99 protein-coding genes, 1 tRNA gene, 1 rRNA gene and 4 pseudogenes are annotated in these 97,396 nt (G+C 69.9%); 45 read left to right on the top strand and 60 right to left on the bottom strand.

What is annotated here, in order from left to right; all coding sequences use genetic code 11:
* Positions 1 to 468: 468 nt before the first annotated feature.
* Together IEZ19_RS32640 and IEZ19_RS32635 are read right to left on the bottom strand one after the other, a co-directional pair.
* Positions 469 to 819 (bottom strand): annotated as a pseudogene (locus IEZ19_RS32640) (tyrosine-type recombinase/integrase); the annotation flags it as partial.
* A gap of 187 nt (positions 820 to 1,006) precedes the next feature.
* Positions 1,007 to 1,294 carry a transposase gene (locus tag IEZ19_RS32635; RefSeq protein WP_189314915.1) on the bottom strand — a complete coding sequence of 96 codons (288 nt, stop codon included), beginning with the start codon at positions 1,292 to 1,294 and terminating at the stop codon, positions 1,007 to 1,009.
* A 233-nt stretch (positions 1,295 to 1,527) separates the two neighbouring features.
* Between IEZ19_RS32635 and IEZ19_RS32630 the strand changes: the two genes are divergently transcribed.
* Complete coding sequence (locus tag IEZ19_RS32630) at positions 1,528 to 2,013, top strand: DUF4265 domain-containing protein (RefSeq protein WP_189314914.1); 486 nt, start codon at positions 1,528 to 1,530, stop codon at positions 2,011 to 2,013.
* Positions 2,014 to 2,257: 244 nt separating this feature from the next.
* Here the strand turns inward: IEZ19_RS32630 and IEZ19_RS32625 are convergent, their stop codons facing one another.
* Positions 2,258 to 2,827: a carbonic anhydrase gene (locus IEZ19_RS32625; protein WP_229841130.1), complete on the bottom strand. Its 570-nt coding sequence runs from the start codon at positions 2,825 to 2,827 to the stop codon at positions 2,258 to 2,260.
* Between the two features lie 793 nt (positions 2,828 to 3,620).
* On the opposite strand from IEZ19_RS32625, the gene IEZ19_RS32620 reads away from it, so the two are divergent.
* Positions 3,621 to 3,686: transfer RNA gene (locus IEZ19_RS32620), tRNA-Arg, on the top strand.
* A gap of 90 nt (positions 3,687 to 3,776) precedes the next feature.
* Here the strand turns inward: IEZ19_RS32620 and IEZ19_RS54225 are convergent.
* Positions 3,777 to 3,899: pseudogene (locus IEZ19_RS54225) on the bottom strand (IS630 family transposase); the annotation flags it as partial.
* A gap of 126 nt (positions 3,900 to 4,025) precedes the next feature.
* On the opposite strand from IEZ19_RS54225, the gene IEZ19_RS32615 reads away from it, so the two are divergent.
* Positions 4,026 to 4,250 (top strand): DUF397 domain-containing protein, encoded by a 225-nt coding sequence (locus IEZ19_RS32615; protein ID WP_189314912.1) that lies wholly within the window; start codon positions 4,026 to 4,028, stop codon positions 4,248 to 4,250.
* Between the two features lie 987 nt (positions 4,251 to 5,237).
* On the opposite strand, the gene IEZ19_RS32610 is transcribed toward IEZ19_RS32615, so the two are convergent.
* From IEZ19_RS32610 to IEZ19_RS32585, 6 genes are all read right to left on the bottom strand, one after another.
* Positions 5,238 to 6,938 (bottom strand): DoxX family membrane protein, encoded by a 1,701-nt coding sequence (locus tag IEZ19_RS32610; protein WP_189314911.1) that lies wholly within the window; start codon positions 6,936 to 6,938, stop codon positions 5,238 to 5,240.
* A 117-nt stretch (positions 6,939 to 7,055) separates the two neighbouring features.
* Complete coding sequence (rlmB, locus tag IEZ19_RS32605) at positions 7,056 to 7,997, bottom strand: 23S rRNA (guanosine(2251)-2'-O)-methyltransferase RlmB (RefSeq protein ID WP_189314910.1); 942 nt, start codon at positions 7,995 to 7,997, stop codon at positions 7,056 to 7,058.
* Between the two features lie 97 nt (positions 7,998 to 8,094).
* On the bottom strand, positions 8,095 to 9,498 hold the full coding sequence (gene cysS, locus IEZ19_RS32600) for a cysteine--tRNA ligase (protein WP_189314909.1): 1,404 nt from the start codon (positions 9,496 to 9,498) through the stop codon (positions 8,095 to 8,097).
* Positions 9,499 to 9,584: 86 nt separating this feature from the next.
* Entirely contained in the window at positions 9,585 to 10,076 is a 492-nt protein-coding gene (gene ispF, locus IEZ19_RS32595) for a 2-C-methyl-D-erythritol 2,4-cyclodiphosphate synthase (protein ID WP_189314908.1), read from the bottom strand.
* A complete protein-coding gene (gene ispD, locus IEZ19_RS32590; protein WP_189314907.1) occupies positions 10,066 to 10,815 on the bottom strand; it encodes a 2-C-methyl-D-erythritol 4-phosphate cytidylyltransferase in 750 nt (249 codons plus the stop codon). The genes ispF and ispD overlap by 11 nt, the downstream gene beginning before the upstream one ends.
* A gap of 422 nt (positions 10,816 to 11,237) precedes the next feature.
* Positions 11,238 to 11,720 (bottom strand): CarD family transcriptional regulator, encoded by a 483-nt coding sequence (locus IEZ19_RS32585; RefSeq protein ID WP_003953493.1) that lies wholly within the window; start codon positions 11,718 to 11,720, stop codon positions 11,238 to 11,240.
* A 592-nt stretch (positions 11,721 to 12,312) separates the two neighbouring features.
* On the opposite strand from IEZ19_RS32585, the gene IEZ19_RS32580 reads away from it, so the two are divergent.
* Complete coding sequence (locus IEZ19_RS32580) at positions 12,313 to 12,960, top strand: DUF461 domain-containing protein (RefSeq protein WP_189314906.1); 648 nt, start codon at positions 12,313 to 12,315, stop codon at positions 12,958 to 12,960.
* Between the two features lie 113 nt (positions 12,961 to 13,073).
* Here the strand turns inward: IEZ19_RS32580 and phoP are convergent, their stop codons facing one another.
* Both phoP and phoR read right to left on the bottom strand, forming a co-directional pair.
* Complete coding sequence (gene phoP / locus IEZ19_RS32575) at positions 13,074 to 13,745, bottom strand: two-component system response regulator PhoP (RefSeq protein ID WP_018568744.1); 672 nt, start codon at positions 13,743 to 13,745, stop codon at positions 13,074 to 13,076.
* A gap of 5 nt (positions 13,746 to 13,750) precedes the next feature.
* A complete protein-coding gene (gene phoR / locus IEZ19_RS32570; RefSeq protein ID WP_189314905.1) occupies positions 13,751 to 15,022 on the bottom strand; it encodes a two-component system sensor histidine kinase PhoR in 1,272 nt (423 codons plus the stop codon).
* Positions 15,023 to 15,238: 216 nt separating this feature from the next.
* On the opposite strand from phoR, the gene phoU reads away from it, so the two are divergent.
* The 6 genes from phoU (at position 15,239) to IEZ19_RS32540 (ending at position 18,676) form a co-directional block, all read left to right on the top strand.
* Positions 15,239 to 15,928, top strand: coding sequence for a phosphate signaling complex protein PhoU (gene phoU / locus IEZ19_RS32565; RefSeq protein ID WP_189314904.1), 690 nt, complete (start codon positions 15,239 to 15,241; stop codon positions 15,926 to 15,928).
* Between the two features lie 161 nt (positions 15,929 to 16,089).
* On the top strand, positions 16,090 to 16,245 hold the full coding sequence (locus IEZ19_RS32560; protein ID WP_189314903.1) for a hypothetical protein: 156 nt from the start codon (positions 16,090 to 16,092) through the stop codon (positions 16,243 to 16,245).
* A 189-nt stretch (positions 16,246 to 16,434) separates the two neighbouring features.
* A complete protein-coding gene (locus IEZ19_RS32555) occupies positions 16,435 to 16,686 on the top strand; it encodes an SCO4226 family nickel-binding protein (RefSeq protein ID WP_189314902.1) in 252 nt (83 codons plus the stop codon).
* A 160-nt stretch (positions 16,687 to 16,846) separates the two neighbouring features.
* Entirely contained in the window at positions 16,847 to 17,500 is a 654-nt protein-coding gene (locus IEZ19_RS32550; RefSeq protein WP_229841132.1) for a hemerythrin domain-containing protein, read from the top strand.
* 65 nt (positions 17,501 to 17,565) lie between these two features.
* Positions 17,566 to 18,132, top strand: coding sequence for a TetR/AcrR family transcriptional regulator (locus IEZ19_RS32545; protein WP_229841128.1), 567 nt, complete (start codon positions 17,566 to 17,568; stop codon positions 18,130 to 18,132).
* A gap of 31 nt (positions 18,133 to 18,163) precedes the next feature.
* Positions 18,164 to 18,676, top strand: coding sequence for an SRPBCC family protein (locus tag IEZ19_RS32540; protein ID WP_189314899.1), 513 nt, complete (start codon positions 18,164 to 18,166; stop codon positions 18,674 to 18,676).
* 223 nt (positions 18,677 to 18,899) lie between these two features.
* Here the strand turns inward: IEZ19_RS32540 and IEZ19_RS32535 are convergent, their stop codons facing one another.
* Positions 18,900 to 19,664 (bottom strand): hypothetical protein, encoded by a 765-nt coding sequence (locus IEZ19_RS32535; protein ID WP_189314898.1) that lies wholly within the window; start codon positions 19,662 to 19,664, stop codon positions 18,900 to 18,902.
* 686 nt (positions 19,665 to 20,350) lie between these two features.
* On the opposite strand from IEZ19_RS32535, the gene IEZ19_RS32530 reads away from it, so the two are divergent.
* Together IEZ19_RS32530 and IEZ19_RS32525 are read left to right on the top strand one after the other, a co-directional pair.
* Complete coding sequence (locus IEZ19_RS32530; protein WP_189314897.1) at positions 20,351 to 20,560, top strand: hypothetical protein; 210 nt, start codon at positions 20,351 to 20,353, stop codon at positions 20,558 to 20,560.
* Between the two features lie 144 nt (positions 20,561 to 20,704).
* A pseudogene (locus tag IEZ19_RS32525) lies at positions 20,705 to 21,134 on the top strand (tyrosine-type recombinase/integrase); the annotation flags it as partial.
* Positions 21,135 to 21,212: 78 nt separating this feature from the next.
* On the opposite strand, the gene IEZ19_RS32520 reads toward IEZ19_RS32525, so the two are convergent.
* On the bottom strand, positions 21,213 to 21,974 hold the full coding sequence (locus IEZ19_RS32520; protein ID WP_189314896.1) for a phosphoglyceromutase: 762 nt from the start codon (positions 21,972 to 21,974) through the stop codon (positions 21,213 to 21,215).
* Positions 21,975 to 22,181: 207 nt separating this feature from the next.
* Here IEZ19_RS32520 and IEZ19_RS32515 point away from each other — a divergent pair, with 207 nt between their 5' ends.
* Entirely contained in the window at positions 22,182 to 23,444 is a 1,263-nt protein-coding gene (locus IEZ19_RS32515) for an MDR family MFS transporter (RefSeq protein WP_189314895.1), read from the top strand.
* Between the two features lie 15 nt (positions 23,445 to 23,459).
* Here the strand turns inward: IEZ19_RS32515 and IEZ19_RS32510 are convergent, their stop codons facing one another.
* Positions 23,460 to 23,894 carry a DUF2000 domain-containing protein gene (locus IEZ19_RS32510; protein ID WP_229841126.1) on the bottom strand — a complete coding sequence of 145 codons (435 nt, stop codon included), beginning with the start codon at positions 23,892 to 23,894 and terminating at the stop codon, positions 23,460 to 23,462.
* Positions 23,895 to 23,943: 49 nt separating this feature from the next.
* Between IEZ19_RS32510 and IEZ19_RS32505 the strand changes: the two genes are divergently transcribed.
* The gene (locus tag IEZ19_RS32505) at positions 23,944 to 24,774 is read left to right on the top strand and encodes a helix-turn-helix transcriptional regulator (RefSeq protein WP_189314893.1); all 831 of its coding nucleotides are present in this window, start codon (positions 23,944 to 23,946) and stop codon (positions 24,772 to 24,774) included.
* Here the strand turns inward: IEZ19_RS32505 and IEZ19_RS32500 are convergent, their stop codons facing one another.
* From IEZ19_RS32500 to mshA, 4 genes and pseudogenes are all read right to left on the bottom strand, one after another.
* Positions 24,775 to 25,578, bottom strand: coding sequence for a hypothetical protein (locus IEZ19_RS32500; RefSeq protein ID WP_189314892.1), 804 nt, complete (start codon positions 25,576 to 25,578; stop codon positions 24,775 to 24,777).
* Between the two features lie 61 nt (positions 25,579 to 25,639).
* Positions 25,640 to 25,942: pseudogene (locus IEZ19_RS51300) on the bottom strand (hypothetical protein); the annotation flags it as partial.
* 98 nt (positions 25,943 to 26,040) lie between these two features.
* On the bottom strand, positions 26,041 to 26,553 hold the full coding sequence (locus tag IEZ19_RS32495) for a type III secretion system chaperone family protein (RefSeq protein ID WP_189314891.1): 513 nt from the start codon (positions 26,551 to 26,553) through the stop codon (positions 26,041 to 26,043).
* Entirely contained in the window at positions 26,546 to 27,883 is a 1,338-nt protein-coding gene (gene mshA / locus IEZ19_RS32490) for a D-inositol-3-phosphate glycosyltransferase (protein ID WP_189314890.1), read from the bottom strand. The genes IEZ19_RS32495 and mshA overlap by 8 nt, the downstream gene beginning before the upstream one ends.
* A gap of 256 nt (positions 27,884 to 28,139) precedes the next feature.
* On the opposite strand from mshA, the gene IEZ19_RS32485 reads away from it, so the two are divergent.
* The 3 genes from IEZ19_RS32485 (at position 28,140) to IEZ19_RS32475 (ending at position 31,741) form a co-directional block, all read left to right on the top strand.
* A complete protein-coding gene (locus tag IEZ19_RS32485) occupies positions 28,140 to 28,928 on the top strand; it encodes a class I SAM-dependent methyltransferase (protein ID WP_189314919.1) in 789 nt (262 codons plus the stop codon).
* A gap of 147 nt (positions 28,929 to 29,075) precedes the next feature.
* A complete protein-coding gene (locus IEZ19_RS32480) occupies positions 29,076 to 30,170 on the top strand; it encodes a C40 family peptidase (protein ID WP_189314889.1) in 1,095 nt (364 codons plus the stop codon).
* Between the two features lie 251 nt (positions 30,171 to 30,421).
* Complete coding sequence (locus tag IEZ19_RS32475) at positions 30,422 to 31,741, top strand: PP2C family protein-serine/threonine phosphatase (RefSeq protein ID WP_189314888.1); 1,320 nt, start codon at positions 30,422 to 30,424, stop codon at positions 31,739 to 31,741.
* A gap of 85 nt (positions 31,742 to 31,826) precedes the next feature.
* On the opposite strand, the gene IEZ19_RS32470 is transcribed toward IEZ19_RS32475, so the two are convergent.
* From IEZ19_RS32470 to IEZ19_RS32450, 5 genes are all read right to left on the bottom strand, one after another.
* A complete protein-coding gene (locus IEZ19_RS32470) occupies positions 31,827 to 32,177 on the bottom strand; it encodes a DUF2516 family protein (RefSeq protein ID WP_189314918.1) in 351 nt (116 codons plus the stop codon).
* 99 nt (positions 32,178 to 32,276) lie between these two features.
* Positions 32,277 to 32,921 (bottom strand): hypothetical protein, encoded by a 645-nt coding sequence (locus IEZ19_RS32465; RefSeq protein WP_189314887.1) that lies wholly within the window; start codon positions 32,919 to 32,921, stop codon positions 32,277 to 32,279.
* Positions 32,922 to 32,998: 77 nt separating this feature from the next.
* Entirely contained in the window at positions 32,999 to 33,469 is a 471-nt protein-coding gene (locus tag IEZ19_RS32460) for a helix-turn-helix domain-containing protein (RefSeq protein ID WP_189314886.1), read from the bottom strand.
* 135 nt (positions 33,470 to 33,604) lie between these two features.
* Positions 33,605 to 34,330, bottom strand: a complete 726-nt coding sequence (locus tag IEZ19_RS32455) for a class I SAM-dependent methyltransferase (RefSeq protein ID WP_189314885.1) — start codon at positions 34,328 to 34,330, stop codon at positions 33,605 to 33,607.
* Positions 34,331 to 34,394: 64 nt separating this feature from the next.
* Positions 34,395 to 34,895 carry an HAD domain-containing protein gene (locus IEZ19_RS32450; RefSeq protein ID WP_189314884.1) on the bottom strand — a complete coding sequence of 167 codons (501 nt, stop codon included), beginning with the start codon at positions 34,893 to 34,895 and terminating at the stop codon, positions 34,395 to 34,397.
* 249 nt (positions 34,896 to 35,144) lie between these two features.
* On the opposite strand from IEZ19_RS32450, the gene IEZ19_RS32445 reads away from it, so the two are divergent.
* On the top strand, positions 35,145 to 35,978 hold the full coding sequence (locus IEZ19_RS32445; RefSeq protein ID WP_189314883.1) for a nitroreductase/quinone reductase family protein: 834 nt from the start codon (positions 35,145 to 35,147) through the stop codon (positions 35,976 to 35,978).
* 7 nt (positions 35,979 to 35,985) lie between these two features.
* On the opposite strand, the gene IEZ19_RS32440 is transcribed toward IEZ19_RS32445, so the two are convergent.
* From IEZ19_RS32440 to IEZ19_RS32410, 7 genes are all read right to left on the bottom strand, one after another.
* Positions 35,986 to 38,058 (bottom strand): HelD family protein, encoded by a 2,073-nt coding sequence (locus IEZ19_RS32440; protein ID WP_189314882.1) that lies wholly within the window; start codon positions 38,056 to 38,058, stop codon positions 35,986 to 35,988.
* Positions 38,059 to 38,099: 41 nt separating this feature from the next.
* Positions 38,100 to 38,762 carry a TetR/AcrR family transcriptional regulator gene (locus tag IEZ19_RS32435; protein WP_189314881.1) on the bottom strand — a complete coding sequence of 221 codons (663 nt, stop codon included), beginning with the start codon at positions 38,760 to 38,762 and terminating at the stop codon, positions 38,100 to 38,102.
* A gap of 36 nt (positions 38,763 to 38,798) precedes the next feature.
* Positions 38,799 to 39,680: a hypothetical protein gene (locus IEZ19_RS32430; RefSeq protein WP_189314880.1), complete on the bottom strand. Its 882-nt coding sequence runs from the start codon at positions 39,678 to 39,680 to the stop codon at positions 38,799 to 38,801.
* An 85-nt stretch (positions 39,681 to 39,765) separates the two neighbouring features.
* Positions 39,766 to 41,943: a phosphotransferase gene (locus IEZ19_RS32425; RefSeq protein WP_189314879.1), complete on the bottom strand. Its 2,178-nt coding sequence runs from the start codon at positions 41,941 to 41,943 to the stop codon at positions 39,766 to 39,768.
* Positions 41,944 to 42,181: 238 nt separating this feature from the next.
* The gene (locus IEZ19_RS32420) at positions 42,182 to 43,057 is read right to left on the bottom strand and encodes a winged helix-turn-helix domain-containing protein (RefSeq protein WP_189314878.1); all 876 of its coding nucleotides are present in this window, start codon (positions 43,055 to 43,057) and stop codon (positions 42,182 to 42,184) included.
* A 324-nt stretch (positions 43,058 to 43,381) separates the two neighbouring features.
* Complete coding sequence (locus IEZ19_RS32415) at positions 43,382 to 44,095, bottom strand: HAD family hydrolase (protein ID WP_229841120.1); 714 nt, start codon at positions 44,093 to 44,095, stop codon at positions 43,382 to 43,384.
* Positions 44,096 to 44,124: 29 nt separating this feature from the next.
* Positions 44,125 to 45,003 (bottom strand): GntR family transcriptional regulator, encoded by an 879-nt coding sequence (locus IEZ19_RS32410; protein ID WP_189314876.1) that lies wholly within the window; start codon positions 45,001 to 45,003, stop codon positions 44,125 to 44,127.
* Between the two features lie 148 nt (positions 45,004 to 45,151).
* On the opposite strand from IEZ19_RS32410, the gene IEZ19_RS32405 reads away from it, so the two are divergent.
* Complete coding sequence (locus IEZ19_RS32405; RefSeq protein ID WP_189314875.1) at positions 45,152 to 45,340, top strand: hypothetical protein; 189 nt, start codon at positions 45,152 to 45,154, stop codon at positions 45,338 to 45,340.
* Here the strand turns inward: IEZ19_RS32405 and IEZ19_RS32400 are convergent.
* From IEZ19_RS32400 to IEZ19_RS32390, 3 genes are all read right to left on the bottom strand, one after another.
* The gene (locus IEZ19_RS32400; protein WP_189314874.1) at positions 45,335 to 46,249 is read right to left on the bottom strand and encodes a winged helix-turn-helix domain-containing protein; all 915 of its coding nucleotides are present in this window, start codon (positions 46,247 to 46,249) and stop codon (positions 45,335 to 45,337) included. The two genes, IEZ19_RS32405 and IEZ19_RS32400, sit on opposite strands and share 6 nt — an antisense overlap.
* 349 nt (positions 46,250 to 46,598) lie before the next feature.
* Complete coding sequence (locus IEZ19_RS32395; RefSeq protein WP_189314873.1) at positions 46,599 to 47,855, bottom strand: GNAT family N-acetyltransferase; 1,257 nt, start codon at positions 47,853 to 47,855, stop codon at positions 46,599 to 46,601.
* A gap of 65 nt (positions 47,856 to 47,920) precedes the next feature.
* Positions 47,921 to 48,538 carry an RsiG family protein gene (locus tag IEZ19_RS32390; protein WP_189314872.1) on the bottom strand — a complete coding sequence of 206 codons (618 nt, stop codon included), beginning with the start codon at positions 48,536 to 48,538 and terminating at the stop codon, positions 47,921 to 47,923.
* Positions 48,539 to 48,696: 158 nt separating this feature from the next.
* Between IEZ19_RS32390 and dtd the strand changes: the two genes are divergently transcribed.
* On the top strand, positions 48,697 to 49,122 hold the full coding sequence (gene dtd / locus IEZ19_RS32385; protein WP_189314871.1) for a D-aminoacyl-tRNA deacylase: 426 nt from the start codon (positions 48,697 to 48,699) through the stop codon (positions 49,120 to 49,122).
* A 22-nt stretch (positions 49,123 to 49,144) separates the two neighbouring features.
* On the opposite strand, the gene ygfZ is transcribed toward dtd, so the two are convergent.
* From ygfZ to IEZ19_RS32355, 6 genes are all read right to left on the bottom strand, one after another.
* Positions 49,145 to 50,110 (bottom strand): CAF17-like 4Fe-4S cluster assembly/insertion protein YgfZ, encoded by a 966-nt coding sequence (gene ygfZ, locus IEZ19_RS32380; RefSeq protein WP_189314870.1) that lies wholly within the window; start codon positions 50,108 to 50,110, stop codon positions 49,145 to 49,147.
* 10 nt (positions 50,111 to 50,120) lie between these two features.
* Positions 50,121 to 50,558, bottom strand: coding sequence for a Fur family transcriptional regulator (locus tag IEZ19_RS32375; RefSeq protein ID WP_189314869.1), 438 nt, complete (start codon positions 50,556 to 50,558; stop codon positions 50,121 to 50,123).
* 31 nt (positions 50,559 to 50,589) lie between these two features.
* On the bottom strand, positions 50,590 to 51,165 hold the full coding sequence (locus IEZ19_RS32370; protein WP_189314868.1) for a heme-binding beta-barrel domain-containing protein: 576 nt from the start codon (positions 51,163 to 51,165) through the stop codon (positions 50,590 to 50,592).
* 234 nt (positions 51,166 to 51,399) lie between these two features.
* Positions 51,400 to 52,299 carry a hypothetical protein gene (locus IEZ19_RS32365; RefSeq protein ID WP_189314867.1) on the bottom strand — a complete coding sequence of 300 codons (900 nt, stop codon included), beginning with the start codon at positions 52,297 to 52,299 and terminating at the stop codon, positions 51,400 to 51,402.
* Complete coding sequence (locus IEZ19_RS32360) at positions 52,296 to 53,084, bottom strand: hypothetical protein (protein ID WP_189314866.1); 789 nt, start codon at positions 53,082 to 53,084, stop codon at positions 52,296 to 52,298. Before IEZ19_RS32360 ends, IEZ19_RS32365 begins: the two co-directional genes overlap by 4 nt.
* Positions 53,081 to 53,797 carry a hypothetical protein gene (locus tag IEZ19_RS32355; RefSeq protein ID WP_308429036.1) on the bottom strand — a complete coding sequence of 239 codons (717 nt, stop codon included), beginning with the start codon at positions 53,795 to 53,797 and terminating at the stop codon, positions 53,081 to 53,083. The genes IEZ19_RS32360 and IEZ19_RS32355 overlap by 4 nt, the downstream gene beginning before the upstream one ends.
* Positions 53,798 to 54,076: 279 nt before the next feature.
* Here IEZ19_RS32355 and IEZ19_RS32350 point away from each other — a divergent pair, with 279 nt between their 5' ends.
* Entirely contained in the window at positions 54,077 to 54,439 is a 363-nt protein-coding gene (locus IEZ19_RS32350; RefSeq protein WP_189314864.1) for a DsrE family protein, read from the top strand.
* A 22-nt stretch (positions 54,440 to 54,461) separates the two neighbouring features.
* Here IEZ19_RS32350 and IEZ19_RS32345 read toward each other — a convergent pair whose 3' ends face one another.
* The 7 genes from IEZ19_RS32345 to IEZ19_RS32315 form a co-directional block, all read right to left on the bottom strand.
* Positions 54,462 to 54,719, bottom strand: a complete 258-nt coding sequence (locus IEZ19_RS32345) for a DUF3099 domain-containing protein (protein WP_189314863.1) — start codon at positions 54,717 to 54,719, stop codon at positions 54,462 to 54,464.
* An 88-nt stretch (positions 54,720 to 54,807) separates the two neighbouring features.
* The gene (locus IEZ19_RS32340; RefSeq protein ID WP_010351646.1) at positions 54,808 to 55,095 is read right to left on the bottom strand and encodes a DUF1416 domain-containing protein; all 288 of its coding nucleotides are present in this window, start codon (positions 55,093 to 55,095) and stop codon (positions 54,808 to 54,810) included.
* 40 nt (positions 55,096 to 55,135) lie between these two features.
* Positions 55,136 to 55,981 carry a sulfurtransferase gene (locus IEZ19_RS32335; RefSeq protein ID WP_189314862.1) on the bottom strand — a complete coding sequence of 282 codons (846 nt, stop codon included), beginning with the start codon at positions 55,979 to 55,981 and terminating at the stop codon, positions 55,136 to 55,138.
* 397 nt (positions 55,982 to 56,378) lie between these two features.
* Complete coding sequence (locus tag IEZ19_RS32330; protein ID WP_189314861.1) at positions 56,379 to 57,116, bottom strand: LmeA family phospholipid-binding protein; 738 nt, start codon at positions 57,114 to 57,116, stop codon at positions 56,379 to 56,381.
* A 120-nt stretch (positions 57,117 to 57,236) separates the two neighbouring features.
* Complete coding sequence (locus IEZ19_RS32325) at positions 57,237 to 58,598, bottom strand: hypothetical protein (RefSeq protein ID WP_189314860.1); 1,362 nt, start codon at positions 58,596 to 58,598, stop codon at positions 57,237 to 57,239.
* A 3-nt stretch (positions 58,599 to 58,601) separates the two neighbouring features.
* Positions 58,602 to 58,856, bottom strand: a complete 255-nt coding sequence (locus IEZ19_RS32320) for a MoaD/ThiS family protein (protein ID WP_189314859.1) — start codon at positions 58,854 to 58,856, stop codon at positions 58,602 to 58,604.
* 65 nt (positions 58,857 to 58,921) lie between these two features.
* Complete coding sequence (locus IEZ19_RS32315; RefSeq protein WP_189314858.1) at positions 58,922 to 59,758, bottom strand: alpha/beta hydrolase; 837 nt, start codon at positions 59,756 to 59,758, stop codon at positions 58,922 to 58,924.
* Positions 59,759 to 59,922: 164 nt separating this feature from the next.
* On the opposite strand from IEZ19_RS32315, the gene IEZ19_RS32310 reads away from it, so the two are divergent.
* The 6 genes from IEZ19_RS32310 (at position 59,923) to IEZ19_RS32285 (ending at position 65,552) form a co-directional block, all read left to right on the top strand.
* Positions 59,923 to 60,702: a winged helix-turn-helix transcriptional regulator gene (locus IEZ19_RS32310; protein ID WP_189314857.1), complete on the top strand. Its 780-nt coding sequence runs from the start codon at positions 59,923 to 59,925 to the stop codon at positions 60,700 to 60,702.
* Positions 60,703 to 60,788: 86 nt separating this feature from the next.
* The gene (locus IEZ19_RS32305; protein WP_189314856.1) at positions 60,789 to 61,811 is read left to right on the top strand and encodes a LacI family DNA-binding transcriptional regulator; all 1,023 of its coding nucleotides are present in this window, start codon (positions 60,789 to 60,791) and stop codon (positions 61,809 to 61,811) included.
* Between the two features lie 164 nt (positions 61,812 to 61,975).
* Positions 61,976 to 62,998, top strand: a complete 1,023-nt coding sequence (locus tag IEZ19_RS32300) for a S1C family serine protease (RefSeq protein ID WP_189314855.1) — start codon at positions 61,976 to 61,978, stop codon at positions 62,996 to 62,998.
* A 30-nt stretch (positions 62,999 to 63,028) separates the two neighbouring features.
* A complete protein-coding gene (locus IEZ19_RS32295) occupies positions 63,029 to 63,235 on the top strand; it encodes a hypothetical protein (protein WP_189314854.1) in 207 nt (68 codons plus the stop codon).
* Between the two features lie 119 nt (positions 63,236 to 63,354).
* Entirely contained in the window at positions 63,355 to 64,089 is a 735-nt protein-coding gene (locus IEZ19_RS32290) for a response regulator transcription factor (protein WP_189314853.1), read from the top strand.
* Complete coding sequence (locus IEZ19_RS32285) at positions 64,086 to 65,552, top strand: sensor histidine kinase (protein ID WP_189314852.1); 1,467 nt, start codon at positions 64,086 to 64,088, stop codon at positions 65,550 to 65,552. Before IEZ19_RS32290 ends, IEZ19_RS32285 begins: the two co-directional genes overlap by 4 nt.
* A gap of 99 nt (positions 65,553 to 65,651) precedes the next feature.
* Here the strand turns inward: IEZ19_RS32285 and IEZ19_RS32280 are convergent, their stop codons facing one another.
* Complete coding sequence (locus IEZ19_RS32280; protein ID WP_189314851.1) at positions 65,652 to 67,454, bottom strand: bifunctional metallophosphatase/5'-nucleotidase; 1,803 nt, start codon at positions 67,452 to 67,454, stop codon at positions 65,652 to 65,654.
* A 169-nt stretch (positions 67,455 to 67,623) separates the two neighbouring features.
* Here IEZ19_RS32280 and mshD point away from each other — a divergent pair, with 169 nt between their 5' ends.
* The 4 genes from mshD (at position 67,624) to IEZ19_RS32260 (ending at position 72,976) form a co-directional block, all read left to right on the top strand.
* The gene (gene mshD / locus IEZ19_RS32275) at positions 67,624 to 68,550 is read left to right on the top strand and encodes a mycothiol synthase (protein ID WP_189314850.1); all 927 of its coding nucleotides are present in this window, start codon (positions 67,624 to 67,626) and stop codon (positions 68,548 to 68,550) included.
* 674 nt (positions 68,551 to 69,224) lie between these two features.
* Positions 69,225 to 71,456, top strand: coding sequence for an RNA degradosome polyphosphate kinase (locus IEZ19_RS32270; RefSeq protein WP_229841118.1), 2,232 nt, complete (start codon positions 69,225 to 69,227; stop codon positions 71,454 to 71,456).
* Complete coding sequence (locus tag IEZ19_RS32265; protein WP_189314848.1) at positions 71,437 to 72,528, top strand: CHAD domain-containing protein; 1,092 nt, start codon at positions 71,437 to 71,439, stop codon at positions 72,526 to 72,528. Before IEZ19_RS32270 ends, IEZ19_RS32265 begins: the two co-directional genes overlap by 20 nt.
* A gap of 25 nt (positions 72,529 to 72,553) precedes the next feature.
* Positions 72,554 to 72,976, top strand: a complete 423-nt coding sequence (locus IEZ19_RS32260) for an NUDIX hydrolase (RefSeq protein WP_189314847.1) — start codon at positions 72,554 to 72,556, stop codon at positions 72,974 to 72,976.
* 30 nt (positions 72,977 to 73,006) lie between these two features.
* On the opposite strand, the gene IEZ19_RS32255 is transcribed toward IEZ19_RS32260, so the two are convergent.
* Positions 73,007 to 73,180 carry a hypothetical protein gene (locus IEZ19_RS32255; protein ID WP_189314846.1) on the bottom strand — a complete coding sequence of 58 codons (174 nt, stop codon included), beginning with the start codon at positions 73,178 to 73,180 and terminating at the stop codon, positions 73,007 to 73,009.
* Positions 73,181 to 73,325: 145 nt separating this feature from the next.
* Here IEZ19_RS32255 and IEZ19_RS32250 point away from each other — a divergent pair, with 145 nt between their 5' ends.
* Together IEZ19_RS32250 and IEZ19_RS32245 are read left to right on the top strand one after the other, a co-directional pair.
* Positions 73,326 to 74,177, top strand: a complete 852-nt coding sequence (locus tag IEZ19_RS32250; RefSeq protein ID WP_189314845.1) for an SCO4651 family lipoprotein — start codon at positions 73,326 to 73,328, stop codon at positions 74,175 to 74,177.
* Positions 74,178 to 74,271: 94 nt separating this feature from the next.
* The gene (locus tag IEZ19_RS32245) at positions 74,272 to 74,487 is read left to right on the top strand and encodes a hypothetical protein (protein ID WP_189314844.1); all 216 of its coding nucleotides are present in this window, start codon (positions 74,272 to 74,274) and stop codon (positions 74,485 to 74,487) included.
* Between the two features lie 73 nt (positions 74,488 to 74,560).
* Here IEZ19_RS32245 and IEZ19_RS32240 read toward each other — a convergent pair whose 3' ends face one another.
* Positions 74,561 to 74,917, bottom strand: a complete 357-nt coding sequence (locus IEZ19_RS32240; protein WP_189314843.1) for a metal-sensitive transcriptional regulator — start codon at positions 74,915 to 74,917, stop codon at positions 74,561 to 74,563.
* 202 nt (positions 74,918 to 75,119) lie between these two features.
* Here IEZ19_RS32240 and IEZ19_RS32235 point away from each other — a divergent pair, with 202 nt between their 5' ends.
* Positions 75,120 to 75,740 carry a DUF47 domain-containing protein gene (locus tag IEZ19_RS32235; protein WP_189314842.1) on the top strand — a complete coding sequence of 207 codons (621 nt, stop codon included), beginning with the start codon at positions 75,120 to 75,122 and terminating at the stop codon, positions 75,738 to 75,740.
* Positions 75,741 to 75,747: 7 nt separating this feature from the next.
* A complete protein-coding gene (locus tag IEZ19_RS32230) occupies positions 75,748 to 76,746 on the top strand; it encodes an inorganic phosphate transporter (protein WP_189314841.1) in 999 nt (332 codons plus the stop codon).
* 258 nt (positions 76,747 to 77,004) lie between these two features.
* On the opposite strand, the gene pstB is transcribed toward IEZ19_RS32230, so the two are convergent.
* The 4 genes from pstB to pstS all read right to left on the bottom strand — a co-directional run bounded on the left by pstB (position 77,005) and on the right by pstS (position 81,184).
* Positions 77,005 to 77,781 carry a phosphate ABC transporter ATP-binding protein PstB gene (gene pstB / locus IEZ19_RS32225; protein ID WP_073901271.1) on the bottom strand — a complete coding sequence of 259 codons (777 nt, stop codon included), beginning with the start codon at positions 77,779 to 77,781 and terminating at the stop codon, positions 77,005 to 77,007.
* Positions 77,782 to 77,850: 69 nt separating this feature from the next.
* Positions 77,851 to 78,915 carry a phosphate ABC transporter permease PstA gene (pstA, locus tag IEZ19_RS32220; RefSeq protein WP_189314840.1) on the bottom strand — a complete coding sequence of 355 codons (1,065 nt, stop codon included), beginning with the start codon at positions 78,913 to 78,915 and terminating at the stop codon, positions 77,851 to 77,853.
* Positions 78,912 to 79,919, bottom strand: coding sequence for a phosphate ABC transporter permease subunit PstC (pstC, locus tag IEZ19_RS32215; RefSeq protein ID WP_189314839.1), 1,008 nt, complete (start codon positions 79,917 to 79,919; stop codon positions 78,912 to 78,914). The genes pstA and pstC overlap by 4 nt, the downstream gene beginning before the upstream one ends.
* A 131-nt stretch (positions 79,920 to 80,050) precedes the next feature.
* Positions 80,051 to 81,184 (bottom strand): phosphate ABC transporter substrate-binding protein PstS, encoded by a 1,134-nt coding sequence (gene pstS / locus IEZ19_RS32210; RefSeq protein ID WP_189314917.1) that lies wholly within the window; start codon positions 81,182 to 81,184, stop codon positions 80,051 to 80,053.
* 354 nt (positions 81,185 to 81,538) lie between these two features.
* On the opposite strand from pstS, the gene IEZ19_RS32205 reads away from it, so the two are divergent.
* Positions 81,539 to 83,131 carry an FAD-binding oxidoreductase gene (locus IEZ19_RS32205; protein WP_189314838.1) on the top strand — a complete coding sequence of 531 codons (1,593 nt, stop codon included), beginning with the start codon at positions 81,539 to 81,541 and terminating at the stop codon, positions 83,129 to 83,131.
* 111 nt (positions 83,132 to 83,242) lie between these two features.
* On the opposite strand, the gene IEZ19_RS32200 is transcribed toward IEZ19_RS32205, so the two are convergent.
* The 4 genes from IEZ19_RS32200 to IEZ19_RS32185 form a co-directional block, all read right to left on the bottom strand.
* On the bottom strand, positions 83,243 to 83,959 hold the full coding sequence (locus tag IEZ19_RS32200; protein ID WP_189314837.1) for a phosphatase PAP2 family protein: 717 nt from the start codon (positions 83,957 to 83,959) through the stop codon (positions 83,243 to 83,245).
* A 233-nt stretch (positions 83,960 to 84,192) separates the two neighbouring features.
* The gene (locus IEZ19_RS32195) at positions 84,193 to 85,212 is read right to left on the bottom strand and encodes a C40 family peptidase (RefSeq protein ID WP_189314916.1); all 1,020 of its coding nucleotides are present in this window, start codon (positions 85,210 to 85,212) and stop codon (positions 84,193 to 84,195) included.
* Positions 85,213 to 85,304: 92 nt separating this feature from the next.
* A complete protein-coding gene (locus IEZ19_RS32190; protein ID WP_189314836.1) occupies positions 85,305 to 86,114 on the bottom strand; it encodes a trypsin-like serine peptidase in 810 nt (269 codons plus the stop codon).
* 93 nt (positions 86,115 to 86,207) lie between these two features.
* On the bottom strand, positions 86,208 to 86,891 hold the full coding sequence (locus IEZ19_RS32185) for an SDR family oxidoreductase (protein WP_229841116.1): 684 nt from the start codon (positions 86,889 to 86,891) through the stop codon (positions 86,208 to 86,210).
* A 123-nt stretch (positions 86,892 to 87,014) separates the two neighbouring features.
* Here IEZ19_RS32185 and IEZ19_RS32180 point away from each other — a divergent pair, with 123 nt between their 5' ends.
* The 8 genes from IEZ19_RS32180 to IEZ19_RS32145 all read left to right on the top strand — a co-directional run bounded on the left by IEZ19_RS32180 (position 87,015) and on the right by IEZ19_RS32145 (position 95,825).
* Positions 87,015 to 87,746, top strand: a complete 732-nt coding sequence (locus IEZ19_RS32180; protein ID WP_189314835.1) for a TetR/AcrR family transcriptional regulator — start codon at positions 87,015 to 87,017, stop codon at positions 87,744 to 87,746.
* 125 nt (positions 87,747 to 87,871) lie between these two features.
* A complete protein-coding gene (locus tag IEZ19_RS51295) occupies positions 87,872 to 88,567 on the top strand; it encodes a hypothetical protein (protein WP_229841114.1) in 696 nt (231 codons plus the stop codon).
* Between the two features lie 163 nt (positions 88,568 to 88,730).
* Complete coding sequence (locus IEZ19_RS32170) at positions 88,731 to 89,039, top strand: DUF8827 family protein (RefSeq protein WP_014673544.1); 309 nt, start codon at positions 88,731 to 88,733, stop codon at positions 89,037 to 89,039.
* Between the two features lie 180 nt (positions 89,040 to 89,219).
* Complete coding sequence (locus IEZ19_RS32165; RefSeq protein WP_189314834.1) at positions 89,220 to 90,041, top strand: DUF8175 domain-containg protein; 822 nt, start codon at positions 89,220 to 89,222, stop codon at positions 90,039 to 90,041.
* The gene (locus tag IEZ19_RS32160; RefSeq protein ID WP_189314833.1) at positions 90,031 to 91,368 is read left to right on the top strand and encodes a hypothetical protein; all 1,338 of its coding nucleotides are present in this window, start codon (positions 90,031 to 90,033) and stop codon (positions 91,366 to 91,368) included. Before IEZ19_RS32165 ends, IEZ19_RS32160 begins: the two co-directional genes overlap by 11 nt.
* A complete protein-coding gene (locus tag IEZ19_RS32155; RefSeq protein ID WP_189314832.1) occupies positions 91,365 to 92,924 on the top strand; it encodes an SCO6880 family protein in 1,560 nt (519 codons plus the stop codon). The genes IEZ19_RS32160 and IEZ19_RS32155 overlap by 4 nt, the downstream gene beginning before the upstream one ends.
* A gap of 14 nt (positions 92,925 to 92,938) precedes the next feature.
* Entirely contained in the window at positions 92,939 to 94,366 is a 1,428-nt protein-coding gene (locus tag IEZ19_RS32150; RefSeq protein ID WP_189314831.1) for an ATP-binding protein, read from the top strand.
* Position 94,367: 1 nt separating this feature from the next.
* Positions 94,368 to 95,825 carry a type IV secretory system conjugative DNA transfer family protein gene (locus IEZ19_RS32145; RefSeq protein WP_189314830.1) on the top strand — a complete coding sequence of 486 codons (1,458 nt, stop codon included), beginning with the start codon at positions 94,368 to 94,370 and terminating at the stop codon, positions 95,823 to 95,825.
* A gap of 17 nt (positions 95,826 to 95,842) precedes the next feature.
* Here the strand turns inward: IEZ19_RS32145 and IEZ19_RS32140 are convergent, their stop codons facing one another.
* Positions 95,843 to 96,412, bottom strand: coding sequence for a GNAT family N-acetyltransferase (locus IEZ19_RS32140; RefSeq protein ID WP_189314829.1), 570 nt, complete (start codon positions 96,410 to 96,412; stop codon positions 95,843 to 95,845).
* 122 nt (positions 96,413 to 96,534) lie between these two features.
* Between IEZ19_RS32140 and IEZ19_RS32135 the strand changes: the two genes are divergently transcribed.
* The gene (locus IEZ19_RS32135) at positions 96,535 to 97,083 is read left to right on the top strand and encodes a cysteine hydrolase family protein (protein WP_189314828.1); all 549 of its coding nucleotides are present in this window, start codon (positions 96,535 to 96,537) and stop codon (positions 97,081 to 97,083) included.
* A 90-nt stretch (positions 97,084 to 97,173) separates the two neighbouring features.
* Here the strand turns inward: IEZ19_RS32135 and rrf are convergent.
* Positions 97,174 to 97,290: ribosomal RNA gene (gene rrf, locus IEZ19_RS32130) — 5S ribosomal RNA — on the bottom strand.
* Positions 97,291 to 97,396 lie beyond the last annotated feature (106 nt).

The raw sequence follows: 97,396 nt of genomic DNA, 5'->3' as shown, positions 1-97,396 counted from the left end.
AACCGCCCCGTCTGACGTGAGCCCTGCCCGGCTCCGCCGGAGCCGTCTTCCGCCGCTCCACGACGGCACTCACCGACCGGCACCGGTTCGCTCCGCGAACCAAGTCGCTGCGCCGCTCCGCGCCGCTACGACATGATTCGCTTCACCCCCGGCGTAAACGCCGGAGCACTGCGAATGAAGCCGGTAGCAAGCGCGACTGCGGTGGACGCAGCCAGCTTGCGCAGCCTGACTGACACTGTTACCCCCCTGATTTCTGTGAGTCTGCTGTGGATGCAGCGGCCATCCTTCCTTTTCCCAAATCTCCTGGGCTGGTAGCTAGTTGAAGCTGCTGCAACGATTTTCTGGCCATGTGAGGGGAATGTGCGGCGTTGATCCATCGGCACCGAGCCCGATACTGATCCGCCCGCCGGGTCGGGTGCCAGGCGGACGGATCAGCCGAGGTGGGCCCGGGGCGGGCACAGTCCGGTTTCAGACCGTAGGTGGGCGGCGCCGAAGCAAGCGGTCCATATGGCTCATGGCCTCCCTGCGGCTGTCATCGCTGACGTGCGTGTAGACGTTCATCGTCACCGCGATCTGCGAATGCCCCAGGATTTCCATGACGGTGCGCGGTGCGACGCCGGCCGCGAAGAGCAGGGACGCACATCCGTGGCGCGTGTCGTGCAGACGCACCTTCGGCAGCCCTGCGGCCTCTGAGATCCGCAGGAAGGACCGGTAGAGGTTGCGCGGCTCGATGGGCCGACCGCTCCGGGTGGTGAACACCAGGCCGCTGCCGGGCCACTCGGGCCCGGCAGCGGTTCGCTGCTCCGCCTGCCGCAGACGAACACCTCTTTCACCGCCTCGGCCAGCTGTTGCCGGCGAACCTCACGGCCGGTGGGCCGGCGGCTGCGGTGCTTGTAGAACCACGACTCGCTCACGCCCAGGGCGCGGCAGGAGACGCGGTGCGGGATGCCGTGCATGGTCCTTTGGTCTCCGATCGCCCCGACGACGGACGCCGGGTCCGCCACGGCTACTTCACCCACAGGACCATGCAGCGTTTGAGGACATCACGCTCCATCGCGAGTTCCTTGTTGTCCCGTTTGAGCTGGGCGTTCTCCCGCCGCAGCCTCTCCAGCTCGTCATTCCCGCCGCCCGGCGCGGTGCCCGCGCGACGGGCCCACGATACCCAACTGGCCAGCGTGGTCTCGTTGATCCCCAGATCCTTCGCGACCTCGGCGACGGTCTTGCCGGTCTCGGTAACGATCCGTACGGCCCCCTCGCGGAACTCCGCATCGAACTTCCGTCGCTTCTCTGCCATGACTCCCAACTTCCCCTGCAGTCACGGTCTCCACGCTACGAGGGGAGGGACAAACTGCGTGACAACGCCGACGCACAATGGCGAACAACCGCGGACGTTTGTGGACCGTCACAACAGGTGAGAGACGCACCGGCCCAGGGTCAGGCGCTCCGGGAAGTTGCTTCGGGACGAAGAGGTCGCCATCAAAGAGGGCCACTCCAGGCGGCCCGCTTGATGCGTGCATCCTGGGCGGCATGACGAATCCCGGCGGCTCGTACGTGAAGGTGCACTTCCGGCTTGAGATAGAGGCCGACTGGCCTCCGGCCTCGGTGGAAAGCCTGTGGGCCATCGACCAGGGGGACGGCACTGTGCAGCTCGACAACATTCCATGGTTCGTCCGAGGCATTGCCTGCGGGGACATCGTGGCCACGGAGCCCGACGAGGAAGGCGTGCGATGGGCCGGCGGGGTGGTTCGGCGTTCGGAGAACTGCACCATGCGCCTCATCGTGTTCCGTGACGGCGGCTCAGGAGCTGCGCGGCAGAGCGTGATCAACGCGTTTCAGGAACTCGGCGTCGACGGCGAGGGCATAGAGCGGTTCGGCATGGTGGCCCTGGACGTCCCTCCCACCGCTGATCTCGCCAAGGTGCAAAGGCTGCTCAACCACGGCGTAGCCGAGGAGTGGTGGGACATGGAAGAGGGGTGCATCACCGCGCAGTGGCGGGCCGCTTCCGCCGGCTGACGCCGGTCATGTGGGCCACGGCTGGGCCGTCCCTGGGCCGTCCGACGTCGCTCGACAGCAGCCAACGACAACCAATGACGACCCCTAAGGCACCTACGCCCACTGCCCTGACCAGTGAAAACGCAGGTCATCGAGATCGGCGACAAGACCCAGGGCAAGAAGAAGTAGGCTTGCGCGATCAAACCGTCTCGACCGGGCTGATCATCAACGGCCTGGCAGATACACGTCTGGCTCAGTCGACTGGTCAGGAAGGCGCACCCGCCAGGACTTCTACCTTCCCGGTGTCGAGGGAATAGTACGCGCCGACCACGGCAAGAATGCCCTTTCTTACGAGTGGGGTCAGGTCCTGGTTGGAGCGCAGGTCGGCTGCGGTCAGCTTGGCCTGCGCGCGGGCCATGGTCTCGACCGGGTCGGCACCGCCTTCCTTGACTGCCTGTTCGTACGCAGGACGCAGAGCCTTGGCGATCGCTTCGAGGTTGCCCGGCAGCGGCTTGCCGCCATGGAGAGACTTGTACGCCGCTTCGATGGCTCCGCACCGCTGATGCCCAAGGACCACGATGAGCGGAGTGCCACTCGTCATGGGCCCGTACTCCACAGAACCCGTAACCACCGGCTCGACCGCCTCTCCTCCAGTGCGCATCACGTACAGATCACCCAGCCCGGTGTCGAAGAGAAGTTCAGGCGGCACCCGGGAGTCGATGCAGGCGAGGATCGCGCCGAACGGCTTCTGCCCCTGGGCAACGAACTGGCGCCGGTTCGGATCCCGGTCGGGGTGTTGGAGGTCTCCGCTCACCCACCGCTTGTTGCCATCCATCAGCCTCGCGAGTGCTGCGGCGGGCGTTGTCGGGCCCACTTCCGGCGAAGCACTGGTCGCCAGTGGGGTGGCGCTCGTCGACGAGCACCCCGCAAGCGCGGCCGTGGAGACTGCGAGTCCACCAGCGAGCAGAGCCCTGCGATTCGGGTGTTCCGCTGCGACCATCGGTCGTTCCCCTCAATCCGCCGAGACGCGCAAATAAGCCATGACCAGGCGATTGTTCAGCGCGGTGAGGAAGCCAGACCGCAGGCACAAGCAGGCGAGGACCGCTTTCCCGCAGACGGCCCACCGAATCCGTTCCGGCGGCCGCATGAAAGCCTTCTGCGCGAAGCGCACCTTCAGTCAGCCCAACAGGGAGAGCAGTCCGGGGCCTTGTCCGAGCCGGAGAGAGTAGCCCGGGTGGGTGACCCGGCTACTCTCCCCGTAGAGGTGGAACGGCGGGTCGTCGTCGGCAGGCGCCGTTTGCAGCCGCCGCTTCAGATGCAGTGGCTTCGCTCACCGCCAGAAGGTGGCCGCGACTGGTAGCAACGCGGAGTACGTCAACCTCGCCAGTACCTGCCAAGTTGCCGATGCTGTAAAGCGGAGAATTACAGCAACCTCGACGACCGCAGCTGACCCTCAACAGCCATCTACGTCCGACCGACCAGCCCATCAGACCTCACTGACCCCCCAGCCGATAGTTCGGGAGCAAGAGGTCGCATGCCACAGTCGTGCCAGATACGAGGGTCAGCCGCGGTCAACAAGGGTGTCTGGCGGGCGTATCCATGCCTGCTAGCTCGGCCACGAAAGTCGCAGGTCATAGGCAAGACTCCCCTACCTCTCTCCTAAAGCGGGGTCGCAGGTTCGAATCCTGCCGGGGGCACTAGGCGAAACGGCCCGGACCGATCATGGTCTGGGCGAGCCCACGAATGGGTGAGGCCCGCATAGACGAACGGCCACCGGCTGATCTTACCCGCAAGGCTCGCGCCACCTGGGGCGGCTTCAACCCCCCAGCAAACATCTCGGCGGCCTGGAACCGCACTCGCTCCCGCCGTGCCCGCTCCACCGCGGTCAGGCCGCCCCCATCGGGGATCCCACCGGCATACACCCACCACCGAAGCCGTCGTCACCCCGAAGCGAAAGCCTCAGTTGCGAGGTAGAAGCAAAAAGGTGAGGGTGGATAGAGAACACATAAGCGAGCGCCAAACGGGAGCTCCTCATGCAAGCGAAAAAGGCTGATCTGTACGCACTCGACCTGACCCAAGCACGCTGGGTCAAGAGCAGCAAGAGCCCCTACACGTCCACCTGCATCGAGGTAGCGGACCTTGGTGGCGGAGCTGTTGCCGTCCGTGACTCGAACCATCGAGAACTGTCGCCTCTGCGGTTCACCGCAGAAGAATGGGCAGCTTTCCGAGACGGTGTGCGCGAGGGAGAGTTCGGTTAGAACATCTCGCGTTCACCAATGCAGCCGGGCCCGGCTTCACACGTTAATTGTAGCGATTTCAGTATTGTTCGCACTCAGACCTCGGCAGCCCTTACGCCGTACTTCGCACCGAGTAAGGCCGACCCGAGCCACGGCCGTGCCAGATGGAGCGGGGAGCCACGGGGAACCCCAGAAGCCTGACGGTGCATCAGGCAGACGCTGGCATTGGCGATGATGTCGCAGGTCAGTCGAGGCAATGACCGCACCCCGTTCCTAAAGTGGTTGCATCGCTCACCGGGCCCACACCTGTTGGAACTTCTCGGTCGTGATGACCTCCAGCGGATCCTCTTCAGAGTTACTACTCCCGTCTCCCCAATTCTGCCGGCCGGCACGGGTTCGACGGCGGACTCACCGGACGACGGCAAGCTCGCCATCGTTCAATGGGCCGTCGAGGACTTCGGCAAGCTGATGATCGAGCCGCTGGGCTCTGCAGATGGTCGCCCGCGCACTCGACATCCTGGCTAAGCAGCCCGATTCACCGGTGAGTTACACCTCACTGGCCACCCAGCTGGGCATGGAGAAGAAGAACCTTCAGTGCAACCTCTCGGCCTTTACGCGCACCATGCACCGGCACTACAAGCGCCGCAACTGGCCGATGACATGGGTAAGGCGCCCACAAACGAACCAGGGCTTAAGTCGGAGTTCTTTTACACAATGACCGCGACCGTCGCGGAGCGCTGGCTGACGGCCCGCGACCACGGCTGACGCGTAAGAACGAGCTAGAGGATCCTGACGGCAGTAGATGACGGCAACAGAGCCGTACGCATGGGGACCTTGGCGGTAGTAGGTGGACTGCCTTGAGTCCTTGGAGTAGCAACGCGGCGGCGCGCATGTAGCCAAAAATGAACTTGTAAAGCGAAGGTCGTCGGTTCGAATCCGACAGGGGGCTCCAGGAAACACACGAAAGGGGTCCCGCACTGCATGTGCGGGACCCCTTTCGTGTTGCCGTCAGCCCAGCAGGCCGCCCACGAGCCCCGGCTGGCCCGAGGAGGACGAGCCGCCGCTCGGGCTGCCGCCGCCGGCGCCGCCCGTGCCGCCTGAGCCGCCGGACGTGTCGCCGCCGCCCGACGTCGGGCCCGCCGAGGTGCTCGGGGCCTGGCCGCCCGCCGGGGACGTGTGCTGCGGTGGGGCCTGGCCCGCGGTGGTGCCCTGGGTCTGGCTGGGGGCGCCGCCCGGGGCCGTACCGGACGGGCGGGTCGCGCCCGGCGTGGTCGCCGCGCCCGAGGGGCCGGCGCCCGCCGTCGCGCTCCCGGACGGGGAGCTGGAGGCCGGCGGTGTCGTGCCGTGCCCGCGGCCGGGCTCCTCCGGCAGGGGCGAGCCGGGGAGGTTGTTGCGGGGGGCCTCGCCGGGGCCTGGGACGACCACGCGGCTGGAGTCGCGCACCGCGCCACCGAGGAGCGAGCCGATGAGCAGGGTGACGCCGATGGTGAGAGCCGTGATGAGGGCGCCGCGGCGCAGGACGTAGCGGCGCAGTTCCCAGATGTCGGAGCGGGGTCCCAGGGTGCGCCAGGCGCCGGCGGCGAGACGGCCGTCGACGGAGTAGACCGGGGCGCCGGCGATGATCAGCGGGGACCAGGCGGCGAGGTAGATGATGTCCGGCGCGTCGTAGGCGGGGACCGTCTTCCAGCTGACGGTGACGATGAGCGCGGCGGACAGGAGCGCGCCGATCACGGCGGCGACGCGCTGCCAGCAGCCGAGGACCGTGAGGACGCCGACGACGACCTGGAGGAAAGCGATGACGAGGCCGGAGCCGACCGGGTGCTGGAGGGCGAACTGCCGCAGCGGCTCGGCGACTTCCCAGGGGTGGAGGGTGTTGAGCCAGGTGACCATCGAGCCGCGCTTGCCGCCGTCGAAGTAGACGGGGTCGCAGAGCTTGCCCATGCCGGCGTAGATGGAGATGAAGCCGAGGAAGATGCGCAGGGGCAGCAGGACGACGCCGAGGTTCATGCGGCGGCCGGGGTAGTACGCGTGCCGGTCGGGGTCGTCGGCGTGGCGTCGGCCGTGGGGCTCGGTGGCCGGGTCGTCCGGTTGCCCCTGGTCGTCGTAGGGGTCGTGGTCGTGGTCGCCGTAGGCGCCGAACCGGTCGTCCGCGTAGGCGGGTTCGTCGTAGGCGCTGCCCACGGTCCGCATGTGCGGAAGGAGTCGGGTCCGGGTGGAGCCGGCGGTGCGCTGGTGGCCGAGGACGGGGGTCTCGACGGTGCGGTCGAAGTCGCCGTAGCCGCCATAGCCGTGGTCGTTGTCGCCGTAGCCGCCGTCGATGCGCGGGATGACCTGGGTGGCTCCGGTGCCGGCCGAGGGCTCGTCGGCGTGGCGGACGCTGCCGCCCCGCACGGCCTGGAGCAGACGGTGGGCTCCGGTGTCGTCGGGGGCGGACTGGCCGCTCCAGACGACGGGGCGACGGCGGCCCACGGTCGTGCCCGCGGTACCGGCGACGGGGATACGGGCGGTGTCGCCGGTGGCGCTCAAGTGCCGTGCGACCCGGGGGGACTGCCTCGCCGAGGCGCCCAACTGGACGCGGAAGCTCGCGTGATTGACGATGACCTGCGCCGGATCGCTCGGCACCTTCACCATGCTCAGCGCGGGAGCGTCGTCGAACCCCGACGAGCGGTCCCCCGTGGGTGTGCGGGGTGTTCTGGTGTCCACACTCATCTAACCGAGTGACACGGAGTTAGGACACTGCTTCGGCGCGCCGGATCTGTCCGGGCCGCGTCAAGGATGCCCCGGACGTCCGGATTGGCCCGTACGGGTGAGGTTGCGGACGCGTGTTCAGGCGCGTCGGCGTGCCGCCTCGTACAGCACGATGCCTGCGGCGACACCCGCGTTGAGCGACTCGGCACCGCCCGGCATCGGGATGCGCACGCGGAAGTCGCAGGTCTCGCCGACCAGTCGGGACAGGCCCTTGCCCTCGCTGCCGACGACGATGGCGACGGGTCCCTCTAGGGCCTCCAGGGCGCCGAGTTCGACCTCACCGTCGGCGGCGAGGCCGACGACGGTGATCCCGGCCTTCTTGTACGCCTCGAGGGCCCGCGTGAGGTTGGTGGCGCGGGCGACGGGAGTACGGGCTGCCGTGCCGGCGGACGTCTTCCAGGCGCCGGCCGTCATGCCGGCGGCGCGCCGCTCGGGGACGAGCACGCCGTGGCCGCCGAAGGCGGAGACGGAGCGGACGACGGCGCCGAGGTTGCGCGGGTCGGTGACGCCGTCGAGCGCGACGATCAGCGGGTCCTCGCCCTCGTCGTAGGCGGCGTCGGCGAGGTCCTCGGGGTGCGCGTACTCGTACGGCGGGACCTGGAGGACGAGGCCCTGGTGGTTGAGGCCGTTCGTCATCCGGTCCAGCTCGGGGCGCGGCGCCTCCATGAGGTTGATGCCGCCGCGCTCGGCGGCGAGCTGGAGTGCCTCACGGACGCGCTCGTCGTTGTCGATGAACTGCTGGACGTAGAGGGTGCTCGCGGGCACGCCCTCGCGGAGCGCCTCGACGACCGGGTTGCGGCCGACGACCAGTTCGGAGGTCGACCTGCCGCCTCCCCGGCGCTGCGGCGGGCGGCCCTGTGCGCGGCGAGCCTTGGCCGCGGCGGCGCGCTGCTTGGCGTGGCCCTTGCGCATCTCGGCGGGCGGGGTCGGGCCCTTGCCTTCGAGGCCCCGGCGTCGCTGGCCGCCACTGCCGACCTGCGCGCCCTTCTTGCCGGACATGCGGCGGTTGTTCGCGGCCATGACCTACCTGTCTCTGTGAAGCGTCTGGATACGTACGTCTATGCAGTGTGCCGCCCGGGTGGCCGGGCGGCACAATCGATCAAGCCCGGGCCGGTGTTCAGCGCGGGCCGAGGGTCCAGCGCGGGCCCTGCGGGCTGTCCTCGATGACGAGGCCGGACTGGTTGAGCTGGTCGCGGATGGCGTCGGCGGTGGCCCAGTCCTTGCGGGCGCGGGCGGACTCGCGCTGGTCGAGGACGAGGCGTACGAGGCTGTCGACGACGCCGTGCAGATCCTCGCCGCGCTCGGCGCTGTCGCCGGCCCAGTGCGGGGCGAGCGGGTCGAGGCCGAGCACGCCGAGCATGGCCCGCACCTCGGCGAGCCGGGCGACGGCGGCTTCCTTGTCGTCGGCGGCGAGGGCGGAGTTGCCCTGCCGGACGGTGGTGTGGACGACGGCGAGGGCCTGCGGGACGCCGAAGTCGTCGTCCATGGCCTCGGCGAAGGCGGGCGGGACCTCGGCGGCGGGTTCGACGGCTCCCCCGGCCTTCTCGACGACGCGCTGCACGAACCCCTCGATGCGCGCGAACGCCGACTCGGCCTCGCGCAGCGACTCCTCGCTGTACTCGATCATCGAGCGGTAGTGCGGGGTGCCGAGGTAGTAGCGCAGGACGATGGGCCGCCACTGCTTGACCATCTCGGAGACGAGGACCGAGTTGCCCAGCGACTTGGCCATCTTCTCGCCGGCGATGGTGACCCAGGCGTTGTGCAGCCAGTACTGGGCGAAGTCGTCGCCATAGGCCTTGGCCTGGGCGATCTCGTTCTCGTGGTGGGGGAAGATCAGGTCGATGCCGCCGCCGTGGATGTCGAAGGCGGAGCCGAGGTACTTGTGCGCCATGGCCGAGCACTCCAGGTGCCAGCCGGGGCGGCCGGGTCCCCACGGGGTGGGCCAGGTGGGCTCGCCGGGCTTGGCGGCCTTCCACATGGCGAAGTCTCGGGGGTCGCGCTTGCCGGTCTCGCCCTCGCCGGAGGGCTGGAGGAGGTTGTCCAGCTCCTGCCGGGACAGCTGGAGATAGCCGGGGAAGGAGCGCACGTCGAAGTAGACGTTGCCGTCGGCCGCGTAGGCGTGGCCGCGCTCGATGAGCCCCTGCATCATCTCGATCATCTCGGTGACGTGACCGGTGGCGCGGGGTTCGTACGTCGGCGGGAGGCAGCCCAGTGCCGTGTAGCCGTCGTCGAAGGCGCGCTCGTTGTCGTACCCGATCGACCACCAGGGCCGGTTCTGCTCGTGGGCCTTGGCGATGATCTTGTCGTCGATGTCGGTGACGTTGCGGATGAACGTGACGTCGTAACCGCGGTGGGCGAACCAGCGGCGCATGATGTCGAAGTTCAGCCCCGAGCGGATGTGTCCGATGTGCGGGGCCGCCTGCACGGTGGCACCACACAGGTAGATCGAGACACAGCCCGGCGTGAGCGGGGTGAAGTCACGGATCTGCCGGGCGCTGGTGTCGTACAGGCGAATAGTCACGACACCAGGGTAGTGGGCGCATGGCGATGCCATGCGCCTTCCCGGGAGGAACGGTGACACCTGGGCGGCGGCGGGTCCGCGCTCGCTCAGTCCACCCGCACCACGAGTGCCGTGGCGATGGCCAGCAGGCCCTCGTCGCGGCCGGGGAAGCCGAGGCCGTCCGTGGTGGCGCCGGAGACGGACACCGGGGCGCCGGCCGCTTCGGAGAGGAGTTTCTGGGCCTCGTCGCGGCGTTTGCCGATCTTGGGGCGGGGGCCGACGACCTGGACCGCGACGTTGCCGATGCGGAAGCCGGCCGCGCGGACGATGCGCGCCGCTTCCGTCAGGAGCGTGATGCCGGACGCGCCGGACCACTCGGGGCGTCCGGTGCCGAAGTGCTGCCCGAGGTCGCCGAGGCCCGCCGCGGAGAACAGTGCGTTGCACGCGGCGTGGGCGACGACGTCGGCGTCGGAGTGTCCGGCGAGTCCGGGGCCCTCGCCCTCCCACTTCAGGCCGGCGCACCACAGTTCGCGGCCCTCTTCGAAGGCGTGGATGTCGGTGCCGATGCCGACCTGCGGAAGCGGCGTGTCAGAAGCCATCGTTGAGCCTCCTGCGGGCCAGGACCGCCTCCGCCAGGACCAGGTCGAGCGGTCGCGTCACCTTGAAGGCCTCCTCGTGTCCGGGGACGCACACGACGGGCTCGCCGAGCTGTTCGACCATGGACGCGTCGTCGGTGACGTCCTGGGTGACGCTCTCGTGGGCGTGCACCAGCGTGGCCCGGTCGAAGCCCTGGGGTGTCTGCACGGCGCGCAGCCGGGACCGATCGGGCGTGGCCACGACGGGCTCCGGCCCCGCCTCGGGCTGCGGCTCGACCTCCTTGACGGTGTCGGCGAGCGGCAGTGCCGGGACGACGGCCCGGGCGCCGTCGCGCACGGCCTCGATCACCGCGTCGACGGTGTCCACGGGGACGAGCGGGCGGGCGGCGTCATGGACGAGAACGATGCCGTGGTCGGGCGGCAGGGCGTCGAGGCCGAGCCTGACCGATTCCTGGCGGGACTCGCCGCCGGGGACCACCAGGAAGTCGGTCCTCTCGGGCAGTTCGTACGCGTCGAGCAGCGACTTGACCTCGGCGGCGCCGTCGGGCGGGGACACGACGACCACGAGGGAGACGGAGCGGGAGGCGGCGAGCGCGCGCACCGCGTGGATCAGCATGGGCGTGCCGTTCAGCGCGCGCAGCGCCTTGGGGGCGCCCGGACCGAGGCGTACGCCCCGTCCGGCGGCCGGGATCACGGCGGCGACCAGGGACTGCGCGGGTACGGCAAGCGGTACGTCAGACATCGGTTCCTGTCAGGTTTGTGTGCTCGGCCTACGTGGGTATGGCCCAGGCGAGTGCCGGGCGCGACGCCTCGACCGGACCCTTCCGTGACACCGGTCGAGTCGGCAGCCCGGGCCCGGCACATCAAGTATCGGGGGACTTCCTCCGTGGCGTACGGCATCCGGACACCTGTTCATCCGGCGTATTTCTCCGGGGACGCAACATGCCGCAGCGCCCGGCGACAAGGGACTGTCGCCGGGCACCGCGGCATTTCGCTGTACTGAGCCGAGCGGGTTGTGTCCGCGCAGGAAGTATCGGGCAGCCGGCCGTAGTTCCGGCCGGAGAGACGGGTTCCGGTACGCGTTGACGCGCGCACTGGATCCCGCTCACCTGGTTGACGGCACCACTGCTGCCTCGGCCTGATCCGGCGGACAGGCCCCTGGTGTCAGGACGCGAGGACCTCGTCGAGGAGAGCCTCGGCCTTGTCCTCGTTCGTGTTCTCCGCGAGGGCGAGCTCGCTCACCAGGATCTGGCGGGCCTTGGCGAGCATGCGCTTCTCACCGGCGGAGAGTCCGCGCTCGCGCTCGCGACGCCACAGGTCACGCACGACTTCCGCGACCTTGATGACATCGCCGGAGGCGAGCTTCTCCAGATTTGCCTTGTATCGACGCGACCAGTTCGTGGGCTCCTCGGCGTACGGCGCGCGCAGCACCTCGAAGACCCGGTCCAGCCCGTCCTGACCGACCACATCACGCACGCCGACGAACTCCGCATTGTCCGCTGGCACACGTACCGTCAGGTCACCCTGGGCGACCTTCAGCACCAAGTAGGTCTTGTCCACGCCTTTGATCTGGCGAGTTTCGATGGCCTCGATCAGCGCGGCCCCGTGATGGGGATAGACCACGGTGTCGCCAACCTTGAACGTCATGTGACAGGTACCCCTTCCGTGGCTATCCAGGGTAACACGGAAACGGCGGGTTCTGAATGGCGTTTTCGCAGGTCAGGGCATATCTCGGGGCTTGACAACAGCGACAGGAACGTGCTTCGGAAGGTCGGCGGAAGCAGGTATTCGCAGGTGGGAGCGGCTCTCCGGGCGAGGTGAAACGCGTACGCTACACACATCCGGAGCCTCCTCCAAGTGGACGAACGTCCGCATTTGTCCGGTCCCAGGAGTGCGACTTCCGCTACTCCGTTCGGTGGCCCGAGTCGGGTACGGGACGAATCCGGAATTGATCTACGACCCCCGGCCTGATCGCCGGCGTGATCAATTCCGGGACGGTGTCGCATTCCTTCACGGAAATTTTGCGCCGACTTATGTGAATGCCGGACGAGTACCCCGGCAAAGCGACTCAAGGGTCGCTTGTGGCGGGCGGGCGTACCCCCGGCCGGAGGGAAGCCCGGCACTTGGGGGAGGGTCGGGTGCAGCCGCGCGGGAACGGCTCGGTAGCCTGAGGCCGCTGACAGACACTTAGGGCGGCTTTAAAAGGAGTCGCCCCTGCGTTCAAGGAGTTGCCGCCGCCGTGAGCAGCAGCCTTCGACGCGGCGCCCTCGCCGCCTCCGCCATCGTGTTCTCGATCGCCTCGCTCGCCGCGTGCGCGGCCGGAAACGACTCCCAGACCCTCCAGGTCAAGCCGGACAACGCGGCGACCAGCGTCGGCGCCATCAAGGTGCAGAACGCGGTCGTCATCACGCAGCCCGACCTGCAGTCCACGGGCCCGGCCGTGATCGCCGCCACCGTCTTCAACACCGGCAGCACGCCGCAGACGCTGCAGCACATCACCGTCGCCGGCACCAACAAGTCGGCCGCCCTGTCCCCCGCCAAGGGCCAGTCCCTGACGATCCCGGCCGGCGGCCGGCTGATCATCGGCGGCAAGGACAACGCCTCCGCGGTGCTGGCCAGCAGCCGCGCGGCGGTCCAGGACGGCAACGCCCAGAAGATCACCTTCACCTTCAGCCAGACCGGTGACGTGAGCCTGCGCGCCTTCGTCGTCCCGGCGCAGAGCTTCTTCACCTCGTGGGGCCCGAGCGAGATCCCGACGGCCACGGCCCCCGCGGGCGCGACGGCGAGCGCGAAGCCGTCGAAGAGCGCGTCCGACGGCGCGACGACGCCCAACGGCACCACCCCGAGCGATGCGGCGTCGGCGTCGACCACGCCGTCCGGCAACTGAGCGGTCAGTCGTACGACAGCCGTCGCAACCGTCGTACGGCGAAGGGCGGCACCCCATCAGGGGTGCCGCCCTTCGCCGTACGACCGTCCGGGGACCTTGCGTCCCGGTGCGGCTTACGGCTCGAACTTGTAGCCGAGGCCGCGGACCGTCACCAGGTACCGCGGGGCACCCGGGTCGGGCTCGATCTTGGCGCGCAGGCGCTTGACGTGGACGTCGAGGGTCTTGGTGTCGCCCACGTAGTCGGCGCCCCAGACTCGGTCGATGAGCTGCATGCGGGTCAGGACGCGGCCCGCGTTGCGCAGCAGCATCTCCAGGAGGTCGAACTCCTTGAGGGGAAGGTCGACCTTCGAGCCGGAGACCGTCACCACGTGCCGGTCCACGTCCATGCGGACCGGACCGGCCTCCAGCGCGGCCGGGGTGACCTCCTCCGGCTCACCGCGGCGACGCAGGACGGCGCGGATGCGGGCGACCAGTTCGCGAGAGGAGAAGGGCTTGGTGACGTAGTCGTCGGCTCCTATCTCCAGGCCGACGACCTTGTCGATCTCGCTGTCCTTGGCGGTGACCATGATCACCGGAACGTTGGAGCGGCCGCGCAGCTGGCGGCACACCTCCGTGCCGGGCAGCCCCGGCAGCATCAGGTCGAGGAGGACGAGGTCGGCGCCGTTGCGCTCGAACTCGTCGAGTCCGTCGGGGCCCGTGGCCGCCACTGCGACCTCGAAGCCCTCCTTGCGGAGCATGTACGACAGGGCGTCGGAAAAGGACTCCTCGTCCTCGACGACGAGCACTCGGGTCACGGAAGGACCTCCGGGGCGGGAAGCGTTTCATACGCGGTTGAGTCTGGGGAAAGTGCGGAAGCTGTGGTCTGCGCGTCCTCTTCGTCGAGGTCGGGATGCTGCTGGGCGCGGTCTCGGGCCACACCCGCCTCCTGCAGCCGCAGGGTGAAGGTGGAGCCCTGGCCTTGGGCGCTCCACACCGTGACCTCCCCGCCGTGCGAGGCGACCACGTGCTTGACGATCGCGAGACCCAGGCCCGTGCCACCGGTGGCACGGGAGCGGGCGGGGTCGACGCGGTAGAAGCGCTCGAAGATGCGCTCCTTGTCCTTGTCCGAGATGCCGATGCCCTGGTCGGTCACGGCGAGCTCGATCATGTCGCCGCCGGACCCGCTGACCCGGCGCGCGGCGATGCCGACGCGGGTGCGGGCCGGGGAGTAGTTGACGGCGTTCTCCACGAGGTTGCCCAGGGCGGCGGCGAGCTGTCCGCGGTTGCCCCAGACGTGCAGGTCGGCGGTGCCGCCCGCGGCCATGGTGATCTGCTTGGTGCCGGCCTGATGGCGGCAGCGGTCGATCGCCTCGGCGACCAGTTCGTCCACGCGGACCGGCTCGGCGTCCTCCAGCGGGTCGTCGTTCTGCACCCGGGAGAGGTCGATGAGCTCCTGGACCAGGTTGGTCAGGCGCGTGGCCTCTATCTGCATGCGTCCGGCGAAGCGCTCCACGGCCTCCGGGTCGTCGGAGGCGTCCATGACGGCCTCGGACAGGAGGGAGAGCGCGCCGACGGGGGTCTTCAGTTCATGGCTGACGTTCGCGACGAAGTCGCGTCGTACCGCTTCGATCCGCCGGGCCTCGGTGAGGTCCTCCACCAGGAGGAGCACCAGGCGCGAGCCGAGCGGGGCCACGCGCGCCGAAACGGCCAGGGCCTCGCCCCGGCCGGTCCCGCGGCGCGGGAGGTCCAGTTCGACCTGGCGTATCTCTCCGTCGCGCCGGGTGTCCCGGGCCATCTGGAGCATGGGCTCGACGGCGAGCTTGCCGCCGCGGACCAGGCCCAGGGCGTATGCCGCGGAGCTCGCCTTGACGACTGCGTCGGCCTCGTCGAGGACGACGGCGGAGGAGCGAAGCACGGACAGGACGGTGTCGACGCCTGGTGGCAGCACCGGGTCCGTGTGCAGGGAGGTCCGCGTCGGGCGCTTCTGCTCCCGCTCGCTCCAGCGGAACGCCAGCATGGCGATGACGCCGGTGAGAACCCCGGCGATCGCTGCCGCTGCGGCGACCGCCGCGTTCACGTCCATGCGTCCAGGTTAGGCATGCGCCACGACATCCCCACAGCCGTCCCAGTGCGAGCTAGGACACTCGTCGCCCAGAGTTCACCTTGGAGCCAGTATTGGTTCATTTGGGGTGGCGGAAACGGACGCGTGCGGCCCGGAACGTGGGAGCGTGGGGTTCACCGTCGGCTTCGCCGCGGGCCCCGGCCCCGGAAGCCCATGACACGTAGGAGAGGGAACCCAATGCGGGACGCGTACCACGAGGAACTTGATTCGATCGGCGACGGTCTGGTGGAGATGGCCCGGCTGGTCGGGTCGGCGATCGGGCGCGCCACGACGGCGATCCTGGACTCCGACCTCAAGCTGGCCGAGAGCGTCATCGAGGCGGACAAGAAGGTCGACGAACTCCAGCACGACCTGGAGGCACGGGCGATAGCCCTGCTGGCCCGGCAGCAGCCCGTGGCCACGGACCTGCGGATCGTCGTCACCTCGCTTCGTATGTCCGCCGATCTGGAGCGGTCGGGCGACCTCGCCCAGCATGTGGCGAAGCTCGCACGCCTGCGCTTCCCCGCGCGCGCGGTCCCGCACGACCTGCACGCCACGATCCTCGAGATGGGCCAGCTCGCGCAGCGCCTGATGGCGAAGGCGGCCGAGGTGATCATCACCAAGGACATCGACCTCGCGCTCCAGCTGGAGCAGGACGACGACGAGATGGACCTGCTGCACCGCACGCTCTTCCAGCACCTGCTGGACGACAAGTGGAAGCACGGCATCGAGACGGCAGTCGACGTCACCTTGCTCGGCCGCTACTACGAGCGCTACGCCGACCACGCGGTGGCGGTGGCCAAGCGCGTCGTGTTCCTGGTGACGGGCGAGCACGCCGACGACTTCCAGCCGGACACCCAGCCGGTGACGGGGGTCGAGGGAGCCTAGCCCTCCGGGGGTTCGGCCGGCGCAGTCGCCGTGCCGGGGGCTCGCGGGGTGTCGGTCGGGCGTGGGGACGCCTCCGTGCGCCGTTGATGCGCCGGACGGAACGGGCATGGAATGGGCAAAGGCACAAGGCGCCCGAGCCTCTAGCCCTCCGGGAGGGACCCATGGCCGAATCCCCCAGTACGACGCCCGACCGCACGCAGGAGCGCGAGACCGAGCAGCCCGCCGAGATCAAGAGCCTCCCGCTCTTCGGCGCGTGCGGCTGCGGCTCGGGCTGTGGCTGCGGATGCCAGCAGGGCAACCCTTGCCAGTGCGGCTGACGCCGTACAGCCGTAGAGCCGCACTGCCGTACACACACGGATACGAGGACGAAGGGCCCCGGTGACGAGATCACCGGGGCCCTTCGCCGTGCGTGCGTCCTCCGGTCGCCCGAGCGGGGCCCGGAGGCGCAGCATGAAAGGAGCACCGCCGGAAAGCCGGAACCACTCGGGAAGAGGAGGTGCGAGGTCATGACCCAGTTCATAGACATCCACCACGGCATGAAGGGCATCACGGACGAACAGCTGAGGCAGGCGCACAAGGCCGACCTCGCCGTTGAGAAGGAAGAAGGCGTGCACTTCGAACGCGCCTGGGCGGACCCCGAGTCCGGAATCGTCTACTGCCTCTCCGAAGGCCCCGACGCGGCTGCCGTCCAGCGCGTCCACGAACGCGCCGGCCACAAGGCGGACGAGATCCATCCGGTGCCGCTGTCGATCTGGTGACGACCGAGGACCTGCCGGTGCAGTCCGCGCCGTCCCGGATCTGCGCGTCCTGACCCGGCCAGGGCCCATGGGTGTCTTGCCATTTCACTGGAACAGCCTTGTAGAGAAAACGGCATCGTTCTACGCTCGTCCTGACGCATCGAGGGCGGACACGCGGATGATGGGGATCGTGCACGGCGCGTTGCGTCGCGACCTGGACCGCGTGCGCGCGGTGCTGACCTCCGAGCCGTATCCGCAGCCCGGGCAGCGGCGTGCCCTCGGCGAGCATGCCGTGTGGTTGATGGAGCTCCTCCACGCCCACCACACCGGCGAGGACGAGGGCCTTTGGCCGCTGGTGCGCGAGCGCGCCCCGGCCGCGGCTCCGCTCCTCGACTCCCTGGAGACCGATCACCGCCGGATCAACCCGGCGGCCGCGGCCCTGACGGCCGCCGCCCGGCGGTACGCGGCCACGACAGCCGACGGGACACGCGTCGAACTCCTCACGGCACTGGACACGTTGACGAACGTGCTGGTGCCGCATCTGGAGCGCGAGGTCGAAGAGGCCATGCCGGTCGTCTCGGCGCACATCACGCACGCGGAGTGGCACGCCTGGGATCAGAAGTACAACGTGAAACCCAAGTCCTTCGCGCAGCTCGGAAGGGAGGGGCACTGGCTCCTCGACGGCATCGACCCCGAGGGCTACCGGATCGTGGCTCATCAGGTGCCGGCGGTGCCACGGTTCATCCTGCTGTACGGCTTCGCCCGCGCCTACCGGCGTCGGACCGCGGCGTGGTGGCAGCCGCAGATCCCGGCGCAGAGCGTGGTGGAGCGCTGATGGCGGCGGAAAAGGCGCCGCGGACGAGACGCCGGTACCGGTCACCACGACGCGAGCAGCAGGCGGTGGAGACAAGGGCCTTGGTGCTCGCCGCGGCCGTCAGGCTGTTCGGGGAGCGCGGCTGGGCAGCGACGGGGATGCGTGACGTCGCCCGCGAGGCGGGCGTGTCGGTCGAGACTGTCTACGCGGGCTTCCGTTCGAAGAGCGATCTGCTCATGACGGCGCTCGATGCCGCCATCGTCGGCGACGCGGAGCCGGAAGCGCTCGGTGAGCGTCCGGAGTTCGCCGCGCTCGCCACCGGGACCCGGCGGGAGCGGATCGCGGCCGCCGCCCGGCTGGTCACCGCCATCCACCAGCGCACCGCGGGTGTGCATCTCGCGCTCCGGGAGGCGGCCGCCTCGAACGGCGACTTGGCTCGGACGTTGCGGGAGGACCAGCAGCGCCGGCGGATCAGCATCGAGCAAGGCATGACCCATGTCATAGGTCGTGCGGTGACCCGCGCGGAGCTCGACGGGGTGTGGGCGGTCCTCGGCGTCGAGGTCTACCAGTTGCTCACCGACCTCTCGGGCTGGTCACCGCAGCAGTACGAAGAGTGGGCGGCCGGTGTCATCGACCGGCTGCTCGACGCATGACACGCATGGATGCGACCTCGAGGGGGAGAGAGTGACGGGCATCGAAGCGAATCGGGGCGTCCCGCCGGCGTACCGCACGGAGGTGATGGTCGACGCGTCGGTCGAGGCCGTGTGGCGCGTCGTCGCGGACGTCACCCGCACCAGTGAGTGGAGCCATGAATGCCACCGGGTCACCTGGCTCCGCGGGGCGACCGCGGCGGCACCCGGTGCACGGTTCCGCGGGCACAACCGGTCGGGCCGGCTGCGGTGGAGCCGGGTCTGCGAGATCGTCGCGCTCGAGGCCCCCTGCCTGATCAGCTGGCGCACGATCGCCACCCCGCTGTTCCCCGACAGCACCGTCTGGAGCATCGCACTGGAACCGGTCGGCACCGGGACACGGGTGGTGCAGACCTATCGGACGGGTGACCCGCCTCGCTGGTTCAGCTGGATCGTGGGGAAGCTGGTCCCGGCGCACCTCGACCGCAAGGGCGCGCTCGCCGACGACCTGCGTCGGATCGGGACGATCGCCGCCTGCGACCGGCACGGCACCGTGACGCGACGCTGAGGACCCACCGTGGACCCAGGCCGTGAAACCTGCTTCTTCCCGCCCTGGGTCTTGGCGACTTCGGGTGACTCCGCCCACGGCCCGCCCCGCTGCCGGGGACGCACCCCCGGACTGACTCCGGGGGTGTCGCTGCGCGCCGGACGGGCAACACCGTCACATCGGCCGCGGGATCCGCGGACGGGAGGTGCACGGTGACCGTCGACGGAGCGGTATTTGCTGCTGCTCAGAAGCCACTGGCGGTGTAGCAGTTGGCGGTTCCGCCGACGTAGGTGACCGAGGAGTAAGTGTTCTGGGGATCCTGGTTCAGGTGGAGGCCGAAGGCGGCGCCGGTCAGCTTGGCGTTGAGCGTGACGTAGGCGTCGTACGGCACGGTCGTGCTGACGGGGTCGGCGTCGGCCTGGACGACCATCACCTTGCGCTTGCTGCTGTCCATGGATCCGTAGTCCTTGAGCCGGCCGAACTTGAGGCTGACCGAGCGGCACGTCACCCGCTTCGTGGTGGCGAAGACGTCCCAGGCCTTGTAGTCGGCGCCGACTTCGTACTGCAGGAGCCGGCCGCCCACGGTGACGCTGCCGCCACTCCAGTTGTAGGGGAAGAACTTCCGGATGCTGATGTTGCTGTAGGCGTAGAGGTAGTGCCCGGTGAAGCCGAGGCTCTTGTTCTTGGAGTCCAGAACGTAGATGCGGTAGCTCCAGCGGCCCTGTGCCGGCGCGGTGGTCGTCACCGAACCCTTGCCGTTGACGGCCTTGAGAGAGACGACCTTCTTGAAGACGCGGGCAGTGCCCATCTCACGCCGCAGTTCGACGTGGCTGTTCTTGGGCAGGCCGGCAAGCGAGTAGTTGATCGTCACCTTCGACTTGGCGTCGACCTTCGCACCCTTGCCGAACCCCCAAGTGATCTTGGGGGCGGTCGCCGCGTCCGCGGCCGGGGCTGCGAACAGGGGAAACATCGTGGCGGCGATCACAGCCGCGCCTATGCGGAACCGCATGGTTCTCCTCGTAACGTAAATGTGAAGATCTCGTGAGTAGATCTTGGAGAGAGAGTGAAGCAGGACGTGTACTGGCGAGTAAAGTCCCCGCTCACCATGCAAGATCGCGCCGTTCCGCCCCGGGGGACGCCCGTTCCTGGACTGCTGCCCTGCGGACCTTCCAAGGGGCAGGCGGCAGACGTGGGCGGGTGCCGCCGGGCCTCCCCCGCTCTCTGTGCTTCGCCACGGCTTTTCAGGGGGGCGGGCGGGCAGCCGGGCCCGCGATCCCGCCCCGCCTGAAAAGCCATCCCCAGCAAAACTTGAGAGTTAAGGGAAAACAGCGTCCGCCGGGGCTCGCTCGCCCCCTCTGACCTGCACTTTTCCTGCGGACGCTAAACAGAATGTGTAGCGTCCACCAGTATCCGCAGCGTCCGGCCACCCTCCGCTACTAAGGGCGCGTTTCCGCAGGTCAACACGGCTCTTAGCATAGGGCCGGCTGCGGACGCTGCCCCCTCCGGAACAACGAAGAGACCACCCATCCGGCCGGGGTGGTCTCTTCGTTCCAGGGCCTGTCCGACGGGTCGCGTCACCGACCCCGCACCCACCAGCGCTGTCACCCGAATGGCGCACCATGACGCGCCACCCACATGGGTGGAGATCAAGCTGGCTAGTGCCCCAACCGAGGCAATGCGTGAAAGGGGAACCAAATGCGCATTCGACGAATCCTCGCCGCCGTCATCGCCACGGCAGCCCTCGCCGGACTCGGCCTCACAGGCGCCGCCACCGCCACCGCCGCCACCGCACAAGGTGCCCCAACCTATGTCACCCCTTCTGAGTGCAGGCAGGGCGGCGGAACGCCCGATCTGACGGACAACCTCTGCAAGGGCGGTACGCACAACGGGGAGAAGATCGACTAAACCCCACAAGGCGCCCCGCAGCCACGCGCCGCGGGGCGCTCCCGCGCGAGCGTAGCCGGGCGGGTCGCAGGGACTGTGCCGACCCGTCGGGCACGCTGGGTCCGGGTCGGCCCGGAAGCACGCGGCGGGCGGGAGCTCCGCTGCAAGCTCCGTGATGTGCCTCTACCCGACCCCGTGGCAGAGGCACTACAGGAGCACATCAAACGGTTCCCGAGCGAACGGCCAGCCGGTGACCCGGCGACTCATCTTCACGGGTCCCAACGGTGGGCACGTCTGGCGGACGCCGCTGAACGAAGACCACTGGAAGCCCGCGCTCGCGAAGGCGGGCGTCATCCCGAAGGCCAAGAGTCGCGAACACGCCGCCGCCCGTGAGCACGGCATGCACGCCCTGCGGCACTTCTACGCGTCGGTGCTGCTGGACGCAGGAGAGAGCATCAAGGCCCTCGCCGAGTACCTCGGACACTCAGACCCGGGCCTGACGCTGAAGGTGTACGCGCACCTCATGCCGAGCAGCCGGGACCGGGCCCGGAAGGCTCTCGGTAGGGCGCTCAAGCCACAAGATCACATGGGCTGAGGTTCCAGAGAGGTTCCAGGGCACGAAAATGCCTCCCACCCGCGCCGAACGCGCAGGTGGGAGGCATGATCACAGAACCTACTTCTTCTTGCCCTGGTTCTTGACCGCCTCGATCGCCGCTGCCGCTGCCTCCGGGTCGAGGTACGTGCCGCCCGGGGTGAGGGGCCTGAAGTCGGCGTCCAGGTCGTAGTACAGGGGGATGCCCGTCGGGATGTTCAGGGCCGCGATGTCCGCGTCCGAGATGCCGTCCAGGTGCTTGACCAGGCCGCGGAGGCTGTTGCCGTGGGCCGCGACCAGGACCGTGCGGCCCGTCAGGAGGTCGGGGACGATGCCGTCGTACCAGTACGGGAGCATGCGCTGGACGACGTCCTTCAGGCACTCCGTCCTCGGGCGCAGCTCCGGCGGGATGGAGGCGTAGCGCGGGTCGTTCGCCTGGGAGAACTCGGAGTCGTCGGCCAGCGGCGGGGGCGGGGTGTCGTACGAGCGGCGCCAGAGCATGAACTGCTCCTCGCCGAACTCGGCCAGCGTCGCCGCCTTGTCCTTGCCCTGGAGGGCGCCGTAGTGCCGCTCGTTCAGGCGCCACGAGCGGTGGACCGGGATCCAGTGGCGGTCGGCGGACTCCAGCGCGAGCTGCGCGGTGCGGATCGCGCGCTTCTGGAGGGACGTGTGGACCACGTCGGGCAGCAGGCCGGCGTCCTTGAGCAGCTCACCGCCGCGGACCGCCTCCTTCTCGCCCTTCTCGTTGAGGTTGACGTCCACCCAGCCGGTGAACAGGTTCTTCGCGTTCCACTCGCTCTCGCCATGGCGGAGGAGGATCAGCTTGTACGGTGCGTCGGCCATGCCCAGAGCGTAATCCACGCTTTCGGACGCCCGCTCGAGCGCCCGCGAGCCAGACACCCCGGCGCCCACCAGCGGTCGGTCCTCGCCGTGCCTCACCCGTCGGTTGACGGCTTCTGTTAATTGAGTGGCCCCCTCCGACCCCCTCGCCGTAAGTTGCGGATGCCGCTTGAGCCGCTTACACGCCAGCATTCCGACCGTGGGGGACCCATGCCGACCGCCGCCCTGAGACGCGCCGTACGGGAATCCGTCTCCGGACTGCCCCGCGAGTTCTGGTGGCTGTGGACCAGCACCCTCGTCAACCGGCTCGGCGCGTTCGTCGCGACCTACATGGCGCTCTATCTGACCCTCGACCGCGGCTACAGCGCCTCCTACGCCGGTCTGGTCGCCTCGCTGCACGGGCTGGGCGGGGTCGTGTCCTCCCTGGGCGGCGGGGTCATGGCCGACCGGCTCGGGCGGCGGCCGACCCTGCTCATCGCCCAGTCCTCCACCGCCGCCGCCGTCGCGCTGCTCGGCTTCATGCGCGACCCCGTCGCCATCGCCGCCGTCGCCTTCCTCGTCGGCATGGCCTCCAACGCCTCGCGGCCCGCCGTGCAGGCGATGATGGCCGACATCGTGCGGCCCGAGGACCGGGTGCGGGCCTTCTCGCTGAACTACTGGGCCATCAACCTCGGCTTCGCGGTCTCCTCCATGGGCGCCGGGTTCATCGCCGAGGTCAGCTATCTCGCCGGGTTCCTCATCGAGGCCGGGATGACGGCCGTCTGCGCCGTCGTCGTCTTCCTCAAGCTGCCCGAGTCGCGGCCCGTGCGGGACACCAGGGGCAAGGCGGGGACGAGCGACGAGGTGAGTCTCGGGACCGTGCTGCGCGACGGGCGGTACATGGCCGTCGTCGGGCTGTCGTTCCTCGTCGCCGTCATCTTCCAGCAGGGCTTGGTCGGGCTCCCGGTCGCCATGGGCTCCGCCGGGTTCTCGCCCGGCGACTACGGCATGGCGATCGCCGTCAACGGCGTCCTGATCGTCGTCCTGCAGATCCCGGTCACCCGTTTCATCGAGCACCGGGACCCGCGCCGGCTCCTCGTCGTGTCGTCGCTTCTCGCCGGGTACGGCTTCGGGCTCACCGCGTTCGCCGGGTCGGTCGGGGTGTTCGCGCTGACCGTGTGCGTGTGGACGCTCGCCGAGATCGTCAACGCGCCCACGCAGACCGGGCTGGTCGTGCGGCTCTCGCCGGTCCACGGGCGCGGGCGCTACCAGGGCATGTACACCTTGTCCTGGTCCGTCGCCGCCCTGATCGCCCCGCTGATGTCCGGCCTGGTCATCGACCGGTACGGCGCGGAGTGGCTGTGGGGGATGTGCGCGGTCGTCGGTACGGCGGCGGCTGTCGGGTACGGCGTACTCATGCGGCGGCTTCCGACGGAGCGGACGGCTCCGGCCGACGTCCCGGTGGACGCCGAGCCCGAGGTCCGTACGGCCTGACAGCGCCCGCCCGTCTCACGGATGCATCCGCGCACCCTTCAGCACCTTGTCCACCGCGTTGCGCGGGCCGTACACCGCCAGCCCCACGAGGTCCAGTTCCGCCGTCGGTACGGCCTTCACCGCCGCGCGGTTGTCGCGGTCGTGGCCGGTGGCGAAGAGGTCGGAGGTGAAGAGGGCCCGGGGCAGCGCGCGGGACAGCGTCCGTGAGTGGGCCGCCGTCAGCGTCTCCTTCGTGCCCTCGAAGATCAGGACCGGCTGGCGGAACATCGGCAGGTAGGACACGCCGTCGGCGTCCTCGTACGGCTCCCCGATGACCTCGGGCAGCTGTGTGCCCAGGCCGCTGACCAGGAACGCGGTGACGTTGAGGCGCTGCCAGGGCTCCAGGTCCTCGCGCAGCAGGACGGCGATCTTCGTGTCGAAACGGACGGGTTCTGGGCTTTGCGTGCTCATGCCTCGAGACTGCCGGGCGGCCGGGGGCCCGGTCTTGTACGTTTTTTGCATGGCCGAAGAGCGCAAGCCGGACCGGCGCACGGCCGAGCGGCCGGAGATCTCCGCCTGGCGCCCGCGCGTCCCGGGTGTCGTGGAGGTCTTCCACGCGCACTTCACGGAGTACGCCTATCCGATGCACGTCCACGAGGCCTGGACGCTGCTGATCGTGGACGACGGGGCCGTACGGTACGACCTGGACCGGCACGAGCACGGCACCCCGCTCGACACGGTCTCCCTGCTGCCGCCGCACGTGCCGCACAACGGCTCCCCTGCCACGCCGCACGGCTTCCGCAAGCGGGTGCTCTACCTCGACGCGACCCACCTCGGCGAGGACCTCATCGGCCCGGCGGTCGACGGACCCGACCTTCGCGACCCGCTGCTGCGGCTGCGCGTCGGCCAGTTGCACGGCGCGCTCGCGCACCCCGGGGACGAGTTGGAGGCCGAGAGCCGGCTGATGTTCGTCGGGGAGCGGCTGCGCCGGCAACTGCGGCACCGCGGCACGACCGTGGAGCCGCGCAGCGACCCCGGCCTCGCCCGTTCCCTGCGCGAACTCCTCGACGCGCACGTCACGGACGGCCTGCGGCTCGACGACGCCGCCCGGCTGCTGCACGCCCATCCCGCCCATCTGGTACGGGCGTTCAGCACCGCCTACGGCATCGCCCCGCACCAGTACCTGATGTCCCGCCGCGTCGAACGCGCCCGCCGGCTGCTGCTGGCGGGGCGGGCACCGGGTGAGGTGGCACCGGCGACGGGCTTCTTCGACCAGGCCCATCTCACCCGGCACTTCAAGAAACTGGTGGGCGTGACCCCGGGGCGCTACCGGGTCAGCGCCCGGTCATAGCTACTTGACGTCGACGTAGTCGCCCGCGGCGGACGCTCCGCCCGTCGTGGACGTCTCGCTGAACGTCCAGCGCCAGTAGCCGTCCGCGGCCGCGGTGACCGTCGTCTTCAGATACCCCGCGGAGTCCGCCGACACGATCTTCACGGTCGAGTAGCTGCTCGTGCCCGCCTTGCGGAACTGCAGCTTGGCCGCCTTGCCGCCGAAGCCGGTGTAAGTGTGCTTCACCCAGTCCGCGCGGGTGATCCGGCCGGTCACGGTGATCTTCTTGCCCTTGGCGACGGGCTCGGGCGCGGCGTTGACGGCGACCTGCGCCCTGCGCTTGACCTGCACGGAGCCGAAACCGGTCAGGTACTCCTGGCTCTTGGGCTGCCCGTTGGAGCCCCAGATGCGCGCGGTGACGGCGATCTTCCAGGTGGTGGCGTCGTTGTTCGAGTCCAGCCGCCAGCGCGGATCGATGTACAGCTCACCGTCGCAGTCGGCGGCGTGCGTGCCGTCCTCGACGCAGTTGGTGTAATTCATGTAGATGCCGCCGGAGTCGGCGCCCTTGGCGGCCGTGGTGTCGTGATACAGGAACGGGAAGGCGTCCACGTCCGGCAGCTTGGGGCCGGACGGCCAGGACATGTGGTAGGTGAATCCGGGCGTCACTTCGGCGTCGGTGCCCACGATGACGGGCTTGCCCTTGTTGACGACCAGCTTCGACACCGTGATGCCGGTGTCCGCCGCCTCCGCGGACGGCGCGGTGAACGCCCCCAGGGCGAGCGCTCCCGCGAGCACGGCCGCGGAGCCGGATCTGCCTGCGCGCATGCACAACCTCTTGCTGTGAGAGACCGGTGAGGGGCCCGGTAAGGATCCGGGTCGCCGCAGGCTAACAGCACGTCCGCGAACGCCGGTTCGGACCCCTGCCGTTCCTCACAGCCCCCCGCTGCGCCTCGTACAGGTTGCGGGGTCGAACGGCGTCCGTCGTGCCGTACAGCTCCAGACGGGAGTGCAGGTCTCCCGTGAAGTCGGGGACGTCGATCTGGTCGAACTCGGTGACCGTGTTGATGCCGACCGTCGCGGAGTACGGTGCCAGGCCGTCGATTCTCGTCAGGCCCGCGCGGCCGTTGGTGACCCGGATGTTCCAGTGGGTGAACCTGGCGCCGAACAGCGGTCCGGCGCTCGCGTCGCCTCATCATGGAGGTGAACGACGTTCAGAACTGCGTTGGCGGTGAGCATGCCATCAGCACCCGCGCACAGGGAAGGGGGGCGGACGGTCAGTACGGTCTGTCAGTCCGATGCAGCGTCGACCGGACGCTGGGTCAGATGCGTGAACGCGTCCAGGTTCCGCGTGGACTCGCCCCGGGACACCCGCCAGGCGTACTCCTTGCGGATCGCGGAGGCGAAACCCAGCTCCAGGAGGGTGTTGAAGCTGCCGTCTGCAGCCTCCAGGACCTGGCCGAGCAGCCGGTCGGTCTCCTCGACGGTGACCGAGGCCAGCGGAAGGCGGGCGGTGACATAGACGTCGCCGAGCGGGTCGACGGCGTAACTCACGCCGTACAGCTTGAGGTTGCGCTCCAGGAGCCAGCGGTGGACGGCCGCCTCGTTCTCGTCGGGGTGCCGGATGACGAAGGCGTTGAGGGAGAGGGAGTGGCGGCCGACGATGAGCGAGACCGTCGTCGACAGCTTGCGGGTGCCGGGGAGCTTCACGACGAAGGTGCCGGGCGCGGGGCTCTCCCACTCGAGCTCGGCGTCCTTCAGGACACCCTCGATGACCTGTGCCGCCTGCCGTTCCTCAGCCATGGTGGGAGCGTACGCGACGCCGGTGGGCGTGGGCCGCGGCGGTGTACACGTCGGCGGTGGCGGCGGCCGCGATGTCCCAGCCGAAGGACTGGGCGTGCCGGCCGGCGGCCTCGCCCATCCGGGTGCACAGGGAGGGCTCGTCGGCGAACCGGCGCAGCACGCGCGCGTACGCAGCCGGATCGTGCCCCCGCACCAGGAACCCGGTCTCCCCCTCCCGCACGGCCACCGGGAGCCCGCCGACCGAGGCCGCGAGCACCGGCGTACCGGACGCCTGCGCCTCTATGGCGACCAGCCCGAAGGACTCGCTGTAGGACGGCATGACCAGCACGGACGCGGCACGGAACCAGTCCGCGAGCCGCTCCTGCCCGACAGGCGGGCAAAACCGTACGACGTCCGCGATGCCGAGGCGCGCGGCGAGCTTCTGCAGCCCCTCCGGTCTGGCGAGACCACTGCCGCTGGGGCCGCCGACCACCGGGACGAGGATCCGGGAGCGCAGCTCGGGGCGCTCGTCGAGGAGCACGGCAACGGCGCGCAGCAGCACGTCCGGCGCCTTGAGGGGCTGGATACGGCCCGCGAAGAGCGGGATCAGGGCGTCCTGCGGGAGGCCGAGGCGCGCGCGGGCGGCGGCGCGGCCGTCGGCGGCGCAGAAGCGGTCGAGGTTCACGCCCGGGTGGACGACGGCGACCTTGGCCGGGTCTGCGGCGTAGTGCCGTACCAGCTCGTCGGCCTCCCCGGCCGTGTTGGCGATCAGACGGTCGGCGGCGGCGACGATCTGGGTCTCGCCGATGACGCGGGCGGCGGGCTCGGGGGCGTCGCCGTCGGCGAGGTTGGCGTTCTTAACCTTGGCCATGGTGTGCATGGCGTGCACCAGGGGGACGCCCCAGCGCTGGGCGGCGAGCCAGCCGACGTGGCCCGAGAGCCAGTAGTGCGAGTGGACGAGGTCGTAGTGGCCGGGGCGGTGGCCGGCCCAGGCCTGCATCACGCCGTGCGTGAAGGCGCACAGCTGAGCCGGGAGGTCCTCCTTGGCGAGACCCTCGTAGGGGCCGGCGTCGACGTGCCGGACGAGGACGCCGGGGGCCAGCAGGACCGTCGGCGGGAGGCCGCCCGCGGTGGCCCGGGTGAAGATCTCGACCTCGATGTTGATGGCGGCGAGGCGCTGCGCCAGCTCCACGATGTAGACGTTCATGCCGCCGGCGTCGCCGGTGCCGGGCTGGTGGAGCGGTGAGGTGTGCACGGAGAGCATGGCGACGCGGCGGGGCCTGCGGTGCAGTCGCAGCCGCGCAGGCGTGGCCGGAGAGCGACGCCCGAGCCTGCTGACGTACTGGCTCACGTGGCGTTCCTCCTCGCTGCGGGCATGCCTGTCGGAGGACGTGCGGGGCCCTCCAAGGTGGTGCAACAGCGGAGGATGCGGCTCCATTTCCCGATCACGGCGCTTTGCCCAATCGTTACTCAAGGTCGCTCAACCGTTCGATACCGAAATGCGTCCGGTCGGGAGAGGCGCGGCCCCGCTTACCCTCGTAGACATGACAGCCCGCGCAGCCGCCCTCCCCCACTCTCGGCTTCGCTCGAGCGGGGGCACCCCCATCGTGGGAACGGTGACGCGCGGGACGACCAACCCCAACCGCCTGCGCCGTATGGACCGCTGGATCGCGGCCACGCACGGCGCCGAACTGCGGCGCGCCGCCGACCCCGTGGCGATCGACCTCGGTTACGGCGCCGCGCCCTGGACGGCCGTCGAACTCCTCGGCCGGCTGCGGACGGTCGCCCCACGCGCGCGCGTGGTCGGCGTCGAGATCGAACCGGCCCGGGTCGCGGCGGCCAGGCCGTACGAGCGCGACGGGCTGGTCTTCCGGCACGGCGGCTTCGAGATCCCCGTGCCCCGGCGCCCGCACCTCGTGCGGGCCGCCAACGTCCTGCGCCAGTACGACGAGAGCGAGGTCGCCGCCGTCTGGGAGCGGCTGTGCGCGCGGCTCGCGCCGGCCGGACCGGGCTCCCGCGGAGGGCTGCTGGTCGAAGGCACCTGCGACGAGATCGGGCGGCGGCACGTGTGGGTGGCGCTCGGCCCGGAGGGCCCGCGGACGGTCACCTTCGCGACCCGCCTGGGCTCGCTCCAGCGCCCGTCCGACCTGGCCGAACGCCTGCCGAAGGCGCTCATCCACCGCAATGTGCCGGGCGAGCCGGTGCACGCCTTCCTGCGCGACTTCGACCGCGCCTGGGCCGCCGCCGCGCCGTACGCCTCCTACGGCGCCCGCCAGCGCTGGATCCACGCGGTGCGGGACCTGACGGCCGACTGGCCGGTGACGGACTCGCCGGCGCGCTGGCGGCAGGGGGAAGTGACGGTGGCGTGGGGGGCGTTGGCGCCCCGGACCGGCTGACACGCCGTCGCCGGCCTGCGGGGAACGATCTCTCCGGGTCGTTCGTCACAAAGGCGGGGAGAGCGCCCTCTGTAGTTTTCTGCGCCCACATGGCACGATCCCTCCGGCACCGTAAGTTACTGACGGTCAATCAGTTGGGGATTTCGTATGGGTACGGGCAAGCGGGGCCTGATCACGACAGCCGTGACCGTCGTCTGTGCGGTCACCGTTCTGGCGGCGCCCGGCACGGCGTTCGCGAGCCCGGCGCCGACACCGACCGTGTCGCCCGCGGCCACCCCGACTCCCCCGCCGGACAAGGACCTCGAGGCCGTCCGGGCGAAGCTCGACAGGCTCTACCACGACGCGGCGGTCGCGACGGACACCTACAACGCGGCCGAGGAGAGCGCCCGCAAGCAGTCCGCCGAGATCGTCGAGCTGGCCAGCCAGATCGTCAAGGGCCAGAAGAAGCTGGACGACCTGAAGGACCGCGCGGGCGCCGCGGCCCGCCAGCAGTACCGCACCGGCGGGCTGCCGCCCGAGGCCCGGTTCCTGCTGAGCGACGACCCGCAGCACTTCCTGGACGGGGCCGGACGGGTGCTCCAGGGCCAGCGGGCGACCAAGGGGCTGATCGGTGAACTGACCCGCACCCAGCAGGACTTGGAGCAGTACACCGCCGACGCCTCCGCCCAGTGGCGCAAGCTGGAGGCGGGCCGCAAGGCCAAGTCCGCCGCCAAGAAGAAGATCAAGCGTCAGATCGCCGCCGCCGAAAAGCTGGAGTCCCGGCTGGCGAAGCGGCAGAAGGAGCGCCTCGCCGAGCTGGAGCGGGAGGCCGCCTACCAGGCCCAGACCGCCTGGCTCGACACGGGAATCCTCAAGGACATCAAGGGCAAGGCGACGGGACCCGGCAGGAAGGCCGTCGCGTATGCCACGGCCCAGTTGGGCAAACCGTACGAATGGGGCGCCGAAGGCCCGAAGACGTACGACTGCTCGGGCCTCACGTCCCAGGCCTGGGCGAACGCCGGCCGGCCCATCCCGCGCACGTCGCAGGAGCAGTGGAAGCAGCTGAAGCACGTCGACATCAAGAACATGCGCCCCGGCGACCTCATCATCTACTTCCACGACGCCAGCCACGTCGCGATGTACGTGGGCAAGGGCGCGATCGTCCACGCCCCGCGGCCGGGCAGGACGGTGACGGTGGCGGGCGCGGGCTCGATGCCGATCCTCGGGGTGGTACGGCCGGACGCCGCCCCAGCGGGCCCGTGACATGCGCCACGTGACACAGTGCACGCCCAACCGCTCTCCAAACCCCGGCGGGACGTGACGTTCGTCATCCCCTCCCGACCTCCGGCTCGTCCAACTGCGGTACGGAAAGCGGCATATGACAGTGGCCTGAGACGGAGCGACGCGGCTCACACCATTCCGTTGCGGTGGCCAGTACCGCTATCGTCCCCGTCGGGTGGGTCGAGATCCCTCGCCCCGCCATGCCCTCGGGGGGAGGGAAGGAACCCAACACGATGCCCGTACCCGTACCGCGGCAGAGAGCGATCCCGGCCGTGGAGAGTGGTCAGGCGCAGGCCGCGCAGAAGGTCGGCGGCCCCCTCAAGGAAGAGGCCCACCACAAGGAAGCCGCCGCCCACCACACCCACAGCGCGGCCGGCACCACTCTCACCCTGCTGCTGATCGAGGACGATCCGGCCGGTTCGCCGATCGTGCCCGAGATGCTGGACTCGTCCGGCAAGCCGATCCGCGTGCGCACCGCCCGCAACCTCACCGAGGCCGAGCGGCTGCTGACCGACGACGTCCACTGCATCCTGCTCGACCTCGCGCTCCCGGCCCCCGGCCGGGCCGGTGCCGCCGGTGACGACGAGCTGGCCGTGCTCAAGCACGTGCTGGAGCTCGCGCCCCGGCACGCCGTCCTCGCGCTGACCGCCTCCTGTGACGCCGAGCGCGGCGCCGAGGCCGTGCGCGTGGGCGCCCAGGACTACCTTTTCCGGGACGAACTGGATGGCCGCCTGCTGAGCCGCGCCATTCGGTACGCCGTCGAGCGGAAACGTTCCGACACGGCCGAGCGGCGGCTCGCCGAGGGCCGCGTCCGCGCGCAGGAGAACCGCCGTCTGGAGCGCGGCCTGCTGCCGACGCCGCTGCTGGAGGGCTCGTCGCTGCGGTTCGCCGCGCGCTACCGCCCCGGCCGCTCGCGCGCGCTGCTGGGCGGCGACTTCTACGACACCGTGCGCACGCCCGACGGCACCGTGCACGCCATGATCGGCGACGTCTGCGGCCACGGGCCCGACGAGGCCGCGCTCGGCGTGGAGCTGCGCATCGCGTGGCGCGCGCTGATCCTCGCGGGGCTGTGCGGCGACGAGCTGCTCGGCACGCTGCAGCAGGTCCTCGAGCACGAGCGCTCGGACGAGGAGATCTTCGCGACCCTCTGCACCGTCGACATCTCCCCCGACGGCCGCCGCGCGGGCCTGTGCCTGGCCGGTCACCCGTCCCCGCTGATCGCCCGCCCCGGGCGGCCCGCGGAACTGCTGCCGCAGGACAACAACGGCCCGGCCCTAGGCCTGCTCCATGGCGCGCGCTGGCCGCGCAGGCAGGTGGAGCTGGGCGCCGAGTGGAGCCTGATGCTCTACACCGACGGCCTGATCGAGGGCCGCGTCGGCACGCGTGGGGAGCGCCTGGGCCAGGACGGGATGGTCGAGATGGTCCGCCGCCAGCTCGCGGAGGGCCTGCGGGGCGAGAACCTGCTGCGGGCGGCCGTGCACGAGGTGCGCGAGCTCAACGGCGGGGAGCTGACGGACGACGTGGCAGTGGTCCTGCTGGACCGGGTGCCGTAGACGCCATACGTCGTGCTGGTGCTACGGCGTACCGGCGAGCGGCCGGGGCTCAGCGGCCGCCGCGCCGTACGGCCCGTGTCGGTGTTCAGCGGCCGCCGTTGTACGGCCCGTACGGCCCGTCGCTGCTGCTGCCGCCGCGGCGGCGCCCCCAGCCGCTGCCGCGGCCCGAGGCCTGCTTGACCGCGGGCCGCACGTCCACGATGTAGACGATGCTCGCGATCAGGCCGACGATCGGCAGGATCGACAGGAACGAGAACAGGTAGCTCACCACGAGCGCGATGGCCAAGACGATCAGCCAGAACACCTTGTTCTGCTTGTCGGCCGCACGGAACGCGTCCTCGCGCCGGAACGCCGCGTCGAACAGCCCGAACGCGGCGAGGGCCATCAGGACGATCTTCAGCAGTCCCAGGAACCCCGCGAAGCCCAACATCAGCATGCTGTCCACCGCCCGTAATCTCCGACTCCTACGCCGCCACCGTACCCATAGAACGGGCCGGACACCCCAAGGGTGCCCGGCCCGTGCGCGTTCTGCCCCTTATTTGGCGGGCGGAGTCGTCTTCTTGACGGCGGTCTTACGGGCCGGGGCCTTCTTCGCGGCGGGCTTCCTGGCCGGGGCGGGGACGGCCTTGGCCTCGACAGGCTTCGGCTCCTCCTTGACCTCGACCGGCTCGGCCTTGGGCTCGACCACGACGGCCAGCTCCTCGATCTCCTCCGCGGCCTCGCCGCGCCAGGTCTTGACGGCCTGCTCGCCGTGCTCGGCGACCTTCTCGTAGGTCTCGCGGGCCTTGACCGCGTACTCGGCGGCGACGCCGACACCGCGCAGGGCGAGGTCCTGGGCCTGCTCGCCGAGCTTCTTCAGGTCGGCGTCGATCGTGCTGCCGAGCTTCTTCAGGTCGCCGTCGATGGTGCCGAAGAACTCGTTGACCCTGGCCTGGATGGCCTCCTGGGTCTCCTTGGCCTTGGCGGACGCCTCCTTGGCGCGCGCGGCGGCCCTCTCCTGCACGGCCTTCGGGTCGGTGTTGCGCACGGCCTCGATGCGGGCCGGGGCCTCGACGCGCAGCTGCTCGACCAGGCCGGGGACCTTCTTGGCCTGCTGAAGGGCCAGGTCGGCGGTGCCGGCGGCGAAGTAGAGCGGAGTCGGGTCGCTGAAGGTCTTGCGCAGGTCGTCGGTGATGGCCATGGTGATGGTCCTCCCGGATTCACGTTCGGCTGAGGGTTTGGTGGTCCGCAGTGGCCCGGCCGGAGCCCTGGTCCGGCTCATCCGGCCGACCGCTGCGGATCGGTGTCGTCGGCGTCGTTGCCGCCGTCGTCCGTGCGGGTGCCGCGCACGGCGCCGCTGTCGTCGTCGGCGCTATGGCTGTCACCAGCACCGTCACCGCCGAATCCGTTCTCCTTGCGGAAGGACTCGTAGATCTGCAGCAGCACCTGCTTCTGCCGCTCGTTGAGCGTGGGGTCGGCGAGTATGACGGCGCGCGTCTCGACCTCGTCCAGCTCCCGCTCGGCGTCGAGGATGCCGGCCCGCACGTAGAGCGTCTCCGCGGAGATGCGGAGCGCCTTGGCGACCTGCTGCAACACCTCGGCGCTGGGCTTGCGCAGCCCGCGCTCGATCTGGCTCAGGTACGGATTCGACACCCCGGCGGCATCGGCGAGCTGCCGGAGCGACAGCTGCGCGTTGCGCCGCTGCTCACGCAGATACTCACCGAGATTGCCGACGTTGAGCGATGCCATGCCTCCACCCTGCCCCAGCCCCGCTAACAATTGCAAGCACCCCGCTTGCAATAGTGCGCCATGCCACGCGAACGGCGCACAGTGAAGTGATCGAGTCCCGGTCGACCCAGGCGGCGAGGACCCTCGCAGGCCGCCCTACGGACGTCGCGCGACGAAGACGAACTCCTTGCCCGGCCGGTCAGGAGCCTCGCGCACGTCCTCCACCGCATACCCCTGGGCGGCCAGCTCCGTCTCGACCTCCTGCCGCTCGCGGAAACGCAACGTGGAATCCGACGTCAGTACCTGCCCGTCCGCGGCGAACACGTACGTCGAGCGGAACGTCACCAGCGGCTCACTCACCTCGATCAGCTCGACCCAGCTCTCGACCGCGCCGACGCCTGGGATCTCCGTCACGCCGTACGAATCCTCACGGTTCCACTCCTCCCAGGCGCGCTCGGCCGGATCCCGGGTCTCGAACACCAGATGCCCACCGGGTCGCAGTGCCTCGTAGACGCCTCGCAGGGTCTTCCGCCACGTCCGCGGGTCGGCGATGGCCTGGGCGACATTCGCCGTCATGGTCGCCAGGTCGACCCGCAGCGGCGGGAGTGCCGTCGCATCGCCGCAGATCCAGCGCACTCGCCCGCTGCCCGGCTTTCCCCGGGCCACGTCGACAGATGCCTGGGCGGGATCGACACCGACGACCTCGATCCCACGGTCGGCCAGCAGGAGCGCGAACACACCTGTCCCGCAGCCGATGTCCAGCACCCGGCGCGCCCCGAACTCTTCCGCCATCCGGATGTACCCGTCGAGATCGCCGCGGTCGGGGTCGAGCGGGTCATAGATCGCGGCGAGGCGTGGATGCTTGAAGCACTCGTCAGTCATGCGGCCGAACGTAGGAGGAGGCGAGTCCGGACGCCTACTCGTTTTCGGGGCACGGCCAGGGTGTTCACCCGTCCGCCGTTCGGCCGTGCGTCCGCAGCCACTCCGCCACACTCTCGAAGTCCGCGTCCGTGAGGCCGTACTGGTGCTCCACACGGTGGAGGAGGGCGTCGGCCGCGTGATGCGTGGCGACCCACGCGCGGTCGGCCTCGGTGATCTCGTCATCGATCCAGACGAATGGGCTCCCGGCCGCCCAGGCGACCAGGGGCCGGGTCTTCCAGTGCAGCAGGGCGGGCGGCGCCTCCTCGTCCGGCCACTGCACCACCGGCAGCGATGGCAGGCCGAGCCAGGGCGACACGGCCGTGTTCGCGTCGTCCATCCAGGTGGTCGCCCACACCAACTCGCAGCCCAGCGCGGTCAGCCGGGGTCCGAGCGCGGGGTCGATACGGGTCAGCAGCGGATGGTCGGCGGCGCTCTCCGGCGGGCACGAGACGGGCTCGTACTCGGGGTACGGGCCCGCCGACCCGAACGGGAGCAGCGTCCCGTCGATGTCGAGGAAGAGAAGCATCACGACCCAGGATCGGCCATCGACCCCGTTCCCGGCGAACTCGCCGGCGCCGGTCGTCCGGGGGACGGTAACGTCGCCGGCATGACTGCCGGGTCGGCCATGGGCCGTGAGCAAGTTGGGTGCCCGGCCTCCGAGTGAGGTCGCGGCGGGCCAGAAGCCCGCCTTTTCTCTGCGTACTTCGGAATTCGGACTTCGGAATTCCGAGTTCGTACCCGTCCACCCGTCGCAGAGAAAGAAGACGAAACCAGCGTGCCCAACGACTTCAACCAACAGATCATCGCCGAGTTCCGCGCGAACCACGGCCGCGTCGGCGGCCCTTTCGAAGGCGCCCGCCTGCTCCTGCTGACCACCACCGGCGCCCGCACCGGCACCCGCCGCACCACCCCCGTCGGCTACCTCCCCGACGGCGGTGACCGCGTCCTGGTCATCGCCTCGGCGGGCGGCAGCCGCCGCCACCCCGACTGGTACCGCAACCTCCTGGCCAACCCCCACGTGGCCGTCGAGAGCGGCGTGTTCAGCTACGAGGCGCGGGCCGTCGTCCTCGACCGGGAGGAACGGGACCGTGTCTTTGCGCGGGCGGTGGAGGCGGATCCGGGCTGGGCGGCGTACCAGGAGAAGACGGACCGGGTGATTCCCGTCGTCGCGCTGTACGAGATCGCACAGGGCGGTCCGCCGAACATCGAGGCCGCTACGCCGGGCGAGGCGATCAGGGTCGTCCACGACGCGTTCCGCCGCGAACTCGCCCTGATCAGAGAGGAGATGGCGAACGGCGCCGGCACCCTCGGCGCGCAGCTGCGGATGAACTGCCTCACCCTCTGCCAGGGCCTGCACCACCATCACACGGGCGAGGAGACGGCCCTCTTCCCGTTCCTCGCCGACCACCGGCCGGAGTTCTCGCCGGTCCGCGAGCGCCTGCACCGCGAGCACGAGCGCATCGCCGAGCTGGTCGAGCGGCTGCGCGGGGCGGTCTCGGCCGGGGACTCGGCCGACGCACGCGCCGAGGCCGTACGGCTGACTCAGGAGCTGGAGGCCCATCTCGCCTACGAGGAGGAGCAGTTGATGCCGCTGCTCGACGCGCTCTAGAGCACGGCTAGAAGGGCAGCGGACGCCCGTGGATCACGTCCAGCCGTGACACGGCTCGCGTCAGGACGACGTACAGCCGGTGCAGACCGCGCTCCTCCGCCTCCACGACGGCGGCGGGTTCGACGGCGACGACATGGTCGTACTCGAGTCCCTTGACGACGGACGCGGGTACGACCGTCACGCGGGCGCCCAGTTCATCGGGTCCCGCGGCGCCGATCCCGGCCGCGGCCAGCGCCGCGCGCACCCGGTCCGCGTCGGCGTCCGCAGCGACGACCCCGACGGACCCGTCCCGGGCGAGCGCCTCCCGTACGGCGGTCACGGTCGCGGCGAGGACGTCGTCGGCGTGCCGGACGCGCAGCTCGCCGTCGCGCCGCAGCGACCGGGCCGCCGGCACGTCGACGTCCAGCCGGTCCAGCAGCCGGTTGGCGAGTCCGACGACGGCCGCCGGCACCCGGAAGCCCGTCGTCAGCGGCACCACGGCCGCGTCCGGCACGCCCAGGTGCCGTAGCGCCACGTCCCAGCGGCGCGCCGCCCAGGCAGTGGTGCCCTGCGCGAGGTCGCCGAGCACGGTCAGCGAGCCGTAGGAGGCACGGCGCGCGATCGCCCGGCACTCCATCGGCGACAGGTCCTGGGCCTCGTCGACGACGATGTGGCCGTACCCCTCGGGGTGCTCGATCAGCCCGGCGACCTCGTCGAGGAGGACGAGGTCGGCGGCCGACCAGCGCGCGGACCGGTACGAGCGCGGCGGCTTCGCCCAGCGCAGCGTCCGCTGCTCGGCGGGGTCCAGGAGCCCGTCGGCGGCCCGCGCCAACACCTCGGGGTCGCTGAGGAGTTCGGCGACGACCTCCTCCGGCCGGACCTTGGGCCACACGGCGTCGAGGTACGCGCTGAGCGCTCGGCGCCGCTCGATCCCGCGTACCCAGGCGTTCGGGACCGTGCCGGCGCGGCGCTCGGCCCGCGCCCGGATGCCGCGCACGATCCGGGCGCGGACCCGCTCGCGCCCGACGGCGTACGGCGGCTGCTCCGCCCGCACGTCGGCGATGATCCCGGCGAGCTCCGCGGCCGGCACCCGCCAGTGGTACGACCCGTCCGGCACGGCGAGTTCGCCGGCGCCTTCGGTGGCCACGCGCGCGTACAGCGCGCGGCGCAGCACTTCGGCCATCCGGGCGTCGTGTTTGACGGCGGCGGCCGGCCCGCTGTCGGTCCCCGTGACGGGCCCGCGCCCGATCTCCTCCTGAAGGGTGGACTGCCGTACGCCGGTCTCGCCGAGGGAGGGCAGCACCTCGGCGATGTAGGAGAGGAAGGTGCGGTTCGGGCCGAGGATCAGCAGGCCGGAGCGGCGGATGCGCTGCGGGTGGGTGTAGAGCAGATAGGCGGCGCGGTGCAGTCCGACGGCGGTCTTGCCGGTGCCGGGGGCGCCCTGCACACAGACCGACGCGGCGAGGTCGCCGCGAATGAGGTCGTCCTGCTCGGGCTGGATGGTCGCGGCGATGTCGCGCATGGGGCCGACGCGGGGCCGTTCGATCTCGCGGGCGACGATGCCGCCGGCGCCGGACTCGCCGTCGGTGCCGGACTCACCCTCTCCCAGGTGCTCGTCCTCGAGGCCGGTCAGGTCGGCGGAGTCGCCGCGGCTGCCGGGCGCCCAGCCGAAGCGCCGGCGCACCGCGACGCCCTGCGGGTCGTGGGCGCCGGCCTGGTAGAAGGCGCGGGAGACGGGGGCGCGCCAGTCGACGACGAGCGGCGGGGCGACCGGGTCCTCGGTGATCCGCAGCCGCCCGACGTGGTACCGCTGCCCGCCGTGTGCCGGATCGTCGTCCCGGAAGTCCAGCCGCCCGAAGAACAACGGCCCCTCGGGCAACTCGCGCAGCGCCTTCGCCCGGCTGCGCAGCTGGTACCCGAGGACTTCGGCGTCGGCCCCGGATGCGGAGACGTCCTCGCCGGTGACGACGTGCTCGGCGGCACCGTCGACCATGGCGGCGAGGGCGGTGCGGCAGGTGTCGTGGTAGGCGCGCTCGGTGCGGAGATCGTGCTGGAGGTGGGCTTCCTGGAGGCTGGTGGCGGCGGGGTGGGGCGACGTCATGGAGCCGATCGTAACCGAATATCGCAACCGAGTTAAATCTTTTACCGAGTATCAGACGGTGGCGAGGCCGAGGCGGGGGCGGGCGAGGCTGAGGCGGGCGCCAGCAGAGGCACCCCGCCGGCCAGCCACCCGAAGGCCCGCTCGGCGGCGTCAACGGCATCGGCGCGCACGTCCTCGACGCCCTCCCCCGCATCGATCCGCCGCCAGTTCTCAAGGGCGAGGATGCGCTGTACGGCGACGATCTGCCCGGCGGCGAGCCGCGCCTCGAGGCCGCCACCGAGGGCCTCCGCCAGCGCCTCCTCGGTCCGCTCCTGGTACTCGTACAGACGGGCGACGAGGGAGGGGGTGCCGTAGAGCAGGGAGTGGAAGGCGAGCACACCGGGATCGTCATTCAGCCCGGTGACCGGATCGCACCGCTCCAGCCCGTCGAGAAAATGCCGCCGCAGGGCATCGACCGGCGCGCCACCGCTCCCGGCGACCACACGGGCGGCCTCGTCCTGATGGTCGGCGATCTGATGCAGGACGAGATCCTCCTTGGCCGGGAAGTACCGAAAGAGCGTCGGCTTGGAAATCCCGGCAGCGGCGGCGACCTCCGCGACGGACACCGAGTCGAACCCCTTCTCGAGGAAAAGCCGCACGGCAACGCCGGAGACGTCCCTGTACATCCGCTGCTTCTTCATCTCACGCAGCCCGATCTCACCCATGGGGCCGAGCCTACGCACCACCGCGCCGGGCCCGGCTCAGACGGCCGCGCCCTGCCGCCAGCCGGGCCGCTTCGCCAGGGACCAGAGATCGTCGAAGTGCTTGTTCCAGGTGGCGACGGCGGTCTCAGCAGCCGTCCCCGCACGCGACCACACGTTCAGGTCGGTCCGGAAGCCCTTGGGGTCGTAGTACTCGTCGCCGTGGCGCAGCCGCATGCGCGCGGACAGGTCGTACAGGCCGTGCAGGACCACTTCGCGGTTGAAGATGCAGATCTTGTCGCGCGGGATGCCGGGGTAGAGCCGGTATTCGCACTCGACGACGACTCGCCGGCCGGCGCTGATCCGCTCGGCGAGCTCCGAGAGGATGTCGTCGTACTCACGGCAGCGCTGTTCCATGCGCTTACGGAAGTCTTCGTCGTCCACCGGAGCGTCGTCGACGCCGACCTTGGCGGGCACGATCATGGGCTGTCCGAAGTCCGGCACCAGCATGCGAACCGAGACCCGTCGAATCGGCCCGGGGGAGTCGAGCAGGGCCTCCAGCCGATGGAAGAGGGCATGGTGCAAGGTCTCGCCCGTGTAGCCGAGGAAGCTGATCTCCACGGTCCTGGACCGGAACGCCTCACCGACGAAACTGTCCAGCTGGCTCGAGTTCACCAGTGAACGCGTGGGCACTCTGACCGACGAGTTCAGCTCTTTCACCTGGTCGTACAGCACGTATCCGACGAGGCTCAGCAGTGCGCCGCCCAGATACGCCTTGCCTTCCAGGGCATCCCCGACCGGTTTGACGAACTGGGCGGTGAGCCCGACAGCGAAGATCCCCAGCAGGAGCACACGGGTCACCAGTGACTCGAAGCGCTGCTGAAAGCGCCTCAACCGGTGCCCCACTCCGTTCTCGGCCGAGCCGCTTGCCCGATAGGACATTGAGCGCCGTCCTCCCCCGTCCGGGTGCCCGGCAGACCGTCATGGGGTCTTGGGCGAACCAGCATTCGGTGGAGTCATGGTCCCCTTAAGCCAGGGCACGGGCAAGATAGGGATTCGCTGTCGAACGGACGGGCAGGCCCAGCAGACCCGTCGCGACGGCCAGCGTCATCGGGTACGCGTCGACGGCCCGACGAACGTTGGGCGCGTCGAGACTCGCTCCGGTGACGAGGCGGTCCAGGTCCACGTAGGCGGAGCGCACGATCTCGATCAACCGGTACACGCGCCAGTCCCGCCGCCAGCCGACGGTGTACTCCGAGTCCAGCTCCTTCTCCCAGCGGCGGAACATGCGGTCCCGGATCTCCGGCCGGGTCGGTGTGAGGTGCATGTGCCGCACCAGGTCGTAGAGCGGGTCGCCGACCAGTGCCATCTCCCAGTCGATGATGGTCAGTGCCTTGTCGTCCTCACGACGCACGAGGTTCCACGGATTCAGATCGCCGTGCAGCAGTGCGGGCTTACGGTGGCCCACGGTGTGCCGCGACAGGATCTGGCGGAGCCGGGAGGCCTCGGGCAGCCCCAGCATCCGGGCGAGCCGCTGGGACTCCTTGGGCAGGTCCGCGACCAGTTGGACGAGCTGCACACTGAGCGAGTTGTAGAACACCCCTGCTTTGCCGGCCGCCGGGTCCAGTCCCTCGTAGTCCACGCGCGTCAGGGCGTGAAGCTGATCCACCAGCCGGTCCGCTTCGTAGGGCAGCAGACCGTTCACCGGGTGGCAGGGAGGCTGGTGACTGTCGCGCGGCCCCTCATATGTGTGGATCGCGAAGGGCTCCCCCTGGTAGCTGGTACCGAGGGCAAGGAGCTTCGGCGCCGCCACACCGACCCGCGACTTCTCGATCGCCCGCAGGACGGCATGCTCGCTCAGAAAACCTCGTTCGCGCCGGCAGACATTCGCCACCTTGCGGCGAACCACCACAGGGCCACGAAAGTCCGGCACTCGCACGACCGAGTTGAGGTGCCCGGTCCCCTTGAAAACGCGGCTGGCCGGTGCCGCGCCCTCCGCCAAGAGGGCCTGGCGAACGGCGGAACGGGGGAAATCGGGGTGCTCAGACACTCGACCGTCCTGGCGCCAGCCGCCGATCTTGGCGGATAGACCAAGACGACCGTTTCTGGCAGCCCGCCACCTGAACAAGATCCGTTCGATCTCCAACTCGTCCGGCACATTACCGAGCCCCAGCGGCTCGGCCGCCGCCTCCAGGGCGCTGCGCACCGCCGCAGTCGCGACGTCCAGGCTCTTCTGGTCGGGGGAGTCCTGCAGGGAGTTCGCGGCCCGCATCACGTCCGGGTAGACGGACTGCGCTCGCTCGAAGGCGATGTAGTGGCGCAGGTCCGTGGCCAGACCGTTGACGGCCGTGGGACGGATCAACGCCATGGCATCCACCCATGCGCCGATCACCTCATTCCACTGGTACACCGGGTAGCGCATGCGCACAAGGTGCGTGGCGAGGTCGTGCAGGGGGTCCCCGTAGGTCGCCAGTTCCCAGTCGACGCAGATGAGCGGCGGATCCCCGTCGTACGACATGATCAGGTTGTCACGGTGCAGGTCGGCGTGGAGCAAGCTGTACGGACGCCGGGCCATGGCCGGAACCCGGTCGGCCAACCGGATCAGGGCGTCCTCGGGAATACCAAGCGCAGCGAACAGTCCTCCAAAATCACGCCAATTGGGCTGGCGGATCTGGCGGTCCGCCAGGTGCGCGAGTGTCCGCAGAAAGCCCTGACTGTCCTTGTCGTTGCGCGGCCAGGCCGCCGGCAAGGGCGGGAGGGCCTCTCTGCGTACTTGGGTCATCTGGGCGAGCAGACTGGCCAGCGCTTGGATGAGCAGGGTGTCCACGGGCTTGCCGTTCGCGCACACGCTGGAGAGCGGGATGCCTTCGACGTAGCTGTGGATCGCGTAGTCGTCACCCTTGTCGACGCACTCCGGCACGTGCGGCAGGATTCCCCGGATGGCGCCCAGGATCGCTGCCTCGTCCTGCCAGGTCCTGATCACGACGGGCAGCGCGTCGGCGCGCCGGATACGAACGGTCACGGATGTGCCGGCCTCACGGCCCAGCAGACGCGTCACCTCGTCCGTCAGCGGAAACACATAGTTCTGGTTGTGATGGCCGCTGCTCGCCTGTCCCCGCTCCGTGGCGCGCCGCACAAACGCCTTGATGGCGTCGGATCTGAGGCGTTCCCCAAGGTGACGACGGGGAAGAGATGGTGCGCCCACTGGCCGCTCCGTGTGACTGGCGAGAGACGGAAGGTATTCCAAGCATTAATTACAAGTGGTGCAAGGACACGACCGGAGTCAAGCTCAAGTGGGCACAACGGGTGATGTGCCACTCTTATTGGTCAGATCGTTCGAGATTGGCCGGTTCGCCATCCCCGTACCCACGGAACGGAGCGTTCCCTCAGTGGTTCGGGCATGCTAGCGCAACCGACCGGGGGCTCCCTCACCCGGCCCTCGCTCAGTCGGCCAGCCGACTCCAGACCGACTCGAACCACGCCTGCATGCTGCCCACGAACACGGATCCCGGCGAGTTCCAGTCGGTGTTCTTCACATGGTGGGTCAGGGTGGCACCGAGGCCGAGGACGTCAAGAGCGGTAATCACCTCTCCTGTGTCCAGCTCCATCTGACGCTCGACCACCTCGTACATGCCATGGAGCGCTTCATCGCCGTTGAGGAGGTAGAGCTTGAAGGCCGGGACCAGCGGCACATGACGGATCTCCACGTCGACCGACGGCACCAGTTTCTCCGTCAGCAGGTCTTTCAACAGGCTCCGCAACGAGTCCGTATGCCGTCGGCTGATGACCCTCAGACGCTGCGCCGGACGTTCGTCGTCCTCATCGTCCTTCGCCCGCGGATAGGGAAGTGCCAGCAACTCGGAAGGCAGCAGCATGCGCAGGGCGATGCGCTGCGGCTGGATGAACCCCCCGCGAATGCGTTCCACCTGAAGACGGATGTGGGCGTCCAGCGATTCGGACGTCAATGTGTAGACGTCAAGGGTGACTTCAGGCCTTTCGAAGGCCTCGCTGATGAAGGGGCCGAGCGTCGCACCCCGGCTCGACCGCGTGGCCTTCGGCGCCGAGGACTGTATGCGCTGTGTCTTGACGACCCGTGAGCCACTCCCCTGCCGGGATTCGATCCAGCCTTCGTTCGCCAGCTCCCGCAGCACACGTTGGACCGTGTCGCGGGAGACCCCGTACTCCTCGGCGAGATCGCGCTCCGACGGCAGGAAGGACCTCAGCGGATAGGTGCCGTCCGTCATCCGGGCACGCAGGTCGTCGGAGACCCGCTGGAACTTCCTGCCTCCGCCGCCCTCGCCCGCCTGCTGCGCGTCCACGAGTTGACCGTACCGCTTTCCGGCCACTGGCAAACCAATCCGCCGGTCAACTGGACTGCCAGTCCTGCCCGTTGGTTAAGCGATCAGTCGGAGAGGGCAGACCACTGTCAGGCAAGCAGTCCAATTGGACTGATCACTGGATGGGATGCCGAAAGTGGATGGGAGACGAGCCCATGGACATCCACCTGTTCGGGGTGAGCGTCCCGCTGGATCCGACCGAGCTCGCGCTCTGGTCGCTGGGGGCGCTGGGGTCCCTGACGGCGTGGCTGGGCCGGCGCGCCGTCGAGCGGAGGCGGTCACGGCGGAAGGGCTCCACCGCCGCGGCTATCCCCGCAGAACCCTCAGCAGCGGCTCGAGCGACCCGACGACGACCTCCGCTCCGGCCTCCCTCAAGAGCTTCGCTTTCCGTTCGTTACGCGCGTAGCCGAGGAACGGGACACGGGCCTCGACGGCGGCTTCGAGGTCCGACGGGGAGTCGCCGATCATCAGGGCGGCGGAGGGTGCTGCCCCCATCGCGTTCAGAGCCCGGTTGAGGCAGTGCGGGTCGGGCTTGAGGTGGTGGAGCTGCTGGGTGCGGCCGTAGATGTGCGGGGCGAAGCACTCGGTGAGGCCGCGGCTCGCGAGGTAGGCGCGGACCACCCGCGGGGAGTTGTTCGTGGCGATGGCCAGGCGCGCGCCGACGGCACGCCAGGTGCGTATCAGGGGATCGGCGTAGGCGGTGGGCATCGCGGTGGACGCGGCCCTGAGCTCCTCCTGGGTGAGACGTTCCTCCAGCACCGCCACCAGATCGCTGCCGGGATGTCTGCGGTCCACCGCGCGCAGCACGATGTGCGGGTCGAGCGACTCCCGTTCGGCCTCCGTGAGCAGGCCGTGCAGTCCGCGGCCCTCCAGCCACTCCACCAGTTCGCCTGCCACCAGGTCCGCCGAGTGCCCCGCGAACAGCCGGCAGATGGGTCCGTCGAAGTCCCAGAGGACCACCTGGGCACGATCGGTCAGTCCACGAAGCTTCTCGATCTCGTTCGCCGTCTCCGCGGTCACCGCTTCAGTCTGCGTAATATCAGAAGTCACTAGGAGAGTGTCAGGTCCGTCGTGATGGTTTCCCAGAGGGCGTCGAACCACTTCTGCGATTGCTCCACGAACGCGGCGTCCCGCTGACCGGCCCGCTTCTCGAAGGAGAAGAGGAGGGACGTGGAGCCCACGGCGTCGAACATCTCGAGCGTTCCGGTGTCCGTGGACTCCTCCCGGCGCGTGACCATGTAGTAGCCGATCAGCGCCTCCGTGCCGTTGAGCAGGTAGAGCTTCACCGGCGGTGTGAACGGCAGCGCGCGGAACGTGACCTCCACGTCGATGTCGTGAGTGCTCCGCAGCGCCTGCAGGTTGTACCTGAGGACCTGCCCCTGGGCGTTGCGCATCTTCAGCCAGCGCTCGTGGACCTTGTCGTCGCCGCTCCGGCCCTCGACCGGGACCGGGAAGGCGAGATTGATCTCCCGGGACGGCAGCAGGAGGCGCACATCCAGTCTCTCGGGGCGGATGCGTTCCTCGTGGATCAGGCGGAGGGGTTCGCTCACCGCCAGCATCAGGGTCTCGGCGGTGAGGCAGACCGCGTCTATGCGCACGTGCGGGGCCGAGAAGGCCTCCGCGAGCCGGGGGCCCAGGCTGACCATGGTCGGCTGCGGCTCATCCACCGAAGGCGCCGGCTCCGCGATCCGCGGTGGGCTGCCCTTGCTGACGTTGCTGAGGAGGCCGTCGTCCTGGAGGACGCGGAGGGCCTGGCGGACCGTGCCGCGCTCCACGCCGAACTCCTCGGCCAGTTCGGCCTGCGTGGGCAGGCGGTCTCCCGCCCTGAGGTCGCCGACGCGGATGCGTTCCCGCAGGGTGTCGGCAATCTCCTGGGGCGAGAACCTTCTGCTGACGTTCACTGCCACGTTCTCCTGGGTCACGACCAAACGCTACAACCTTGGTCCATCTAAGGGGAGTTGCCCCGAAGTTGTTTATGGATAGTAGCCAAGTGGGGACAACCTATTCAGAGTTGGCTGCCAACTTAACCGAGTTGGCGGAAGTTTTGCTTCCTGGCAGCCTGAAGGGGGATCCACCGTGCCTGCCCTCGCCCTCATCTCCGCCGTCTTCGTCGTCGGCTTCGAACAGCTCGTGCAGTGGAAGTACGGCGCCACCGGAATCGTCGGCCTGCTCCTGCTCACCATAGGCCTCAAGGCCAAGAGTCCGGCGGTAAGCTCCGCCGGAGCCGTTCTGCTCGCGGTGCTGCTCGCCGGCCCCGCTCTATGACGTCAGCTGCAGTTCCGAACTGATCGTCTCCCACAGGGCGTTGAACCACAGATGGGACTGCTCGACGAACGTCGAGTCGCGCAGTCCGGCGCCCTGCTCGAACCCGAACAGCATCGATCGTGTGCCGTCCGAGTCGTACATCTCCAGATGCTCGTGCTCGATCTCCCGCTCGCGGCGGGAGAGCGTGTAGTACGCGAACAACGCCTCCATGCCGTTGAGCAGGTACAACTTCACCGGCGGAGTGAACGGCAGCGCACGGAAGGAGACGTGCACGTCGATCCCGTGCGTGGCGCGCAGGGCCTCCAGGTTGTGCCGCAGCACCTGGCCCTGCGCATTGCGCTGCGCCAGCCAGCGCCGGTGCAGCAGCCCCGCGGCCGAGGAGTGCACCGGCGCCGGGAAGGCGAGGTCGATGTCCCGGCTCGGCAGCAGCACCCGCACGTCGACCTTGGCCGGTTTCAATCGCCCGGCGTGGATCTGCCGCAGAGGTTCTCCGATCGCCAGTGTGAGCGAGACCGAGGTCAGGCACAGGGCGTCTATCTCGACATGCGGGGCGGCGAACGCGGCGGCCACCCGGGACGCCAGGGCCACCATGGTGGGCTGCGGAGGCGCCGCGGGGCCGGCCGGGACATGGCCGAGCCCCAGGTACGGGGCCACGGTGGCCGGGGCGCCCTTGGAAACGTTGGTCAGCAGGCGCTCCGACTGCAGGATGCGCAGCGCCTGGCGTACGGCCCCTCGCTCGACGCCGAACTCGTCCGCCAACTTGGCCTGTGTGGGCATGCGCTGACCTGGCTGCAGCACGCCGGACCGGATCCTGGTGCGCAGCTCGTCGGCCACCTCGTGATGTGACTTGTGTGGCCGTTGTGACCTGTTCCGCTCACCGGCGGAGGCGTGTTCCGGGTCCACACACAAACACTACAACTTCCCGCCATCTTTCGGCAGTTCATGGGAAGGTGGTTATGAGTCGCTTCCAAACGGAGATAAGTACAGTGAAGTTGGTGACCAACTTGAGCAACATGGTCAAACGTCCTGGTGGTTGGCCGACCGGGCTCCCTTCCGGAGGGGAGCCGGGAGCCCGGTCGGTCCGGCTCGACCACGGTCGAACCGCCGCCGCTGGGGGACTAAGACCGCTCAACGGCCACCCGCACGCACAGCCACAACTCAACACCGACAACTCAACAACGACTTCGCACAGCCACAACTTCATAGCTCGCTACGGATGAGTCAGCACTGTCGGCCGAGAGGAAGGAGCAGGTCAGGGTCAGAAGATGTCCGGGCACCACGGTCGCCCGGACGTGTGCAGCAGGGCGTCGGCCAGTCGGGCGGCGCCCTCTCGTCCTTCCCGGAGCCGGCCCAGCGCCGCCAGCCGCACCGCCGACTCGTCCCCGAGCCACAGCGTCGCCAACTCCCCCACGTCCAAGCTGAGATCGGCCCCCTCGGCACGGACGGGCGTGCACCTCGCGCCCTCCGGTGACACCTCCAGCCGGTAACGGCCCCCGGCCAGTCCGAGCCGGTCGGCCACCTCCAGCACCAGGGCACCCGTCCCGTCGTACGTCCGCGCCTCCAGAGCCCGTACGACGTCCAGGATCCGCACCCACAGCCAGTCGGCCTGCGTCGTGATGCGGGCCGCCCGCGGGTCGGGGAAGAAGAGGGGAAGCGGGTCGTCGGGACCGCGCCAGCCGCTCTTGACCTTCGTGATCCAGTCGATCGAGCACAGGTAGTGCCACAACGCGCGCTCCGCCGCCCGGGTCGAGGCGATCAGCCATTTCACGTCGGCGGTGTTGTGCGGCTGCTTGTCGTGCCAGTTGTCGTCGGACTTGTACGCCACCAGGCCCTCGACCTCGCCGGACGCCGCGCGGTACACGGCGTAGTACGGCTCGGTCCAGTTGTGGCCGAGGCGCACCACGCCGGTGCTCACACGCCACCACACCTCGTCCCGGCTGACGGCACCCGGCTGCGCCCGCCGGACGCGCTCGTGCAGCTCGGGGCCGAGCTTGCGCACCTCCGCGCCGTCCACGAGGTCGATACGGCCGCCGTCGTCCGGGCCCGCCCAGCGTGGGTCCAGGCCGGTGCGGGGCACCTCGACGGTCCACTCGGTGGTCCAGGTGGCGGGGCCGAAGCCGTAGCGGCCGTAGATCGGGTACTCGGCGGCGATGAGCGTGGCCACCACGTCGCCGCGTTCCTTCGCCGCCGCGAGGTCCTGGGCCATCATGCGGGTGAGGAGACCGCGGCGGCGGTGGGTGGGGGTGACGGTGACGCTGGTGACGGCGTCGGCGGGGACGGCCGCACCGCCGACCACCGTGAGCTCCTGCGCGAAGGAACGGAACGTCGCGACGCAGCGGCCGCCGTCGAAGGCGCCGAGGAGACGGTGGGAGGCGAACCGCTCGCGGGCGGCCTCCGCCTCCTCCGGCGACACGGCCGGCTCCCGCAGGAACCCGGTGTTCAGGGCGCGGAGCCAGTCGGGGAACTCGGCCTCGGTGACGGCATGGACGTCGATGTCTGCGGCGGGGCGGCTCATGGGGTCACGGTAGGCAGGTGGCGCGCCGGTGTCGCCCGGTTTTCCGGCCGCTGTCCGGCGGCCCGTCACATCAACAGGTCGTCCACCTGCGCCTCGCCCTCCCGGTACCGCCGGGCGATCTCCGCGCTGCACTCGTCGGTCGTCCGCTGCAGCTGCTGGCGCCGGCGCGAGACCTGCTGCTCGTAGTGGACCAGCCGGCCCATCGCCGCGTTGAGTTCCAGGTCCGTACGCGCCTGCAGGTCGGACAGCTCGACCTCGGCGAGCATGTCGGCGGCCAGGCGCCGGTACTCCTCGCTCTGCGGAGTGCCCAGCGTGACGTGCCGGGCCGAGGAACGGTGGCGGGCCGGGCCGTCCGTGAGGATCTCCGGGAGCCGGTCGACGACGGGGGAGTCCGCGGGGGGCACCAGGGAGGCGGCGCCCCGGCGGGAGAGTTCCGCGCGCAGGATGTCGATACGGCCCTGCAGCAGCCGTCGTACATAACTGAGGTCCGCCTCGTCGCGCTGGGCGTCCCGGCGCAGGGTGCGCACCTCGGGCAGGCCCAGCCGGGTCAGGTCGGGTTCGGGCGGGTCCACGGGCGGGGGCGGACTGTCGCTGCGCTGCGCGGGCGGCCGGTGCGTCTCCGGGCCGCCCGCGCGGGCCGCCGCGACCGCACCGGGCGGCTGCCCGGTACTCGGTGTGCTCATGTGCCTCAACCGTCCCCTCGACCGGCGTACGGATGCATCGTGCCACCCCAACCGGACACTATGTGACCGAGTGCCCCCGAACGGCCCCAGATGGGGGGTTAAGGAGCAAAAATAGACCCCCTGCAGACCCGGGCGGCGCACGCGGCATCATGGTCGGCATGCGTGCAGTGGTGCAGAGGGTGGACGGCGCGAGCGTCGTCGTGGACGGCGAGACGGTCGGGTCGATCGAGGGCGAGGGGCTGTGCGTCCTGGTGGGGGTGACGCACGAGGACACCAAGGAGAAGGCGGCCCAGCTCGCCCGCAAGCTCTGGACGGTCCGCATGCTGCAGGACGAGAAGTCGTGCAGCGACATCGACGCCCCGCTGCTCGTCATCAGCCAGTTCACCCTGTACGGGGACGCCCGCAAGGGCCGTCGGCCCACCTGGAACGCCGCCGCGCCGGGTGACGTCGCCGAGCCGCTGGTCGACGAGGTGGTCGCGCAGCTGCGGTCGCTGGGCGCGACGGTGGCGACGGGCCGCTTCGGCGCGCAGATGCGCGTCTCGCTGACGAACGACGGCCCGTTCACCGTCCTGCTCGAGATGTAACCCCAGGAAGACCGGTGGATCTCTAGGGCTCTACGACCGTCTCCTGGGCGGCGGCCGTCGTACCGGCCACCAGCCGCGCGTCCAGCGGTACGTTCCGCTTGACCAGGGCGAGGGCGACCGGGCCCAGTTCGTGGTGGCGTACGGACGTGGTGATGAAGCCGATCTTGCGGCCGTCGGGGCCCTCGTCCGCGAGGTGGATCTCGGTGCCGTGCGTGGGCAGGTGGACCTCGCTGCCGTCGAGGTGGAGGAAGACGAGGCGGCGCGGGGGCTTGCCCAGGTTCTGCACACGGGCCACCGTCTCCTGGCCGCGGTAGCAGCCCTTCTGGAGGTGGACGGCGGTGCCGATCCAGCCCAGCTCGTGCGGGATCGTACGGTGGTCGGTCTCGAAGCCGAGGCGGGGGCGGTGCTGCTCGACGCGCAGGGCCTCGTGGGCGAGGATCCCGGCCGGGGGGCCGGCCTTCTCGGCGTACGACTCCAGGTCCGCGCGGGGCAGGAAGAGGTCGCGGCCGTACGGCGTCTCGCGTACGACGACGCCCTCGGGGGCCTCCGCGATCGAACCCGCCGGCAGGTGTACGACGGCGTAGTCGGCGGTCCGGTCGGCCACGTCGACCTTGTAGAAGAACTTCATCGACTCCAGGTACGCGATCAGGGCGTCCTGGGTGCCGGGCTCGACGTGGGCCCAGACCGTCTGGCCGTCGTCGACCAGGTACAGGACGTGCTCGATGTGGCCGTGCGCGGAGAGGATCAGCGCCTCGGTGGCCTCCCCGGCGGGGAGGTCGCTGACGTGCTGGGTGAGGAGGAGGTGCAGCCAGCTCAGCCGGTCCTCGCCGGAGACGGTGACGACTCCGCGGTGCGAGAGATCGACGAAGCCGGTGCCGTCGGCGAGGGCGCGCTGCTCGCGGAACAGATCGCCGTAGTGGGCGGCGACGCCTTCGTCCACGCCCTCGGCGGGGACGGCGCCGGGCAGGGACAGCAGGGGGCTCTTCATGATGACAAGCCTACGACTCGGTAGTTGAAGTCTTCAGGGAGCAGTCCCTGCACCGGCCGAAGATCGCGAAGTGCTTCATGTCCGTCTCGAAGCCGAAGCGGTCGCGCAGTTTGGCGGTGAACTCGGCAGCGACCGAGACGTCCGTCTCGATGACGTTCTGGCAGTCCTGGCACACCAGGTGGATGTGGTGGTGGCGGTCGGCGAGGTGGTACGTCGGCGCGCCGTGCCCGAGGTGCGCGTGGCTGACCAGGCCCAGCTCCTCCAGGAGCTCGAGGGTCCGGTAGACCGTGGAGATGTTCACCCCCGACGCGGTCCTGCGCACCTCGCAGAGGATGTCGTCGGGGGTGGCGTGCTCCAGGGTGTCCACGGCTTCGAGCACGAGTTGCCGCTGCGGGGTCAGCCGGTAGCCGCGCTGCCGCAGATCACTCTTCCAGTCGGTGCTCACCACACTGGAAGTCTAGGACCATCTCGGCGAAGGCCTACTTGAAGAACGCGATCCCGTCGTCCGGCAGGTCGTCGGGCAGGGCCTTCGCCCAGCGCTCGACCTCCTCCGGAGTGACGACCTTCTTCAGGTGGGCGGACATGTAGGGGCGCAGCTCCACCTCGGGGGTCTGCTTCTCGCCGACCCACATGAGGTCGCTCTTGACGTAGCCGTACAGCCGCTTGCCGCCGCTGTACGGGCTGGACGCGGCTGTGCGGGCCACGGCGTCCGTGACCAGGTCGATCTGCGGCTTCTTGTGGGCCAGCTCGCCGTACCAGATCTCGATGACGCCGTCGTCGCGGGTCATCGTGACCTCGACCTTGCGGTCCGCGTCGACGCGCCAGAAGCCGTACTCGGACTCGAGCGGGCGGACCTTGTTCCCGTCGTTGTCCAGCACCCAGGTGTGGGAGCGGTACTCCAGGAAGTCCCGCCCGTCATGGGTGAAGGTGACCTCCTGCCCGAAGTTGCACTTCTCGGAGCCGGGGAAGTCGTGCACCCCCGCGCCCGCCCAGTTGCCGAGCAGGAAGGCGAGGGGGACCAGGTCCTTGTGGAGGTCGGACGGGATCTCGATCATCAGTGGCAGCTTTTCCTGGAATTTCCGCGGACTCGGATCAGCGCTGGCCCTGGTACAGCTTCTTCACGCTCAGTGCGGCGAAGGCGAGGACGCCGACGCAGACCAGGACCAGCAGGGTGTCGAACAGGATGACCACGGGTGCTCCTCGGTGAGCGTGTGCTGTACGTACGTAAGGCCGGACCCCAGCTTACGCGGCCGGGGCCCGGCCCTCCGTGCGGGTGCTCCCATCGGGCGTCAGCCCAGCAACTGACTCTGCAGGGTCACGGTCTGCTGGAAGGGGACGGCGGGGGCGGTGCCCTTGCGGGCCTGGACGATCACGCCGATGGTGTCGCCGGCCGAGAGGTACGCCTGCCTCACCTGCTCGGCGCCGTACGGCTTGCTCTCCGCGTACACGAAGTTCGTGATGTCGTCGACGGCCGCGCGGTACGGGAAGTCCTCGTCCCGCTCGGACGTGGCGGCGCCGCGCACCGGGTACGCCGGGGAGCTGAGGGACGTCAGCTCCGTGCTGACCACTTCTTCCGCGACGGCCGCGGTGTTGAACTGCAGCAGGTAGATCCGGGTACGGGTGCCGTCCGGCATGGTCCAGCCGCGGGCGGCGACGTGCCGCAGGCCGTATTCGGTCAGCAGCTGCGCGACCGTGTCCCGGTCCGTCTCTTCGGCGTACTCCGCCAGAAAGGTCCTCGTCGGCAGCCAGCCGTCCGTCCCGCGCAGCCCCGCGTCGGCCTTGGCGCCCTCGGGCGCGGGCAGCAGCAGTTTGCGCAGGTCCGCGTAGTGGGCGCCGGACTTGTCGACGTCGGCGAACGGGGCGGGGCTGCCGGCCGGCAGCGGCGGCTTGACGAGGGTCGGGTAGTCCCAGCGCCCGTCCGACTCGGTCGCAAGGCCCGGTACGTCCGTGCGCTCCATCCGCGTGATGCCGTACGCCGTTCCTGCCCCGACGGCCGCGAAGACGGCGACGGCCGCGGTCCAGCGCAGGACGGCACGCAGGACTCGGCGGTCCTTCTTCGGAGGCGAGGCCCGGATCTCCGGGGGATCCACCGGCATCGGCAGCGACGGCACCTGTGGCCCGTCGTGCGCGGCCGCCTCGACCGGTTCCATCTGCTCGGTCTGCTCGGTCTGCTCGGTCTGCTCGGTCATACCGCCTCCCCCGGCTCGGCGATGCGGTCGAGTTGGTCGCGCAGCATCCGTGCCGCGCCCTCCTTGTTCAGGGGCTTGCCCGCGGTGGCGGTGGCGGTGACCAGCACGTCGCCGACGTACGCGGAGCAGACCATCATGTCGAGCTTCTCGCCCGAGTCGGCGGGTGGCAGGAAGCAGGCGGCGTTCTTGTGGCCCTCGATCTTCGGGCCCTTGCGGAAGATCTTCATGGCGTCGAAGAACTCCTGCTGGACGGTGGCGATGGAACGCACGGTCCGCTGGTTGTCCATCCGCGCGAGCACGATCTCGAGCGTGAAGGCGTCGTACGAGTAGGAGTCCGAGCCGACCGCCCGGGCGTCGCTCACATAGCTGCGCATCGCCATTCCCTTGGTCGGGTGCTTGTCGATCTGCCGCTCCAGCTCGCGGCGCTGCGAACGGGGCAGGTACCTGACCGACTCCTTGCGCAGGGCAGTGGCCTCACCACCGGACAGCTCGGCATCGGAACCGAACTCCCCGATGTCAGGACCGCGGCCGTAACGGTCGGTGCCGTACGGCAGGAGCATGCCCCTCAGCCCATCGCCACCGGCCGCCGCCTCCTTGCCCTCGTCGGCCTCGGGAAACCGCCAAACGGGCGCGCCCGGGTCCCGGTCGGCACCGTTGACCGTCACGACGGTGTACCCGGCCCCGGCCACGACCGCGAGGAGCAGCAGGGCGGTCCCGGCGATCGCGGCGATACGACGGGGCCGGCGGGCGGGGGTCGCGGTGCCGTCGTTGTTCTCGGTCGTCACAGCCGCTCCATCTGCCGCTTCGCCAGGTCCATGATCTTGTTCTTTGTGATCGGCTTCGTGTCGTAGACCCAGATCTCCATCGCGATGTCACCGCGCCAGGCGTGCGCCTCGGCCCTGTACACGTCCATGTAGCCGGGCTCGCTGTCGGGTGTGTGATGGACGTACGCCATGCCGTCGCCGGTACCGGGGATCGGCCAGCTGTCGGCGGCCGAGTCCTTGTCGGCCCAGAAGTGAGCGTCGACGGCCGCGTCGAAGGCGGCGAGGTTCTCCTCCTGGCGGTACTGGACCAGCCGGATCTCGACGTTGTACGTGCTGCCCTCGCGCCAGTTGGTGACGGCCGCGCGGCGGAACTCCTGCTTGATGAGGTTGCGGACGGCACCGGTCGGCTTGCCGAACGTGTCCGCGTAGTCGGCCAAGCCGAGCCAACCGTCGTTGCCCGCGGTGTACAGGGCCTTGCGAGCCCCACCCGGCTGCTTCAGCAGCAGCTTGCGCAGATCGCCGTCCGTCTTCACCTTGTGGTCCTGCGCGGCCGACAGTGGCTCGGGCCCCTTGCCCTTCGCCTGCGCGAGCGTCGGCTGTGAGAGCGAGGGCAGTGCGGTGGGCTTCCGGTCGGCCTGGATCAGATAGCCGGTGCAGGTACCGGCGACCAGCCCGAGTACGGCGGTGGTGGCTAGCAGCAGAGTCGTACGGCTGCGCCGACGCGCGCGGGGCACGGGCGGCTCTTCATGCAATTCGGGTACATCAGGTACTTCCAAGACGTCCCCCCACAGAACGTGAAGCGCGGATTCCGTATCCGCGCTTCACAGCAGACTCATGGGAAACGCCCGCGGTTGTAAGGGAGTTCGATCACGACTTGATGTAATCGACGAACCCGGGTACACGCTGCCACCCCTGGTGCCCGCGCCCCCGCCCACACCCCGCCGCAAGTCGAGGGCCGCGCTCGGAGCGATCAGCGTCGCCTGTCTGCTCGCGTGCCTACTAACCTTCCCGGTATGGCGAAGAAGCTCGTGATCAAGGTGACCGCCGGGACCGACGCTCCCGAGCGTTGCTCTCAGGCGTTCACCGTCGCCTCCGTGGCCGTGGCCAGCGGAGTCGACGTGTCCTTGTGGCTGACCGGGGAGTCCGCGTGGTTCGCGCTGCCGGGCCGGGCCGCCGAGTTCGAGTTGCCGCATGCCGCCCCGCTGCCAGATCTGCTGGACGCGATCCTCGCCGGCGGTCGGGTGACCCTGTGCACGCAGTGTGCGGCGCGGCGCGAGATCACGGAGAAGGACGTCATCGACGGCGTACGGATCGCGGGCGCGCAGGTCTTCGTGCAGGAGGCGCTGGGCGAGGGCACGCAGGCACTCGTGTACTGACAGCTACTGACGACCGGCGGCGCTAGTGCCGCTTCTTGCCGTCCAGTTCGTCCCACCACTCGTCCGACTGCGGGTCGCCCGAGGGGTCGTCCCACCAGCGGTCCTCGGGGCCGCGGCGGTTGGCGATCATCGCGGCGACCGGCGGGATGATCATCGCGACCACGCACATGCCGACGGCCGCGGGGACCGACCAGATGCGCACGACCGTCCAGGCCAGGACGAAGAGCCCGATGCAGATCCCCATCATGGCGAAATAGACGTGCCGACGCCGGGCGTACATAACTCAAGAGTAGGTCCGAACAGGCCGAAGGACCGCGCCCCGGGTGGGCAACCCGTGGGGTGCGGCCCTCGGTCCGTCGGGGTGCTGCTCAGACCGCGATCGCGACCTCGGCGAGGCCGCCCTGCTGGGCGACGACCGTGCGGTCGGCGGTAGCGCCGGGCACGAGGGCGCGGACGGTCCAGGTGCCCTCGGCCGCGTAGAAGCGGAACTGTCCGGTGGCGGAGGTCGGGACCTCCGCGGTGAACTCGCCCGTCGAGTCGAGGAGCCGGACGTAGCCGGTCACCGGCTCGCCGTCACGGGTCACCTGACCCTGGATCGTGGTCTCACCGGGCTTGATCGTCGAGGCGTCCGGGCCGCCGGCCTTCGCTCCACACATACTGATTCTCCAGAGGTCTTGAAAGGTCGGTCTTACGCAGTTACTTGGCGGCGCCGAGCTCGATCGGCACGCCGACGAGAGAGCCGTACTCGGTCCAGGAGCCGTCGTAGTTCTTGACGTTCTGCACACCCAGCAGCTCGTGCAGGACGAACCAGGTCAGCGCGGAACGCTCACCGATGCGGCACAGGGCGATGGTGTCCTTGGCAAGGTCGACCTGCTCGTCCTCGTAGAGCGCCTTGAGCTCCTCGTCGGACTTGAAGGTGCCGTCGTCGTTGGCGTTCTTGGACCACGGGATGTTGCGGGACGTCGGCACGTGGCCGGGGCGCTGCGACTGTTCCTGCGGCAGGTGCGCCGGGGCGAGCAGCTTGCCGGAGAACTCGTCGGGCGAGCGCACGTCGACGATGTTCTTCGCTCCGATGGCCGCCACGACCTCGTCGCGGAAGGCGCGGATGGACGTGTCCTGGGCCTTGGCCTTGTAGGCGGTGGCGGCCCGCTGCGGGACCTCCGTGCCGTCGACCAGCTCGCGGGCGTCCAGCTCCCACTTCTTGCGACCGCCGTCGAGCAGCTTGACGTTCTCGTGGCCGTAGAGCTTGAAGTACCAGTACGCGTACGAGGCGAACCAGTTGTTGTTGCCGCCGTACAGGATCACCAGGGTGTCGTTGCCGATGCCCTTCTCCGACAGGAGCTTCTCGAAGCCGGCCTGGTCGATGAAGTCGCGGCGGACCGGGTCCTGGAGGTCCTTGGTCCAGTCGATACGGATGGCGTTCTTGATGTGGTTCTTCTCGTAGGCGGACGTGTCCTCGTCCACCTCCACGATGGCGATGCTCGGGTCGTCCAGGTGCTCCTGGACCCAGTCGGCGTCTACGAGGACGTCGCTGCGGCTCATGCTCTTTCTCCTCCGGGGCAGTTGCGGCGGGGCGTGCGGGTGCGAGGGGCGCGCGCGGACAGGGCGCGGCGCAGGGGTGCCCTGAGCTGGGCGGCTGGGATACGGAAGACCGAGGTCCGGTGTTCCCGCTCAGAAGGTGCGACAGAGCATGGCGGCAACGCGGCACAGGTCTACTGCCCGCCGCTTCGTGAGATCCGCCTGTCGCTTCATAGAGACCGATCGTAGGGACGGACCGTGGGGCGTGTCACCGGCGTGTCGCATCATGAGACGCGATCGTCCGTCATATGAGAACAGATGAGCGCCCGGGTCGCCGCCGTACGGCTCCCGGGCGCGAGGTTCGTTCATCCATCTGCCGTACGGACATGGCCATCTCGCCTGTCGGACGCGCGCTGTCGTCCTACCCGGCGAGCTTGACGTTCGAACCCATCACCGTGATCTCCACGCCGTCCTGCGCCGCCTGCACCTTGTCCAGCTTGATCCCGCCCGGCAGCTCGTCGACGGCCTGCTGGAAGTCGGTGATCTCGCGGACACGGTTCTCGGCGATGTCGACGCTGCCGAACCTGGGCAGGGTGTCGGCATGCACCTTGACCTTGTTGTCCACGACGGTCACCGTGCTCAGGACGTAGACCGGCTGCGGCAGCTTGGCGCCGAGGACCGTCGCCTCGACCGCGACCTTGATCTTGCCGTTGCCGCCGTCGGAGAGGCCGACGACCCGGGCGGTGACACCGGGGGCGACCTGGGTGGGCGTGGACTTGGCGGTCTTCAGCAGCTCGTCGTAGGCGATGGTCGCGGTCCCGGTGGCGGTCGCCGCCGTGGCGGAGCTGTAGTCGCCCGAGAACTCGACGCCCTTCATGTCGGCCTTCAGGTCGTCGATACGGATCTTCTCGGCGCCGTTCCCGGAGGCCGCCTCGTAGCTCTTGATGCCGACCTCGATGTCGTCCAGCTCGCCGCCCGCCACCTGGGTGAGGAAGGGGAAGCCCTTGATGGACACGTCCGGGGTGGCGGCCAGGTTCTCGGTCGTGCGGAGCTTGTCCGCCGCCTCGCCCTCCGCGAAGTGCACCGCGACACGGTCGACGATCACGAAGAGGCCGCCCAGGATCACGACGACGATCAGGAGTATTCGCAGGGCGCGCATGTGGTGTTCCCCCACCTAGGCGGTCTGGCACGGTTCTCGACGGAGACCGTCACGTCACGGTATCTCCGCGCCGCCGGACCTCACGGAAATTGTCGATCACCTGTGACAGAGGCGACGTGCTCACCCCAGCGCACGCCCCAGCACCCACACCACCGGCGCCGCTGCCGACAGCGGCAGCGCGACACCGGCCGTGAAGTGCACGAACCGGGACGGGTAGTCGTAGGAGGCGACCCGGTGGCCGACGAGCGCGCAGACCGCGGCCGCCGCGCCCAGGAGCGCGCCCTTGCTGCCGAGGTCCGTCATCCCGCCCGTCGCGATGCCCGCGCCCGCGGCCGCGAGGAGGGCGACGACCACGGAGGCCGGGGTGGGCAGCGGAAGGGCACGGGCCAGCAGGGCTACGGCGACGGCCGCCGCACCCACGGTGACCGCGTCCGGGTCGGCGCCCAGGTAGCCGGTGGCGATCACCGCGAGGGCCGTCGAGGCGACGGTCGCCATCAGGCCGTACATCCGTGTGTCCGGGTCGGCGTGCGAGCGCAGTTGCAGGACCAGGGCGAGCAGCACCCAGACGCCGAGCGGGCCGAGGATGGCCGCGGGCGCGTCGTCGCGGCCGGCGACCAGCACCGCCACGTCCGCCGTGAGCGCCCCCAGGAAGGCCAGCGCGATGCCCTGCCGGGCGGGCCACATGCCGTTCAGCCGGAACCAGCCGGCGGCGGTGACGGCCTGGAGGATCACCAGCGGGACGACCAGGGCGTACGAGCCGATCGCCGCCGTGCCCGAGAGCAGCAGCCCCAGCACGGCCGTGAGCGCCGCGGGCTGCGTCCCGGGCTCGATGATCGGGGAGCGGCCCTCCAGGCGGGCACGCTGCGCGTCGGTGACGCGGGAGTTGCCGGCGAGGGTGGCAGGACCGTAGGCGGGCCCGGCCTCCTGGGTCCCGGCCGCCTGCGCGGTGGCCTGCGGCGCGTGTGCCTGCGCGGGGGCGGGCTGGTCGTACTGCTGCGGCGGCAGCAACGTCGTGTCCCCGGCGGGCGGGACCGCCGCGTGGGCCTGCGTCTCCCAGGTCTGCCCCTGCCACTGCTGCGTGTACTGCTGCTGGTCGTGGCTGGGCTGGGGGTAAGCGCCGTGGGAGTGGCCGGACTGGGCGTGGCTTGCGTGCGGCTGACCGGTCTGCGGGTACGCGGCAGCCTGCGACTGACCGCCCTGCGGATACCACGCCTCCGAATGGCCGTTCTGCGGATACCCGGCCTGCGGGTGACCAGTGGCCTGGGGATAACCGGCCTGCGCCTGTCCGGCCTGCGGATGCCCGCCCTGGCCGTACCCGTTCTGGCCGTACCCCTGCTGCCCATGCCCGCCGCCGGAATCCCCCTGCCCGGCATGCTGTCCGCCCCCCAGCCACGGCTGGGGTGTCTGGGGCGTCTGGGGTCTCTGCTGTCCGTACGGGTCGTACCCCTCGTACGGCCCGCCCTCATACGGCTGGTCGGTCATCGGTCACCCTCCTGCGAACGGCGGGAGCACCTCGACCGTGCCGCCCTCGGCCAGCCGTACCGTCTCATGTCCGCGCTTGCCCACGGGCTCGCCGTCGATCAGGAACGAGCAGCGCAGCAGCACGCGCGTCAGTTCACCGGGGTGCCGCTCGCGCACCGCGGCCAGCGCCTCGGCGAGGTTCGCCGCGTCGTACGGTTCCTCGGCAACCCCGGCCGCGGCCTTCGCGGCGGCCCAGTAGCGCACCGTGACCTTCGCCATCTCGTCCCTCGAAGTTCCTCGAGTCCCTTTGGCGGAGCAGCCTCCGCACATCAACACCCGTCAGGCTAGCCCGCCCGGAAGGCCGCCCAGTCCCCGATCCGGGCCAGCAGGTCGTCGGGCGCCGCGTGCTCGGCGTGTCCCATGCCGTGCTCCAGCCAGAGTTCCGCGGTGTCACCGGCGGCCGAGGCCAGCATGCGGGGGTGGTCGAGGGGGAAGTAGCCGTCCTGGTCGCCGTGCACGATCAGGAGCGGGGCAGGTGCGATCCGCGGGACCGCCTCGGTCGGCGACAGCGGCACCGGGTCCCAGTCGCGGTGGTGGATCCGCGTGCGCAGGCCGTAGCGGCCGACGAGGCGGCCCTCCGGGCGGGTGACCAGCCAGTGCAGCCGGCGCATGGGGGCCGTACCCCGGTAGTACCAGCGGGCCGGTGAGCTGACGGAGACGACCGCGTCGACGCCCCGGCGCAGTGCCGCGTGCCGCAGGACGACCGAGCCGCCCATGGAGAAGCCGACGGTCGCCACGTGCGCGTGGCCGAAGCCGCGGGCCCATCCCACCGCCGCGTCGAGGTCGAGGACCTCCCGGTCGCCGACCGTGGAGCGCCCGCCGGACGCCCCGTGACCGCGGAAGGAGAAGGTGACCACGGCGCCGTGCCGGGCGAGGGCGGCCGCCACACGGCGCACGTGCGGCCGGTCGACGTCGCCGGTGAAGCCGTGCGCGACGACGAACACAAGGTCACGCGCGGGTGGCGCCGAGGCGTCGTTTACGACGGTGCCCGGGTCGTATACGGAATCGATCGAAACGCCGTCAGCCGTGTGCAGAAACGTCCGCATAGGGGTGCGTCTACTTGTCTCGCGATACGGACGAACGGTGGAACGTGCCACATGACCTGCCGGACCGTTGCTCATGTCGGCTATTCTGCTGCGTAGAGGACTCGGGCAGTGTGGCCCCCGGGTCCTTTTGTGCTTTCGGAAGCGTTGTATACGAGGCGGGAAACCGCAGGTGTACGGGCCCCGGGATCGCAGAGCAGTACCGCAAACGTCCTCGCAGGGACCGAGGAGGAACAAGACGTATGAGTTCTCTGCTGCTCCTGACCAACGCTCTCCAGCCGTCGACCGAGGTGCTTCCCGCTCTCGGACTGCTGTTGCACAACGTGCGTGTGGCCCCGGCGGAGGGTCCGGCGCTCGTGGACACCCCGGGTGCCGACGTCATCCTGATCGACGGGCGGCGTGACCTCCCCCAGGTCCGCAGCCTGTGCCAGCTGCTGCGGTCCACGGGCCCCGGCTGCCCGCTCGTCCTCGTCGTCACCGAGGGCGGCCTCGCCGCCGTCACCGCCGACTGGGGCATCGACGACGTGCTGCTCGACACCGCAGGTCCGGCGGAGGTCGAGGCACGGCTGCGGCTCGCCATGGGCCGGCAGCAGCTCGTCAACGACGACTCCCCGATGGAGATCCGCAACGGCGACCTGTCCGTCGACGAGGCGACCTACTCCGCCAAGCTGAAGGGCCGGGTCCTCGACCTCACCTTCAAGGAGTTCGAGCTCCTGAAGTACCTGGCGCAGCACCCGGGCCGTGTGTTCACGCGCGCGCAGCTGCTCCAGGAGGTCTGGGGATACGACTACTTCGGTGGTACCCGGACGGTCGACGTGCACGTACGGCGGCTGCGGGCCAAGCTCGGCCCGGAGCACGAGTCGCTGATCGGCACCGTACGGAACGTCGGTTATCGATTCGTTACTCCCGAAAAGAGCGACCGCGTCTCCGGCGAATCCAAGGCCAAGGACGGCCGGGCAAAGCCGGAGGATGCGGACAGCTCGGCCGTGCTGGGCACAGCGGACGTACCGGCCGACGCATAGCGGGCGCTCGGGCGGGTCATTGCTTCCGCACAGGGAAGCTGCGATACGCCCTGCCCAGAGCGGGTCTCTCCGCGTAGACTCCGCGCGTGGCCAAGGTGACTCGCGATGACGTGGCACGGCTGGCAGGGACGTCCACTGCCGTCGTCAGCTATGTCATCAACAACGGACCCCGGCCGGTCGCCCCGGCCACGCGCGAGCGTGTCCTCGCGGCGATCAAGGAACTGGGGTACCGGCCGGACCGGGTCGCCCAGGCCATGGCCTCGCGGCGCACGGATCTCATAGGCCTGATCATCCCGGACGCCCGCCAGCCCTTCTTCGGGGAGATGGCGCACGCGGTCGAGCAGGCCGCCTCCGAGCGCGGAAAGATGGTCCTGGTCGGCAACACCGACTACGTCGGCGAGCGCGAGGTCCACTATCTGCGCGCCTTCCTGGGGATGCGCGTCTCGGGCCTGATCCTCGTCTCGCACGCGCTCAACGACCTCGCCGCCGCCGAGATCGAGGCGTGGGACGCCCGGGTGGTGCTGCTGCACGAGCGCCCCGAGGCCATCGACGACGTCGCCGTGGTCACGGACGACCTCGGTGGCGCCCAGCTCGCGGTCCGCCACCTGCTGGAGCACGGCTACGACTACGTCGCCTGCATGGGCGGTACGGCCGAGACCCCCTCCGTCGGCGACCCGGTCTCCGACCACGTCGAGGGCTGGCGGCGCGCGATGGACGAGGCCGGTATCCCGACCGGGGGCCGGCTGTTCGAGGCGCCGTACAACCGTTACGACGCCTATCGCATCGCCCTGGACATCCTCTCCGGGCCCCGGCGGCCACCCGCGATCTTCTGCTCCACCGACGACCAGGCCATCGGCGTGCTGCGGGCCGCACGAGAGCTGCGGCTCGACGTACCGGGGCAGCTGGCGGTGGCCGGGTTCGACGACATCAAGGAGGCGGCGCTCGCCGACCCGCCGCTGACCACGATCGCCTCGGACCGGTCGGCGATGGCGCGGGCCGCGGTCGATCTCGTCCTGGACGACGGTCTGCGGGTGGCGGGATCGCGGCGCGAGCGGCTGAAGACCTTCCCGTCGCGGCTGGTGGTCCGCGCCTCCTGCGGCTGCGAGTGAAGCCCGCCCACCGGTAAGCGCCCACGTCACACACGGTGTCTTAAAGCTCGCTGAGAGACGTCGCCGCAGCGCGAGAGACGTCTTTATATCGGGCAAACAAGGTTCTGCCGGGCTTCTCAGGGAGCACTCAGGAACGTCTCATGATCACGGGACAAGCTCTTGTCATGACCGAGAGCTCCCGCCGCAGCGGCGCTTACGAGACCCCCGAGCAGCCCCCCACCCACTCCTCCCCCGTGGACCCGCAGTGGCCCGCCCCGCCGGCCTACGCGCCGGAGGCGCCGGCCGCGCCCGTCGCACCGGCTCCCGCACCGGACAAGAAGCGCAGCCGGGGTCCGCTCGGACTGCTGGCCGCGGTCGCCATCGTCGCGGCGGCCGTCGGCGGCGGCACGGCGTACGGCTTCCAGGAGCTGACCGGCAAGGACTCGTCGACGGTGGCCGACACCACCACGGACGTGGTGCCGTCCAGCAAGAAGGGCGACGTCGCCGCCATCGCCGCCGCGGTCAGCCCGAGCGTGGTCGAGATCAACGCGACCCTGTCCGACGGGTCCTCCACCGGCTCCGGCGTGATCATCACCAGCGCCGGTGAGATCGTCACCAACAACCACGTCGTCTCCGGGGCCTCGTCGATCAGGGTGCGCACCAGCGACGACAAGACCTACGCGGCCGAGGTCGTCGGCACCGACAGCTCCAAGGACCTCGCGCTGATCAAGCTCCAGGGCGCCTCCGGTCTGAAGACCGCCGCCCTCGGCAACTCCAGCGGGGTGGACGTCGGTGACACGGTCGTGGCGATCGGCTCCCCCGAGGGCCTGACCGGCACCGTGACCAGCGGAATCGTCTCCGCCCTGAACCGTGACGTGACCGTCTCGACCGACGAGAACCAGGGCCAGGGCCCGGGCGGCGACGGACGGTGGCCGTTCTCCTTCGGCGGCCAGCAGTTCAACGGCGACACCGGCTCGTCCACGACGACGTACAAGGCGATCCAGACGGACGCCTCGCTGAACCCCGGCAACTCCGGCGGCGCCCTCATCGACGCCGCGGGCAACGTCATCGGCATCAACTCCGCCATGTACTCGGCCACGGCCGGCTCCTCGTCCTCGGACGCGGGCAGCGTCGGCCTCGGCTTCGCGATCCCGATCAACACCGTCAAGTCCGATCTGGCCAAGCTTCGGGCAGGCTCCACCAGCTGAGTCCACCGCACCGCACGTGAGGAGCACGTCATGATCAAGCACATCCCGCACCCCACCCCCGTCGTCCCGACCGGTGTCTCCCTGGCCCTCGACGTGACGCACGAGCTGACCGCGCCCCGCCCGCCGGCCCGCCCCGCCGACGTCGCCGCCCCCCAGCTGATGGGCCTGCGGATGCCGGCCGAGCGCCCGCACCGGCACAAGGTGCCCCTGCGGCGGCTGACCGCGATGTGCGTCTGATCCCCCTCCTGGCACGGGCGCCGCGTACGGGCCGCGTTCGTGCCCGGCGGACCGGAAACGTGCGACTCTGAAGACGCCACCACCGTCTCCCACCACCCCACCCCGAGGAACCACGACCGATGAGCTCCGCCGAAGGCGACCGTGACACCCAGCGCATCCTGATCGTCGACGACGAGCCGGCCGTCCGCGAGGCGCTGCAGCGCAGCCTCGCCTTCGAGGGGTACGACACCGAGGTCGCGGTCGACGGCGCGGACGCCCTGGAGAAGGCGACCGCGTACCGGCCCGACCTCGTCGTCCTGGACATCCAGATGCCGCGCATGGACGGCCTCACCGCCGCCCGCCGCATCCGCGGCGCGGGCGAGACGACGCCGATCCTGATGCTGACGGCCCGCGACACGGTCGGTGACCGGGTCACCGGGCTCGACGCCGGCGCCGACGACTACCTGGTCAAGCCGTTCGAGCTGGACGAGCTGTTCGCCCGCATCCGCGCGCTGCTGCGGCGCAGCTCGTACGCGGGGACGGTGGCCGGAGCGGCGCAGCAGGACGAGGCTCTGACCTTCGCCGACCTGCGCATGGACCTCGCGACACGGGAGGTAACCCGGGGCGGCCGACAGGTCGAGCTGACCCGCACGGAGTTCACGCTCCTCGAGATGTTCATGGCCCACCCCCGCCAGGTCCTCACCCGGGAGCAGATCCTCAAGGCGGTGTGGGGCTTCGACTTCGAGCCGTCGTCGAACTCCCTCGACGTATACGTCATGTATCTGCGCCGCAAGACGGAGGCGGGCGGCGAGCCGCGGCTCGTGCACACGGTCCGCGGTGTGGGCTACGTCCTGCGGCAGGGTGGGGCGGAGTGACCGGCATCTCCCGCCGCTTCCGCTCGCTGCCGATCCGCTCCCGGCTGTCCCTGCTGGTGGCGGCGGCCGTGGCGTTCGCCGTCGCCGCGGTGTCCGTGACGTGCTGGTTCATCGTGCGGAACAAACTGTACGAGCAGGTGGACAACCGGCTGTCCAACATCAACAGCCGGCAACTGCTGACGCCGGGTGACGTGACGACACTGCTCACGACATGCCCGCAGGCGGCCGCCGACTCCGATTCCACGAACATGCGGCCGACGTTCTTCTATCTGCAACTGGTGACGTCGCAGGGCAGGGTCTGCGTCATCCCCGGCTCGGAGGGCGTGGTGAAGGCCACGTCGACCGACAAGTCCGTGGCCGCGAACCCGGACCCGCGCATCCGCACCTTCCACAACAGCACCGACACCGAGGGCAACGACGTCCGCGTGACCGCCGTCGCCATCCCGCTCGCGCCCGGCCCCAGCCCCGCGGCCTACCCGGACGTGGCGCTGATGGTGTCGACGTCGCTCAAGGACACCGAGAAGACCCTCAACGACCTCGCCCTCGTCCTCCTCCTCGTCTCCGGCATCGGCGTCCTCGGCGCCGGAGTCGCCGGCCTCGGCGTCGCCCGCGCCGGTCTGCGCCCCGTCGACCGGCTCACCGAGGCGGTCGAGCACGTGGCGCGGACGGAGGACCTGAGCATCCGCATCCCGGTGGACGAGGACAGTGAGGACGAGATCGCGCGGCTGTCGCACTCGTTCAACTCGATGACCTCGGCCCTGGCCAGTTCGCGGGACCTGCAGCAGCAGCTGATCGCCGATGCCGGGCACGAACTGCGCACCCCGCTGACGTCCCTGCGCACGAACATAGAGCTGCTCACCCGCAGCGAGGAGACGAGCCGCCCGCTGCCCCCGGAGGACCGCAAGGCGCTGCTGGCGTCGGTGAAGGCGCAGATGACCGAGCTGGCCGCGCTGATCGGCGACCTCCAGGAGCTGTCCCGCTCGGAGGGTCAGCGGGGTGAGCGCGTCCAGGTGGTCGCGCTCCAGGACACGGTGGAGGCGGCCCTGCTCCGGGCCCGGCTGCGCGGCCCGGAGCTGACGATCACGGCGGACCTGGAGCCCTGGTACGTACGGGGTGAGCCGTCCGCGCTGGAGCGGGCGATCGTCAACATCCTCGACAACGCGGTGAAGTTCAGCCCCGAGGGCGCCAAGGTCGAGGTCGCCCTGCGCGACGGCTTCTTCACGGTGCGCGACCACGGCCCCGGCATCTCCGCCGACGAGCTCCCGTATGTCTTCGACCGCTTCTGGCGCTCCCCCGGCGCGCGGGCCCTGCCGGGTTCGGGCCTGGGGCTGTCGATCGTGGCCCGCACGGTCCAGCAGGCGGGTGGCGAGGTGTCCCTGACGCACGCGGAGGGCGGCGGCACGGTGGCGACGGTACGGCTGCCGGGAGCTCCGACGGCTCCGCCGGAGCCGGAGCCGTCCTGACCTTCATGGAAGCGGGCCTACCGGTGGCATGCCCGGGGCCGGAACGGCCGAGGGCCCGGCGCGTGCGGACGCGCCGGGCCCCGAACCGCCGACCGGGTGTTACTGGACGATCGTGATCCGGTTCGTGGCCGGGGGCGCGATCGGGTCGGTGGCCGAGGAGCCGGCCGTCAGGTACTGCGCGAGGGCCGACAGGTCGTCCGTGCCGACGAGGTCGTTGCTGCCCAGGCCCAGCGTGGTGAAGCCGTCGCCGCCGCCCGCGAGGAAACTGTTGGTGGCGACGCGGTAGGTGGCGGCCGGGTCGATGGCCGCGCCGTTCAACCGGATCGAGTCGGTGACCACGCGGTCCGCGCCCGACTTCGTCAGGTCGAGCGTGTAGGTGAGGTTCGCCGACGGCTGGAGGATCTTCGGGGCGGCCTCGTTCGCGCCGCTCACCTGCTCCTTCAGCGCCTGGATCACCTGGGCGCCGGTGAAGTCCTGGAGGTTGACGGTGTTGGCGAACGGCTGGACCGTGAAGCCCTCGGCGTAGGTCACCACGCCGTCGCCCTCGGCACCGGACGCCTTGTAGGTGAGGCCGGCGCGCACACCGCCCGGGTTCATCAGGGCGAGGTCGGTCTCCGGGTCCAGCTCCTTGCCGTAGGCGAACTGGGCGTCGGCGATCAGGTCACCCATGGGGGACTCGGTGCCGGTGCTGTTCACGTCGCCCGAGATGTAGCCGATGGCGCGGTTGCCGATCGGCGCGGCCAGGGTGTTCCACCGGGAGATCAGCTGCGTCATGTCGGGCGCCTTGGGGACGTCCCGGGTGACCACACGGTTCGCCGACTCGACGGCCGTACGGGCGATGTCGCCGGTGCGGCGGTCGTACGTCAGCGTCGTGTCCGTGTAGAGGCGGCCGAACGACGATGCGGAGGTGACCATGCGAGGGCGGCCCGCCGGGTCGTCGATCGTGCAGACGTACGCGTTGTGCGTGTGGCCGGTGACCAGCGCGTCGACCGCCGGGGTCACGTTCTTGGCGATGTCGACGATCGGGCCGGAGACGCCGGCGCCCGCACCCGGGGCGTCGCAGTCGTAGTTGTACGCCGCGGAGGCCGGGAAACCGCCCTCGTGGATCAGGGCCACGATCGACTGGACACCCTGGCGCTGCAGCTCCTTGGCGTACTTGTTGATCGTCTCGACCTCGTCCTTGAAGACCAGGCCCTTGACGCCGTCCGCGGAGACGATGCCGGGCGTGCCCTCCAGAGTGACGCCGATGAAGCCGATCTTGACGTCCTTCTTCTTCCACACCCAGTAGGGCTCGAGGATCGGCTTCTTCGTCTTCTCGTCGAGGACGTTCGCCGCGAGGTACGGGAAGTTCGCACCTTTGAACTTCTTGTCCGTGTAGCAGCCCTCCGTCGGGTGGCAGCCACCGTTCTGGAGACGGGTCAGCTCGGCGCGGCCCTCGTCGAACTCGTGGTTGCCGACCGAGGTCACGTCCAGCTTCAGGCCGTTGAGCGCCTCGATGGTCGGCTCGTCGTGGAACAGGCCGGAGATCAGCGGTGAGGCGCCGACCATGTCACCGCCGGCCGCGGTGATGGAGTACGGGTGGCCCGCGCGGGCCTGACGCAGATGGGTGGCGAGGTACTCGACACCGCCCGCGTCGATGGTCTTCGTGGTGCCGTCCGGCTGGAGTTCGGTGACCCGGCCGGAGGAGCCCGACGGCGGTTCGAGGTTGCCGTGCAGGTCGTTGAAGGACAGGAGTTGGACGTCCTGGTAGCGGCTCGGATGCCGGTGACCGCCCTTGTCGGCGTGCGCCTGCGCGGGCAGTGCGGCAGCCAGCGCGGCAGCGGTGGCGAGCGCGGCGGTGCCCGCGAGGGCGGCGTAGGTACGGCGTCCGGTGCGCCGGGGCGGATGGGACGTGGCCGGCATGAAACCCCCCTGTGGGTCTGCTGAGGAAGTGCCCGACGAGGGCGCAGCCTAGGGTCAACGCGCGTAGCGCGACAGGGGGTTCATGGTTACATCCTGGTTTCCCTTTGCCGATTCCTTTACGTCCTTGGTTGTCGCCACATCGGGCCGGACGCCCCGTACCCTCGTACGCATGACCAGCGACGACACCGTACGGCCCTTCCCGTCCCGTTCCATCGAGACCTGTTCCCAGCTCTCCCCGAACCAGGCGGAGGCCGTGCTCGCGCTGCTCGCGGAGGCCGCCCGGGTCGACGGGCAGCAGCCGGTGTCCGAGCAGGGGCGGCTCCAACTGAGCGGTGGGGCAAGGGAAGGCGTCTCGCACCTGCTGCTGACGGCGGGCGACGAACTCGTGGGCTACGCCCAGTTGGAGGACACGGATCCGGTGGAGGCGCCGGCGGCCGAACTCGTCGTGCACCCCTCGCACCGTGGGCACGGGCACGGGCGGGCGCTGGGCTCGGCGCTGCTGGCCGCGTCGGGCAAGCGGCTGCGGGTGTGGGCCCACGGCGGCCACTCGGCAGCCCGGCACCTGGCCCAGGTCCTGGGTCTCACCCTCTTCCGCGAACTGCGCCAGATGAGGCGGCCGTTGACCGACCTGGAGCTGCCGGACCCGAAGCTGCCGGACGGGGTGAGCGTGCGCACGTTCGTGCCGGGCCAGGACGACGCGGCGTGGCTCGCGGTGAACGCCGCGGCCTTCGCCCACCACCCCGAGCAGGGCTCCCTGACCCAGCGCGACCTCGACGACCGCAAGGCCCAGCCCTGGTTCGACCCGGCGGGCTTCTTCCTGGCCGAACGCGAGGGCCGCCTGATCGGCTTCCACTGGACGAAGGTCCACGCGGAGGAGCAGATCGGCGAGGTCTACGTCCTCGGCGTCGCCCCCGGCGCCCAGGGCGGCGGCCTCGGCAAGTCCCTGACGACGATCGGCCTGCGCCACCTGGCGGCCCAGGGCATGCCGACCGCGATGCTGTACGTGGACGCCGACAACAAGGCAGCGGTGACGGTGTACGAACGCCTGGGCTTCACGACGTACGAGACGGACCTGATGTACCGCACGGAGACGTGAGCCGGGCCCCTGGGCCGATGCCACTCGACTCCGCGGCGCGAACACGCCCCGTCGGCCTCTCGGCGCGGCGAGTCGGCCGGGCTGCGCGGTGAGCCGGAGCGGGCGGTCCGGACCGGGAGGACGGGCGGACCGGGAGGACGGGCGGACCGGGAGGACGGGCGGACCGGGTGCTGCGCGAGCCGCCCGCCGGGCAGGGTGGCTGCCTGACCGACGCGGCCCGGGTCCGAGAGGTCCAGCCGTCGTGGCGTACGGGTCCCTCCGACCGTGCCGTCGGCGCCCTTCCCCCCGCGCCCCCGGTACCCCCGCATGCCCGGCCCCGCCCCTGCCGCCCCGGCGCAACGTGGACGGCTCCCGGCGCGTCTTTGTCCCCGGGTCCCCCTGGAGGGGCACCGAGGTGGTTCCGTGCGTCCCTGCCACGGGGGGAGGGGCGTACGGGATCGTCGGTTTCGGGAGAGTCCTCACCAGCCTGATCGCCCGGGGGCCGTTCCGCGCTATCCCTCACGTCATGTCTCCGTAACCAATGATTCAGACGGCCTTGCGACGCTCGGCGAATGAAGCCCGCCGTGCCAGAGCCTTCGCCGCCTCCCGAGAGGTACGTGGGAAACGGGGCCGTTTCGATCCCACCCGCTCGTTCCGACGCGCCCGTATCGCCTTTCGCGCGGAAGAATGGCTTTATGAGCCAGTCAGACACCCAGGCAGAGGTCCAGCACGCACAGCCCTCCGTGGGCTCGATCGCCGCCCACCGCCCGCACACCGTGGCGGAGGCGGTCTCCGACCTGGAACCCGACATCGACGCCGACCTCGACGCGTACGAGGAGTCGCAGGCTGACGGGACCCAGTTGCCTCAGGGTCGTTTCCTCGACCGGGAACGCAGCTGGCTCGCGTTCAACGAGCGGGTCCTGGAACTCGCCGAGGACCCGAACACGCCCCTCCTCGAGCGGGCGAACTTCCTGGCGATCTTCGCCAGCAACCTGGACGAGTTCTTCATGGTCCGGGTCGCCGGCCTGAAGCGCCGCATCGCGACGGGTGTCGCCACCCGTTCGGCCTCCGGCCTGCAGCCCCGCGAGGTGCTGGAGATGATCTGGGCCCGCTCCCGCGAGCTCATGGCCCGGCACGCCGCCTGCTACCACGAGGACGTCGCCCCCGCGCTCGCGGAGGAGGGCATCCACCTGGTCCGCTGGAGCGAGCTGACCGACAAGGAGCAGGCTCGGCTCTTCACGCTGTTCCGGCACCAGATCTTCCCTGTCCTCACTCCGCTGGCGGTCGACCCCGCGCACCCGTTCCCGTACATCTCCGGCCTGTCCCTGAACCTGGCCGTCGTCGTACGCAACCCGGTCAGCGGCCACAAGCACTTCGCCCGGGTGAAGGTGCCCCCGCTGCTGTCCCGCTTCCTGGAGGCCGCCCCCGGCCGGTACGTCCCGCTCGAGGACGTCATAGCCGCGCACCTCGAGGAGCTGTTCCCGGGCATGGAGGTGGTGGAGCACCACGCCTTCCGCCTGACCAGGAACGAGGACCTGGAGGTCGAGGAGGACGACGCCGAGAACCTACTCCAGGCCCTGGAGAAGGAACTCATGCGGCGCCGCTTCGGCCCGCCCGTGCGCCTGGAGGTCGAGGAGTCCATCGACCGCGAGGTGCTCGACCTGCTGGTGCGCGAGCTGAAGATCTCCGAGGCCGAGGTGTACCCGCTGCCGGGCCCCCTGGACCTCACCGGCCTCTTCCGCATCGCCGGCATCGACCGCCCCGAGCTGAAGTACCCGAAGTTCATCGCGGGCACCCACCGCGACCTCGCCGAGGTCGAGTCGGCGTCCGCGCCCGACATCTTCGCGGCCCTGCGCAGCCGGGACGTCCTGCTGCACCACCCGTACGACTCCTTCTCGACGTCCGTGCAGGCCTTCATCGAGCAGGCGGCCGAGGACCCGGACGTCCTCGCGATCAAGCAGACCCTGTACCGGACCTCCGGCGACTCCCCCATCGTCAACGCGCTCATCGACGCCGCCGAGGCCGGCAAGCAGGTCCTCGTCCTGGTCGAGATCAAGGCCCGCTTCGACGAGCACGCCAACATCAAGTGGGCGAAGCGGCTGGAGGAGGCCGGCTGCCACGTCGTGTACGGCCTGGTCGGCCTGAAGACGCACTGCAAGCTGTCCCTGGTGGTGCGCCAGGAGGGCGAGACGCTACGGCGCTACAGCCACGTCGGCACCGGCAACTACCACCCGAAGACGGCTCGCTTGTACGAGGACCTGGGCCTGCTCACCGCCGACCCGCAGGTCGGCGCGGACCTCTCCGACCTGTTCAACCGCCTCTCCGGCTACTCGCGCCGGGAGACCTACCGCCGTCTGCTGGTCGCCCCCAAGTCCCTGCGGGACGGCCTGATCTCGCGGATCAACAAGGAGGCCCAGCACCACCGTGCGGGCCGTCCCGCGTTCATCCGCATCAAGGTCAACTCGATGGTCGACGAGGCGATCGTCGACGCCCTCTACCGTGCCTCCCAGGCGGGCGTGCCGGTGGATGTCTGGGTGCGCGGCATCTGCGCCCTCAGGCCGGGCGTCGCCGGGCTGTCGGAGAACATCCGAGTGCGCTCCGTCCTCGGCCGCTTCCTCGAACACTCCCGCGTGTTCGCCTTCGGCAACGGCGGCGAGCCCGAGGTGTGGATAGGCAGCGCCGACATGATGCACCGCAACCTCGACCGCCGTATCGAGGCTCTGGTCCGGGTCACCGACCCGGCCCACCGGGCGGCTCTCAACCGGCTGCTCGAGACCGGCATGTCCGACACCACCTCGTCCTGGCACCTGGGCCCGGACGGCGAGTGGACCCGGCACGCGACCGATGCGGACGGACAGCCCCTGCGCAACATCCAGGAGATGCTCATAGACGCCCGGAGGCGCCGGCGTGGCACAGCAACACCTTGAACCGACGGACCCCACGGCCGGGGCGCCCCCGAAACTCTCGACCGCGGTCGAGCAGGGCGGGCCTCCCACGGGGGACGCCCTCGCGGGCTACCTGCGCGCCCAGGCCACGGAGTTCCTGCGCGCACTGCGACTGCACCGGGAGACCGGTACGGCGAGCAGCGTGGAGGAGTCCGTCGACGCGGCGCGCGCCCTGCGCCGTTCGGCCCGCCGCATCAGCGGCAGCCTGCACACCTTCAGGCCGCTCCTCGACGCCGACTGGTCCGAGGAGATGCGCCCCGAACTCGCCTGGCTGTCAGGGACGTTGGGGCTGGAGCACGCCTGCGAGGCCCGACTGGACCGGCTGCTGCTCGCGCTGCACCGGCTGTCCGGGTCCACGCCGTTCCCGGCGCAGTCCCTGACGTCCGACAGCGCCGGCTCCGGTCCCCCGGCCCCGGTGACTCCGGAGCGCGGCAACCTCACCGTGGGCGCGGCGAAAGCGGGCGCCCTGCTCGAACGCCAGCTCACCCTCGCCCGGACCCGTGCCCACTCCACGGCGCTGCAGGCCCTCGGCTCCTCCCGCTTCCACGCGGTCGCCGACAAGGTCGCCGTGCTCGCCAGCGAGGTTCCGCTCACCCCGGCCGCCCCCACCACGGACCTGCGCGCACTGGCCGCCGCGGCGGAGGACCGCCTGCTGGCCGCCGCCGCCGCGCTGCCCCTGGTCACCGCCGGGCACCCCTACAACGCGGAGGCACTGGTCCACGGCCTGTCCCCGGACCCCGCGCCGCACCCCCAGGACGGTCCCTGGCACCAGGTACGCCTCCTGCTGCGCCTGCACCGCTACGCCCGCGAGGTGCTGTACGGCGGGGGCGCACCGGTCGACGTGCGGCTGCTCGCGGCCGGACAGGCGCTGAACCGGCACCGGGACGCCTCGGAGGCGGCCGCCGCGGCCGCTTCGGCCGCCCGCACGCCGCGCATCGCCCCGGCGACCGCTTACGCGCTCGGGGTGCTCCACGCCGACCAGCGGCACGAGGTGGAGGCGGCCCGGTTCGCGTTCCAGCAGGCCTGGCAGAAGCAGACGGTAGGTACGCCCTGACTCTTCCGAGGAGGCTGTGACCCCGGTGACGCAAACGAACGACACGACCGTCCGGGCAGCGGGGTGTGTCCTGTGGCGCCGCTCCCCGGTCGGCGGCCTCCTGGAGGTCTGTCTCGTCCACCGGCCGAAGTACGACGACTGGTCCCACCCCAAGGGCAAGCTGAAGCGCGGCGAGGAACCGCTGTCGGGCGCGCTGCGCGAGGTGACCGAGGAGACCGGCTACACCGCCGCGCCCGGCGCCGAGCTGCCGACGCTGCACTACCTGGCGAACGGCCGCCCGAAGCAGGTGCGTTACTGGGCGGCCCAGGCCGTGGACGGGCACTTCGACCCGAACCACGAGGTGGACCGCATCCTGTGGCTGTCGACCCCCGAGGCACGCGACCGGCTGACCCAGCCGCGCGACCGGGACCTCGTCGACGCCCTGGTGCGGCAGTTCGAGCACACGTAGCGCGGGAGGAAGTTCGCGAGACGGGCCTGCTCAGAAGGACGCCGAGTGCGCCTCCGCGTCCGTACGCGCCTGGCTTCTGGCGCGGCGGGCGGGGCCGCGCCAGCCGCAGCCGCACCGGGCCACGCAGAAGCGGCCCTGTTCACGAGTGGTCGTGTGGTGTTCCTGTCCGACTTGGACCGCGTCCGGCCCGCACTGCTGTTCCACTCAGACAACGTTACCCAGAAACGCCGGTAATGGCGTCGTACGGCCTCTCCCGCCCCACGGCAACGCGTGACGGCACTCCCCACCCGTCGTTGAACGGAACGACAGGGGGCCCGTGACGGACGTACCGGCTGGGGGTAGGCAGGCGATGGATCGGCGGCAGTACAGGCGCTCGGGTGGGACGCTCGTCACGGTGGGACTCGTGGTGTGTCTCGGCGCGTGTGCCACGGGATGCGGCAGCGGCGCCGCCGCCGAGGACGCGCGCGGCACGACCGACCCGGTCGGCGCCCTGCACCGCGCCGCCGACGTGCTGCGCGACGCGGGCAGTTCCAAGGCCGGCACCTCGATGGAGATGGCCACCGGCGGCACCCGCGTCACCATCCGCGGCACGGGCGTCTACGACTACCGCCGCCGGCTCGGCCGGCTCACGGTGGTGCTGCCGCAGGACCCCGCCGGGACCACGGAACACCGCCCGATCACCGAACTCCTCGCCCCCGGCGCCCTGTTCATGAAGAACCGGGGCGCCGGCGTGCCCGCCGACAAATGGGTCCGGGTCGAGACTGCGGCCCTGTCCGACGGGAACCTGGTGACGGGCGGCGCGACCGACCCGTACGCCGCGGCGGAACTGCTGCGCGGGACGCGCACCGCGTCGTACGTCGGCCGGACCGAGGTCGGCGGCACCGAGGTGCGGCACTACCGCGGCACCGCCGACCTGGCCGCGGCGGCCGAGCAGGCCTCGGCCGGCAACAAGGCGGCACTGCAGGCGGCGGCGAAGGGGTTCGCCACGGCCGAGGTCCCCTTCGACGCCTACCTGGACGACCAGGGCCGCATCCGCAAGCTGCGGCAGCGGTTCAGCTTCGTCAACGGACAGCAGAAGGCCACCGTGGACGTCACCTCGACGACGCTGCTGTACGACTTCGGCGCGCCCGTGGACGTACGGCTGCCGAGCTCGAAGGACATCTATGCGGGACGGATCGCCGAAAACCAGCCGGAGAACTAGCCGGTAACCACCTCGCGAACTAGCCCGTCCGTGCCATGCGCGGTGTGTAGACCACTGCCTACTCTAGGAAGTCGATGACGGCAGAGACGAGGTGATGCACGTGGCTCCGGTTCGCGGTACGGCGGTTCAGGACCACGTGGCCCTCGCCGAGATCGAGCTGTGCGGCGACCTGATCATCGCGGCCTCGGCCGCCCACGAGGACCGGCTCAGCCTGGAGAGCATCGACGAGGTGCTGAAAGTGGCCGAGGAGCGGGGCCGGCAGCGCCCCGAAGGGGCGCGGGGCGGTATCGACAGCGGCTCCGCCGCGTAGGCGCGACCAGCCACAGCGGACCTGCAGACAACCGACGGTCCATAACGGCCCATCGCGCCTTCCCGGCGGAACACTACGTGCGCAGCAGCCTGCCGATCGCCTTGGTCGCCTCCTCCACCTTGGCGTCGATCTCGTTGCCGCCCTTGATTGCCGCGTCCGCGACACAGTGCCGCAGGTGCTCCTCCAGCAGCTGCAGCGCGAAGGACTGCAGGGCCTTGGTGGAGGCGGACACCTGGGTGAGTATGTCGATGCAGTAGACGTCCTCGTCGACCATCCTCTGCAACCCGCGGATCTGGCCCTCGATACGGCGCAGCCGCTTGAGGTGCTCGTCCTTCTGCTTGTGGTAACCGTGGATCCCGCGGTCGTGGTCGGTTACCACGGTGGCGGTGTCCTCGGAGGGCGCCGGCGCGCCGGCCTCGGTGGTCGTCATCGCGTCCTCCAGTTCCGGACGTATACCCCTACTGGGTATATCGTAACGAACTTTGCTGGGTATAGGGCCCTTGGTACGCCCCCGTGCTGATCACTGTGCTTCATGGGCGACACTGGGGATGGCCTGGACGGCCCATTAGCCGTGGCCGGATGATGCGCTTAGCATCACTCTGACAAAATCCAATGCCGACTGAGGACCCTACGTGCGCTTTCGTCTGACCCCCAGGGAGACGAGCTTCTACGACATGTTCGCCGCATCCGCGGACAACATCGTCACGGGCTCGAAACTCCTGATGGAACTGCTCGGGGCGGACGCCTCCGCTCGGGCCGAGATCGCGGAGCGTATGCGGGCAGCCGAACACGCGGGTGACGACGCCACGCACGCGATCTTCCATCAGCTGAACTCCTCGTTCATCACGCCCTTCGACCGCGAGGACATCTACTCCCTCGCGTCGTCCCTCGACGACATCATGGACTTCATGGAGGAGGCCGTCGACCTGGTCGTCCTCTACAACGTCGAGGAACTGCCGAAGGGCGTCGAGCAGCAGATCGAGGTGCTGGCGCGGGCGGCCGAGCTCACGGCCGAGGCGATGCCGAGTCTGCGGACCATGGACAACCTCACCGAGTACTGGATCGAGGTCAACCGGCTCGAGAACCAGGCGGACCAGATCCACCGCAAGCTGCTGGCCCAGCTCTTCAACGGCAAGTACGACGCGATAGAGGTGCTGAAGCTCAAGCAGATCGTGGATGTCCTGGAGGAGGCGGCGGACGCCTTCGAGCACGTGGCGAACACGGTGGAGACCATCGCCGTCAAGGAGTCCTGAGCCCTCGATGGACACCTTCGCCCTGATCGTGACCATCGCGGTCGCGCTCTTCTTCACGTACACGAACGGTTTCCACGACTCGGCGAACGCGATCGCGACGTCGGTGTCGACGCGGGCGCTGACCCCGCGCGCGGCTCTCGCCATGGCGGCGGTGATGAACCTCGCCGGCGCCTTCCTCGGGTCCGGCGTCGCCAAGACGGTCAGTGAAGGGCTGATCGAGACGCCCGACGGCGGCCTTGGGATGGGCATCCTGTTCGCGGCGCTCTTCGGGGCGATCGTCTGGAACCTGGTGACCTGGTACTTCGGCCTGCCGTCCTCCTCGTCCCACGCGCTGTTCGGCGGTCTGGTGGGCGCGGCGCTCGCGGGTGGAACGACCGTGCTGTGGAACGGCGTGGTCGACAAGATCATCCTACCGATGTTTCTGTCGCCGGTCGTCGGTATCGTCGTCGGTTACCTGGTCATGACCGCGATCATGTGGATATTTCGGCGGGCCAATCCGCACAAGGCCAAGCGCGGCTTCCGAATCGCGCAGACCGTCTCCGCGGCGGGCATGGCGCTCGGGCATGGCCTGCAGGACGCGCAGAAGACCATGGGTGTCGTGGTGATGGCGCTGGTCATCTCCGGGCACGAGACGTACGGCGATCCGATCCCGGTGTGGGTCAAGATCGTGTGCGCGTTGATGCTGTCGCTGGGGACGTACGCCGGTGGCTGGCGGATCATGCGGACGCTGGGGCGGAAGATCATCGAGCTGGATCCGCCGCAGGGGTTCGCGGCGGAGACGACGGGGGCCGCGATCATGTTCACGACGGCGTTCCTGTTCAAGGCGCCTATCTCCACGACCCATGTCATCACGTCGGCGATCATGGGCGTGGGCGCGACGAAGAGGGTGAACGCGGTGCGGTGGGGTGTGGCGAAGAACATCGTGCTGGGCTGGTTCATCACGATGCCGGCGGCCGCGCTGGTCGCGGCGGCGGCGTTCGGACTCGTAAAGCTGACGGTGCTGTAACCGACTCCGCCCACCCGCACACCCGTCTCGGTAGGCAGAGAGGGAACCGACTCGGTGCACGGCAGGCGCGGGGGCGGGCCGTCCGGGTCGGTGAGCGAGATACGGGTCGTCGATTCGGGGGCTCGGGAAGCGGACCACCACGGCTGCCCCGTGTGGGCAAAGTACAGGAAGGGCCCGCCTCCGGGAGCCGGGGGCGGGCCCTTCTGCATCCTCGCGGTGGCACCGCCATGCAGCACCGCGAGGGGATCTGGGTCCGGATCAGCCGAAGCGTCCGGAGATGTAGTCCTCCGTCGCCTGGACCGACGGATTGGAGAAGATGCGCTCCGTGTCGTCGATCTCGATGAGCCTGCCGGGCTGGCCGACGGCGGCGAGGTTGAAGAACGCCGTACGGTCGGAGACGCGCGCCGCCTGCTGCATGTTGTGCGTCACGATGACGATCGTGAAACGCTCCTTCAACTCACCGATCAGGTCCTCGATGGCGAGGGTGGAGATCGGGTCCAGGGCGGAGCAGGGCTCGTCCATCAGAAGGACCTTCGGCTCCACCGCGATCGCGCGGGCGATGCACAGACGCTGCTGCTGACCACCGGACAGACCCGAGCCGGGCTTGTTCAGACGGTCCTTGACCTCGTTCCAGAGGTTCGCGCCCTTGAGCGACTTCTCGACGACGTCGCTCAGCTCGCTCTTCTTGTAGTTGCCGTTGAGCCGCAGACCCGCCGCCACGTTGTCGAAGATCGACATCGTGGGGAAGGGGTTCGGGCGCTGGAACACCATGCCCACCTCGCGGCGGACCGACACCGGGTCGATGCCGGCGCCGTACAGGTCCTCGTCGTCGAGCAGCACCTTGCCCTCGACGCGGCCACCGGGGGTGACCTCGTGCATACGGTTCAGCGTGCGCAGGAACGTCGACTTGCCGCAGCCGGAGGGGCCGATGAACGCCGTCACCGAACGCGGCTCGACCGTCATCGAAATGTCTTCGATCGCCTTGTGGGAGCCGTAGTAGGCGGTGAGCCCGCTTACGTCGATTCGCTTGGCCATGTCTGCTTCACTTCCAAAGTCTGGGGGTCGCTGTGGGGCCCCGAGCGGCGGTAGCCGCGGATTGATGCTCTAGCGACCGGTCTTCGGGGCTTTCCAGCGGGCGATGCCGCGCGCCACCAGGTTGAGGATCATCACGAAGGCGATCAGCGTGAGCGAGGCAGCCCACGCACGGTCGTACGCCGCACCAGAGCCCGCGCTGTTCGAGAACTGCTGGTAGATGTACAGCGGCAGCGACGCCTGCGCACCCTCGAACGGGTTGGAGTTGATGAAGGGGTTGCCGAAGACGAGCAGCAGCACAGGTGCCGTCTCACCCGCGATTCGGGCCACCGACAGCATGATGCCGGTGGTGATACCGCCGATGGAGGTCGGCAGGACCACCTTCAGGATGGTGCGCCACTTCGGGACGCCGAGCGCCAGGGACGCCTCGCGCAGCTCGTTCGGGACGAGCTTGAGCATCTCCTCCGTGGAGCGGACCACGACCGGCATCATCAGGATGGCCAGGGCGAGGGAGCCTGCGAAGCCGAACGGCTGCATCTCGAACATCAGCATCAGGCTGAGGATGAACAGACCGGCGACGATCGACGGGATACCGGTCATCACGTCGACGAAGAACGTGACGGCCTTGGCGAGCCTGCCGCGGCCGTACTCGACCAGGTAGATCGCGGTCATCACGCCGATCGGAGCGCCGATCAGAGTGGCGAGGCCGACCTGCTCGAGGCTGCCGATGATGGCGTGGTAGATACCGCCGCCGGGCTCGGTGTCGGCGACCACACCCATCGAGTGGGTCAGGAAGTAGACGTCCAGGACCTTCACACCGCGGGCGATGGTCGTCCAGATCAGGGAGACCAGCGGCACGACGGCGATCACGAAGGCGACCCAGACGAAGCTGGTGGCGACCCGGTCCTTGGCCTGGCGGCGGCCCTCGACGCGCGCGGCGATCCCGTACGTGCCGAGGACGAACAGGATCGCGGCGATCAGACCCCACTGGATCTTGCTGTCCAGGCCGGCGGCCAGGCTGATCCCGATGCCGACGACGATCGAGCCGACGGCGATCGCCCAGGGCGACCACTTGGGCAGGCTGGCGCCGCGCAGGGTGCTGGGGCGCTTGTCGTGGATGGTGGCTGCGTGGCTCATGCGTTGGCCCCCGAGTACTCCGCACGGCGGGCGATGATCACGCGGGCCGCGCCGTTGACCAGCAGGGTGATGACGAACAGGACCAGGCCGGAGGCGATGAGCGCGTCCCGGCCGAACGGCGTCGCCTCACTGAACTTGCTGGCGATGTTCTGTGCGAAGGTGCCGCCGCCGGGGTTGAGCAGGCTGGCCTGGATGTCGAAGGCCGGCGAAAGCACGGTGGCGACCGCGATCGTCTCGCCGAGCGCGCGGCCGAGGCCGAGCATCGAGGCGGAGATCACACCGGACCGGCCGAAGGGGATCACCGCCATGCGGATGACCTCCCAGCGCGTGGCGCCGAGGGCCAGGGCGGCCTCCTCGTGCATCTGCGGGACCTGGCGGAAGACCTCGCGGCTCACGTTGGTGATGATCGGCAGGATCATGATCGCGAGCAGGATGCCGACGGTGAGCATCGAGCGCGGGGCGCCTTCGTCCCAGGAGAAGATGCCGGTCCAGCCCAGGTAGTCGTTGAGCCAGCCGAACAGGCCGTTCATGTGCGGTACGAGGACCAGGGCGCCCCACAGGCCGTACACGATGGACGGTACGGCGGCGAGCAGGTCGATCACGTACGCGACGGGGCCGGCCATGCGGCGCGGGGCGTAGTGCGTGATGAACAGCGCGATGGCGACCGCGACCGGGACCGCGAGGGCCATGGCGATGATCGAGGAGACGATCGTGCCGAAGGCCAGGATCGCGATGCCGAAGACGGGCGGCTGGAGGCCGGTGTTCCACTCGAAGGTGGTCAGGAAGTTCCCGTGGTCCTTGCCGATCGCGAGGGACGCGCGGTAGCTGAGGAAGACCGCGATCGCGGCCATGATCACAAGCAGCAGGATGCCCGACCCGCGGGACAGACCGAGGAAGATTCGGTCACCGGGCCGGGTGGCGCCACGGGCCGCGCGCTTGCGCTCGGTCTCGGTGGGGCGGGGCGTGGGGGGAGGTGCGTCAGTTGTATATGTTGATATGTCCATCGGGTTCTCCGGTCTGCGGAGCCGCGGTCTGGGCGGCTCGATGGGGCCGTACGCGTACGGCCCCTGGCGGCGGTGCACCGGACGGTGCGGACCGGCTCCTCATGGGAACCGGCCCGCACTCTCGGATCAGGTCAGCTCAGGCCCTCGATGGTGCTGCGGACCTTGGTGATGATCGCGTCGGGGATCGGGGCGTAGCCGATGCCCGACAGGACCTTCTGGCCGTCCTCGCTCGCCATGTAGCGGAGGAAGGCCTTCGTGGCCGGCAGGGTGTCGGCCTTGTTGCCCTTGTCACAGACGATCTCGTACGTGACCAGGGTGATCGGGTACGCGCCCTCGGCCTTGGTCTTGTAGTCGAGCTGCAGCGCGAGGTCCTGGCCCTTGCCGACGACCTGCGCGGCGGCGATGTCAGCGGTGGCGCTGTCGGTGCTGGGCGCGACCGGCTTGCTGGCACCGGTGTCGATGGAGACGGCCTTGATGCCGTCCGAGACGTAGGACAGCTCGAAGTAGCCGATGGCGCCGGAGGTCTGCTTCACCTGCTGGGCCACACCCGCGGACTGCGGAGCGGACTGGCCGCCCTTGGCCTGCCAGGCCTTGCCGCCGGAGTACTTCCAGGTGTCCGGGGTGGTGGCGATCAGGTACTTGGTGAAGTTGTCCGTGGTGCCGGACTCGTCCGAGCGGTGGAACGCCTGGATCTTGAGGTCGGGCAGCTTGACGCCCGGGTTCAGCTTGGCGATCGCCGAGTCGTTCCACTTCGTGATCTTGCTGTCGAAGATCTTGGCGAGGGTCGGGGCGTCCAGGACCAGGTTGTCGACACCCGGGACGTTGTAACCGACCGCGATCGGGCCGCCGACCATCGGCAGGTCGATGCCCTGACCACCGGAGCAGACCCTCTTGGAGGCCGCGACCTCTTCGTCCTTCAGCGCCGAGTCGGAGCCCGCCCACGGGATCTGACCCTGCGTGAAGGCGGTGACACCGGCGCCAGAGCCGCCCGCCTTGTAGTTGATCTGCACGCCACAGGCCTGCGAGAAGTCCCTGACCCACGCGTCGATCGCGTTCTTCTGCGCGGAGGAGCCGTCCGAGAGCAGCTGACCCTTGGCGTCGTCACACTTGATGGAGCTGGTGCTCGCGGAGGCGGACGAGGTGGTGGAGTCGCTCCCCTTGCTGCCGGTGTCGTCCGAGCCGCACGCCGTCAGGGCCAGGGCGCCGGAGACGGCGACAGCACCGAGGGAAAGGGCGCGCAGCCGGTTCTTGCGCTGAAGCTTCACTTTCGGGAGTTCCTTCCAGGAGCCGCCACCTGCGGCGGCGTGCGAAGTCGTCATCGTGCGTGTGCGCTCGTTCAAGCCGCGCTCCGCACCGGGTAAGCCCGAAATTAGGCAGAACAGGTGAAGCCGCCGATGGCCATAAGTGAACGGAGGGTGAACCCCTGCCATCGGCCCGGTTAGGTCACGGAATGCTTACGGGGAGAGCACATGCAGGTCCCGGTGAAGGGGGGGCGCGCCGGCGGCCCACGGACCCGTTGACGTGTGCGAAGAGCATGCGCGCACACGTATGCGACCCCCGGGGAACTCTTCGAGCCGGTACTCCGTCTCGTTCCACGGAAGCCGAGGAAAGGCACGGGCATGGAACGGCGTACGTTCATCTCTGGCGGCGCGGCCGCGTTGGCGACGGCCGCGGTGGCGGGATGCAGTGGGGGGACAAGCCGGAGCGCCGGTTCCGCGGGTGGCGGCACCGGCGCGTCTGCTTCCGGTACGTCTGTTACTTCCACATCCTCGCCTACGCCGGTGAAGACCACCAGCGCAGCAGCCGCCGCCGACTGGCCGGCCCTCGCCCGCGACCTGGACGGCACCCTGGTCCGCCCCGGGGACACGGCCTGGAAGACGGCCCAACTGCTCTACAACACCCGCTTCGACGGTCTGAAGCCGACGGCGGTCGTCTACGTCTCCCACCCGGACGACATCCGTACGACGCTGGCGTACGCCAGGTCCCACGGGGTCCGGGTGGCGATACGCAACGGCGGCCACTCCTACGCGGGCTGGTCGTCGGGCGACGGCCGCCTGATAGTCGACGTGTCCAGGCTGAACCGGATCCGCGTCGGTGGCGGCCAGGCCGTCGTCGGCGCCGGATCGAAGCTGATCGACGTCTACCGCGGGCTGGCCGCGAAGGGCGTGACGATCCCGGCGGGCTCCTGCCCCACCGTCGGCGTCTCCGGCCTGGTCCTCGGCGGCGGCCACGGAGTCGTCTCCCGCGCCTACGGCCTGACCTGCGACAGCCTCACGCAGGCGACGCTGATCACGGCCGACGGCAGGCAGCTCACCGCCAACGCCACCACCAACAAGGACCTCTTCTGGGCCCTGCGCGGCGCCGGCAACGGCAACTTCGGCGTCGTCACCGAGCTGCAGTTCAGGACCCACCCGGCGCCCCAAGCCGTGACCGGCTATCTGACCTGGCCCTGGTCCCGGGCGGCCGCTGTGGTCAAGGCCTGGCAGGAGTGGGGCCCGGACCAGCCCGACGAGATCTGGTCCTCCCTCCACCTGGAGAACTCGCCCGGCGGCACGCCCCGGGTCTCGGTCGCCGCGTTCTCGCTGGGTACGTACGGCGAACTCCAGAACGCCGTGGACCGCCTGGCCGACCGGGTGGGCGCGCCGGCGTCGAGCGTGTCCCTGCGCCGCCGGGGCTACGAGGAGGCGATGGAGATCTACGCGGGCTGCTCGTCCTTCTCGACGGACGCCCAGTGCCACCTGCCCGGCTCCACCCCGGGCCGCTCCCCGCAGGGCGCACTGGGCCGGGAGACGTACGCGGCACGCTCGGACTTCTTCGACCGCTCCCTGTCGGCCGCCGGCATCCAGACGCTGCTGCAGCAGACGCAGTCCGTGCGGGGCGGCGCGGGCAGCATCGTGCTCACGGCCCTCGGCGGCGCGATCAACCGCGTCTCCCCCACTGCGACGGCCTTCGTCCACCGCAGCTCCCGCATGCTGGCCCAGTACATCGCGTCATGGCAGCCCGGCACGTCCGGCTCGACGGCCCAGTCCTGGCTGACGACGGCACACACCGCCCTGAAGCCGTACGCCTCCGGCGCGGCCTACCAGAACTACACGGACCCGACCCTGCAGAACTGGCGCCAGGCGTACTACGGCGACGCGACGACACGCCTGACCCAGGTGAAGAAGCAGTACGACCCGAGCCGGTTCTTCACGTACCCGCAGGGGCTGTAGGACTGTACGCAGCTGCGGGCGGGTGCCGCAGGGACGACTGCCCGCCCGACCGCCGTACCCCGCCGGCGCGGGCGAGCGAAACCCACCCCCGCCCGGCACCGGCCGGCCGACCTACGCGGCCAGATCCCGCTCCTCCGACACCGCCGGAGTCCGCGCCCCCGGGACCAGCGCCTCATCCTGTCCGTCCGCAACCGGCCGGGACCGGATCAGCCTGCCGACCCCCCGCGCCCCCTCCATCGCCTTCATCACCGGGGTGAGAAGCGCCACAGCCAACGGAGACAGCAGCAGCACGACGGCCGTACCCAGCGCGAACCCACCGACGACGTCCGTCGGATAGTGCACGCCCATGTACACCCGGCAGAACCCCTCGAGCAGCGCCAGCCCGATCCCGGCGAGTCCGAACCTGCGATGGGCGACGAACAGCCCCACCCCGAGGGCCATGGTGATCGTCGCGTGGTCGCTCACGAACGAGAAGTCGGTCTTGCCGGAGACGAGGACATCGATCCCGCGGTGATCCACGAAGGGCCGGGGCCGCTCCACGAAGCCCCTTATCGGCACGTTCACCAGCACGGCGACACCGGCGGCGAGCGGCGCCCACACGAGCGCGGCCATCGAGGACGCGGCGTCGTCACCGCCACCGGCGCCGCCCCGCCGCCGCAGCGACCACCAGCACCACACCACGAGCAGCACCATGACGATCAGCAGCCCGTACTCACCCATGAACTCCACGCCCCGGTCGAACCAGTGCGGAGCGTCCTTGGCGAGTCCGTTGATGTCGTAGAGCAGGTCGACGTCGGGGTTCGATCCGGATTCGGCGAGTACAGCCATGGTGCTGTGGCCCCTTCGTCGGTTTCCCGGACGCACCTCGCGTGCGTCGCTGCCGTCCACCCCCGTGGTTGTAGATCCGCTTCCGTCGCACTGCCGCAGGTCACGTCGGCTCGGCTACGCCAACAGGAACGCACGACCTTCTTCGATAGGTTCCACACTCCACCGAATGATCACTCAGACGTTATCGAAGAGAGACTCATCGCCGCAGCTCAGGGGGTGGGTTCACAGTCGGTTCACACCGAAGTGGGGAGCGCTTTCGCGCCATCTTCGGTGACCCGCGTGGCGCCGAAATAATCGGGGGTGTCAATCGGGTCGAACCGGATCACAGCATTCGTTCTCGGAGCGTCGATCATGTAACCACCGCCGACATAAATACCCACATGCCGGATCGCGCGGGAGTCGGTGAGGTCGTCCGAGAAGAACACCAGATCGCCGGGAAGCAGTTCCTCCCGGGACGGGTGCGGTCCGGCGTTGTACTGATCGTTGGCTACGCGCGGAAGCGTGACCCCGACCTTCTGGTACGCCGCCTGGGTCAGCCCCGAGCAGTCGAACCGTCCGCCCTGCTCGGCGGTGCCGGTGCCGCCCCACAGATAGGGCGTGCCGAGCTTGCTCTGCGCGTAGGCGATGGCACTCGCGGCCTGCCTGCTGGGGTCGACGCGGGAGACGGGCGCGGCGAAGCTCTTCTCCAGGGTGCGGATCGTCTTGACGTAGTTCTGGGTCTCGCGGATGGCCGGAATCCCACCGGCCCTTATGACGCGGTACGCGCCCGCGTTGTAGGCGGCGAGCATGTTGTCGCTCGTGTCGCCGGGCACGTCCTCGACGTACTTGGAGAGTTCGCAGTCGTACGAAGCGGCCGACGGGATCGCGTCGTTGGGATCCCAGATGTCGCGCTTGCCGTCGGCGTTGCCGTCGATGCCGTGCGTGGCCCACGTACTGGGAATGAACTGCGCGATGCCACGGGCGTCGGCCGGACTGACGACATCCGGGTCCCAGCCGCTCTCCTGGTACAACTGGGCGGCGAGCAGCGCGGGGTTGAGGGCGGGACACAGATTCCCCCACCGCTGCACGAGCGCCTTGTAGGCACCGGGCACGGCACCCTTGGCCAGCCCCACGGTCCCGCCGCCGACTCCGTTGAGGAGGTTCCCGGCGACGACGTACACCCCGACGACGAGCAGCATCACGAAGCTGATCCCGAGCCCGACAGCGGCCCCACCGACGACCCACACTTTCCGCACACCCCAACCCTCCCCCATTCCGACCCTGTTCAAGGCCATTTCGGGGGAGAGTGGCGCCAAATCACGGGGGTGGAGGCGGAAATGGGTGGGGTGTCACAACACCCCACACCTCAGGCCCCGTTCGCCGTGTCCGCGTACAGCTCGGCCGTCCCCGGTCCCAGTACGACGCTGTACGACGTGTCCGCCGTGGAACCGCCCTGCTCATGGCCGCCCAGTACGCCGACCACCTCACCGTCGCCGTTCACCCAGGGGCTGCCGCTCGTGCCGCTCGTGAAGCCGGGGCAGTCGATCCGCTGCTGGGTGCTGCTGCGGGCCGACGGCTTGTTGGTGCAGTTGATGGGGGCGTCGAGGGAGTCGGGGTAGCCGGTGACGGTCACGGCCGTGGCACCGGTCGCCGTGCCCGTCGCGACGCGGTTGCCGCCGACGACGTCCTCGATGTTTCTGCCGTCCAGCTCGTCCACGGCGGCGAACGCGACGTCGCTGTCCTCGTCCCGTCCCTCGGCCCACCCGTCCGGCAGGAACCGCTTCCCCACCTTCCAGACGCCCCGCGGCGCCTGTCCGTCCCGGTATCCCGGCACGAACAGGAGGTCGGAGCCGTCGCCGTCGACGCAGTGCGCGGCGGTGACGACGAGGTCCCGCCGGCGGCTGTGGACGACGGAGGCGGTGCAGAAGTGGCCCCCGGCCAGGCTCTGGCGCCGGTCGGCGTCGAACAGCGCCCCGACCCGCAGGCTCCGCGCCGACGCGACCGCCGACGCGGTGACCCCGAAGGGCCCCGGCCCGTCGTCCGCGGCCGCCACCGAGGACGACGTCGCGGCCAGCAGCACCATGGCGGCGAAGAACGCTGCGGGCGACGTGCCGGAGGTGCCCGAGGCGCGTGCAGTGCGTCCTGGGCTGCGTGAGGTGCGTGAGGTGCGCTTCATCAGGCCCCACTCTGTCCCAAGAAGGTGAGAGATGGTCTCCGACTTCGCTGAGATTTGCCTGTGAACAGCACGGAGACCTGCTCCTGGACGGGCTCAGAACGTCGTCGTCATCCCGCCGTCGACCGCGATCGTCTGCCCCGTGATGAAGGACGCCGCGTCGCTCGCCAGGAACACCACGGCACCGGCGATCTCGGCCGGCCGGCCCCAGCGCCCGAGCGCCGTACGGGCGCGCAGCCGGCGCTCCCACTCCGGGTCCGTCGCCAGCTCGGCGTTGACCTCCGTCGCGAACGTACCCGGCGCCACCGAGTTGACCGTCGTACCGCTCGGTCCGAGGTCCGCCGCGAGGGCCCTCGTCAGGCCGTCCAGGCCCGCCTTCGCCGTGGCGTACCCGACGTCCCCGGCGCGACCGAGCCGGCCGACGACCGAGGAGACGTTGATGATGCGGCCCGGCATGCCCCGCTCGGCCAGGCTCCGGGCAACGGTCCGGCTCAGGGCGTACGCCGAGGACAGATGGGCGTCGACCATCGCGGCCAGCTCGTCCGGCGTCATCTCCTGGACGCCCCTGCGGTCCCGCCGGCCCGCGTTGTTGACCAGGACGTCGATGTCGCCGAGGCCGGTCACCGCCTCGTGCGCGGTCGCGCGGTCCGTGATGTCGAACGCGGCCCCCGTCGCGTCGAGCCCCTCGTCGCGCAGCCGCTCGGCCGTGGCCTCCAGGGTGACCGGATTCCGCCCGTTGAGGATCACGCGCGCACCCGCCTGGGCCAGCCCGCGCGCCATCTCCAGACCGAGCCCCGCACCGAGCCGGTCACCAGGGCCGTACGTCCGTCGAGCGAGAAGTACGTGTGGCCGCCCATCGCACACCACCTCCACTGAAACACTCGTTTCAGTTACCGTAGCGCAGTGGGTACGACACCGTCACCGCCGTCGCAGCCGCCGGCCTCACCGCGCCGTACGGAACTGCTCGACGCCTGCTACGCCTATCTCCTCGAGCACGGCCTCCTCGGCCTCTCCCTGCGCCCACTGGCCGCCGCGACCGGCACCAGCCCCCGGGTGCTGCTCTACCTCTTCGGCAGCAAGGACGGTCTCCTGCGCGAACTCCTGGCCCGCGCCCGACACGAACAGCTGACCCAGATGGCAAGGGCCCTCGACGAGCCCGGCACCGACAGCCCCGGCGCACCAGACGGCTCCGACAGCCCGCTCACCCCCGCGGGCCCCGCCGCCTCCAAGGGTCCCGCCGCCCTCGACGAGCCCGGCACCGACACCGCCGGCCTCGGCCACGGCCCTGCCGTCCCCGTCGGTTTCGACGCGCTCTCCGCTCGCCTCTGGGCCTTCCTCTCCGCGCCCGAGCAACGCCCCATGGTGCGCCTGACGTACGAGGCCTTCCTGCTGTCGCTCAGTCACGATCCCGGCCCCTGGTCCGGGTTCGCCGCGGAGGCAGCCCACGACTGGCTGGCCCTGCTCGTCGGCGCCCAGCCGCCCGGCACGCCCCACGCCGTGGCCGAGGCCCGCGCGACGCGCACACTGGCCCTGGTCCGCGGTCTGCTCCTGGACCTCCTGGCCTGCGAGGAACCGGAACGCGTGACGGCCGCGCTCACTCTCGCGGAGACGGACACACAGGCCGACCCCACCTGATCACTCCCGCCCCAACGCCCCGGCCCCCACCGCGAACCGAACCCCCGTCGTTCGAGCAGCGGTTCACCGCGCTGGCCGGGACCTATCTGCGCTTCGCCATCGACAACCCCGAACTCCTCGAGCTGATGTTCGCCCGCAAGCACGACCCGGACGTCTCCGAACAGCTGCTGGCCGCCGTCGACGGGTCCCTGGGTGCCTACGAGCGGCTGATCGCCGAGGCGCAGGAGCGGGGCGAGATCGTCGCGGGCGCCCCCGAGCGGATCGCCCTCTTCGCGGCCGCCGGTCTGCACGGGCCGGCGTCGTTCGCCGCCAACGGCACTGCCCGCCGAGGACGCCCTCGCCTCCCTGGACGAGCACGTCCACCACGTCCTGCACGGCCTGAAGCCGCGCTGACGCGAAGCGCCCCGGTCGGGAACCCGTGCGTCGGGTCAAGTCCCGGCCTGCACACGGCCATCCACGCGCCAGTGACCAGTAGGCGCCCGACCCCGCTCGGCAGGTCCGAGGTCAAGCCCCCCACCAAATCGACCGAGTCCAGGGCGACTTGGCGACCCGACCTGCAGCTCCTTCGCCACTGGCGGCATCACCGCGGGTCAGACCGGTTGGGGCATTCCGAAGGGCGCCCCGGCCTTCACCGGCTGACCCAACTCCGCCCACGACGACGGGCCCCGGCAACCTCCGGGGCCCGTTTTCGGCATGGAAACCATGAGAACATCGTCTCGACGTCTCACCCGACCGGCCCTCAGAAACCTTGCCAGGCCGCAAGAGAGGTCAACGACGGAACCACACGACAGGTTCCGCTCAGGCCTCGTTGCCCGGCGTGACCTGCCGTGATACACAGAGTGACCGTACGCCGCGCGCGTACGAAACCCGCCAATCAATGACGTCAAGTCGACATACGTCGGCAGGATTGTCGGCGAGAATGAGACGTGACCTCTGCACACCGCAGGGGCCTTGCGGAACTACCCACCAGGGGCGGTGACTTACATGCTCTTTGCGGCCGACAAGGGAGACATCAACACCATCATCGGCGGGATCGCTCCCGACTGGGGTCCCTTCGGCAGCCTGGGCAACGAGGCCAAGGTGATGATCGAGGTGGTGATGGCCGTGGCCATCCTGCTCTGCCTCGGCATCGCGGTCTGGGGTGCGGCCAAACAGCGCATCGGCGCGACGGCCCTCCGGGACACCTTCAGCGCCGAACAGGGCAAGGGCCTCATCATCGCCGGTCTGACGGGGGTCTTCATCATCGGCTCACTCGGCACGCTGTTCACGATCGTGTACGGCATGGCGGTCTGACGCCCGACCCGAACCCTCGCATCCCCGGGCACGCCCGGTCCCCCACCCCCTACCCCACCCGCCCGTCGTGCCCACCGGCTGAGGTTGCGTTTCCCTGATGTCGAGTCACCACACCGCGCCCGCGCGGGAACCAGCACGGCTACCGTTGTTCCCGGACGACGTCGAGGGGGCGTACGCGGCATGAGTCTCGGAGACGAGCACGGTTCCTCCGGCGGTTACGCCGACACGGGACAGACCCGCACCCGGCTGCCCGAGAGCGACCCCTACGGCGGCGCACGCCGCGGCGGCCGCTCGTCCTCACGCAGCCTGGTGACGGTGGTCGGGGTGGTGGTCCTCCTGATCGCAGCGATCGCCTTTGCGAACCGGGGGGACGATTCCCCTGCCGGGGGCTCGACCAGCGACAAGCCGGCGACTTCGGCGACGGCCGCCACGGGAGAGAAACCGGTGCAGCCGAAGTCCGGAGGGATTCCTACGGGGTTCGCACACAGCGAGGCGGGGGCGCAGAGCGCGGCGGCGAACTATTCGGTGGCGTTGGTTTCGGCCGACATTCTGAAACCGGCCAACCGCACGGCGATCGTCAAACAGGTCTTCGTCACCGACCAGCAGGCCACTCTGGAGGACAGGCTCAACGCGGCCTACTCCAAGGAGTTCCTGAGCAATATCGGCCTGGACCCGAATGGCAATCCGACCAAGGGCCAGACGTACGTCTCGCGCACCGTTCCGATCGGCACCAAGGCCACGAGCTATTCGGACACCGCCGCGACCCTCGAGGTCTGGTGCACCGGCCTCTACGGCACGGCAGGAGCGAACTCGGCCAACCCTGTGACGAGCGACTGGTTCACCATGACCCTGCAGTTGCGTTGGACCGACAACGACTGGAAGGTCGACAGCTTCTCCCAGAAGGACGGCCCGACGCCCGTCCCCGGTGACAACAAGGCATCCAGCGCCGACGAGATGGCCAAGGCCGTCGAGGAGTACGGAGGCTTCACTTATGCCCGGTAGCCCGCGCCGCGTATTCAAGGTCGCCACCGCCGTCACCGCCGTACAGACCGCTGCTGTGCTGCTGGCCACCCGAGCAGTCGCCGCCCCTTCGCCCTCGCCGTCGTCCGACAAGTGCGACCTCATCGTGGGCCCCGCCAAGCGGTACTGCGAAAAAGACGGCAGTCACAAGGGAACCGGCGGCTCCACCACCGACCCCCTCACCTCCACCCTCGACCCCCTCTCCTCCCTGGCCAAGGGCTGTGCCGACGCTGCCTCCTGGACCGTCGACAAGGTCAGTGAGGCCGTGCAGGAGACCGCGAACGTCGACTTCACCAACTCCAAGTTCCTGCAGCAGTACGCCGTCGTCTTCGCCGCCTCGACGATCCTGACGCTCCTGCTGTGGCTGCTTGCCGTGGCCAAGCGAGCCGTCCGCGGCGTTCCCCTCACCACCGCCCTGTCGGAAGCCGTCGGCTTCCTCTGGCTCACCGTCCTCGCCTCCGCCTTCACCCCGCTGATCCTCTACACGGTCGTCTCGGCCACGGACGGCGTGACGGACGTACTCGCGAAGACCACGGGCGACCAGACGGACACCTTCTTCGGCACCTTCTCCGGCGCGCTCGGCAAGGGCGAGGACATCGGCGGCGGCCCCATCATGCTGATCGTCGTCTCACTCGTCTCCATCCTCGCCGCCGGCATCCTCTGGCTGGAGCTGGTCATCCGCGCCGCCCTGCTCTACGTCGGCGCCCTCCTCGGCACCGTCGTCTACGCGGGCCTGGTCGACAAGAACCTGTGGGGCCACGTCCGCCGCTGGGCCGGCATCATGATCGCGGTCATCCTCGTCAAACCGGTGATCGTCATCGTGCTCGGCCTGGCCGGCGCGCTGACCAGCGACAACGGCCCCGACTCCTTCTCCGCCGTGGTCTCCGGCCTCGCCATCATCCTGCTCGCCATCTTCGCCAGCGCGATGATCTACCGCTTCGTCCCCGGCTTCGGCGACGAGATCGCGAACGGCCGCAACAACCGCATCATGCAGGGCGCCGAGAGCAAGGCCGCCGCCGTCATCAGTTCCCCGGCCACCCTGGTCGCGCAGGGCATCAAGACCCACAGTGCCCGCGCCGACAACAACGGAGGCGGCGGCCAGCCCTCCTCCAGCACGCCCCGCCCGGCCAACCCGGCCACCGGCGGAGTCGCCGCGCACAGCGCGCGCGCCTCGAACGGTGGCGGCGGATCTGTCCCCTCCGCCGCACCCGCACCGCGCTCGCCCAGCCCGGTCAACACCCCGCACGCCGGCAACAGTCGCACCAGCAGCAGTAGCAGTAGCAACCGCTCGGGAGGTGAAGGGCGTTGACGACCGAGTCCCATCTGTCCCATCCGGTCTCGCCCCGCCGTACGTATCTCATCGGCCGCGCCCGGCCGAACGCGATCGTCGGCCGGAACCGTGAGTCCGGCGAGATCGCGCTGATCATCGCCGGCGCGTTCCTCGGCATGATGTGCGGGCTCCTGGTTCCCGTCCTCTCCCTGCGCATCGTGCTGCTGATGGGCTTCCCGCTGCTGGCACTGGCGGCGGTCTACGTGCCGTACAAGCGTCGTACGTTCTACAAGTGGTTCGAGATCAACCGCAGTTTCAAGCGGACGCTGCGGCAGGGCACCGTGTACAGGTCCACCGTCATGGAGGCCGGCACCCGCCTCGACGGCCGTGAGGTCGAGATCGGCCCACCGCCCGGCATCGGGCGCATCACCTGGCTCGCCGCGCCCTTCGGCCCGGACGAGATCGCCGTACTCCTCCACGCCGACCGCAAGACGGTCACCGCCGCGATCGAGATCGAGGGCCCCGGCGTCGGACTGCGCGACTCCGAGGACCAGGAGGCCCTCGTCGACCGCTTCGGCACCCTCCTCAAGCACGTGGCCAACGGCGACGGCTTCGTCACCCGCCTGCAGATGCTGGCCCGCACGCTGCCCGCCGACCCGGACGCCCACGCCAAGGACGTCGCCGTACGCGGCGACGAGAAGGCGCCCGATTGGCTGGCGCAGTCGTACGACCAGCTCCAGTCCATGGTGTCGACGAGCAGCGAGCAGCACCGCGCCTACCTCGTCGCCTGCATGCACTACACCCGTGAACTCGCCGCCGAGGCCCAGGCGATGGCCCGCGCGGCCCGCCCCCAGTCCGGCCGCAAGCTGGACCGGGACGCAGGTCTCGCCGTCGTCATGGCCCGTGAGCTGACCGACATCTGTTCCCGGCTCCAGGAGGCGGACATCCGGGTGCGCCAGCCGCTCGGTCAGGGACGGCTGGCCTCCCTCATCCACTCCATGTACGACCCGGACCACCCGATCGACCACATCCAGGCGATGACGCAGCGCAACGCCTGGCCCGCGGAACTGGACGCCATGGAGCCGACGTACCTCCAGGCGAAGACCCGGGAGTCCTCGACCCGCGCCCCCTGGTGCCACTCCACGGCCTGGGTCAAGGAGTGGCCGTTGACCCCGGTGGGCGTCAACTTCCTGGCCCCGCTCCTCGTCCACACCCCGGACGTCATCCGCACGGTCGCCGTCACGATGGACCTCGAGCCGACCGAGGTCGCCATCGAACGCATGCTGACCGAGAAGACCAACGACGAGGCCGAGGCGTCCCGCGCCGCCAAGATGAACCGCACGGTCGACCCACGCGACGTCGCCGCCCACAACCGTCTCGACCAGCGCGGCGAGGACCTCGCCAGCGGCGCCGCCGGCGTCAACCTCGTCGGCTACATCACCGTCTCCTCCCGCTCCCCGGAGGCCCTGGCCCGCGACAAGCGGACGATAAGGGCGTCGGCCGGGAAGTCGTACCTGAAACTGGAGTGGTGCGACCGCGAGCACCACCGGGCCTTCGTGAACACACTTCCGTTCGCCACCGGCATTCGCAGGTAGGGGCTGATGAGCTGATGCGGGATCCGCTGACCATCCTCACCGACACCTTCACGTCCTTCCTCTTCGGAAAGGTCGAAACGACCCGCCTGCCGGTACGCACCTCCACCGGCCAGGCCCAGGCGGTCTACCTTCCCACCGCGGCCCCCGGCCTCGGCGACTCCGGCGTGATCATCGGCCGCGAGGTGTACTCCGGCAAGGGCTACATCTACGACCCCTTCCAGCTGTACGGCCAGCAGCTCCCGGCACCGCACTGGCTGGTCCTCGGCGAGTCGGGCAACGGCAAGTCGGCGCTGGAAAAGACCTATGTCCTACGGCAGTTGCGCTTCCGCGACCGCCAGGTCGTCGTCCTCGACGCGCAGGGCGAGGACGGGGTCGGCGAATGGAACCTGATCGCCGAGGAGCTGGGGATAACTCCCATCCGCCTGGACCCGACGGCCGCCCTGGACCACGGCATCCGGCTCAACCCCCTGGACCCGTCGATCACGACGACCGGCCAGCTGGCCCTGCTGCGCACCATCATCGAGGTCGCGATGGGCCACGGCCTCGACGAACGCTCGGGCTTCGCGCTGAAGGTGGCGCACGCGTACGTCAACGAGACGATCGTGGAGCGCCAGCCCGTCCTGTCCGACATCGTCGATCAGCTACGGCACCCCGAGCCGGAGTCGGCCGAGGCGATGAACGTCGCCCTGGACGACGTACGCGCCTGGGGTCTGGACGTCGCACTCGTCATCGACCGCCTGGTCGACGGTGACCTCAGGGGCATGTTCGACGGCCCCACGACGGTCGGCATCGACCTCGACGCCCCGCTGATCGTCTTCGACCTCTCCCACATCGACCGCAACTCCATCGCGATGCCGATCCTGATGGCGATCGTCGGTGTGTGGCTGGAGCACACCTGGATCCGCCCCGACCGCAAGAAGCGCATCTTCCTGGTCGAGGAGGCCTGGCACATCATCAACAGCCCGTTCGTGGCGCAGCTGTTCCAGCGCCTGCTGAAGTTCGGGCGACGCCTCGGCCTCTCCTTCGTGGCAGTGGTCCACCACCTGTCCGACGTGGTGGACGGCGCGGCGGCGAAGGAGGCCGCGGCGATCCTGAAGATGGCGTCGACCAGGACGATCTACGCCCAGAAGGCGGACGAGGCGAGGGCGACGGGCCGCGTCCTGGGCCTGCCCCGCTGGGCGGTGGAGATCATCCCCACGCTCACCCCCGGCATCGCCGTCTGGGACGTGAACGGCAACGTCCAGGTGGTCAAGCACCTGGTCACGGAGACCGAACGCCCCCTGGTCTTCACCGACCGCGCGATGACCGAGTCGTCCGCCGACCTGTCGTCCGACGACGACGCGCTGCGCGCCGCGGAGTTGGAGGCGGAGCAGCGAGCGGCGGCCTTCATGGAACAGCACATCGGCGACCTGGACGGGTCGTCGGAGTCGACGGTGGCATGAGATGAGACCCGAAGAGCGGGACGCTCGCCGCGAAGGCCAGGGCGGCATCCCCGACGGCCTGCTGATCGGCCTGCTCGCCTTTCTCCTCGGCATGACCCTGCTGGTCTGGACGGCCACGGGCCTGGCGGCCTGGTTCACCCACGGCACCTGGCCGTCCAGCGTCACCTTCACCCGCACACCCCTGGCGATGCGCAGCCTCATCGCGGAACCGCACGACATCGCGGGTGCCTGGACGTCGACCCCGCCCGGCCAACTGTCGGGCTACGGCCTGTTCTGGGGTCTGTTCATCGGCCAGCTGATGGTGCTGGTGGTCCTGACCGTGTTCGTGATGGGCACGGTGGCGAGGTGGCGGGCGGGGAGGGTGAAGCGGAGGACGGAGAAGGGGAAGGAAGCGGCGACCACTCCGGAGCAGCCGGCACCTGAACGCCACCACGAAGTACCGGTACCCGGAGGCGAACCGGAGCCGGAGCCGACCCAAGAGGCCGACCTCCCCGCCGACAGCGAACCGGTGAGCGGATGGGAAGCAAACCGTGCCGAAGGCGCGGTGCGCTACGCACCACCCGCGACCCGCCACGAAACAGCGACCCAGGCAATCAGAGACGCGGCCGGCCCCATCCTGATCGTCACCTCGAACCCCGCCATCTGGCAGGAAACCAAGGACGCGAGAGCCAAACTGGGCCCCACCCTCCTCTACGACCCCACCCACCTCTGCGACACCCCGGCCCGCCTCCACTGGTCCCCCACCACCGGCTGCGAGGACAGACAAACAGCAAAGGCCAGAGCCGCAGCGCTCCTCGCCCCGGTCCGCCCCACCGCCCGACTGGACCAAGCGCTCAGCGACACCGCCGAAACGCTCCTGCGCAGCTACCTCCACGCCGCCGCCATAGACGCCCGCACCATCCGCCACGTCCACCGCTGGACCCAGGGCAACCAGATCCAGGACGCCGTACGGACCCTCCGCACGAACCCCAAGGCAGCCCCCGGCGCCGCGGGCGAACTCGAGGCCGCCCTCACCGCACACACCGAACGCCGGGACATGGCCCACGAGTTGACCGCACGCGCACTGGCCGCCCTCTTCACGGTCAACATCCGCGAGGCATGCACTCCGAACCGAAGTGATGCACTCGCCTTGGATTCCTTCGTCAACGAAGGGGGCACGCTTTATGTGGTCGGTGAATCCATCGAGGACCCCAGGACCAACCCCGGTGCCATGCCCCTCCTGACGGCCCTCGTCTCAAGCGTGGTCGAGCGCGGCCGGCACATGGCCGAACGGTCATCCTCCGGTCGGCTCGACCCACCACTGACCCTGGTCCTCGACGACATCGCCGCCGTGGCCCCGCTACCCCAACTCCCGGACCTCCTGGAGACCGGAGCCGTCCAGGGCCTGCCGACACTGGCCCTGCTCCGCTCCCGCGAACAGGCCCGCGCCCGCTGGCCGCACCAGGAACTCCCGGTCTGACGGCAGGCGCCGCCCACTCACGCACGCTCGAGGACGAACTCCAGCTCCCGCTGCCCGGCGTCGTGCACAAACGCCACGGTGACCCCACTCGGCACGAAGCCGGCCTTACGGTACGCCGCCTGGGCCCGCCCGTTGTCCTCATGCACGAGCAGCCGTACCCGCTCGGCACCACGCCCCCACGCCCACTCCAGACCGGCGTCGAACAGCGCCTTGATCAGCCCGTTCCCGCGGTGCTCGGGTCGTACGAACACACCGACGACGTGCCCCTGCTTCCGCCCGACAGGCAGCCCGGCCCAGTCCGTCGTCCCGGCTTCCTCGATGAGTACGGTCACGGTCCCGGCCCAGTCCCCGTCCGACGCCTCGGCGATGACCTGCCGCACGCCCAGCGCGCCCTCGGCGGCCCCGCCCGCCCGGTCCTGCCAGAAGGAGTCGGGCTTGGCCGCGGCCTCCTCGTAGGACTCCAGGAAGGCGAGATGCGCGACCGGGTCCCGCAACGCGTCAAGCCGCAGCCGCTTCACGGCCGGCCACTCGTCGGCCCGTATCGCACGGATCACGTAGTCATCGACATCACTGATCGAGGCGCTCATACGAACCACGCTAATGCCTGCCCACCACGGCGCTCATCTCAAATACGGTCCCGTTGTCAGTGCCACCGCCTACGGTGGGCGGCACAGCACCCAAGCCAACTGCACGCGAAACAGGGGGTTCCATGACGACTCTGCCCGACCGCCCGAACACCGCGCTGATCATCGTCGACGTCCAGAACGGCGTGGTGGAGGACGCCCACAACCGAGACGCGGTCATCGCGAACATCAACACCCTGGTCGACAAGGCCCGCGCGGAGGACGTGCCGGTGGTCTGGGTGCAGCACTCCGACGACGACCTCGAACACGGCACCACGCCTTGGGAGTACGTCCCGGAGCTGAAGCGCCTCGACACCGAGCCCCTGGTCCACAAGCGCTACGGGGACTCCTTCGAGGAGACCGATCTGGAGTCCGTGCTGTCCCGGCAGGGAGTGGGCCGGCTCGTCGTCACAGGCGCCCAGACCGACGCCTGCATCCGCTCGACCCTGCACGGCGCCCTGGTGCGCGGGTACGACGCGACGCTGGTCGCCGACGCCCACACGACGGAGGACCTCACCCAGTACGGCGCACCCGCCCCGGCGCAGGTCATCGCCCACACCAACCTCTACTGGAAGTGGCAGAGCGCACCGGGACGCCAGGGCGGCACGGTGGAGACGACCGAAGTGACCTTCTAGCCCGCCTCTTTCTCGCCTCTTCGGGGCACAAACGCGAAAGAGCCCCAACTCCGGGTTCTCACCCGGAGTTGGGGCTCTTTCTCAAAATTTGTTCGGCGGTGTCCTACTCTCCCACAGGGTCCCCCCTGCAGTACCATCGGCGCTGTGAGGCTTAGCTTCCGGGTTCGGAATGTAACCGGGCGTTTCCCTCACGCTATGACCACCGAAACACTATGAAACTGTGAACCGCCGCACCACCCCCAACCTCCCGGGACGGGGCCGTTCGTGGTTTCAGAACCAACACAGTGGACGCGAGCCTCTATGGACAAGCCCT

The organism is Streptomyces brasiliensis (assembly GCF_014647875.1).
GTDB classification, from domain to species: domain Bacteria; phylum Actinomycetota; class Actinomycetes; order Streptomycetales; family Streptomycetaceae; genus Streptomyces; species Streptomyces brasiliensis.
The sequence above is the reverse complement of the archived record's forward strand: the minus strand, read 5'-3'. Positions and strand labels throughout refer to the sequence as shown.

Bases quoted from the DNA above. Each gene is read 5' to 3' on its own strand.
- IEZ19_RS32520 (WP_189314896.1), bottom strand. From the start codon at position 21,974: ATGGCCGACGCACCGTACAAGCTGATCCTCCTCCGCCATGGCGAGAGC.
- IEZ19_RS32630 (WP_189314914.1), top strand. From the start codon at position 1,528: ATGACGAATCCCGGCGGCTCGTACGTGAAGGTGCACTTCCGGCTTGAG.
- IEZ19_RS32505 (WP_189314893.1), top strand. From the start codon at position 23,944: ATGGCCGAAGAGCGCAAGCCGGACCGGCGCACGGCCGAGCGGCCGGAG.
- IEZ19_RS32560 (WP_189314903.1), top strand. From the start codon at position 16,090: ATGGCCGAATCCCCCAGTACGACGCCCGACCGCACGCAGGAGCGCGAG.
- phoU (WP_189314904.1), top strand. From the start codon at position 15,239: ATGCGGGACGCGTACCACGAGGAACTTGATTCGATCGGCGACGGTCTG.
- IEZ19_RS32290 (WP_189314853.1), top strand. From the start codon at position 63,355: ATGAGCTCCGCCGAAGGCGACCGTGACACCCAGCGCATCCTGATCGTC.
- ispD (WP_189314907.1), bottom strand. From the start codon at position 10,815: ATGTCTGACGTACCGCTTGCCGTACCCGCGCAGTCCCTGGTCGCCGCC.
- IEZ19_RS32370 (WP_189314868.1), bottom strand. From the start codon at position 51,165: ATGATCGAGATCCCGTCCGACCTCCACAAGGACCTGGTCCCCCTCGCC.
- IEZ19_RS32435 (WP_189314881.1), bottom strand. From the start codon at position 38,762: ATGGGTGAGATCGGGCTGCGTGAGATGAAGAAGCAGCGGATGTACAGG.
- pstA (WP_189314840.1), bottom strand. From the start codon at position 78,915: ATGAGCCACGCAGCCACCATCCACGACAAGCGCCCCAGCACCCTGCGC.
- pstC (WP_189314839.1), bottom strand. From the start codon at position 79,919: ATGGACATATCAACATATACAACTGACGCACCTCCCCCCACGCCCCGC.
- IEZ19_RS32615 (WP_189314912.1), top strand. From the start codon at position 4,026: ATGCAAGCGAAAAAGGCTGATCTGTACGCACTCGACCTGACCCAAGCA.
- pstB (WP_073901271.1), bottom strand. From the start codon at position 77,781: ATGGCCAAGCGAATCGACGTAAGCGGGCTCACCGCCTACTACGGCTCC.
- IEZ19_RS32430 (WP_189314880.1), bottom strand. From the start codon at position 39,680: ATGTCCTATCGGGCAAGCGGCTCGGCCGAGAACGGAGTGGGGCACCGG.
- IEZ19_RS32535 (WP_189314898.1), bottom strand. From the start codon at position 19,664: ATGCGGTTCCGCATAGGCGCGGCTGTGATCGCCGCCACGATGTTTCCC.
- IEZ19_RS32555 (WP_189314902.1), top strand. From the start codon at position 16,435: ATGACCCAGTTCATAGACATCCACCACGGCATGAAGGGCATCACGGAC.
- IEZ19_RS32280 (WP_189314851.1), bottom strand. From the start codon at position 67,454: ATGCCGGCCACGTCCCATCCGCCCCGGCGCACCGGACGCCGTACCTAC.
- IEZ19_RS32300 (WP_189314855.1), top strand. From the start codon at position 61,976: ATGACCGAGAGCTCCCGCCGCAGCGGCGCTTACGAGACCCCCGAGCAG.
- IEZ19_RS32315 (WP_189314858.1), bottom strand. From the start codon at position 59,758: ATGAGCAACGGTCCGGCAGGTCATGTGGCACGTTCCACCGTTCGTCCG.
- IEZ19_RS32450 (WP_189314884.1), bottom strand. From the start codon at position 34,895: ATGCTTCTCTTCCTCGACATCGACGGGACGCTGCTCCCGTTCGGGTCG.
- IEZ19_RS32140 (WP_189314829.1), bottom strand. From the start codon at position 96,412: ATGAGCGCCTCGATCAGTGATGTCGATGACTACGTGATCCGTGCGATA.
- IEZ19_RS32470 (WP_189314918.1), bottom strand. From the start codon at position 32,177: ATGCTGATGTTGGGCTTCGCGGGGTTCCTGGGACTGCTGAAGATCGTC.
- phoR (WP_189314905.1), bottom strand. From the start codon at position 15,022: ATGGACGTGAACGCGGCGGTCGCCGCAGCGGCAGCGATCGCCGGGGTT.
- IEZ19_RS32320 (WP_189314859.1), bottom strand. From the start codon at position 58,856: ATGGCGAAGGTCACGGTGCGCTACTGGGCCGCCGCGAAGGCCGCGGCC.
- ispF (WP_189314908.1), bottom strand. From the start codon at position 10,076: ATGGCTTCTGACACGCCGCTTCCGCAGGTCGGCATCGGCACCGACATC.
- IEZ19_RS32150 (WP_189314831.1), top strand. From the start codon at position 92,939: ATGCGGGATCCGCTGACCATCCTCACCGACACCTTCACGTCCTTCCTC.
- IEZ19_RS32310 (WP_189314857.1), top strand. From the start codon at position 59,923: ATGAGTTCTCTGCTGCTCCTGACCAACGCTCTCCAGCCGTCGACCGAG.
- IEZ19_RS32475 (WP_189314888.1), top strand. From the start codon at position 30,422: ATGCCCGTACCCGTACCGCGGCAGAGAGCGATCCCGGCCGTGGAGAGT.
- IEZ19_RS32515 (WP_189314895.1), top strand. From the start codon at position 22,182: ATGCCGACCGCCGCCCTGAGACGCGCCGTACGGGAATCCGTCTCCGGA.
- mshD (WP_189314850.1), top strand. From the start codon at position 67,624: ATGACCAGCGACGACACCGTACGGCCCTTCCCGTCCCGTTCCATCGAG.
- IEZ19_RS32395 (WP_189314873.1), bottom strand. From the start codon at position 47,855: ATGAGCCGCCCCGCCGCAGACATCGACGTCCATGCCGTCACCGAGGCC.
- dtd (WP_189314871.1), top strand. From the start codon at position 48,697: ATGCGTGCAGTGGTGCAGAGGGTGGACGGCGCGAGCGTCGTCGTGGAC.
- IEZ19_RS32165 (WP_189314834.1), top strand. From the start codon at position 89,220: ATGAGTCTCGGAGACGAGCACGGTTCCTCCGGCGGTTACGCCGACACG.
- IEZ19_RS32455 (WP_189314885.1), bottom strand. From the start codon at position 34,330: ATGACTGACGAGTGCTTCAAGCATCCACGCCTCGCCGCGATCTATGAC.
- IEZ19_RS32195 (WP_189314916.1), bottom strand. From the start codon at position 85,212: ATGGGGGAGGGTTGGGGTGTGCGGAAAGTGTGGGTCGTCGGTGGGGCC.
- IEZ19_RS32585 (WP_003953493.1), bottom strand. From the start codon at position 11,720: ATGACGTTCAAGGTTGGCGACACCGTGGTCTATCCCCATCACGGGGCC.
- IEZ19_RS32245 (WP_189314844.1), top strand. From the start codon at position 74,272: ATGCACGTGGCTCCGGTTCGCGGTACGGCGGTTCAGGACCACGTGGCC.
- IEZ19_RS32190 (WP_189314836.1), bottom strand. From the start codon at position 86,114: ATGAAGCGCACCTCACGCACCTCACGCAGCCCAGGACGCACTGCACGC.
- IEZ19_RS32465 (WP_189314887.1), bottom strand. From the start codon at position 32,921: ATGGCCATCACCGACGACCTGCGCAAGACCTTCAGCGACCCGACTCCG.
- IEZ19_RS32510 (WP_229841126.1), bottom strand. From the start codon at position 23,894: ATGAGCACGCAAAGCCCAGAACCCGTCCGTTTCGACACGAAGATCGCC.
- IEZ19_RS32500 (WP_189314892.1), bottom strand. From the start codon at position 25,578: ATGCGCGCAGGCAGATCCGGCTCCGCGGCCGTGCTCGCGGGAGCGCTC.
- IEZ19_RS32230 (WP_189314841.1), top strand. From the start codon at position 75,748: ATGGACACCTTCGCCCTGATCGTGACCATCGCGGTCGCGCTCTTCTTC.
- IEZ19_RS32495 (WP_189314891.1), bottom strand. From the start codon at position 26,553: ATGGCTGAGGAACGGCAGGCGGCACAGGTCATCGAGGGTGTCCTGAAG.
- IEZ19_RS32365 (WP_189314867.1), bottom strand. From the start codon at position 52,299: ATGACCGAGCAGACCGAGCAGACCGAGCAGACCGAGCAGATGGAACCG.
- IEZ19_RS32325 (WP_189314860.1), bottom strand. From the start codon at position 58,598: ATGACCGACCAGCCGTATGAGGGCGGGCCGTACGAGGGGTACGACCCG.
- IEZ19_RS32145 (WP_189314830.1), top strand. From the start codon at position 94,368: ATGAGACCCGAAGAGCGGGACGCTCGCCGCGAAGGCCAGGGCGGCATC.
- IEZ19_RS32160 (WP_189314833.1), top strand. From the start codon at position 90,031: ATGCCCGGTAGCCCGCGCCGCGTATTCAAGGTCGCCACCGCCGTCACC.
- IEZ19_RS32270 (WP_229841118.1), top strand. From the start codon at position 69,225: ATGAGCCAGTCAGACACCCAGGCAGAGGTCCAGCACGCACAGCCCTCC.
- IEZ19_RS32625 (WP_229841130.1), bottom strand. From the start codon at position 2,827: ATGGATGGCAACAAGCGGTGGGTGAGCGGAGACCTCCAACACCCCGAC.
- IEZ19_RS32295 (WP_189314854.1), top strand. From the start codon at position 63,029: ATGATCAAGCACATCCCGCACCCCACCCCCGTCGTCCCGACCGGTGTC.
- IEZ19_RS32340 (WP_010351646.1), bottom strand. From the start codon at position 55,095: ATGTGTGGAGCGAAGGCCGGCGGCCCGGACGCCTCGACGATCAAGCCC.
- IEZ19_RS32610 (WP_189314911.1), bottom strand. From the start codon at position 6,938: ATGAGTGTGGACACCAGAACACCCCGCACACCCACGGGGGACCGCTCG.
- IEZ19_RS32550 (WP_229841132.1), top strand. From the start codon at position 16,847: ATGGGGATCGTGCACGGCGCGTTGCGTCGCGACCTGGACCGCGTGCGC.
- IEZ19_RS32185 (WP_229841116.1), bottom strand. From the start codon at position 86,891: ATGGCGCGCGGGCTGGCCCAGGCGGGTGCGCGCGTGATCCTCAACGGG.
- IEZ19_RS32635 (WP_189314915.1), bottom strand. From the start codon at position 1,294: ATGGCAGAGAAGCGACGGAAGTTCGATGCGGAGTTCCGCGAGGGGGCC.
- IEZ19_RS32350 (WP_189314864.1), top strand. From the start codon at position 54,077: ATGGCGAAGAAGCTCGTGATCAAGGTGACCGCCGGGACCGACGCTCCC.
- IEZ19_RS32480 (WP_189314889.1), top strand. From the start codon at position 29,076: ATGGGTACGGGCAAGCGGGGCCTGATCACGACAGCCGTGACCGTCGTC.
- IEZ19_RS32440 (WP_189314882.1), bottom strand. From the start codon at position 38,058: ATGACGTCGCCCCACCCCGCCGCCACCAGCCTCCAGGAAGCCCACCTC.
- IEZ19_RS32345 (WP_189314863.1), bottom strand. From the start codon at position 54,719: ATGTACGCCCGGCGTCGGCACGTCTATTTCGCCATGATGGGGATCTGC.
- ygfZ (WP_189314870.1), bottom strand. From the start codon at position 50,110: ATGAAGAGCCCCCTGCTGTCCCTGCCCGGCGCCGTCCCCGCCGAGGGC.
- IEZ19_RS32330 (WP_189314861.1), bottom strand. From the start codon at position 57,116: ATGCGCGCCCTGCGAATACTCCTGATCGTCGTCGTGATCCTGGGCGGC.
- IEZ19_RS32135 (WP_189314828.1), top strand. From the start codon at position 96,535: ATGACGACTCTGCCCGACCGCCCGAACACCGCGCTGATCATCGTCGAC.
- IEZ19_RS32240 (WP_189314843.1), bottom strand. From the start codon at position 74,917: ATGACGACCACCGAGGCCGGCGCGCCGGCGCCCTCCGAGGACACCGCC.
- rlmB (WP_189314910.1), bottom strand. From the start codon at position 7,997: ATGGCCGCGAACAACCGCCGCATGTCCGGCAAGAAGGGCGCGCAGGTC.
- IEZ19_RS32335 (WP_189314862.1), bottom strand. From the start codon at position 55,981: ATGAGCCGCAGCGACGTCCTCGTAGACGCCGACTGGGTCCAGGAGCAC.
- IEZ19_RS32460 (WP_189314886.1), bottom strand. From the start codon at position 33,469: ATGGCATCGCTCAACGTCGGCAATCTCGGTGAGTATCTGCGTGAGCAG.
- IEZ19_RS32200 (WP_189314837.1), bottom strand. From the start codon at position 83,959: ATGGCTGTACTCGCCGAATCCGGATCGAACCCCGACGTCGACCTGCTC.
- IEZ19_RS32390 (WP_189314872.1), bottom strand. From the start codon at position 48,538: ATGAGCACACCGAGTACCGGGCAGCCGCCCGGTGCGGTCGCGGCGGCC.
- IEZ19_RS32205 (WP_189314838.1), top strand. From the start codon at position 81,539: ATGGAACGGCGTACGTTCATCTCTGGCGGCGCGGCCGCGTTGGCGACG.
- IEZ19_RS32170 (WP_014673544.1), top strand. From the start codon at position 88,731: ATGCTCTTTGCGGCCGACAAGGGAGACATCAACACCATCATCGGCGGG.
- IEZ19_RS32250 (WP_189314845.1), top strand. From the start codon at position 73,326: ATGGATCGGCGGCAGTACAGGCGCTCGGGTGGGACGCTCGTCACGGTG.
- IEZ19_RS51295 (WP_229841114.1), top strand. From the start codon at position 87,872: ATGTTCGCCCGCAAGCACGACCCGGACGTCTCCGAACAGCTGCTGGCC.
- IEZ19_RS32530 (WP_189314897.1), top strand. From the start codon at position 20,351: ATGCGCATTCGACGAATCCTCGCCGCCGTCATCGCCACGGCAGCCCTC.